The organism is Aeromonas sp. DNP9, assembly GCF_001728955.1.
GTDB lineage: Bacteria > Pseudomonadota > Gammaproteobacteria > Enterobacterales > Aeromonadaceae > Aeromonas > Aeromonas veronii.
Window position 1 is genome coordinate 1 of record NZ_LYSQ01000015.1, and the last position, 109,688, is coordinate 109,688.

At 57.6% G+C, this 109,688-nt stretch carries 123 protein-coding genes, 1 tRNA gene, 1 other RNA gene, 1 pseudogene and 1 riboswitch (1 of these 127 running past the window's edge); of the genes and pseudogenes, 46 read left to right on the forward strand and 80 right to left on the reverse strand.

Annotated elements, in window-relative coordinates; all coding sequences use genetic code 11:
- Window positions 1-563 precede the first annotated feature (563 nt).
- Window positions 564-1,193 carry a hypothetical protein gene (locus A9G06_RS22420; protein WP_253182328.1) on the forward strand — a complete coding sequence of 210 codons (630 nt, stop codon included), beginning with the start codon at window positions 564-566 and terminating at the stop codon, window positions 1,191-1,193.
- Window positions 1,194-1,312: 119 nt separating this feature from the next.
- Complete coding sequence (locus A9G06_RS22425) at window positions 1,313-1,699, forward strand: hypothetical protein (protein ID WP_253182329.1); 387 nt, start codon at window positions 1,313-1,315, stop codon at window positions 1,697-1,699.
- A gap of 818 nt (window positions 1,700-2,517) precedes the next feature.
- On the opposite strand, the gene A9G06_RS11480 is transcribed toward A9G06_RS22425, so the two are convergent.
- On the reverse strand, window positions 2,518-2,868 hold the full coding sequence (locus tag A9G06_RS11480) for a helix-turn-helix transcriptional regulator (protein ID WP_069555317.1): 351 nt from the start codon (window positions 2,866-2,868) through the stop codon (window positions 2,518-2,520).
- A gap of 204 nt (window positions 2,869-3,072) precedes the next feature.
- Between A9G06_RS11480 and A9G06_RS21945 the strand changes: the two genes are divergently transcribed.
- The 13 genes and pseudogenes from A9G06_RS21945 to A9G06_RS11540 all read left to right on the forward strand — a co-directional run bounded on the left by A9G06_RS21945 (window position 3,073) and on the right by A9G06_RS11540 (window position 8,678).
- Window positions 3,073-3,873: a hypothetical protein gene (locus tag A9G06_RS21945; RefSeq protein WP_069555318.1), complete on the forward strand. Its 801-nt coding sequence runs from the start codon at window positions 3,073-3,075 to the stop codon at window positions 3,871-3,873.
- Window positions 3,874-3,941: 68 nt separating this feature from the next.
- Entirely contained in the window at window positions 3,942-4,289 is a 348-nt protein-coding gene (locus tag A9G06_RS11490; RefSeq protein ID WP_069555319.1) for a YkvA family protein, read from the forward strand.
- Between the two features lie 19 nt (window positions 4,290-4,308).
- Window positions 4,309-4,733, forward strand: a pseudogene (locus A9G06_RS11495) (DUF2787 family protein).
- Window positions 4,734-4,743: 10 nt separating this feature from the next.
- A complete protein-coding gene (locus tag A9G06_RS21495) occupies window positions 4,744-5,172 on the forward strand; it encodes a hypothetical protein (RefSeq protein ID WP_083243777.1) in 429 nt (142 codons plus the stop codon).
- The gene (locus tag A9G06_RS11500; RefSeq protein WP_069555320.1) at window positions 5,147-5,449 is read left to right on the forward strand and encodes a hypothetical protein; all 303 of its coding nucleotides are present in this window, start codon (window positions 5,147-5,149) and stop codon (window positions 5,447-5,449) included. Before A9G06_RS21495 ends, A9G06_RS11500 begins: the two co-directional genes overlap by 26 nt.
- Before the next feature lie 89 nt (window positions 5,450-5,538).
- Window positions 5,539-6,036, forward strand: a complete 498-nt coding sequence (gene radC, locus A9G06_RS11505) for a DNA repair protein RadC (RefSeq protein WP_069555321.1) — start codon at window positions 5,539-5,541, stop codon at window positions 6,034-6,036.
- Complete coding sequence (locus A9G06_RS11510; RefSeq protein ID WP_069555322.1) at window positions 6,033-6,224, forward strand: hypothetical protein; 192 nt, start codon at window positions 6,033-6,035, stop codon at window positions 6,222-6,224. Before radC ends, A9G06_RS11510 begins: the two co-directional genes overlap by 4 nt.
- 24 nt (window positions 6,225-6,248) lie before the next feature.
- Entirely contained in the window at window positions 6,249-6,587 is a 339-nt protein-coding gene (locus tag A9G06_RS11515) for a hypothetical protein (protein WP_171903394.1), read from the forward strand.
- Window positions 6,588-6,703: 116 nt separating this feature from the next.
- A complete protein-coding gene (locus A9G06_RS11520) occupies window positions 6,704-7,210 on the forward strand; it encodes a hypothetical protein (protein WP_069555323.1) in 507 nt (168 codons plus the stop codon).
- Window positions 7,210-7,425, forward strand: a complete 216-nt coding sequence (locus A9G06_RS11525) for a hypothetical protein (RefSeq protein ID WP_069555324.1) — start codon at window positions 7,210-7,212, stop codon at window positions 7,423-7,425. Before A9G06_RS11520 ends, A9G06_RS11525 begins: the two co-directional genes overlap by 1 nt.
- Window positions 7,422-7,784 carry a hypothetical protein gene (locus tag A9G06_RS11530; RefSeq protein WP_069555325.1) on the forward strand — a complete coding sequence of 121 codons (363 nt, stop codon included), beginning with the start codon at window positions 7,422-7,424 and terminating at the stop codon, window positions 7,782-7,784. Before A9G06_RS11525 ends, A9G06_RS11530 begins: the two co-directional genes overlap by 4 nt.
- Complete coding sequence (locus A9G06_RS11535; RefSeq protein ID WP_069555326.1) at window positions 7,781-8,107, forward strand: type IV toxin-antitoxin system YeeU family antitoxin; 327 nt, start codon at window positions 7,781-7,783, stop codon at window positions 8,105-8,107. The genes A9G06_RS11530 and A9G06_RS11535 overlap by 4 nt, the downstream gene beginning before the upstream one ends.
- A 28-nt stretch (window positions 8,108-8,135) precedes the next feature.
- The gene (locus A9G06_RS11540; protein ID WP_069555327.1) at window positions 8,136-8,678 is read left to right on the forward strand and encodes a hypothetical protein; all 543 of its coding nucleotides are present in this window, start codon (window positions 8,136-8,138) and stop codon (window positions 8,676-8,678) included.
- 494 nt (window positions 8,679-9,172) lie between these two features.
- Here the strand turns inward: A9G06_RS11540 and A9G06_RS11545 are convergent.
- A tRNA-Ser gene (locus A9G06_RS11545) sits at window positions 9,173-9,262 on the reverse strand.
- Window positions 9,263-9,671: 409 nt separating this feature from the next.
- Here A9G06_RS11545 and A9G06_RS11550 point away from each other — a divergent pair.
- Together A9G06_RS11550 and A9G06_RS11555 are read left to right on the forward strand one after the other, a co-directional pair.
- On the forward strand, window positions 9,672-10,610 hold the full coding sequence (locus tag A9G06_RS11550; RefSeq protein ID WP_139126230.1) for a L,D-transpeptidase family protein: 939 nt from the start codon (window positions 9,672-9,674) through the stop codon (window positions 10,608-10,610).
- Between the two features lie 39 nt (window positions 10,611-10,649).
- Window positions 10,650-11,636, forward strand: coding sequence for a DUF481 domain-containing protein (locus A9G06_RS11555; RefSeq protein WP_069555329.1), 987 nt, complete (start codon window positions 10,650-10,652; stop codon window positions 11,634-11,636).
- Window positions 11,637-11,752: 116 nt separating this feature from the next.
- On the opposite strand, the gene A9G06_RS11560 is transcribed toward A9G06_RS11555, so the two are convergent.
- The 4 genes from A9G06_RS11560 to A9G06_RS11575 all read right to left on the reverse strand — a co-directional run bounded on the left by A9G06_RS11560 (window position 11,753) and on the right by A9G06_RS11575 (window position 15,993).
- Complete coding sequence (locus A9G06_RS11560; protein WP_005334328.1) at window positions 11,753-13,168, reverse strand: DASS family sodium-coupled anion symporter; 1,416 nt, start codon at window positions 13,166-13,168, stop codon at window positions 11,753-11,755.
- Between the two features lie 245 nt (window positions 13,169-13,413).
- The gene (locus tag A9G06_RS11565; protein ID WP_019445964.1) at window positions 13,414-14,139 is read right to left on the reverse strand and encodes a MaoC family dehydratase; all 726 of its coding nucleotides are present in this window, start codon (window positions 14,137-14,139) and stop codon (window positions 13,414-13,416) included.
- 245 nt (window positions 14,140-14,384) lie between these two features.
- Window positions 14,385-15,356, reverse strand: a complete 972-nt coding sequence (gene rlmF, locus A9G06_RS11570; protein ID WP_069555330.1) for a 23S rRNA (adenine(1618)-N(6))-methyltransferase RlmF — start codon at window positions 15,354-15,356, stop codon at window positions 14,385-14,387.
- A gap of 148 nt (window positions 15,357-15,504) precedes the next feature.
- On the reverse strand, window positions 15,505-15,993 hold the full coding sequence (locus tag A9G06_RS11575) for an NlpC/P60 family protein (RefSeq protein ID WP_005334331.1): 489 nt from the start codon (window positions 15,991-15,993) through the stop codon (window positions 15,505-15,507).
- 275 nt (window positions 15,994-16,268) lie between these two features.
- On the opposite strand from A9G06_RS11575, the gene A9G06_RS11580 reads away from it, so the two are divergent.
- Both A9G06_RS11580 and A9G06_RS11585 read left to right on the forward strand, forming a co-directional pair.
- Window positions 16,269-16,991, forward strand: a complete 723-nt coding sequence (locus tag A9G06_RS11580) for a 4'-phosphopantetheinyl transferase superfamily protein (protein WP_069555331.1) — start codon at window positions 16,269-16,271, stop codon at window positions 16,989-16,991.
- A complete protein-coding gene (locus tag A9G06_RS11585) occupies window positions 16,988-17,836 on the forward strand; it encodes a tetratricopeptide repeat protein (RefSeq protein ID WP_069555332.1) in 849 nt (282 codons plus the stop codon). Before A9G06_RS11580 ends, A9G06_RS11585 begins: the two co-directional genes overlap by 4 nt.
- A gap of 156 nt (window positions 17,837-17,992) precedes the next feature.
- On the opposite strand, the gene A9G06_RS11590 is transcribed toward A9G06_RS11585, so the two are convergent.
- Both A9G06_RS11590 and ribB read right to left on the reverse strand, forming a co-directional pair.
- Complete coding sequence (locus A9G06_RS11590) at window positions 17,993-18,235, reverse strand: Lpp/OprI family alanine-zipper lipoprotein (RefSeq protein ID WP_005334342.1); 243 nt, start codon at window positions 18,233-18,235, stop codon at window positions 17,993-17,995.
- A 225-nt stretch (window positions 18,236-18,460) separates the two neighbouring features.
- Window positions 18,461-19,114: a 3,4-dihydroxy-2-butanone-4-phosphate synthase gene (ribB, locus tag A9G06_RS11595; RefSeq protein ID WP_069555333.1), complete on the reverse strand. Its 654-nt coding sequence runs from the start codon at window positions 19,112-19,114 to the stop codon at window positions 18,461-18,463.
- Between the two features lie 104 nt (window positions 19,115-19,218).
- Window positions 19,219-19,375: riboswitch (FMN riboswitch) on the reverse strand.
- Between the two features lie 260 nt (window positions 19,376-19,635).
- Here ribB and purU point away from each other — a divergent pair.
- On the forward strand, window positions 19,636-20,472 hold the full coding sequence (gene purU, locus A9G06_RS11600; protein WP_069555334.1) for a formyltetrahydrofolate deformylase: 837 nt from the start codon (window positions 19,636-19,638) through the stop codon (window positions 20,470-20,472).
- 79 nt (window positions 20,473-20,551) lie between these two features.
- On the opposite strand, the gene A9G06_RS11605 is transcribed toward purU, so the two are convergent.
- The gene (locus tag A9G06_RS11605; RefSeq protein ID WP_069555335.1) at window positions 20,552-21,814 is read right to left on the reverse strand and encodes a DUF945 family protein; all 1,263 of its coding nucleotides are present in this window, start codon (window positions 21,812-21,814) and stop codon (window positions 20,552-20,554) included.
- A 107-nt stretch (window positions 21,815-21,921) separates the two neighbouring features.
- Entirely contained in the window at window positions 21,922-23,403 is a 1,482-nt protein-coding gene (gene cls / locus A9G06_RS11610; RefSeq protein WP_005361740.1) for a cardiolipin synthase, read from the reverse strand.
- Window positions 23,404-23,500: 97 nt separating this feature from the next.
- Between cls and A9G06_RS11615 the strand changes: the two genes are divergently transcribed.
- Window positions 23,501-24,043 (forward strand): DUF1439 domain-containing protein, encoded by a 543-nt coding sequence (locus tag A9G06_RS11615; protein ID WP_069555336.1) that lies wholly within the window; start codon window positions 23,501-23,503, stop codon window positions 24,041-24,043.
- Between the two features lie 5 nt (window positions 24,044-24,048).
- Here the strand turns inward: A9G06_RS11615 and A9G06_RS11620 are convergent, their stop codons facing one another.
- Window positions 24,049-24,489: a GNAT family N-acetyltransferase gene (locus tag A9G06_RS11620; RefSeq protein ID WP_041980377.1), complete on the reverse strand. Its 441-nt coding sequence runs from the start codon at window positions 24,487-24,489 to the stop codon at window positions 24,049-24,051.
- Between the two features lie 340 nt (window positions 24,490-24,829).
- Here A9G06_RS11620 and A9G06_RS11625 point away from each other — a divergent pair, with 340 nt between their 5' ends.
- Window positions 24,830-25,567 carry a lytic transglycosylase domain-containing protein gene (locus A9G06_RS11625; protein WP_069555337.1) on the forward strand — a complete coding sequence of 246 codons (738 nt, stop codon included), beginning with the start codon at window positions 24,830-24,832 and terminating at the stop codon, window positions 25,565-25,567.
- Window positions 25,568-25,659: 92 nt separating this feature from the next.
- On the opposite strand, the gene aqpZ is transcribed toward A9G06_RS11625, so the two are convergent.
- Together aqpZ and A9G06_RS11635 are read right to left on the reverse strand one after the other, a co-directional pair.
- A complete protein-coding gene (aqpZ, locus tag A9G06_RS11630) occupies window positions 25,660-26,349 on the reverse strand; it encodes an aquaporin Z (RefSeq protein ID WP_069555338.1) in 690 nt (229 codons plus the stop codon).
- 270 nt (window positions 26,350-26,619) lie between these two features.
- Window positions 26,620-26,832: a DUF1653 domain-containing protein gene (locus A9G06_RS11635; protein ID WP_005334366.1), complete on the reverse strand. Its 213-nt coding sequence runs from the start codon at window positions 26,830-26,832 to the stop codon at window positions 26,620-26,622.
- A 380-nt stretch (window positions 26,833-27,212) separates the two neighbouring features.
- On the opposite strand from A9G06_RS11635, the gene A9G06_RS11640 reads away from it, so the two are divergent.
- Entirely contained in the window at window positions 27,213-28,427 is a 1,215-nt protein-coding gene (locus tag A9G06_RS11640) for a pyridoxal phosphate-dependent aminotransferase (RefSeq protein WP_069555339.1), read from the forward strand.
- A 65-nt stretch (window positions 28,428-28,492) separates the two neighbouring features.
- Here the strand turns inward: A9G06_RS11640 and A9G06_RS11645 are convergent, their stop codons facing one another.
- The 10 genes from A9G06_RS11645 to A9G06_RS11690 form a co-directional block, all read right to left on the reverse strand.
- Window positions 28,493-29,968 carry a YfcC family protein gene (locus tag A9G06_RS11645; protein WP_058052104.1) on the reverse strand — a complete coding sequence of 492 codons (1,476 nt, stop codon included), beginning with the start codon at window positions 29,966-29,968 and terminating at the stop codon, window positions 28,493-28,495.
- A gap of 162 nt (window positions 29,969-30,130) precedes the next feature.
- Window positions 30,131-31,324, reverse strand: a complete 1,194-nt coding sequence (gene fabV / locus A9G06_RS11650; protein ID WP_005353312.1) for an enoyl-ACP reductase FabV — start codon at window positions 31,322-31,324, stop codon at window positions 30,131-30,133.
- A gap of 229 nt (window positions 31,325-31,553) precedes the next feature.
- A complete protein-coding gene (locus A9G06_RS11655; RefSeq protein ID WP_069555340.1) occupies window positions 31,554-31,778 on the reverse strand; it encodes a hypothetical protein in 225 nt (74 codons plus the stop codon).
- On the reverse strand, window positions 31,775-33,724 hold the full coding sequence (locus tag A9G06_RS11660) for a hypothetical protein (RefSeq protein ID WP_069555341.1): 1,950 nt from the start codon (window positions 33,722-33,724) through the stop codon (window positions 31,775-31,777). Before A9G06_RS11660 ends, A9G06_RS11655 begins: the two co-directional genes overlap by 4 nt.
- A gap of 12 nt (window positions 33,725-33,736) precedes the next feature.
- Complete coding sequence (locus tag A9G06_RS11665; RefSeq protein ID WP_005345842.1) at window positions 33,737-34,141, reverse strand: hypothetical protein; 405 nt, start codon at window positions 34,139-34,141, stop codon at window positions 33,737-33,739.
- A 2-nt stretch (window positions 34,142-34,143) separates the two neighbouring features.
- Window positions 34,144-35,724 carry a hypothetical protein gene (locus A9G06_RS11670; protein ID WP_069555342.1) on the reverse strand — a complete coding sequence of 527 codons (1,581 nt, stop codon included), beginning with the start codon at window positions 35,722-35,724 and terminating at the stop codon, window positions 34,144-34,146.
- 3 nt (window positions 35,725-35,727) lie between these two features.
- Window positions 35,728-36,927 (reverse strand): hypothetical protein, encoded by a 1,200-nt coding sequence (locus A9G06_RS11675; protein WP_069555343.1) that lies wholly within the window; start codon window positions 36,925-36,927, stop codon window positions 35,728-35,730.
- Window positions 36,928-36,966: 39 nt separating this feature from the next.
- Entirely contained in the window at window positions 36,967-40,560 is a 3,594-nt protein-coding gene (locus tag A9G06_RS11680) for a curculin (mannose-binding) lectin protein (RefSeq protein ID WP_069555344.1), read from the reverse strand.
- A complete protein-coding gene (locus tag A9G06_RS11685) occupies window positions 40,557-40,925 on the reverse strand; it encodes a hypothetical protein (RefSeq protein ID WP_069555345.1) in 369 nt (122 codons plus the stop codon). Before A9G06_RS11685 ends, A9G06_RS11680 begins: the two co-directional genes overlap by 4 nt.
- A complete protein-coding gene (locus tag A9G06_RS11690; RefSeq protein ID WP_069555346.1) occupies window positions 40,922-43,765 on the reverse strand; it encodes a tape measure protein in 2,844 nt (947 codons plus the stop codon). Before A9G06_RS11690 ends, A9G06_RS11685 begins: the two co-directional genes overlap by 4 nt.
- Before the next feature lie 88 nt (window positions 43,766-43,853).
- Here A9G06_RS11690 and A9G06_RS11695 point away from each other — a divergent pair, with 88 nt between their 5' ends.
- The 3 genes from A9G06_RS11695 (at window position 43,854) to A9G06_RS11705 (ending at window position 46,318) form a co-directional block, all read left to right on the forward strand.
- Window positions 43,854-44,615 (forward strand): hypothetical protein, encoded by a 762-nt coding sequence (locus A9G06_RS11695; RefSeq protein ID WP_139126227.1) that lies wholly within the window; start codon window positions 43,854-43,856, stop codon window positions 44,613-44,615.
- A 215-nt stretch (window positions 44,616-44,830) separates the two neighbouring features.
- Complete coding sequence (locus A9G06_RS11700) at window positions 44,831-45,115, forward strand: hypothetical protein (RefSeq protein WP_069555348.1); 285 nt, start codon at window positions 44,831-44,833, stop codon at window positions 45,113-45,115.
- A 219-nt stretch (window positions 45,116-45,334) separates the two neighbouring features.
- Window positions 45,335-46,318 carry a putative phage abortive infection protein gene (locus A9G06_RS11705; protein WP_069555349.1) on the forward strand — a complete coding sequence of 328 codons (984 nt, stop codon included), beginning with the start codon at window positions 45,335-45,337 and terminating at the stop codon, window positions 46,316-46,318.
- A 53-nt stretch (window positions 46,319-46,371) separates the two neighbouring features.
- On the opposite strand, the gene A9G06_RS11710 is transcribed toward A9G06_RS11705, so the two are convergent.
- From A9G06_RS11710 to A9G06_RS21510, 9 genes are all read right to left on the reverse strand, one after another.
- Complete coding sequence (locus tag A9G06_RS11710; RefSeq protein WP_069555350.1) at window positions 46,372-47,121, reverse strand: hypothetical protein; 750 nt, start codon at window positions 47,119-47,121, stop codon at window positions 46,372-46,374.
- The gene (locus tag A9G06_RS11715) at window positions 47,121-47,567 is read right to left on the reverse strand and encodes a hypothetical protein (RefSeq protein ID WP_069555351.1); all 447 of its coding nucleotides are present in this window, start codon (window positions 47,565-47,567) and stop codon (window positions 47,121-47,123) included. Before A9G06_RS11715 ends, A9G06_RS11710 begins: the two co-directional genes overlap by 1 nt.
- Entirely contained in the window at window positions 47,564-47,989 is a 426-nt protein-coding gene (locus A9G06_RS11720; RefSeq protein WP_005345877.1) for a phage protein Gp36 family protein, read from the reverse strand. Before A9G06_RS11720 ends, A9G06_RS11715 begins: the two co-directional genes overlap by 4 nt.
- Window position 47,990: 1 nt before the next feature.
- Window positions 47,991-48,368, reverse strand: a complete 378-nt coding sequence (locus tag A9G06_RS11725; RefSeq protein WP_253182330.1) for a Rho termination factor N-terminal domain-containing protein — start codon at window positions 48,366-48,368, stop codon at window positions 47,991-47,993.
- Between the two features lie 172 nt (window positions 48,369-48,540).
- A complete protein-coding gene (locus A9G06_RS11730; RefSeq protein ID WP_069555353.1) occupies window positions 48,541-49,449 on the reverse strand; it encodes a Mu-like prophage major head subunit gpT family protein in 909 nt (302 codons plus the stop codon).
- 80 nt (window positions 49,450-49,529) lie between these two features.
- Window positions 49,530-50,750 (reverse strand): phage protease, encoded by a 1,221-nt coding sequence (locus tag A9G06_RS11735; protein ID WP_069555354.1) that lies wholly within the window; start codon window positions 50,748-50,750, stop codon window positions 49,530-49,532.
- 32 nt (window positions 50,751-50,782) lie between these two features.
- Window positions 50,783-51,844 (reverse strand): LPO_1073/Vpar_1526 family protein, encoded by a 1,062-nt coding sequence (locus tag A9G06_RS11740; RefSeq protein WP_069555355.1) that lies wholly within the window; start codon window positions 51,842-51,844, stop codon window positions 50,783-50,785.
- Window positions 51,834-52,025 (reverse strand): hypothetical protein, encoded by a 192-nt coding sequence (locus tag A9G06_RS21505; RefSeq protein WP_083243778.1) that lies wholly within the window; start codon window positions 52,023-52,025, stop codon window positions 51,834-51,836. The genes A9G06_RS11740 and A9G06_RS21505 overlap by 11 nt, the downstream gene beginning before the upstream one ends.
- Window positions 52,026-52,226 (reverse strand): hypothetical protein, encoded by a 201-nt coding sequence (locus A9G06_RS21510; RefSeq protein ID WP_083243779.1) that lies wholly within the window; start codon window positions 52,224-52,226, stop codon window positions 52,026-52,028.
- A gap of 268 nt (window positions 52,227-52,494) precedes the next feature.
- On the opposite strand from A9G06_RS21510, the gene A9G06_RS11745 reads away from it, so the two are divergent.
- Complete coding sequence (locus A9G06_RS11745; protein WP_069555356.1) at window positions 52,495-52,863, forward strand: HNH endonuclease; 369 nt, start codon at window positions 52,495-52,497, stop codon at window positions 52,861-52,863.
- A gap of 182 nt (window positions 52,864-53,045) precedes the next feature.
- On the opposite strand, the gene A9G06_RS11750 is transcribed toward A9G06_RS11745, so the two are convergent.
- The 11 genes from A9G06_RS11750 to A9G06_RS11800 form a co-directional block, all read right to left on the reverse strand.
- Window positions 53,046-53,609: a hypothetical protein gene (locus A9G06_RS11750; protein WP_069555357.1), complete on the reverse strand. Its 564-nt coding sequence runs from the start codon at window positions 53,607-53,609 to the stop codon at window positions 53,046-53,048.
- A gap of 146 nt (window positions 53,610-53,755) precedes the next feature.
- Window positions 53,756-54,079 (reverse strand): phage virion morphogenesis protein, encoded by a 324-nt coding sequence (locus A9G06_RS11755; RefSeq protein ID WP_069555358.1) that lies wholly within the window; start codon window positions 54,077-54,079, stop codon window positions 53,756-53,758.
- 142 nt (window positions 54,080-54,221) lie between these two features.
- The gene (locus A9G06_RS11760; protein WP_069555359.1) at window positions 54,222-55,520 is read right to left on the reverse strand and encodes a DUF935 domain-containing protein; all 1,299 of its coding nucleotides are present in this window, start codon (window positions 55,518-55,520) and stop codon (window positions 54,222-54,224) included.
- On the reverse strand, window positions 55,520-57,073 hold the full coding sequence (locus A9G06_RS11765) for a terminase family protein (protein ID WP_069555360.1): 1,554 nt from the start codon (window positions 57,071-57,073) through the stop codon (window positions 55,520-55,522). Before A9G06_RS11765 ends, A9G06_RS11760 begins: the two co-directional genes overlap by 1 nt.
- Window positions 57,073-57,648: a DUF3486 family protein gene (locus A9G06_RS11770; RefSeq protein ID WP_069555361.1), complete on the reverse strand. Its 576-nt coding sequence runs from the start codon at window positions 57,646-57,648 to the stop codon at window positions 57,073-57,075. Before A9G06_RS11770 ends, A9G06_RS11765 begins: the two co-directional genes overlap by 1 nt.
- Before the next feature lie 2 nt (window positions 57,649-57,650).
- Entirely contained in the window at window positions 57,651-57,947 is a 297-nt protein-coding gene (locus A9G06_RS11775) for a hypothetical protein (protein ID WP_005345917.1), read from the reverse strand.
- On the reverse strand, window positions 57,944-58,258 hold the full coding sequence (locus tag A9G06_RS11780; protein ID WP_016350122.1) for a DUF2730 family protein: 315 nt from the start codon (window positions 58,256-58,258) through the stop codon (window positions 57,944-57,946). The genes A9G06_RS11775 and A9G06_RS11780 overlap by 4 nt, the downstream gene beginning before the upstream one ends.
- Entirely contained in the window at window positions 58,239-58,466 is a 228-nt protein-coding gene (locus A9G06_RS11785) for a TraR/DksA C4-type zinc finger protein (protein ID WP_069555362.1), read from the reverse strand. Before A9G06_RS11785 ends, A9G06_RS11780 begins: the two co-directional genes overlap by 20 nt.
- A 167-nt stretch (window positions 58,467-58,633) precedes the next feature.
- Entirely contained in the window at window positions 58,634-58,855 is a 222-nt protein-coding gene (locus tag A9G06_RS11790) for a hypothetical protein (RefSeq protein WP_005353373.1), read from the reverse strand.
- Complete coding sequence (locus A9G06_RS11795) at window positions 58,848-59,165, reverse strand: hypothetical protein (protein WP_069555363.1); 318 nt, start codon at window positions 59,163-59,165, stop codon at window positions 58,848-58,850. Before A9G06_RS11795 ends, A9G06_RS11790 begins: the two co-directional genes overlap by 8 nt.
- Entirely contained in the window at window positions 59,162-59,737 is a 576-nt protein-coding gene (locus tag A9G06_RS11800) for a glycosyl hydrolase 108 family protein (protein ID WP_069555364.1), read from the reverse strand. The genes A9G06_RS11795 and A9G06_RS11800 overlap by 4 nt, the downstream gene beginning before the upstream one ends.
- A gap of 197 nt (window positions 59,738-59,934) precedes the next feature.
- On the opposite strand from A9G06_RS11800, the gene A9G06_RS21950 reads away from it, so the two are divergent.
- On the forward strand, window positions 59,935-60,834 hold the full coding sequence (locus tag A9G06_RS21950; RefSeq protein WP_139126228.1) for a hypothetical protein: 900 nt from the start codon (window positions 59,935-59,937) through the stop codon (window positions 60,832-60,834).
- Window positions 60,835-60,892: 58 nt separating this feature from the next.
- Here the strand turns inward: A9G06_RS21950 and A9G06_RS11810 are convergent, their stop codons facing one another.
- Complete coding sequence (locus tag A9G06_RS11810; RefSeq protein ID WP_069555366.1) at window positions 60,893-61,321, reverse strand: Mor transcription activator family protein; 429 nt, start codon at window positions 61,319-61,321, stop codon at window positions 60,893-60,895.
- 113 nt (window positions 61,322-61,434) lie between these two features.
- Between A9G06_RS11810 and A9G06_RS11815 the strand changes: the two genes are divergently transcribed.
- The 4 genes from A9G06_RS11815 (at window position 61,435) to A9G06_RS11830 (ending at window position 63,732) form a co-directional block, all read left to right on the forward strand.
- Window positions 61,435-61,740, forward strand: coding sequence for a hypothetical protein (locus A9G06_RS11815; protein ID WP_040069953.1), 306 nt, complete (start codon window positions 61,435-61,437; stop codon window positions 61,738-61,740).
- Between the two features lie 27 nt (window positions 61,741-61,767).
- Window positions 61,768-62,145, forward strand: a complete 378-nt coding sequence (locus tag A9G06_RS11820; RefSeq protein ID WP_069555367.1) for a hypothetical protein — start codon at window positions 61,768-61,770, stop codon at window positions 62,143-62,145.
- A 581-nt stretch (window positions 62,146-62,726) separates the two neighbouring features.
- Window positions 62,727-63,254, forward strand: a complete 528-nt coding sequence (locus A9G06_RS11825) for a type II toxin-antitoxin system MqsA family antitoxin (RefSeq protein ID WP_040069956.1) — start codon at window positions 62,727-62,729, stop codon at window positions 63,252-63,254.
- On the forward strand, window positions 63,247-63,732 hold the full coding sequence (locus A9G06_RS11830) for a preprotein translocase subunit SecB (protein WP_069555368.1): 486 nt from the start codon (window positions 63,247-63,249) through the stop codon (window positions 63,730-63,732). Before A9G06_RS11825 ends, A9G06_RS11830 begins: the two co-directional genes overlap by 8 nt.
- 12 nt (window positions 63,733-63,744) lie before the next feature.
- On the opposite strand, the gene A9G06_RS11835 is transcribed toward A9G06_RS11830, so the two are convergent.
- From A9G06_RS11835 to A9G06_RS11885, 11 genes are all read right to left on the reverse strand, one after another.
- Window positions 63,745-64,194 (reverse strand): gp16 family protein, encoded by a 450-nt coding sequence (locus tag A9G06_RS11835; protein WP_069555369.1) that lies wholly within the window; start codon window positions 64,192-64,194, stop codon window positions 63,745-63,747.
- 252 nt (window positions 64,195-64,446) lie between these two features.
- On the reverse strand, window positions 64,447-64,704 hold the full coding sequence (locus tag A9G06_RS11840; protein ID WP_069528798.1) for a hypothetical protein: 258 nt from the start codon (window positions 64,702-64,704) through the stop codon (window positions 64,447-64,449).
- A gap of 45 nt (window positions 64,705-64,749) precedes the next feature.
- Window positions 64,750-64,819: hammerhead ribozyme type II (locus A9G06_RS11845), an RNA gene on the reverse strand.
- 7 nt (window positions 64,820-64,826) lie between these two features.
- Entirely contained in the window at window positions 64,827-65,021 is a 195-nt protein-coding gene (locus tag A9G06_RS11850; RefSeq protein ID WP_068982151.1) for a hypothetical protein, read from the reverse strand.
- Window positions 65,022-65,033: 12 nt separating this feature from the next.
- The gene (locus A9G06_RS11855) at window positions 65,034-65,654 is read right to left on the reverse strand and encodes a DUF3164 family protein (protein WP_068982150.1); all 621 of its coding nucleotides are present in this window, start codon (window positions 65,652-65,654) and stop codon (window positions 65,034-65,036) included.
- A gap of 10 nt (window positions 65,655-65,664) precedes the next feature.
- Window positions 65,665-65,844 (reverse strand): hypothetical protein, encoded by a 180-nt coding sequence (locus A9G06_RS11860; RefSeq protein WP_069555370.1) that lies wholly within the window; start codon window positions 65,842-65,844, stop codon window positions 65,665-65,667.
- Between the two features lie 19 nt (window positions 65,845-65,863).
- A complete protein-coding gene (locus A9G06_RS11865) occupies window positions 65,864-66,112 on the reverse strand; it encodes a hypothetical protein (RefSeq protein WP_069555371.1) in 249 nt (82 codons plus the stop codon).
- A gap of 56 nt (window positions 66,113-66,168) precedes the next feature.
- Complete coding sequence (locus A9G06_RS11870; RefSeq protein ID WP_041217404.1) at window positions 66,169-66,720, reverse strand: transcriptional regulator; 552 nt, start codon at window positions 66,718-66,720, stop codon at window positions 66,169-66,171.
- Window positions 66,704-67,306 carry a hypothetical protein gene (locus A9G06_RS11875; RefSeq protein ID WP_139126229.1) on the reverse strand — a complete coding sequence of 201 codons (603 nt, stop codon included), beginning with the start codon at window positions 67,304-67,306 and terminating at the stop codon, window positions 66,704-66,706. Before A9G06_RS11875 ends, A9G06_RS11870 begins: the two co-directional genes overlap by 17 nt.
- 45 nt (window positions 67,307-67,351) lie before the next feature.
- The gene (locus A9G06_RS11880) at window positions 67,352-68,074 is read right to left on the reverse strand and encodes an AAA family ATPase (RefSeq protein WP_029300291.1); all 723 of its coding nucleotides are present in this window, start codon (window positions 68,072-68,074) and stop codon (window positions 67,352-67,354) included.
- Between the two features lie 42 nt (window positions 68,075-68,116).
- Window positions 68,117-70,330, reverse strand: a complete 2,214-nt coding sequence (locus A9G06_RS11885) for a DNA-binding protein (RefSeq protein WP_069555373.1) — start codon at window positions 70,328-70,330, stop codon at window positions 68,117-68,119.
- Window positions 70,331-70,745: 415 nt separating this feature from the next.
- Here A9G06_RS11885 and A9G06_RS11895 point away from each other — a divergent pair, with 415 nt between their 5' ends.
- Window positions 70,746-71,492 carry a helix-turn-helix transcriptional regulator gene (locus A9G06_RS11895; RefSeq protein ID WP_081318870.1) on the forward strand — a complete coding sequence of 249 codons (747 nt, stop codon included), beginning with the start codon at window positions 70,746-70,748 and terminating at the stop codon, window positions 71,490-71,492.
- Window positions 71,493-71,813: 321 nt separating this feature from the next.
- Here A9G06_RS11895 and A9G06_RS11900 read toward each other — a convergent pair whose 3' ends face one another.
- From A9G06_RS11900 to A9G06_RS11915, 4 genes are all read right to left on the reverse strand, one after another.
- Window positions 71,814-72,401, reverse strand: coding sequence for a histidine phosphatase family protein (locus A9G06_RS11900; protein ID WP_069555375.1), 588 nt, complete (start codon window positions 72,399-72,401; stop codon window positions 71,814-71,816).
- 154 nt (window positions 72,402-72,555) lie between these two features.
- On the reverse strand, window positions 72,556-73,209 hold the full coding sequence (locus tag A9G06_RS11905; RefSeq protein ID WP_005334376.1) for a PAS domain-containing protein: 654 nt from the start codon (window positions 73,207-73,209) through the stop codon (window positions 72,556-72,558).
- A gap of 64 nt (window positions 73,210-73,273) precedes the next feature.
- Window positions 73,274-74,563: a serine dehydratase subunit alpha family protein gene (locus A9G06_RS11910; RefSeq protein WP_069555376.1), complete on the reverse strand. Its 1,290-nt coding sequence runs from the start codon at window positions 74,561-74,563 to the stop codon at window positions 73,274-73,276.
- Between the two features lie 22 nt (window positions 74,564-74,585).
- Window positions 74,586-74,969, reverse strand: a complete 384-nt coding sequence (locus A9G06_RS11915; RefSeq protein WP_005344164.1) for a Rid family detoxifying hydrolase — start codon at window positions 74,967-74,969, stop codon at window positions 74,586-74,588.
- A gap of 251 nt (window positions 74,970-75,220) precedes the next feature.
- On the opposite strand from A9G06_RS11915, the gene A9G06_RS11920 reads away from it, so the two are divergent.
- The 3 genes from A9G06_RS11920 to A9G06_RS11930 all read left to right on the forward strand — a co-directional run bounded on the left by A9G06_RS11920 (window position 75,221) and on the right by A9G06_RS11930 (window position 79,270).
- Window positions 75,221-76,516: an amino acid permease gene (locus A9G06_RS11920; RefSeq protein WP_083243782.1), complete on the forward strand. Its 1,296-nt coding sequence runs from the start codon at window positions 75,221-75,223 to the stop codon at window positions 76,514-76,516.
- A 190-nt stretch (window positions 76,517-76,706) separates the two neighbouring features.
- Complete coding sequence (locus A9G06_RS11925) at window positions 76,707-78,713, forward strand: methyl-accepting chemotaxis protein (protein WP_069555377.1); 2,007 nt, start codon at window positions 76,707-76,709, stop codon at window positions 78,711-78,713.
- Window positions 78,714-78,982: 269 nt separating this feature from the next.
- Window positions 78,983-79,270 carry a hypothetical protein gene (locus tag A9G06_RS11930; RefSeq protein ID WP_069555378.1) on the forward strand — a complete coding sequence of 96 codons (288 nt, stop codon included), beginning with the start codon at window positions 78,983-78,985 and terminating at the stop codon, window positions 79,268-79,270.
- 80 nt (window positions 79,271-79,350) lie between these two features.
- On the opposite strand, the gene A9G06_RS11935 is transcribed toward A9G06_RS11930, so the two are convergent.
- Complete coding sequence (locus A9G06_RS11935) at window positions 79,351-79,539, reverse strand: hypothetical protein (protein ID WP_005334402.1); 189 nt, start codon at window positions 79,537-79,539, stop codon at window positions 79,351-79,353.
- A 259-nt stretch (window positions 79,540-79,798) separates the two neighbouring features.
- Here A9G06_RS11935 and A9G06_RS11940 point away from each other — a divergent pair, with 259 nt between their 5' ends.
- The 4 genes from A9G06_RS11940 (at window position 79,799) to A9G06_RS11955 (ending at window position 84,348) form a co-directional block, all read left to right on the forward strand.
- Window positions 79,799-80,737: a LysR substrate-binding domain-containing protein gene (locus A9G06_RS11940; protein ID WP_069555379.1), complete on the forward strand. Its 939-nt coding sequence runs from the start codon at window positions 79,799-79,801 to the stop codon at window positions 80,735-80,737.
- A gap of 241 nt (window positions 80,738-80,978) precedes the next feature.
- Window positions 80,979-81,740, forward strand: coding sequence for a hypothetical protein (locus tag A9G06_RS11945; RefSeq protein ID WP_216093219.1), 762 nt, complete (start codon window positions 80,979-80,981; stop codon window positions 81,738-81,740).
- A gap of 104 nt (window positions 81,741-81,844) precedes the next feature.
- The gene (locus tag A9G06_RS11950; RefSeq protein WP_069555380.1) at window positions 81,845-83,827 is read left to right on the forward strand and encodes an alkyl sulfatase dimerization domain-containing protein; all 1,983 of its coding nucleotides are present in this window, start codon (window positions 81,845-81,847) and stop codon (window positions 83,825-83,827) included.
- Window positions 83,824-84,348, forward strand: a complete 525-nt coding sequence (locus tag A9G06_RS11955; protein ID WP_069555381.1) for a hypothetical protein — start codon at window positions 83,824-83,826, stop codon at window positions 84,346-84,348. Before A9G06_RS11950 ends, A9G06_RS11955 begins: the two co-directional genes overlap by 4 nt.
- An 84-nt stretch (window positions 84,349-84,432) precedes the next feature.
- On the opposite strand, the gene speA is transcribed toward A9G06_RS11955, so the two are convergent.
- Window positions 84,433-86,334, reverse strand: a complete 1,902-nt coding sequence (gene speA, locus A9G06_RS11960; protein WP_069555382.1) for a biosynthetic arginine decarboxylase — start codon at window positions 86,332-86,334, stop codon at window positions 84,433-84,435.
- Window positions 86,335-87,341: 1,007 nt separating this feature from the next.
- Here speA and pepT point away from each other — a divergent pair.
- Entirely contained in the window at window positions 87,342-88,565 is a 1,224-nt protein-coding gene (gene pepT / locus A9G06_RS11965; RefSeq protein WP_069555383.1) for a peptidase T, read from the forward strand.
- Window positions 88,566-88,767: 202 nt separating this feature from the next.
- Entirely contained in the window at window positions 88,768-90,477 is a 1,710-nt protein-coding gene (locus tag A9G06_RS11970; RefSeq protein ID WP_069555384.1) for a GNAT family N-acyltransferase, read from the forward strand.
- A gap of 114 nt (window positions 90,478-90,591) precedes the next feature.
- Here A9G06_RS11970 and A9G06_RS11975 read toward each other — a convergent pair whose 3' ends face one another.
- The 4 genes from A9G06_RS11975 to A9G06_RS11990 all read right to left on the reverse strand — a co-directional run bounded on the left by A9G06_RS11975 (window position 90,592) and on the right by A9G06_RS11990 (window position 93,581).
- The gene (locus A9G06_RS11975; protein WP_069555385.1) at window positions 90,592-90,900 is read right to left on the reverse strand and encodes a SelT/SelW/SelH family protein; all 309 of its coding nucleotides are present in this window, start codon (window positions 90,898-90,900) and stop codon (window positions 90,592-90,594) included.
- A 76-nt stretch (window positions 90,901-90,976) separates the two neighbouring features.
- Entirely contained in the window at window positions 90,977-92,101 is a 1,125-nt protein-coding gene (locus tag A9G06_RS11980; protein WP_069555386.1) for an adenosylhomocysteinase, read from the reverse strand.
- Window positions 92,102-92,283: 182 nt separating this feature from the next.
- Window positions 92,284-93,021: a hypothetical protein gene (locus A9G06_RS11985; protein WP_069555387.1), complete on the reverse strand. Its 738-nt coding sequence runs from the start codon at window positions 93,019-93,021 to the stop codon at window positions 92,284-92,286.
- Window positions 93,021-93,581 carry a YceI family protein gene (locus A9G06_RS11990; protein WP_040065174.1) on the reverse strand — a complete coding sequence of 187 codons (561 nt, stop codon included), beginning with the start codon at window positions 93,579-93,581 and terminating at the stop codon, window positions 93,021-93,023. The genes A9G06_RS11985 and A9G06_RS11990 overlap by 1 nt, the downstream gene beginning before the upstream one ends.
- 109 nt (window positions 93,582-93,690) lie before the next feature.
- Here A9G06_RS11990 and A9G06_RS11995 point away from each other — a divergent pair, with 109 nt between their 5' ends.
- Complete coding sequence (locus A9G06_RS11995; RefSeq protein ID WP_069555388.1) at window positions 93,691-94,593, forward strand: LysR family transcriptional regulator; 903 nt, start codon at window positions 93,691-93,693, stop codon at window positions 94,591-94,593.
- Between the two features lie 55 nt (window positions 94,594-94,648).
- On the opposite strand, the gene A9G06_RS12000 is transcribed toward A9G06_RS11995, so the two are convergent.
- Window positions 94,649-95,077: a hypothetical protein gene (locus A9G06_RS12000; RefSeq protein WP_069555389.1), complete on the reverse strand. Its 429-nt coding sequence runs from the start codon at window positions 95,075-95,077 to the stop codon at window positions 94,649-94,651.
- Between the two features lie 67 nt (window positions 95,078-95,144).
- Here A9G06_RS12000 and A9G06_RS12005 point away from each other — a divergent pair, with 67 nt between their 5' ends.
- Window positions 95,145-96,875 carry a formate--tetrahydrofolate ligase gene (locus A9G06_RS12005; RefSeq protein ID WP_069555390.1) on the forward strand — a complete coding sequence of 577 codons (1,731 nt, stop codon included), beginning with the start codon at window positions 95,145-95,147 and terminating at the stop codon, window positions 96,873-96,875.
- Between the two features lie 71 nt (window positions 96,876-96,946).
- Here A9G06_RS12005 and A9G06_RS12010 read toward each other — a convergent pair whose 3' ends face one another.
- Window positions 96,947-98,602, reverse strand: a complete 1,656-nt coding sequence (locus tag A9G06_RS12010) for a methyl-accepting chemotaxis protein (protein ID WP_069555391.1) — start codon at window positions 98,600-98,602, stop codon at window positions 96,947-96,949.
- 411 nt (window positions 98,603-99,013) lie between these two features.
- A complete protein-coding gene (gene folE / locus A9G06_RS12015; protein ID WP_005334419.1) occupies window positions 99,014-99,670 on the reverse strand; it encodes a GTP cyclohydrolase I FolE in 657 nt (218 codons plus the stop codon).
- Between the two features lie 309 nt (window positions 99,671-99,979).
- On the opposite strand from folE, the gene moeA reads away from it, so the two are divergent.
- Together moeA and moeB are read left to right on the forward strand one after the other, a co-directional pair.
- Window positions 99,980-101,206: a molybdopterin molybdotransferase MoeA gene (moeA, locus tag A9G06_RS12020; RefSeq protein ID WP_069555392.1), complete on the forward strand. Its 1,227-nt coding sequence runs from the start codon at window positions 99,980-99,982 to the stop codon at window positions 101,204-101,206.
- Window positions 101,203-101,958: a molybdopterin-synthase adenylyltransferase MoeB gene (gene moeB, locus A9G06_RS12025; RefSeq protein WP_069555393.1), complete on the forward strand. Its 756-nt coding sequence runs from the start codon at window positions 101,203-101,205 to the stop codon at window positions 101,956-101,958. Before moeA ends, moeB begins: the two co-directional genes overlap by 4 nt.
- Window positions 101,959-102,020: 62 nt before the next feature.
- Here the strand turns inward: moeB and A9G06_RS12030 are convergent, their stop codons facing one another.
- The 12 genes from A9G06_RS12030 to napG form a co-directional block, all read right to left on the reverse strand.
- Window positions 102,021-102,797 (reverse strand): alpha/beta fold hydrolase, encoded by a 777-nt coding sequence (locus A9G06_RS12030; protein ID WP_069555394.1) that lies wholly within the window; start codon window positions 102,795-102,797, stop codon window positions 102,021-102,023.
- A 91-nt stretch (window positions 102,798-102,888) separates the two neighbouring features.
- Window positions 102,889-103,989, reverse strand: a complete 1,101-nt coding sequence (gene modC / locus A9G06_RS12035; protein WP_069555395.1) for a molybdenum ABC transporter ATP-binding protein — start codon at window positions 103,987-103,989, stop codon at window positions 102,889-102,891.
- Window positions 103,986-104,666, reverse strand: coding sequence for a molybdate ABC transporter permease subunit (gene modB, locus A9G06_RS12040; protein WP_005353447.1), 681 nt, complete (start codon window positions 104,664-104,666; stop codon window positions 103,986-103,988). Before modB ends, modC begins: the two co-directional genes overlap by 4 nt.
- Before the next feature lie 111 nt (window positions 104,667-104,777).
- Entirely contained in the window at window positions 104,778-105,506 is a 729-nt protein-coding gene (modA, locus tag A9G06_RS12045; protein ID WP_069555396.1) for a molybdate ABC transporter substrate-binding protein, read from the reverse strand.
- Window positions 105,507-105,593: 87 nt separating this feature from the next.
- Window positions 105,594-106,067 (reverse strand): molybdopterin synthase catalytic subunit MoaE, encoded by a 474-nt coding sequence (gene moaE, locus A9G06_RS12050; protein ID WP_043821146.1) that lies wholly within the window; start codon window positions 106,065-106,067, stop codon window positions 105,594-105,596.
- Window positions 106,068-106,069: 2 nt separating this feature from the next.
- On the reverse strand, window positions 106,070-106,315 hold the full coding sequence (gene moaD / locus A9G06_RS12055; protein ID WP_069555397.1) for a molybdopterin synthase sulfur carrier subunit: 246 nt from the start codon (window positions 106,313-106,315) through the stop codon (window positions 106,070-106,072).
- Window positions 106,312-106,836 carry a cyclic pyranopterin monophosphate synthase MoaC gene (gene moaC, locus A9G06_RS12060; protein WP_069555398.1) on the reverse strand — a complete coding sequence of 175 codons (525 nt, stop codon included), beginning with the start codon at window positions 106,834-106,836 and terminating at the stop codon, window positions 106,312-106,314. Before moaC ends, moaD begins: the two co-directional genes overlap by 4 nt.
- 9 nt (window positions 106,837-106,845) lie before the next feature.
- Entirely contained in the window at window positions 106,846-107,352 is a 507-nt protein-coding gene (moaB, locus tag A9G06_RS12065) for a molybdenum cofactor biosynthesis protein B (RefSeq protein ID WP_005344126.1), read from the reverse strand.
- 242 nt (window positions 107,353-107,594) lie between these two features.
- Window positions 107,595-108,188: a cytochrome c3 family protein gene (locus A9G06_RS12070; protein WP_069555399.1), complete on the reverse strand. Its 594-nt coding sequence runs from the start codon at window positions 108,186-108,188 to the stop codon at window positions 107,595-107,597.
- An 11-nt stretch (window positions 108,189-108,199) separates the two neighbouring features.
- Window positions 108,200-108,655, reverse strand: coding sequence for a nitrate reductase cytochrome c-type subunit (locus A9G06_RS12075; RefSeq protein ID WP_005334452.1), 456 nt, complete (start codon window positions 108,653-108,655; stop codon window positions 108,200-108,202).
- Window positions 108,655-109,530, reverse strand: coding sequence for a quinol dehydrogenase ferredoxin subunit NapH (napH, locus tag A9G06_RS12080; protein WP_069555400.1), 876 nt, complete (start codon window positions 109,528-109,530; stop codon window positions 108,655-108,657). The genes A9G06_RS12075 and napH overlap by 1 nt, the downstream gene beginning before the upstream one ends.
- Window positions 109,527-109,688, reverse strand: partial view of a ferredoxin-type protein NapG gene (gene napG, locus A9G06_RS12085; RefSeq protein ID WP_069555401.1) — the end only. 576 nt of this gene lie beyond the right edge of the window; the window shows 162 of its 738 coding nt (coding positions 577-738); the start codon falls outside the window, past its right edge; the stop codon is at window positions 109,527-109,529. The genes napH and napG overlap by 4 nt, the downstream gene beginning before the upstream one ends.

Consider the following 109,688-nt stretch of genomic DNA (forward strand, 5'->3'; position numbering starts at 1 on the left):
AACTGGCGGCGTCCACATCACCACAATGACGGGATACCGCCAGCAAAAGCCGAGATTCGGCCTAACCAAGTGTCCGGATTTAGTTGACCACTACAAACATCTTCTTGAGCACTCCTATCAAGCTATCTTGGTTGAAGATGTCAGGATAATTTTTTGATATCCCTATGAACACGAGGAACTGGTGGGGTAGCAGTTCCGCCTAACCGTTCGCTGGGGCTGGATTGACTGGTGAGAATTCGTGTGCGAGGAAACAAATCCCCCCCCAATGAATGCTTTGTCGAGATGCATTTACACCTCAAAATTCCCGATTTCTCAGCTAGGAACTATCAGAGTCTTTCATTGTTGAGCTTTTCTCGGTGAACGGTTACCTTCAAGTCAGCAGTAGCTAAGAGCTGTGTCTGTACCCCGAACCTATGCTCCAACAAGTGACTTATGCTCTCTATGATTATTTTTTAACGCGCTTGTAGCGGCCTACCTTTTGTTAGAACCTTGGCATGTCTGTAAAACCGCACGTCATTGACATGCAATCCTAATGAGCACCATTTTTAGCTAAAGGAACCATAATGGAAGTAGCAAAACCGATTAATTCCTCTCAGTATCATCACATATTAACCAATGTATTGGATAGGTTGATGGATTTTTATATCCTCTTGTATTCATCTATGAAGATCAATAGTGACACATTGAAACAACTAATTGATTTTAGAGACAACACTGAAAGCTATTTAATAAGTCTTGGCATTCACAAAAAGCACCTAGTGGATTTAAATGCTGTAAATGAATGCATGGACATCCTTCAAGTAAATTACTCTTATTGTAGAAAAATCTCTCAAAAATCTATATTGGCAAATCCAGACAGTTATGCTGCTTATCAAGAATTATCCAAGGTTATTTACGAAATCAGTTCAGGAAACCATGTGGAGATAACTAATAGTGGCCCAATCATTCATAGCGGAAAGCCTGAAGAGCAAACCGTTGTGCGAAACTACATGAACACACTAAAAAACAAGTGCCCTTGCCTACATCTACTTAGAATTGCCGATATCGTTAACGCCCCCAAACTGGGCGATATCATCCCTGTAATTGAATGCGCCATCCAGTCATATCGTAAGCTCAACAGTGTAGTCAATGACATTTTGAATGATGAAGAAAAAATGATTGTAGATACTGCAGTCAATCATTTGAAAAATTAACTGCTTTCTATCCAGAGCGTCTCTGCCCAGGGTTTCGCTATGTTTTCCCCCAGTATGATGGACCACGTGACTATAATAATCTTGCACTTTCCTTTAGCCGAGAAATATCAAGAATAGATATGCAGGGTGCATTGAGCGACATAGCCTTTCAATTCGAGAAATTCAAGGCCTATTATCATCACCACGACTCTGACATTACCGATGAATTTAACCTTGACAGATTTACCCCCTTAGTTGCAAAACCTATCAGAGACAATGAGTATATAAAACAATTTAATAGCATAGAGGGTACATTTCATGCTCTGTTTGCATGGAAAGAAAGCTATCTCGGTCCTTTATCTCAAAAGGATGCAATTCATAAGGCACATTTGTTATTTAACGAACCAAGAGAACTCCCTATTCCAGCCAAAGATTACAAGAGGAAAGTAAGAGCACGATTAAAAGATATTAACGACTACATAAATAAAAAGATAGAGCATATGCAGTCCATATCCCAAAGAGGGTGAGTGAGACTCAATAATAAATTTACTGAATAGGAGTTTTCGCATGGTAATGATGTCCAAAAAGGTCATCTCACTTTAATATCCTAATTCTTTTCGTACACGTGCATAGCTATTCCGCTACTAATAGCAATAGTAGCGGAAAATAATGTACTCCTAAGGCATTGACATTTCGATAGCGTCGTAGCGGTCCACTTCACGGCATTTGGAATTCATTCCCAATTATTTTTACACCTACATTACCTTGCTGAATACGGTCTCACCTCCGGATAGAAGTATGGCACATACCCATCAATATACAGGCATATTTCGGCAAGGCATTACCATCGCAGTAACTACCGAATTAATTATAAAAATGAATTGGCTCGAAATTCCTTAATTAAGTAAGAATGGGCGATGCCTGATATTCTCTGGCATAGTAACATCTCATTATTCAGCGCCTATTATCTCAGCCAGTATGCCTCAGGGTTTTCGAGTGACCATAAACATCATAAACAATCATTAATCTTGAACATTCAACCTTAGTTAAGATCAGGAAGCTGGGATTGTTAGAATGTGAGGGCAGCAAGCCGTGGTAAAGTATTTTTCACGCCCTCTCGTTAAATACGCTGCAACAACATCCACCATTATATTTAAAATTCAGTTACACAGCTAATTCATGACTGTGGGTCCTACTCATCAGCTCATTACGCCTGATAATTACCAGTCAGGTTAAGTGCTCAACAACATTATTATTGTTATGCAAGTTAATTATCTAATTGTTAATTGGATCTTGATGAGATTGCAACTGAATTGCGCTAACTAATTATCGAGAACTACCGTGCTCATTTCTTTTGAGTAAATCGTGTCACTAGACGGGTAATTGTATCAACTAACAACGTCCGATCTGCGTCATCTAATTGGGCCAGTTGCTGGCTCAGCACAATACCTTGTTCAGTAGGGCGATTACTGGTTTCACGCAACAAATCTGTCAACTCACAGCCAAACAACTCGGCAAGCTCCGCCAGTCGAACAATGGTCGGCACGACGAGCCCCCGCTCCATGCGTGAGATAGCTGCCATTCCAATCTCTAGATGTTCAGCAACCTGTTCTTGGGTCAGCCCGGCAAGCTGACGCTGACGAGCAATCGCCTTGCCTACACGCTTGGCTAGCTGCTCAAAGTTGATATCGGTCATAAGTCCTCCACTGGACTTATATGGTCCACCCTAGACCCGTTGACATGAAGAACCTACAAAGGCGAACATAAACCCAAAGAGTCCACACCAAACCAACTAGGGTGAGTTGAACACAATCAAATTTAGTCAAGCCCTACTCATTACCCACTTTTGCTCGCACCAAACTGGCGCATGCAAGGGACTCTTTTATCCCAAGGAGAAATTATGAAACGTTATTTACTTATCTCATTGTTGCTAGCAAATGGCTGCGCCATGGCATTTGGGGAGCAGGGCCGCTGGAGCCAAGGCTGGGGACAGGGCCAAACCGAGTATACCGCTGTGGTTGATGAGCAAAACTCGCTCTACATCAGTTGTAGCGAAGACACGAAGGTCTTCATGATGGCGACTGTCGATGGCGTGGAGTACGGGGAGTCAGCAGGAGCTAAAGATGGATTTACGCTTATCGTCAGTGGCGATTATTTCAACACGCCTTACGAAATAGACTCCGCAGATAAGGCCAGTGATTTTTACTTCATGTGGAATAGATTGCGGGATGCGAGCACAATTATTGTCAAAACGCCAGATGACAAACGGCTGATATTGCCCACCCAGGATGCCGACAAGGTACTTCCTAAAGCCGACTCACCCGAATTCACTTGCCTGAAGAAAGTGGAACGTGACCTGCAAGTCGCAGCGCAGGCCAAGAAACCCAAAGCGCCTCCTGCGCCAGAGCTGGTAACCACGCCGCTTTCCTCCTCTACGTTTGACGTGAGCTGGAACTGGGAGGAATTCATGCCTAATGTGCCAATGAAAGTCCTACAGGTTATATCACGCAGTGACAACATCGCTATCCACAAGGCGGTGGTCAACCGAGGTCAGTGTACCAGCACCCCGCATGGTCGCTTACCGCTCGCCCTGAAATTTGGTGGCGCGGCCAAATTTATCATTCCCGCAAACTGCAACATTCTGGAATTGAACCTGTTCACGGACCAAGGGCTGGCCACCTATCAGTTCAACCCCCATTAATCGGACATGCTTCCCCCCGTCAGCCGGAGCTCCATGCTCCGGCTTTTTTATTCCCATGGAGATTACTTATGCTACCTACTGCATCCCCCAAGAGGGAACCGTTCGACCATCCCAGCTTTTGGCGCAAGCTCTGGATGTTTGCCAAGCGAACAGGACGTCCCTTTATCGAAGTCTGCCTGCTGCTTTACTACACCAGTCAGAAAGAGGATTTGCCGCTTTGGGCCAAGCTGCTTATCTATGGCGCCTTGGCGTACTTCGTCTCGCCAATCGATGCCATCCCAGATGTGTTACCGATGGGGCTCGCTGATGACATTGCGGTGCTGAGTGCAGCACTCGCCAGCATTACTGCCTTTATTGATGACCAAATCCGTGCCCACGTTGCCAGAAAAATACGCGAGCTGTTCGGCGACGCTTAACCCGTTCAAGGAGAACACCATGACTATTCCCTTTTTCCGGGACGGCTTTGCCCTGCCCGTTACCCAAGCGCTGCTCACGTTACTCAGTCAGGAGGTCGCCCATATCGGCCTTAACCTCGAGCGCCTGACCCAACTCACCTTCAACTTTCGCAGTCCCACCTACAGCCCCGAGCAAGGAGGGGCTCACCCGGTCGAGATACGCCTGATACGTGGTCTTGATGGCTGGCTGTTCGATTACGTCACCGACTTCTGCTATCAGGGACTGGGCCAGGATGCCGAGCTTTGCAAGGAGCTCGATTTCAACTTCCTGGATGACGAGCACTACTTGCAAGGATGGGGCCAATCCAACGTTCAGAGGCCCATGAGTTATTCACCCTGTGGCAGACCAACTTTGTTGCCTACTGCCGGATGGCGTACTTCACCGTTGAGGTCAGTAGGGAGTAGGAGGTGTGTGATGACTAACGAACTGCCGCTCTCCCACACCTTGCGCCAGTGGCTGGGACTGGTCGCCGCCAAGGCCAAGATACAACCGCGCCACCGTGGCCAGTGCTGGTTACTACACCTCACTCCTGATAGCCCACACGCCCGCACCGTCACGCTACACCTGCGTTGGTCCGGCGTGCAGTGGCAACTACTCTCCCTCACCAATGCCGAGGACTGGCACACTATGAGCCAGCCCGTGGATGAAATCTGCGTGGACCCTACGCGTCGTTGTTTTTGGCGCTGCCAGGCTGGACCGGTGCCACTCTCTGAGCAGCCCCGTGTACTGGGGAGCTTTCTGAGTGACCTGCAGCGAACCTGTACTCATCACGGTTATCGTGTGGAGAGTGACCCCTTACCCCAAGAGGAGGCGCGCGATGCCCAAACATCCGATAGCCGTTGAACTTGAAGCCATCAATCGAGAGGGGGAAACGCAGGTGGTGCGTGACAGTAGCCTGACGGTTCAGGGCTACAGCGTCTACCTGCGAGCAATGGAGGCCAGCGGACTGGCACTGGCCACCTGGGTTGCTGACTACGACACCATAGGTCCAGCTTACGTACTGGCCGAACGCTTGAGCCTGGCGCTGGCCATCCCGCTCACCGTGCTGGTCCCCGGACCACTAATGCCGATTAAGCAGGAACCCACCACCAGGGAAGGCGTCACCACTACGGCCCACTGAACTACTTTCAAAGTGAACCAACAACCTATCTACCTTTAGCCCCGATATGCCTCGCGCTGCCGGGGTCTTTCTTTATTCAGGATACCACCATGCGTTACCACAAACTCAAAGCCGGTGAATGCCCCGGCACGTATGTCGTCACCGAACCCGTGACCGAACAAGACCTGCTGCGTATCGCCAACCAGATTGCCCGCAAGCGTTTGGCCAAAGGTACCACCATCACCAGTACCACAGAGGCCGCAGAGCGACTGCAAACCCTGTTGCAGGAACGGGAGCATGAAGTGTTTGGTGCACTGTTCCTCGACTCCCAGCATCGGGTTCTGGCGTTTGAGGAGCTGTTTCGTGGCACCCTCGATAGCGCCAGCATCTACCCACGGGAAGTGGTCAAGCGCGCCCTGATACTCAACAGTGGGGCCATCATCGCGGTGCATAATCACCCAAGCGGTGACCCGGAACCCAGTCACTCTGACCGGGTCTTTATCCAAGCCCTCAAAGAGGCCTTGGCACTGGTCGATATCCGGTTGCTCGACCATCTGGTGGTCGGCGCTGAGGGCGTTGTCTCGCTGGCCGAGCGAGGTCAGCTATGAACCAGCCCCCAGGGAAAACACACCTCACCACCATCGACATCCTCATCGAATTGCGCGGTTGGCTCGAAGACAACATCCAAATGCAGGCAGCGCCCGCTATCGTGGCTCACCTGCCTAACGGCTATCAACTCACCCAGGCCGACTGCATCGAGGCCATTGACACACTGCTCCACCAGCTACGCCATTAGTCGCGCCAAAAAGGAACAAACGCCATGCGATTACCCAATCCCTATTCCCTTGAGGAAACGCTAGAGAAGCTACGCCATGGCCTGACAGCCGTCAGCAAGGAAGATGTGCTGGCATTACTGGAAAAAGCCGTCACCAAGGCGCGTGACGACGAGGGTTATGCCAAGCAGTTTGAAGAGGCCTTGCTAGGTAGCTCCACCATCGAGATCCGGGAATGCCTCTGCTGCTTTGGCGACTACTTCGAGCGTTCCAGAGACGCACCGCCCTATTACCCGCATCACGATGCCGTCAACGGCATTGATTGTGCGCTCTACACCATCTTGTTCGATGCAGCTCACCCAGACGCAGAGCAGGCGCACGAATAACGCCTGCATCCCCAAACCCGGATCATTACTGCCAACACCATGATCCGAATATTCCTACCCCCCCAGCAAGGCCACCTCACTACAGGTGGCCTTTTGCATTTCAAGGAGCTATTCCCATGTCTGCCTTCATGATCGATCGCAAGGACTACCTTGCCTTTGCCGTACAGTTGTACCGTTTTTGCAATGCCCCCATGCCACCCCACTACACCCTTGAGTTGCTGCTCTCCCTCTGGTGGAACCCTCCAGCAGACACCACCAGTACCTGGACGTGGCGGGTAGACCGGCTGGTGCGGCTGATGATGCTCGCCAACCGGCGGGCGGTCTGGCATCGCTATCAGTTAGGACGTCAGCAGGACCAGAAGGAACCACGCCAGCACAGCTCTACCAAGCGGAGTCCGCTTAAACCTGCCCACCGTTACCACCAGGCACCACTCACCGATAGCGAGCTGGTGGCGCTGTACAAATTCACCTGCTGCGCCCTGTACCAATCGAGCGAATGGAGTGGGAGTCCTGAGCAGGCTCCCCGGCTGGTGAAGGTATTACAGCAGTTGCAACAGGCTCTCGCGCAAGACGTGCTGACCCGGTTGTCACTGTGGGAACAAGCCCCTTGGGGAGAGATGTGATGAGCCTTTCCATCATCCTGACGGTGACAAGCTCACCACCGAGCTCAACCGCCCAGATAGCCCAGCGTATCGCCGATGACATGGCACACCTGCATCAGCGTTTGGGGGATGGGGTCAGCGATGAACTGGGCATCAGCATCAGTTACCTGGTCGAACAATTTGCACTGTTGGCAGCGGCTTACCGTGCACCTGCAGAAAGGGAGAAACACCCATGATCGAATTCAACGATAGCTTCACTCAGGTCGCAGTCGCTCAGGCAATGAGCGCACATGGCGATTTGCATAGGTTCATTACCTATCAGCTCACCTTCCCGAAGTGGGCACATGACTATGACGAGACCGGCAAGCGCACTGGCCCCGACAAGATCAAGCCCGTACCAACGATGCACAAGACCACGCTGTTCGTGAGTCCACTGGACATGGTGGACAACCTGCCCCGCGAGATTAACTTTGCGTGGTGGGAGCGTGAGTGCAACGACCTCGGCTATCCCGTTGGGGAGTGGCGACGCACCATTGTGGGGGCCTACTTCAACCACGGCACCAACGACAACCCAAACTGGAGCAGCCACACATGAGCATCTTCGAGCACATGACATGGGGACTGGGCACCCCGAACCTGCCCAAGCTGGGAGCTCGGGCCATTCTGCAACGTGGTTATGTTGATTTCCTGGGTGACCGTGCCGGTATGTACGGCGAGCCAGACGAGGCGTGGCGGGCCGAGTGCGACACGGTGCTGCCGCACTTCCTGCGTGAGTTAACCAAGATGGCCAAGGCATACCAGATATGCACCGACATGGACGAGGTGTTTCGCCTTGAACACAAGGGCTGGGTATGTGAAGCCAGTCCGAGGCGCAGCTACGGCTACCTCTACATTGACATCTACCACCCCGCTAACTAGCGGGGTGTTTGTTTCAAGGATAAATATCATGAACAAGTTCTATCACGTGGGCACACTGGCCCGCCGTGAAGTCACCGCCCTGCTGCACACGCTGACGCACAATACAGCCGCCAATGCCGAGGGGATCCTCAACTATATGGGCAGCAAGCTGAACCCCTACGACCCGCGCAAAGAGAAGGCCAAGGCACGGCACACATTGCGCCGGGTCAAGAAGGCTCTGAAGGTAGGGCGTATCCCGCTTGAGCTCACCGTGACGGGTTGCCGCATCGACCGGGGGAGTCATCAGGCTGACCGTTACTACTACGACCGGACGCTGCTGGCTCAAGGTTGGCAACAATACGATACCGAGGAAGACGCCTGGTACTTTGGCATCTGGATTCACACAGAGAAGCTGGAGACCTTTACCTACGCCGAAGGAGATACCAGCCATGTGATTGCACCGAACGTCGAGGCGTTTCGCGCTGAGTTGGCGCGGCTCTACCAATACCACCCGCAAACCCTGGCGTTTATCAGCATCGATCCGGAAGCTGGCGTTGTGACCCACCACTTTGAAGCCAAACCGGAGGTATGAAATGGCCAAACACATCACCATCAAGGTGCCCGGCAAACATCCTCAAACTGGCGAGCTCCCCCCTTTGAGCAAAAGGGCCAACGCATCGATATCGACATCGGCGGGCAGACCGTGCCCTTCCTCATTCACGGGAGGGGTATCGGCACCTCGCTCACCCACATCCCGAGCGGCTACCGCATTGCACTACTCGGCGGCTGGCTCACCGCGCGTTACACAGTCCCTGAGAATAAGCCCAGCAGAACGGCCTGCGCCCAGATGGCCATAGACCGGTTGGTAGCCTAATACGGCTCGCAGCACCCACCAAACAGACTCAATTGCAAATCCGCTATCAATGGGGTCACCATAGGTGAAAACCTATGAATCATCGACTTGATTGTCCAACAGGGTACAAGATAATTCCGTACCAGCCTACATCAGATGGCATAATGAATGGCATATCAAAAATCTCATAAAAAAGAAAAACCCAAACAAATCAATTGATTGGATTTATCATTTGGCGGAGAGACAGGGATTCGAACCCTGGGTGGCATTGCTGCCACAATTGATTTCGAGTCAATCCCGTTCGGCCACTCCGGCATCTCTCCGTGGGGAGAGAGTTTTACCCAAGCTGGGCCGAGGATGCAATAAAAATTTCTTAGATATCAAATGGCTGAATCAGATATCTGGGAGCAGGCTCACAATGCGGCGCGTATTGTTCGCGTAGCGAGGCCACTCTTGTATAACCCTGTATCCACCCTCTCACACACCCGGCCATTATCCATATCGTGATATTCACCCATTGCCATGAGGCGTCTCTTTTTCCTGCTTGGCGCTCAAATTTATGGGTAATGCCGATTTTGGCCGGTTTCCTATGTATCCCCACATCATTGCGAGTGCGCGGCAAGCTGGTAATCATGGGCTGATTGAGGAACAATCGCGCCATCCTGGCGGCTGTATTGATGATGTTCCGCCCCGATTGAACTGATGGATCTTCTTATGCGATTGCCAAAACTCATGCCCCTCTCCATAACGCCCGCCCTTTCCCTGCTGCTGGCAGCGGTCCTGCTCTGCGCGGCGCCGGCAGAGGCCAAACGCTACCCGCTGCCATCTGCCGGGAGTCGCCTCATCGGTGAGCTGGGGGATTACATCATCCAGCAGAATGAACATCTGGAGCTGGTTGGCAAAAATACGCAAATTGGATTTTTGGCGCTGCTTGAGGCTAATCCGGGTGTAGACCCCTATTTACCCAAGCCTGGCACCCGCTTGACGCTGCCCACCCAGATGCTGCTGCCCGATGTGCCTCGCGAGGGGATCGTCATCAATCTGCCCGAACTTCGTCTCTACTACTTCCCCAAGGGGAAGAGCGAGGTCATCGTGCTGCCCATCGGGATTGGCGATATCGGCCGTGAGACACCCGAGATGACCACCACCGTCATCGAGAAGAATCCCAACCCGACCTGGGTACCCGGCCCCATGGTGCGCAAATCCTGGCTGGATCAAAAAGGGATCACCCTGCCCGCCGTGGTGCCGCCCGGCCCGGAGAATCCCCTCGGCAAGTTCGCCATGCGCCTTGGTTACGGCAAGCGTGACTACCTGATCCACGGCACCAACAAGGATTTTGGCGTTGGCCTGCGGGTAAGTGCAGGCTGCATCCGGCTGCGACCTGACGATATCGAGGCCCTGTTCAAGATTGTGCCGATCGGCACGCCGGTACGGGTCATCAATCAACCGGTCAAGGTGGCCATCGAACCGGATGGTCGCCGCTGGCTGGAGGTACACTCCCCGCTCTCCCGCACCGAAGAGGAGCTTGAAAATGGCGCCCCGCTGATGCTATCACCGGCCATAGAGAGCTTTATCAGCGCACCTGATGTGATGCAGGATGAGGTGACGGCGGCGCTGGAGAGCAAAAATGGCCTGCCCCGCCCCATCAGCAGCCAGCTTGTCAGTGGCTAAGTCACCAGCGCCCGAGTCGCACCGGAGTCACCTTACCTCATGAAATTCCTGCCCCTCCTACTCCTGTTGGCCTGTCACTCCTTGTGGGCCAAGGACATTCTCTGGATGAACAATGGCGATCGTCTGACCGGCACCATCGAAGAGATTGGCGATGAGTCGGTACGCATCTCTTTGCCCTATACCGGTGCCGTTACCGTCAAGCGGGATGCCATCAAGCGCTGGCGGCTGGAGCACCAGGATAAACCCAAGGCGACCGCCAAAGGTGGATTCACCCTGTTCAAGGATCAGCAGGATGAACGCAAGGCCTGGCTCTGGACCGGTAGTGGCGATCTCAACATCAAGCTCAAACACAAGGACAAGCACACCAACAACGTCAACTTCAAGGGCAAGACCGAGTTGGCCAATCTGGACTGGCGCTACAGCTTCTCCGGAGAGTACTCCTACGAAACGTCTGACAGCGTCACCGATAACCACGACTACAAGCTAAACCCGACCATTGACTACTTTTTCGATCAACAGTGGTTTGTGCGCAGCTCGCTCAATGCCGAATATGACATGCTGGAGAGCAACTACCTCAGCCTCGACTATGGTACTGGGCCGGGTTACCGCTTCTGGAATGAGAAGCGCCGTCGGCTGGAGTTTGTGGCGCAAGGGGGTCTGCGCAAGGCCTACTTCAGAGAAGAGAGCGGGATTGGGTTGCTCTTCAAAGGCAACCGGATCATCGACTACCCCTTTGCCAGCATGAACTGGGATTATCGCCAACCCATCCCGATATGGCGTGAAAAACTGGAGCTGTTCAGTCAGGGGCGCTATCTGCTCTATCTGGAGCAACCCTCACCCTATATCACTCTGAATCGAGATGTGACCGGCAGCGTGGGCTTGCGCTACTACTTCAACGACCACCTACGCCTCTCCTGGTTGAGCGAGATGGAGTGGGAAGATGGCGAAGTGCATTTCGTCGGTCTCGAGCAAAAGTACAAAGAGACCGAATTCAGGCACCTGCTCAATTTGGGCGCCAGTTTCTGAGTCAACTGCAAACAGAAAGAGGAGCCAAATTGGCTCCTCTTTCTGTTTTGGTCATCACCTGCCATGGCCCTTCTCCGATGATAGAGCAGGCAACAGATGAGAAACCGGCCGTACGCTCAGATCAGTCCCCAAGCGGCAATCTGGTAGATCCATACCATCGCCAACAGGGTACCGACCAACCCCATGATGACGCCGATGCGCACCATCTGGTGACTCTCCACCAGACCGGTTGCGTGGGCCAGCGCATTGGGCGGGGTACTGATGGGCAGCGACATCCCGAGCGAAACCGAAATGGTGACCGCCAGGATCAGGGTGTGACTGCCGCCCCACTCGGCCAGCTCCGGCATGCTGACTGCCAGCGCAGCTACCAGTGGCAGCAACAGATTGGCGGTCGCGGTGTTGGACATAAAGTTGGCCATCACAACTGCCAGCAGACAGGCGCCGATCAGCACCGCCAGCGTGGAATATTCGTGGAACGGAATATGGGTGATGAGCCGCTCGGCCAACCCGGAGTCCTCCAGCGCCAGCCCCAGCGCGATACCGCCCGAGACCAGCCAGAGCACATCGAGGGAGATCTTGTGCAAATCGTCCTTGGTGATGATGCCGGTGGTCAGGAACACCGCCACCGGGATCATGGCGACCACGTAGGAGCTCATGCCATGCAGATCCCCGAGTAGCCAGAGCACTATGGTGGTGATAAAGGTGAGGTAGACCACCCAGGCGCGAGGGGTCTGCATAAAGCGCCCCTCAATCTTGAGATCCATCCGCTTGAGGGTGCTCGGGAAGAAGCGCCCCAGCAGGAACCAGCCAAGCAGCAACAGCAACACCACAAAGGGCACCGCAAATCCCATCCACTGACCGAACGAGATGGCATGCTCGCCGGTCAGGTATTTGAGAGCCACAGCGTTGGGCGGGGTGCCGATGGGAGTGCCGATCCCGCCGAGGTTGGCCGCCAGCGGAATAGCCAGCACAAAACCTATTTTGGCCGGGTCCTTGTCGGGAAACGCCGCCAGCACCGGAGTAAGGATGGCCAGCATCATGGCGGTGGTGGCGGTATTGCTCATAAACATCGAGAAGGTGGCGGTGATCAGCATCAGCCCCAGCATGACGATCCGGGGATCCTGACCGAACGGGCGCAGCAGCACCCGCGCCAGATTGACGTCCAGATGGTACTTGGTCGCCGCAATGGCGAGGAAAAAACCGCCGAGAAACAGCATGATAACCGGCGAGGCAAAGGTCGCCATCACCTCGGTGGACTTGAGCAGCTCACCAAAGCCCGGCTCTGCCTTGTCGGCAGTCATGAACCAGAGCCCCTTGTCGGAGAGCAGCAGCAGCTCCAGCACGATGATCAGCACCGAGGTAGCAAAGATAGGGATGGGCTCCAGGATCCAGCAGAGGGCGGCCAGCACGAAAATGGCCACGACCCGCTGCTCGATCACGGTGATCCCCTCCAGCGGGATCCAGTGGGTCGGGATCAGCAGGATGGTGAGGCTCAGCAGCAGTGGCAGAATAATCTTGTTATTGATGGGCACTATTGTCTCCAGGATCGGGAGTAAGAAGCCAATAGTGGCATAACATGCTATCGCCTCACGCGGCCAACTCGCCAAAATGAGAGCTGGCTAACTGCAGGGCGCACCGTTTTGTGAGTCATATCAAGCTGGGGTCGGCGCGCAATGGCTGACGCCTCAACCCTTGCAACAAACAGGCAAAAAAACGGGCCCGCTGTTCGTTGCACACGACAGCGGGCCCGTTTCACCATTCATGCCGATGAGGGGGCTCAGAAGTAGATGCGGGTCACCGACTCGATGACGCAACCCGGGCGGCGGATCCCTTCGATCTCCACCTTGATCTCTTTGAGCAGCTCCAGCCCACCCTTGATGGGGGTGACCCGGGCCAGCTTGGTGCGGGCGCGGATGTTGCTGTCCACCTTGATGGGATATGGGAAGCGCACCTGATCCAGCCCGAAGTTCACCACCATGCGGGCGGTCGGGAACTCGGGGGTGGCCTCATCGACCGAGCCAGTCAACTGTGGCAGCAGCGCCAGGGTCAGGAAGCCGTGGGCGATGGTTGTCTTGAAAGGCGACTCGGCGGCCGCACGCTCCGGATCGGTGTGGATCCACTGGTGATCCCCGGTCACTGCAGCAAACTGATCGATCATCTGCTGGCTGACGTGCAGCCACTCGCCGACATGAGTCTCTTCACCAATGCGAGCCTGCAGGGCGGCATAGAGCTCGGCCGCCTCGGCCCCCAGCTCAACAGCGGGTTCCTGAGCCACGGCAGGCTGACCGTTGGCTACTTGTGCCACGGTTGCTGCATCCTGTTGCTGCTCGCTCTGGGACTCGGCTTGCAAGTCCAGCACACGCCCCAGCAAAGGGTGAAGATGTGCCTTTTGCTGAAACTCACGCCAGTAGTCGCGGATCGCCGGAGAGAGCCAATCCTTGAGCTCAAAGGGGTGCTGCGCCAGAATTTCGCGCTTGCGCTTCAGAAAATCGACAACTTTCATCTACCGATCCCTATTTGATTCAATGCCTGTAAAGAGGTCTAACCAGTCCTATTTTATTAAAGTTTCAGCTGTAAGTGCAAAAAAATCTCGGCGTACACCTGTACCAAGGCGGAAGTAACTACTTAGACCATGTAAACCAGCATGTTCTGCCAATGAGGAAATCGATTGCCAAAGATGCCGCCAGCAGGGGAAATTTATCGGGGTCGTTATGAAAAAAGGCCCTCGTCGGGCCTTGTGGTGGGGAGTCAGCGCGCGCTCGACCAGCCGCGACGCAATCCCTCTTCATCCAGGAAGGACCAGGCGAGGATCCGGCTCACCTTGTTGCCCTGTGCCATGTCGATCACCCGTACCTGACGCGCCCCCACCCGGCTCAACGCCTTTTTCGCCCCCGGCAGGTTCTCTTTTTTCGACACCAGCGAGCTGAACCAGAGGCACTGAGTGGCAAACTCCTTGCTCTGGGCAACCATGTTGGCCAGAAACGCCGCCTCGCCCCCTTCGCACCAGAGCTCTGCCTTCTGGCCGCCAAAATTAAGCACAGGAGCGCCTGTCACCTCCTTGCCCAGATTGCGCAGCTTGCGCTCCGTACCCTTGCTCGCCTCCTCCAGCGACGCATGGAACGGCGGATTGCACAACGTCAGGGCGAAGCGATCCTTCGGCCCTATGATGCCGCGAAACACATGGTTGGGGTTACCCTGCAGGCGGCACTCAATCTGGTTGCCGAGCCCGTTGCTCTTGGCCAGCAGGGTGGCCGCCTTGACCGAGACCGGATCGATATCCGATCCCACAAAACGCCAGCCATATTCGCGGCAGCCGAGCAGCGGATAGATGCAGTTTGCCCCCACCCCGATATCCAGCACTCTCACCCCCTTGCCGGTAGGGAGCTGGCCTGCGCTCTCGGCCAGCAGGTCGGCCGCCCAGTGCAGGTAGTCCACCCGTCCCGGGATGGGTGGGCAGAGGTAACCGGCAGGCAAGTCCCAGTGGGCAATCCCGTAGTGATGGGCCAGCAAGGCGCGATTGAGGGTCTTCACTGCATCGGGATTGGCAAAATCGATGGTGCGGGTGCCGTAGTCATTGATAAAGACGTGGGCAACCAACTCGGGAGTTCGCAGGCAGAGCGCCTCAAAGTCGTAACCCGCCTGATGGCGATTACGGGAGTGAAGTCCGGATTTACGGTCGCCCGACTTGGGGCCACCGGCTGATGGGATGCGGGGTTTCATGCTGAGCCTGCCGAAGAAAACGGGCCCACACTATAGTGATTTGACTCGGGAAAGTCTAAACGAGGGCAATAAAAAACCGGGCTATCGAGCCCGGTTCAAGTGAGGTTGGAAAAACAGTCCGTACTGCGAGCCGTTTGTCCAGCCTGACTCAGATATCGATCCGGCGAGCTTGCCAGAACTTGTTGCGCCAATATTGGCTATCCAGCTTGGAGCGCGTCACACCGGCTCGGGTCGAGGCGTGGATGAATTCGCCATTGCCGACATAGATACCAACGTGGTTGAGACGACGATTGATTTTGAAGAAGACCAGATCACCCTCGACCAGATCCTGCTTGGAAACGCGCGTCCCTTCGTGGACTTGGGAGCGGGTATCGCGGGGTAATTCGATACCGACGGCATTGCGGAACACTTCACGGGCAAAGGCGGAACAGTCGATACCGCGCTGGCTACTGCCACCCATCCGGTACGGAACGCCACGCCACTCTTTATATACAGTCAGGATTTCATTCACATCGGGTGTCTGGGAAGCTTCCGGTTCGATGACAGGTTCAACCATGGAAACTTCGATCTTGCTCGCGACCTCGGGTTGGGGTGCCGAGGCACAACCCACCATTCCGAGCGCGACCAGCAGTAGCATCAGGTGGCGCAATCCTTTATCCCCGCTAAATAGTAAATCTTGTTAAAATACGGCCCCAAAGGGCAATTTATAAGGCAACAGCACCCGACTATATCCAAGAATTCTATCGAGGCAAGTGAAAATCCCTATCAAGCTCACATTTTTGCAAGGAAATGCACGATTTTTCATAATTAATGTGATCATGCCCAAACAATATACAATCGCAAAAAGAGCCTTGGGCCTCCTAGATAACTGGCTTTTATCCCTGCTTCAGCATCTTTTTAAAGTGAAAAATCATGATCGAAACCGATCTTTTTTTGTTAAAATCGGCCAGGGTATGCCAGGAACTGCTTGCTCAATTGCCTGAATGGCTGTCAACCGATGAGCAGCATATCTGGCAAGCCATGACCCATCCTGAACGACGTCAGGAATATCTGGTGAGCCGCGCCCTGCTGCGCCAGCTATTGGCCGAGCGGCTGCAACAACCTGCCGCCAGTCTGCAATTTTGCAACGGCCCCCACGGCAAGCCCCGACTGCACAATGACGGCTGGCAGTTCAATCTGAGCCACAGTGGCAGCTGGCTGGTGTTGGCGCTCTGCCCGCAGGGGCCGCTTGGAGTGGATATCGAACTGGGCAAACGGCGGCATCATCCCCTCCCCCTGGCCCGCCGGTTTTATGCACAGAGTGAATATGAGTGGCTCTGCGCACAGCCTGCTCAAGAGCAGGAGAGCGCCTTCTACCGGCTCTGGTCACGCAAGGAAGCGGTACTGAAAGCTCATGGTGGCGGTATAGCTGCGGGACTGGAGAAGGTGCGGTTTCTCCCGGAGGAAGGATGGCGACTCGACAACCTGCTCGATGACACCCCTTATCAGGTACAAGATTGGCCCTTTGCTAGCGGCTGGCTCAGTCTCGCGGCGACGGCAGCCCCTGTGACCTTTTACCGGCTGGATGAGCGCTTGAATTGCCACTCGCTTAACCCCATGTTACTTAACACCCTTTCTGAAGAGTCCAACTCATGATCGTCGACATTACTCCCCAGAATTTTCACGCTGAACTTATCGATGCGTCCATGAAGAAGCCGGTCGTCATCTATTTCCATGCTCCGCAGATGCCGGAGTGTCAGGGGATGACACCGCTGATCGAATCACTGGTTGGGCCCACCAATGAGCAGGTCACCCTGGCCAAGGTGGATATGAACGATCCCCAACTGCAGCCGCTGGCCAGTCAGCTCGGCCTGCGCGCCCTACCGGCGCTGGTGCTGTTCCATCAGGGTCGCCCTGACGAACAGGGGATCATCGAAGGGCCGCAGGATGAAGCCACCCTGCGCCAGTATTTCGCCGCCTTCGCCCCCAAAGAAGAGGAAGAGTTGCTGGCCAAGGGGCAACAGGCACTGGCTGACGAGCAGCCCAGCATCGCCTATGCCCATCTGACCAAGGCACACCAGCTGGCTCCTGAACGTCACGACATCAGCCTGTGGCTCATTCAAGCTGCGCTCGACCTCAATCTGCTGGAGGAAGCGCAGGAGCGCCTCGGCACCATCCCGATGGCGGCGCAGGATGGCCACTTCCATACCCTGAGCTCACGGCTGGCGCTGGCCCTGCAAGCGGCAGACAGCCCGGAGCTGCGCGCGCTGGAAGCCCGCCATGCAGAACAGCCTGATGATTTTGCCCTGACTCAGGAGCTGGCGGTGCAATACAACCAGGCTGGTCGTCAGGAAGAGGCGTTAGGACTGCTGCTGGAGATCCTCAAGCGGGATTTGGCATTCGGCGATGCCAGAAAAACCTATCTCGATATTCTGGCGACCATGGGCAGCACACCGGCGGCACAGAGCTACCGTCGTAAACTCTATAGTCTGCTCTACTGATCGGAATCGAACTGGCTGCTAATGATGGGGGAGTGCCGGGAGACCGGCATGACCTCATGGGTCAAGTACGAAGATGGTGCTGTGGGAATAGTGGAGATACGGTGAATTTCAGGCAAAAAAAAATGGCGCAAAACTGCGCCATTTTTTTCGCATGGATTACTTCTTGTAGGAAGTAGCCATGTTGTCGATGCGCTGGTTAGCACGCATAGCTTCTTGCTTGGCTTCGGCAACATCAGCAGCGATTTTGGACTGATCAGCACGAACTGCGCTAACATCTTGAGCCAGTTGGTCAACTTTGTTAGACAGATTCTGAACGGAAGTTTCCAGTTCGCTGGTGTTTGCACAACCGCCCAGCAGAGCGGACAGACCAACAACACCTACCAACAACAATTTTTTCATTTTTAAAGCTCCCTTGAACTCGCCAGACGTTTAGCAAGCGGCGTGATTATGGCACAAAAAAATCCTACTTTGCATAGTCCCCACCACAGATAAATGCATTAAAACCCTCATTTTTTTTTGAGTGAACAGTTTTTGTCCAGATTCGTCTAAAAAATGAGTGCCGTGTGGTGGGGGCACGGACAAAGGTTAACCAAATTTTTGCCTTATTACAATTTCGTATGAGGCTCAGGCTGTACGTTCTGACAACAATTGACGATATTGCACCAGATCCTCGATGGTCAGCACCGGCATCTGGTGCTTGCGACCGAACGCAACCAGGTCTGGCAGACGCGCCATCGAGCCATCTTCCTTAGTCAATTCACACAACACACCAAACGGTTTGAGGCCAGCCAGCTGCATCAGATCGACCGTCGCTTCGGTATGACCACGGCGGGTAAGCACGCCACCGGTTCGCGCCCGCAGCGGGAAAACATGACCCGGGCGATGCAGATCACCCGGTTTGGCGCCGTCTGCGATGGCTGCGCGGATGGTGGTGATGCGATCAGCCGCCGAGACACCGGTCGTGACCCCCTGCGCCGCTTCGATGGTCACGGTAAAGGCGGTCTGGTAGTGGCTGGAGTTGGCCTCCACCATCATCGGCAGTTCGAGCTGGCGAACCCGCTCGTCGGGCAGGCAGAGGCAGACGATACCGGAGCACTCGCGGATCATCAGCGCCATCTGTTCATTGGTCATGGATTCGGCGGCGAAAATGAGGTCGCCCTCGTTCTCCCGATCTTCATCGTCGGCCACCAGCACGCCGCCTCCGGCACGCAAGGCAGACAGAGCCGCTTCGACACGGGCAACGGGATCACCGAATTCACAGAGTAGAGACTGATTCATGGTAAAACTCCTAAACAAGACAAGGACCAGAATCAGGGCATGGAAAGGCAGACAGAGACGGGCATGCAGCGGCCAGCCTACAAGGGCCAACACGGCAAGGTCTGTCTTATCCTCTTTCATCCGGACTATGACCGTCGGCTCCGGCATCTCACCGGATCTGCTGACCCCGACCTGGCAATCAGCCGGGTCGGGCGCTCGCGGGCTCCCCGAGTCAATCGGGATACCGCCGGTGGGGAATTGCACCCCGCCCTGAGAATAAGCGCAGACAGCCTAAAGAAAAACGGTTGCAGATACCAGTCAAAATCCCCCGCAGGCTGAAAAGCGTTTCAACATTGCGCCCGGGATCCCGCTCTGCGGCCCGCTCGCCAGCACGAGAGGCCATGATTGGCGAATTTCTTTATGGCGCGGATCGGTTTATGGCATAGTTCCCGAAACCAAAAAAACAGGGCCCGAAAAGAGAGCCTGAACAACGCTGCCGGCGCAGACAGCAGCGCCAACACCACAAACGGAAAATGACAGAGATGGAAAAGAAAATACTGCTCACGGATTGCCCGGATGCCAAAGGGCTCATCGCCAAGATCACCAACATCTGCTACAAGCACCAGCTCAACATCATCAAGAACGATGAGTTTGTGGATCACGAGAATGGCCGCTTCTTTATGCGTACCGAGCTGGAGGGGCGCTTCAACGACGAGACCCTGCTGGCCGACCTCGATGATGCCCTGCCCACCGGTGCCCAGCGCCGTCTGGTCAAGGCGGGCAAGAAGCGTATCGTCATCCTGGTTACCAAGGAGACCCACTGCCTCGGCGATATTCTGATGAAGAACTACGCGGGCGCGCTGGATATGGATATCGTCGCGGTGATCGGCAACTACGACACCCTGGCCGAGCTCACCGGCAAGTTCGATATCCCGTTCCACACCGTCAGTCACGAGGATCTGAGCCGGACAGAGCATGAGGAGCAGGTGCGCGCCATTATCGACAGCTATGAGCCTGACTATGTGATCCTGGCCAAGTACATGCGGGTGCTGACCCCGAGCTTCGTCGAGGCCTACCCGCGCAAGATCCTCAACATCCACCACTCCTTCCTGCCCGCCTTCATCGGTGCCCGCCCCTACCGGCAGGCGTTTGATCGCGGCGTCAAGCTGATCGGCGCCACCGCCCACTTCGTGACCGACGATCTGGATGAAGGCCCCATCGTCGAACAGGACGTGATCCACGTCGGTCACGCCTTCAGTGCGGAGGACATGGCCAAGGCGGGTCGGGATGTGGAGAAATCGGTGCTGAGCCGCGCGCTGGAGCTGGTACTGAACGAGCGGGTGTTCGTCTACGGCAACAAGACGGTAGTCTTCAAGTAATTCGCCCACACGGCACGTATGCAAACGCCAGAAACAACAACGGCTCCCGCGGGAGCCGTTGTTGTTTCTACATCATGTGTCAGAGCGGCAGATCGTTTACCGTCACCGCGCCCTTTTCCAGCTTCAACTCGGAGGTCAGCGCTTGCTTGTCGGCCTTCAGATAACCCATCAGGGTCAGCTGATCGAGCATGGGGGCCAGTTGCGGCACCGCCTTGCCCAACTTGTCGCTGAGGCTGGCATGCAGCACGCCGGAGAGGGCCTGCATCCCCGCGTCGCTGTTGAACAGCAGCTCCAGCGAGGTAGAGGCCAGCTTCACGTCCCCTTTCATGGTCACCGCCTCACCGTTGAGCTTGGCGCTGAGATCGGCCAGTTCAAGGGTCGCGCCACGTTTGAGCATTTTGTCCAGCGCCTGCTGGATAGCGGCATCTTCAACTCCCTTGCCACCGGCGGCCTGCAGCCCCTGATACCCTTCCAGATCCAGACCGTTGAGGTTGAGCGCCAACTTGCTGTCGGTCACCGCCAGGGTGTCGGTCTCGTTCTCCAGATCCAGCTTGGCAATTTTCATCTGATAGCTGCTGGAGAGGGTCTGGGCATCATCACCAGTAAGCTGAGTCTCGGTAGTCATCCCCTGCAGGGCAACCTTGACGCTGTCAGGCAGTTGCACCGTGAGGGCCGAAAGGGTCATCTCGCTCTGGGGCGAGAGGATGACACCACTAATCTCGGCAATGTCGGCACTCCCTTTCAGATCGGCCAGCACCAAGTCCATCTTGCTCTGCTCTTCGTGAACCGTCATCCCCTGCCAGGTCATGGTGAGGTGGCCATTCCCCTCCAGATTGCCGTGGAACTCGCCGCTCAGGGGCAGGAAGCTGAACTCGTCCAGCCCCTGTTTGATCTTGAATTCATTGGCCCAGAAACGGCTGCTGTTACCCTGGGTCCAGAGACTGGTGACCGACTCCAGACCGAGTTCCCACTGCTCCATACCCAGTGCGGTAAAGACCGGCGCTAGCGTGCCATTATGGGTATCGAGCAGGAAGTGGCTCTTGATGTAGAGCGGCAGGATCTGGCTCTTGACCACCAGTTGCAGCTCGATGGGCTGACTGCCCTCCAGCTCGCTGTCGATGGCAGCCAGCTCCTCCGGCGTCACCACGACCTTCAGGATCCCGTCACGGGTGAAGAGGTTGCTGCTGCCCGGCTGCCACTGCATGTCGATGCCAGTCTCTTGCTCTACCTTGGCGATCTGCTCCGCCATGATGTTGTCGAAGCTGTTGCCCGTGTACCAGCACGCAGCCAGACCACCACCTACCAGTGCCGCACCCACGGCGAGGGCCACTATCTTTTTCATATATCCATGTGTCTCCAGGGAGTTGTCACTGCACTCTACGGGGCGGACTCGGGGCTAGGCAAGTCCAATCAGATGGCGAGTCCACTTTCTTGCGGCTCGCCACAACATCACAGCAAGGGGCTGAAGAGATAGAAGATGTTCTCCATCGCCTTCTTGTACCAGGGGCGGGCCTGCCATTGGGCCAGGGTCATCGGGGTGGCTTCCGCCATATAGCCCTGTACCAGCCGGGTCATCTGGGCCACGAACGAGGGGTTATCCACCAGCAGGGTCACCTCGAAATTGAGCCAGAGGCTGCGCCGATCCAGATTGACCGTCCCCACCAGCGCGAAGTCATCATCCACCAGCACGCTCTTGGTATGGAGCAGACCGGCATCGTAGCGGTAGATCTCCACCCCGGCCGCCAGCAGCTCCTCCATAAAGGCGTTGCAGGCGTAATTGGCCATGATGGAGTCATTGCGTGCCGGCAACACCAGCTGCACCTGCACCCCGCGCGCCGCTGCCGAGCTGAGTGCAGCCGCCAACGGATCGTCGGGTACAAAGTAAGGGGTCGTCAGCACCAGATGGCTGCGCGCCTGATAGATGGCCAGCAGCAGGCTCTGCTGGATGCAGTCGCCGCCGACGAAGGGGCCGGACGGGATCAGCTGGGCACGGTAGTTGGTCTGGGGCCAGGCCTCCGGCTCATGCTGCAGACTGTCGAGCAGCCGCTCGCCGGTCTCCATCTCCCAATCCCAGACGAAGATCGACCACATCAGCGGCACCATGGGGCCCTGCACCCGGATCATGATGTCGACCCACTGGCCGACCCCGGCATCCTGCTTGAAGAAGCGGGGATCCACCATGTTCATGGAGCCGGTGTAACCCACCCTGTCATCGATCACCACCAGCTTGCGGTGCATCCGCAGATCCTGACGCTGGAACAGAATGCGCCAAGCGCCGACCGGCAGCACCTCCACCAGCTTGACCCCCGCCTTGCGCAGCTTTTTGGGCCAGTGGGAGCGGAAGAACTGTTTGCTGCCCACCGAATCGAGCAGCAAGCGACAATCCACGCCGCGTTGCGCCACTTCAATCAGCGCCTCGCACACCTCGTCGGCATCGCCGCCCGGATGCCAGATATAGAACTCCAGATAGCAGGAGAGCGTCGAGCGACGGATATCCTGGGCAATCTCGCGCAAGATCCAGTCCGGCTTGTTGAGCAAGGTCATGCGGTTGCCGGAGAGCATCGGCATGGCGAGCCGTCCCTGGATCAGATCGTGCAGCGGCTGTGCCTTGGCGCCCACTTCGCAGCAGTGCTGCGGGAACAGACGGGCCAGTTGACGGATCCAGATGGCATAAGGGCGATACATGGCCTGGGCGCGCTCGGCACGGCGGCGCCCCAGCTTTATTTCACCAAACAGCACATAGAAGCCCACCCCGGCAAACGGAATGGCATAGATCAGCGCCAGCCAGGCCAGCGACACCCCGATGGGACGGCGTTTCATCACCACCCGAAACGACACACCGGTGACAATCACGGTATGAAAAAGCAGTAGCAGCCAACCCAGAAAACGGGAAAACAGCAGTTGAAGATCGTGTTCCAGACCGTTAAACAACGGGGACTCCTTCTAATCGACAAACAGCGCGGTGGGCAGACCCCAACCGGCCGGGATGGTATGCTGTAAGGCAAATCCATTCTATCAGGTCGCACGCATGATCCTGCAATCTATGCTGCTCAGCCTGGCCATGCTAGGCCAAGGCTCATATGACATCAATGAGCAACAGATAAACCAGTACCTGCAATCTCAGGTGCAAGTCGACAAACAGCTGGAGCTGCCGGGCATCATCAAGGCCCATGTGACGCTTGAGCAGAGCGACGTCCAAATCGGTCGCCAACGCCCCGATACCGCCCGGGTCTATGGCAAGGGCAAGCTCAACATCGCCCTGCCAGACAATACCGAATATGACGCCCGCCTGCAGATGACCTATGAGGCGAGACCCCGCTATGACAAGAGCCAGAGCGCCTTGTTTCTCGATAACATGAAGTTGGTGGAGTACAAGCTGGAGCCGGAGGCGGCCGAGAGAAAGTTCGGGCTGATGCTCAACATGTTGCTGCAGAGCATGGAGAAGCGGCTCGAGACCAAGCCGGTCTACAAACTCAATGACAAGGATCCGGATCAAGCATGGCTGAAGGAGAATCTGCTGGGGCTGGAGCTGTCACCGGGCAAGATCCACCTGCTGACCAAACCCCGCTAAACCGCTCAATTCAGGAGGGGCTGGGTGGTATCCCGTACCAGCAGCTCCACCTGATAACCCTGCTGCTGCTGCCGCTCGTAGAGGGAGAAAAGCGACCCGCTCAATTGATTGAGGGGCATATCGGCAAACCCGGCCTTGAGATAGAAAGGCTTCTCGAAGGGCAGCGCCTGACAGACCACAGGTTTGTCCAACAGACCGTGACAGGCGTGCTGCAACAGCCGAGATCCCAATCCCAGCGACTGGTAGTGGGGCAACAGGCGAAAGCCGCACAGATGGTAAAACTCCTCCTCGTCCCGCAGCCGTACCGCCCCCACCAGCCAGTGAGCATCACGTACGACAAAGATCCGCTCGGCCAGATCCGGCACATAGTGGGAAAACGTCGTCTCGTAATAGTCCCTGATAAGGGAGAGGTCGGCGTCGCAGTACTCTTCGAAAGTGAGTTCCATCGCCAGCTTGCTTGTCACAGACAAATCCTTTGATAATCAGTTATTAGTGCCAGATACGGTGCGCTAATCCGACCACATGACGCCAGCACGATAGCATGCCTTTCGTCAACAAAAAAGCGGACGTCATGGGCAGCTTGCTTACCCGGTGGAAGAGGCCATGACCCACCGCCTGACGGCCAAAACCGTGCTTTATGATGACAATCCTTTATTGCGGCGGATACTTTGATCCCGGTCACCGAATCGGATCATTTGCCCCCTGTTGGCCGCTTGTTCTGCCCTCGTCATGATGCTTTACTCAACATGGTCATCACAAGAAGGAGTATCAGGGTTGAAAGCATGGATGCTGGCAGGCCATATGTTGTTGATCCCCCTGAGCGGATGGAGCCAGACTCCCCCTCCCGCGGAGGTGATCTTCCTGACCGCCGCTCCCTTCCCCTTGCGTCCGGTCAAAGATGCCACTCCCGCCTCACAACCCGACACCGCTCAAACAGCGGCAGTCGCCACCAACGGCAAGAAGCAGATCCAGGTCTATAAATCGGTGCAACAGAACGGGGTGGTTCGCTACTCCGATATGGCACCCGAACAGGGCCATTACGAGCTACTGCTGTTCAATGACTGCTTCGCCTGCGATCCCAAATCCAGCGTCAACTGGCAGACCACAGGGCTGTTTCTCTATGACTATGCCAGCACCATCAAGGCGGCCGCCAAAACCTATCAGGTTGAGCCGGCGCTGATCCGGGCGCTGATCCATGCGGAATCCGCTTTCAATCCGCTGGCGGTCTCCCGCAAGGGGGCGATGGGGCTGACCCAGCTGATGCCCGCCACGGCGCGGGAGTTGGGGGTCGGCAATGCCTTGCTGGCGGAGCAGAATATCTTCGGCGGGGTGAAATACCTGGCGGGACTGCTCAAGCAGTATGACGGCAACGTGGCGCTGGCGACCGCGGCCTACAACGCCGGCGCGGGCGCCGTACAAAAACATGGCGGTATCCCGCCCTATGCGGAAACCCGTGCCTATGTGGAGCGCGTCCAGCTCCTCCACCTGCGCTACAAAGAGATGCTGCAGGCCAAAGGGCTCTGAGGTTAGCCTCGGTTAATGCTCTTTTCTCGCCCCTCCAGAAACAAAAAACACGCCCGCAGGCGTGTCGATACCACACTTTGTTTCGCAAATGATTACTTCTGCTCAGTCGCCACCAGGCGATAAGCCAGCGCACCCAGAATGGCACCGACAATCGGGGCAACCCAGAACAGCCACAGCTGGCTGATAGCCCAGTCACCGACAAACAGCGCAACACCGGTACTGCGGGCCGGGTTGACAGAGGTATTGGTCACCGGAATGCTGACGAGGTGGATCAGGGTTAGGCACAGACCGATGGCGATCGGCGCGAAACCGGCAGGCGCACGGCTATCGGTGGCCCCCATGATGACGAACAGGAAGAAACCGGTCATCACCACTTCACACACCAGTGCGGCAGTAAGGCTATAACCACCCGGAGAGTGCTCACCGTAGCCGTTGGAAGCAAAACCGGCAGAGAGATCAAACCCGGCCTGACCGCTGGCAATCACGTAAAGCACGGCAGCGGCGGCAATGCCACCCAGCACTTGCGCCACCATATAAGGCAGTACACCGGAGGCCGGAAAACGACCACCCGCCCACAGACCGACGGTCACGGCCGGATTGAGGTGGCAACCGGAGATATGGCCGATGGCAAACGCCATGGTCAGCACGGTCAGACCGAAAGCCAGCGAGACCCCCAGCAGACCAATCCCGACGTGAGGGAAGGCTGCAGCCAGCACGGCACTGCCGCAACCGCCCAATACCAGCCAGAAAGTGCCCATAAACTCAGCAGCAACAGGTTTCACATTATTTCTCCCATTTGAGATAACACCGAACAAGACCCGAGAAGGGCCCATGCTTGAACAAGCGCAGCATTATGGGAGTGTGAATCCAGATTGCGAACCCGGCAGGCAGAGCTCACTGAATGTGATGTTTGTCACAATTAGTTGATTAGATAAGGGATTTATCATTAAGACGACTGGCTGCACATCTCATACCCAAGGGCGTCATGCGACAACTTGTGACACCATTTAGCTCGACTGCTCATCCCTTGAACGATAAAAACGGAGGCGTGGTCAGTCTCCTGCCGGGGCAAAACGGCTGACAACCTGCCCCTGATGCTCAATCCACTCCATAAACATAGCGACGGGACGGGCATAGACCTGACCATCCTGCTCGGATTGATAAATGACCAGCTGCTCCTGGGTTTCGGTATGCAAAGCCAGGGCAAGCACTTGATAGTAACCCCCCTTGAAGTGACGATAGCGGCCTGGAACGGGTGCTTGCATGGGAAAACCTCGTAGAAGTGAACGCCGATGAGCGAACCACATAAAGATGACACCATGGGTGCCATTCAACTCATCGAAAGGGGGGCGAAGACGATTTTTTACACAAGCCAATCGTGCCACAGGATCCGGATATTGCAACACAGTCAGGCAGCTTTGTTAATTCGTTCCCCATGTTTCACTAGTTAACCTCGGTTAGCACCAAAGATCGTGCTGAATTTAACGTTCTGGCAACCCTGTTTTAGGGCTAAAAATCAGGGAATTCTTCTAAAAAGAGGATTGTTCTAGCATTCAATTCTGTGAAGAATAGGGGAAAAGAAATTTGATACTAAAAATCGCCTTTTTCGCCAACGCGTCCCTGTGGGGAAGGAATCACTGTCACCATGTTCACAATCGACAAGTCGCACAAGCTCGACGATGTCTGCTATGACATCCGCGGCCCGGTGCATAAAGAGGCTCGCCGTCTCGAAGACGAAGGCCACCGCATTCTCAAGCTCAACATCGGCAACCCGGCCCCGTTCGGCTTTGATGCGCCGGAAGAGATCATCAAGGATGTGATCCTCAACATGCCACTGAGCCAGGGCTACTGCGACTCCAAGGGGCTGTTCTCTGCTCGCAAAGCGGTGATGCAGTACTACCAGCAAAAAGGGATGCGCAAGGTCGATATCGACGACATCTACATCGGCAACGGTGCCAGCGAGCTGATCGTGATGGCAATGCAGGCGCTGCTCAACAATGGCGACGAGATGCTGGTCCCCTCCCCCGACTACCCGCTCTGGACTGCCGCCGTCACCCTCTCCGGTGGCCATGCGGTGCACTACCGCTGCGACGAAGGGGCTGACTGGTATCCGGATCTCGATGACATCCGTGCCCGCATCACCCCGCGCACTCGCGGCCTGGTGCTGATCAACCCCAACAACCCGACCGGCGCCGTCTACGGCAGCGAGTTCCTGCTGGAGGTGATCGAGATCGCCCGCCAGCACAACCTCATCATTTTCGCCGACGAGATCTACGACAAGATCCTCTACGACGACATCTCCCACACCAGCGTCTGCACCTTGTGTGACGATGTGATGGTGGTGACCTTCAATGGCCTCTCCAAGGCCTACCGCGCCTGCGGCTTCCGTCAGGGCTGGATGGTCATCACCGGTCCAAAAGGCCGTGCCCGCGGTTACATTGAAGGGCTGGAGATGCTGGCCTCCATGCGGCTGTGCGCCAACGTACCTATGCAGCACGCCATCCAGACTGCGCTCGGTGGCTACCAGAGCATCAACGAGCTGATCCTGCCGGGCGGCCGCCTGCGCAAGCAGCGGGACAAGGCGTGGGAGCTCTTGAACGAGATCCCCGGGGTCTCCTGCGTCAAACCCAAGGGGGCGCTCTACATGTTCCCGCGCCTCGACCCCAAGGTGTATGACATCCGCGACGACCAGAAGATGGTGTTCGACCTGCTGCAGCAGGAGAAGTTGCTGCTGGTACAGGGCACAGGCTTTAACTGGCCGGCACCGGATCACTTCCGACTGGTGTTCCTGCCTCGCGAAGAGGAGCTGGAGGATGCCATCGGCCGCCTCGCCCGCTTCCTCAAGAGCTACAAGCAGTAAACAAAGCCAATGAAAAAGGCTCCTTACGGAGCCTTTTTGTTATCTGTCGTTTTTCGTCCGTACCATCAGCCATGCAGCAGGGCACCGGCCACCAGCACCGCCATGGTGATGAGGGCTACACCGATGATAAAGGGCAGCACCCAGCGCACGAAGCGATCGTAGGGGATCTTGGCGAGCGCCAGACCGGCCACCAGATGAGCGGCGGTAGGGGCGAACAGGTTGATCCAGCCGGAAGCGGACTGATAGGCAGTGATCACCAGATCCCGTGAGATGCCGGAGAAGTCCGCCAGCGGCCCCATCAGTGGCATGGATACGGTCGCCAGCCCCGAGGTGGAGGGAATAAAGAAGCTCAGAATGATGTGCACCAGATAGGCCATCAGGATGAATACCGACGAGGAGAGTCCGGTCACCAGCCCCTCAGCCCAGTGCAAAATGGTATCGATGATGACGCCCTGCTCCATCACCACATAGATGCCGCGCGCCACCGCCACCACCAGCGCCACCCCGATCAGATCCCGCGCGCCATTGAGGAAGGTCGCCACATAGTTGGATTCCGGCATCCGGTTGATCAGCGCAATCAGGATGGAGGCACTAAAGAACAGGGTAGAGAGCTCGTCAAACCACCAGCCAAAGGTGGGCAGCACATCGATCCCCAAATCCGACCAGGGCACCACCGCATAGATCATCAGCAGGAAGGTGCCGAAGAAGACCAACATGGTGAGCTTCTGCTTGCCGGTGAAGGCGAGATTGCCGCTCTTCATCTGGGAGAACTCGTCGTCATAAGTGATGTCGGCCAGCACGGAACGGGACTTATCCTGCTGCACCTGCTTGGCGTAACGCATCACGAACCAGGAGGCGAAGATCACCAGCAGCAGCCACTGGATGACCCGCAGGCCAATCCCCTCACCGATGGGAATGCCGGCAAAACCGGAGGCAATGCCGGTGGCAAACGGGTTGACGGTGGAGGCGAGAACCCCGACCCCGGAACCAAGCAGGATGATCCCCGCGGCCACCATGCGATCGAAGCCCGCCGCCATCATGACCGGCACGATGAGTGCCCAGAAGGCCACCGTCTCCTCTGCCATGCCGAAGGTGGAGCCACCGAGGGCAAAGAGCGCGATCAGCACCGGGATCAGCAGCCGCTCACGGCCAGCGAAGGCACGCACTATGGCCCCCACCCCGGCATCGAGCGCACCGCTTTGCATGGTCACCGCCAGAAAGCCGCCGATGATGAGCACGAACAGTGCCACGTCGGCCGCCTTGTGAAAGCCCTGGATCGGCGCCTTGAGCACCTCGAACACCCCTTGCGGGTGGGCGGGTAGCTCGGTGTAACTGCCGGGCACTGGCAACAGCCGCTCGTCGCCGCTGTAATCAGCCACGGCCGCTGCCGCCACCGGCTGCTGGGTCTTGGCGGTGACATAGTCATATTTGCCCGCTGGCAGCACCCAGGTGAGGGCGGCCATCAGGGCGATGATGATAAAAAGCAGGGTATAGACAGTGGGGAGTTGGCGCTTCTTGGGCGCCTCGTTTGGAGTGGTCATAGCTTCCATTCCTCGGCAATGCCGTCTGTGATCCGATCAGCGCAAGACTAGCGGGTTTGATATGGGAAAAAGGTGATCGCTGATAATAAAATTCCGCAAGTTAGCGGAATTTTTGCCAAAAAAACAGGGCCCCGCAGGGCCCTGTTTTCACTTGAGTCAGACTCAGAGCTCGACCACGTCGAATTTCACGTCCGGATTCACATCCGCATCGTAATCGACCTCGTCCAGACCGAAACCGAACAGGCGCAGGAACTCCTGCTTATAGCCGGTGTAATCAGTCAGCTCGGAGAGGTTCTCGCTGGTGATGGACGGCCACAGGTCGCGGCAGGTCTGCTGCACGTCTTCGCGCAGTTCCCAGTCATCCATGCGGATGCGCGCCTGCTCGTCCAGCGCCATGTCGGACGCGTAGAGACGGGTACGCATCATGCGATCCACCTGCTCCATGCAACCCTCGTGAATCCCCTTCTCCTTCATGATCTTGAAGGCCATGGAGATATAGAGCGGCATCACCGGAATGGCGGAGGAGGCCTGGGTCACCACGGATTTCAGCACAGCCACGTGAGCGGTGCCGCCCTTGGCAGCCAGATCGCCACGGATGGCGGCAGCGGCGCGATCCAGATCTTCCTTGGCGCGGCCCAGAGTGCCATGCCAGTAGATTGGCCAGGTCAGATCGGTACCGATGTAGGAGTAGGCCACGGACTTGGCGCCGTCAGCCAGCACGCCGGCATCACGCAGGGCAGCCATCCACAGCTCCCAATCCTGACCGCCCATCACTGTGATGGTGTTCTGGATCTCTTCCTCGTTAGCCGGCTCGACGGTGGCGGTGATGATCTGGTCCTTGTTGGTATCGATGGCGGTGGTGGTGTAGACCTCACCGATCGGTTTGAGGGCAGAGCGCACCACTTCGCCGGTTTCCGGCATCTTGCGCACCGGAGAGGCCAGGGAGTAGACCACCAGATCAATCTGACCCAAATCCTGCTTGATGAGCTCGATCACCTTGGCGCGGCACTCGTTGGAGAAGGCATCGCCGTTGACGCTCTTGGCGTAGAGGCCCGCCTCTTTGGCTGCCTTGTCGAAGGCGGCAGAGTTGTACCAGCCGGCGGTACCGGTCTTGGACTCGGTGCCCGCTTTTTCAAAGAAGACGCCGAGGGTGGCGGCGCCGCTACCGAAGGCAGCCGCAATCCGGGAGGCCAGGCCATAACCGGTGGAAGCGCCGATCACCAGCACCTTCTTGGGGCCATTCTCGATGGTGCCCTTGGCCTTGGTATAAGCGATCTGGCGACGAACATTGGCTTCACAACCGACCGGATGAGTGGTGGTGCAGATAAAGCCGCGAACCTTGGGTTTGATGATCATATGGGGTCTCGGATCCGTTTAATGGATGAAATCGGGGCATAAGATACCTCATCTTGCCGCGATAAGGTGCTCTGATGTGTTGAACTGCGGCAAAAATGGGCATCCGAAGTGTAGCCCGCCGCCGAAAATGAAAAAGAGTTACGGGGAAAATGAAAAGCTACCAGCCCAGTAGTTTATCAAACTTGGTGGCACCGGAATCACTGAGTTTGATAACCCCGTTAAACCGGCATTAAACCTCTATCTCATAGGTCGGTAAATCCTGCGCCTCTCCTGCCAGTTCCCCTCCCCTGTAAAATGCCTTCTTGCCGATGGCTACCCCGGTGCCCCGTACTGTGACCGTTCCACCCGCCAACGCGCTGAGAGTCGTGGTCGTGGTACCTACTGCGGTCACGGTACCAACCAGCAAGGGATCAGCGCCGGGCACCAGCTCCAGGAATCGCTTAAACAGGTTCATACAAATCGCTCCACAGTGAGCTGCTGGCGTACCGTCATGGCCCTGTTCTGCAGCGCAGCAGAGACTCTGACGCCCCGGTTGTAACCCTTCCAACCATCCACGGCGAGCAATGCGCCCGGCAGGATCAGCCCGGTATCAGCAGACAACGGCAGTTCAATGGTCTGGGTACGCTTGGGCATGGTCTTGGCCAGCCCCACCACACCCTGGGCACGGGCGGCCGTCACATCACATACCAGCGGGTGGGTGATGGTCGGCGCTTTCTGTTCGCCAGCCGTTCCCTGGCGCACCACCCGCACACTGATGCCCTGGTGGCCTCCAGTCACCCAGATCCCGTTGGCCGCATGACCCGGCTGGAAGTCACTGCCCAGGGTAGTAATGATGGCTCGGGGGATCGCCACATCGGCCTCTGCACTGTCGAGCTGCCACGGCACAGTGGGATAACGTGGTTTGATAACCAGATGACGGTTGCGCTGGTGTGGCAGCACAAAACCACCGGCCGCCTCGGCCAGGTACCTGACCACCTCGATCGGGGTTTGGTTATCCAGGCTAAAGAACCCGGCAGGCACCAACCAGTCAGCCGCTTGCCAATCCAGCGTCCACCCCACCGGCAATACGGCGGCCGCCAGCTGGGCCATGGTCGCGGCAGCATGCTCACTCACCGCCTGCGCCAATACATGGGTCGGTGACAGATATGCGGTACGCGAGCGGCCGGTCAGCGTTGCCGACTCGCGACCAAAGCTCTGACTTGATTGCCAGCCATCGCACACGCAGTCCCATTGCTGACTATTGATATGGATGCTGACCTCTTCCTCATCGGTCAGCGCAGCCGCCGCAATACGGGGAATTTGAGCGCTGAACTGCCACGCCCAGGAGTCAGTATCGAGCTCGATACTCACCGCAGTGGCCGGGATATCGAGCCCATCGCGTACCCGCACGATCTTTGCTGTATTGCTCACCAGATAAACCCTCCGGGTTGGAATGACGATTGCCGCATCACTGCCCTGCCAGACGAACTCCAGCTCTGCCGTGTCGCGCTTGCGCCCGAACGCCAACCGCAGCACCCGCTTATCGGGGCGGATGGGTGGCTTGGGTGGTTCTGGTGGCGGCGTCTTGCCCCAGGTGGGCAACATGGCCTCATCCCAACCATCACGCCAGCCCTCTATCAGCGGCTTGCCGTGGTGCCAGGCTTGAGCGGCCACCCCTTTACCGATGGGGATGCCCTCTTGCCACAGGTCAGCCTGCCAAGCCTGGTCAAAGCGCGGCGGGTTGGTGAACCCGACCAGGCGCCAGCTACTGACCGGCGCCGCCTCGACCCACAGGGTGTGATTCGCCACATGGCCAGCGGCCAGGCTGTCATAGCCCTGGCAGCTCTGCTGGCTGACCGGCAGCCCCTCGGCAAAGCGCTGTTGATTGGCCATAAACGTCTGCGGCATCTGCTCGCCCAGCTCAGCCACCTGCTGCTGATGCGCGGCGGCCTGTTGCCACAGGGAGCGGCTGGTTGCCCGCTCGGTGCCTGCCTTCTGCCATTCGCTACTGAGGGCCTGGGAATGGCGATCAGCCCGATCCCAAACATCCCCCATTGCACTAGCAGGGCCCCGGAATACGTTCTGGTCATACTCCCCGGCGATCACCGGCAGCGGGGCGCGGGATATGATGGCCATAGTGCATTCAATGACGAACGCGCCGACCAGCTCCCCATGGCTATGGGTGTGGCTGGCAAGCACCGCATCAAGTACCACAGAGCCGTCCAGCATCGCGCTGGAGCGATGCGAGGTGCCATCCAATACCGATGCCAGCACCAGCCCCGGTGACGCACTCAGGCGTGGCGGCAAGTTGGTACTATTCAGGATGCCTACCAGCCGCACCACCTCAGACTGATTCAGCTCCAGCTGGCCATTGATGCTGCGAGCCTTACGCAGCGCTAAGCTGCCATCCTTTCTGGCCATATGGCCCCCCGGTTACGGTTCAGTGATGGTGGCGGTATTGATGCGGATCAGCGCACCGGCAAAAAACTCCGCTGCGGGCAGCTCCAGATCGGCGCCGCTGCCCGGCACCCCGACATCAAGATCCGCCACAAAGGCCCCATCCCGGTCAACAATGCGCCCCCAGGTGGGTGCGCCGCTGGCGGTGGCCATCTGCTCGGCCAGGGGTTTCAGGGTCAGCACCCCGCCGCTGATCGTCTTGGCGCAAGGGTGGCTGAACGTCAGCGCCACCAGAGCAAGCTGGTCAGTCGTGGCCGCCCCCGGTGCCGGTTTGGTGCCGGTGTAGATGGTCAGCTTGGCACTGGCCCCGCTGCCCGTATCAATGGCCGTGGCCAATAGCTGGGCGCGACTGGTGCGCAGCCCTTCGGCATAGGAGATCATGGTTATTTCCTCTTGAGCGGGGCAATCATGGGGAACGGCTCGGGCGCCACACCACCACCAGGCGGATAGGGTTTTGGCGCCTGATAGTCGGCGGCCACCGCGTTGTAATCGGCAGGGCCATATGCTGGGTCATCCTGGGCAACCACCATATAACGGCGATTCAGCCACAGCAGATCGAACCGATAGACCCCATCCGATGCACGGCTGTAGGTCTCGCCAACCAGCTCGCCATCCTGGGTAAAGCAAAGTACCCGGCGCCGTACTCCCATCCCGCTGATGGTCACCGTACTTTCAATAAACCCCTGCTCCACGTTGCGCATCCCATCGCGGATCCAGAAGTAATCCCGCCCCTTGCAGATCACTCGTTGGCTCATCTGCTGGATACTCAACGGGCCAGGATAAAACGGCGGTTTCCCTTGCCACGCCACATCTTGCGGCAGGAACTGGGCGCGGGTCTCTTGGTTGGCCACGGTAACGGTCATCGGGGTGGTGAACAGCACATAGGTAAACTCGACCTGGAGCGGGACAAATTCAGTCCCAATCCTGGCCAGGCGGTCTCCCGGTTGCAGCTCTATCCATATCTTGTATTGCGTTGAGGCAATGAATTGCGTTGATCGGGCAAACACCTTGGTCTGGTAGTAGCCAAACACTTGCCCATTGATAGCGGCCAAACCGAGATAGGGTGCATCCGCTGGCCCTTGAGTGGTCACCCCGCTGACCGTCAGCACCGCCATACCATTGAGGTAGGCAAGTTTGGCAACCACAGCGCCAGCCGCATCGAACAGCACCCCAGTCTGACCAGGCAAAATCCCCCTGGCCAAGACGTAGGATGGTGCAGTGCCAGAAGCAACCAACCCAACCCCGGATTGATGTTCGATAGCAGCACCGACTGGCAATACCAAATCCGGCTGCAATGCGGTGTACTGCTCTGTCGTCAGCGCCGCAAAGTCCCCATCAAACCCGGCTGGCCCGCCTGCAATGCGCAAATAGGTTTCAGCACGGCAACCGTTGCCACCTGTATAGGTCTCGTAGGAGCGCATATTGCTAAAACGCAGGGTCGTTACCACCGCCATATTGCAGGTCAGGGTAAATGACTGGTTGCGATGCTGACCGCCATCATCGGTATAAATCAGGCTGGTTGGGGTAAAGGTCAGCTCACCATAGGTGCGCGGGTATGCATCTCGCTGGGTGGCTTTAGTCAGGCTGGCAAGGCTTGGGCCGTACCATAGCCCGCTGCGATAGGTGCCATCTGTGCGGGTGCGAAGGGCGGCGACCACATTGCCCGCCGCATCCAGAAACTCCAGATCCATATCGCACAGGTCGTTAGTCCAGCAGGCGTTGGCTGCCCCAATCTTCAACCGATATCCAATGGGCTTGAACGGGATAGACCCACCCCATACGCCGGTATCAGCGGCACCGCTCTTGTTATAGGCATAACGAAACAACCCGATATCGGCGGTATCGCCAAACCAGTCTGCCCATTCCGCCCAACCGGTCGCGGTTACATCAAGCGCGGCATCGTAGGTAATGGTCTGGGCAGCCGATAACATCAGCCACCCTTTTGACGGCAGGAAAGTCGCCATGATTTACCTCCATGGGCCGGTCAGGTCAAAGCCCATCAGGCAGGTCTGCCCAGCGGTATAGTTATTTTCCTCATACCCAACCCTGACAAACCGCAACAACTTGCCAGGCATGGCAGGCAGGTCTTTGAAGTTCTTCCTGTCCCATGCCCCTATGGTGGCGAACGGGCACACCAAACCGGGCAAATAGCCACGCAGATGGTTGCCACTCTCGATCACCATGGTGGGATCCTGGGTCACATAAAAGCCGTTGTCTGGGCCATTGGGAATGTTCAAACCGCTACCGAATCGACCGAATATCCCCTTGATAAACCAGTTGGTGGCACCAAATAGCTGGTGATAAGGCCGGGCAATTACCCTGTGGTTGGCGTTATCAAAATAGGGGTAAAAGTTACCCCAAGCTGCATAGCTAGATGAACCCTGTTGCCAGTTACGCCCCTGCTCATTGGCATTGGTGGTCGGATAGTGGTTAATCACGGCATGATAGCGGTCGCCAGGCCGAACCGAGCGGATATAGCCAAAGCTATACATAAACTGGTAGTTACCTGCCGCATAAGCAGGCATGAAGTAAAACAGCTGGCTATCGCCCATCAGATCCCAACGCCGGTTGGAAAAGCGCCCGGTACAAGGCCAGCGCCACTCCCCAATAGTGGTGTAACTGTTGATATCCACCACATCCTCAACCATCGCCACCTTGGCCAGATAGTTGAAATAGTTTGCCCCCATCCACCCCGAAAACGCCGAATTGTCGATGCGCAGGCTGACATTGCCCGACTCACTGACATTGGTGGGGCGCACGATAAAGATCTTCCCGTCACCGCTCTCATGGGTGATCGTCCAGCCCAGCGGCGCCACCTTCATGGTCATGGCCGCGCCGGAACCGGCAGCACCGGGGTTGCCGCCGTCAATCTCAAACCAGACCTGAGTGGCGGTGACCTGCATCACCCGATGCTCGCCGTTGTAGGCAGCAGGCGATACCCCCTCGACCTGGACAACTGAGTCTTGCAGATAGGCATGCCCACCGGTAAAGGTCGCCACTGCCCACCCCTTGGCGACATCGAAAGCCAGCACGTTGATGGTCAGGGTGCCAAAGCCGGTGACCAGCACCGCCTTGAGCAGCGCCGCCAGGGCGCCCTCTGCGGTATCGCCCAGACTCGGTGCGCCCTGCATCTCGCTTGCAAACCATTTGACCTTGTATTCAGCCATCACTTTTCTCTCCACGGGCAAGGCGCAACGCCTCACCGGTTAACGGTTGACGTTGCCCCTGAGCTGGGCCTCGAAACGGTCGGTATCTACCGCTGCCACCGACTGCAAGATGGTGCGGATAAACCAGATCGGGTAATTGGCGGCGTAGGTGTTGAAGCGCAGCACGTTACCCGCAGCCCACCCGGCCCCCCAGCCACGCCGGTCAAGCCTGAAATAGGGCTGGCCGTTGTTGGGGTTGATGGGGGCAAAGTCGGTATTCACATCCCCCACCGCAATTTGGCCCACATGCTCGCCGACCAAAATAAACGTGGTGGTGGTCTGGAAGATGATGGCCCAGCGCTCTTGCAGGGTGGCCCGGTTGGTCACCACGATCGGAAAATCCGTATCGTTGTATTCCGCCGTGCAGGGGTCGCCAATCAGAAAATCAGACCAGTTGTTTGTCCAGGTGCGCTGGTCGAACAGCGCCCCATAGCGGGCCCACAGGTCACCAATAATGAGGGCGCTGGAGACCAGGGTATCCGCCGCCTCATAGTTGTGACTGAGTGGCCTGGCCAGAGTGATGCGGCCAGAAATCTCCACATCGGTGGCCAGGCTCATATCCTCAATCCGATGAACCACGGTCAGCGGCTCCACATAGCCGGTCAGGTTCAGCGGGCTGGCCAAGGTCACCATCCCGCTGTTCATGTTGACGCTGTAGAGCTGCGGTGAAAGCTCCTTGCCGTTCTTATCCTCCACCCGGCAATAGGCCAACCGTTCGCGCCCGGTGTTGAGCTGCTGCCCTGCCTGTACTCCCATGGGGAAGGCGCTGCGCTTGGTGGAATGCACCACCACGATGTAACCCTTGCGAATGAAGGGCACCCGGCCATCGGATGGCAGGCGCACCGGATCCAGCTTGATCAGATCCGCATCGAGCGGCAGATAGCTATAGACCACCGCATTAAACCGGATGGTGTCAGCCACCACCGACAAGGGGCGCCAGATCTTGCCATCGACCACCATATCGGGGTCAAACCAGGGTTTACCCTCGTTGCCCGCCGCCGTCACCAGTCGGCCAAAGCGTACCGATACCACCCCAGTCTGATAGTCCACCTTGCCGGTTACATCCTGGCTGGTGATGGTGCCATCGCCATTGGCGGTCACCTCAAACCGGCGCCCGTCTGCGGTGTTGCCGCTCAGGTAAAGGCTGGATGGCGCAATGGGGGCTCCCGGCGTCCTGAATGTCACCTCGTCCACCGTCTGAGCCACCAGGCTGGTGACCAGTGAACTCAGGGCAGGCACTGGCACTGCGCCGGGGTTCCAGACCGTGACGGTCGCCTTACCGGTGGCGTAATCCAGTGTCCCGGCCTGCTCACCGGCTCCGGTGGCGGGGTCGATGTTGCGATAAAGGATCCCTTGCCTGTCCACATAGACTGACCCGCCCAGGGCAAAACGCACTGAGTTGGCCAGGATCGCCTCGCCGTTGCGCGGGGTGATATCCAGCACCAGCGGGGTGGCCTTAACAGTGTCCTGGCCTGCTTGGCTTGCATTGTTGCTGCGGTACTCCACCTCGACCCAACCACTGTCGTCCACCGGGAACAGGTAGGCGGCCTGCACATAGTAGATTTCAACCAACGTCCAGCGCTGGCGGGCAATGGTGTTGCCCTGGCCATCGCCATAGGTGCCGATGGTGCGCCACTCATAGCGGGTTTTCGGAATGCCGCCCTGGCCATCCGGCTTGATGGTGATCTGGCCGGTGGTGTAGTTGACGCTGCCCCGCTCTACCCCTGCCGCATCCAGCAGCTTGCCCGCGCCGTTGTCGCGCACACTGATGATCGGGTCACGGGTAGCGATCACCAGTTCGGTGTCGTCCTTCACCTCCTCATAAAGGGCATTCCAGCGTACTGATACCATCCTGGGTGTCAGGTTCTGCTTGGTCAGCTGCAGGGTGATCGTCCCGTCCGGGTTGCGGGCCGGGTAGTCAAATCGTTGGGTGTCCGGGGCGCCGTACTGGTAAACAACCTGGTACTCCTGACCGCCATCGGGCAGGGTTGCCACCCGCAGGGCCAGATCGCCGGTCACATAATTGATGGTGCCGGTGGCATCGCCGGTCAGCTGACCCGCCCCGTTATCGATGGCGGTTTTGGTCGCGCCACCGGCTTGCCAGGTCAGGGTCAGGCTGTTGGGGGTGATCCCCTCATGGGCCAGCTTATGGGTCAGTTGCACCGGATCCAGCACCATGCTGGCGCGGTTGAGGTAAGAGACCTTGGTACCCCAGCTGAACATGATCGCGCTGTTCACATCCGGCAGGGCCCCCAGGGTCAGCACCACAGAGCCGGTGGTGAAGTTGAGCAGGCCAGAGCCATAGGATTTGTCCTGGCCAAACAGCTCCCCGCGCCCGTTGTCTTTCAAGTCGTACCATTTGCCCTGGGCCAGATAGCTGACGGTCAACGAACCGGGGCAAGGGGTGGGCAGCAGGGTCGCGGTGTAGGCATAGCCCCGGTTGTTGGCGGCGATCTGGATCTGGGCCGTGTCAGCGATGCGCGATGGCATCACTGCCGGGCGAAAGCTCACGGTTTTGCTGGTTGCGCCGTAGTTCGGGCACTGGCTGTTAAAGGTCAGCAGGCCGCGCCCGTAGTCGATAGCCCCCACCACGGTACCGACCAAGAACAGCTCGCCGCCCTTGTCGGTGATCACTGCCGCGCCGATGGTGACCGATACACTGCCAGGCATGGCACCAATCCCCAGGAACAGCCCCTGACTGGGGCTGACCGGTGAGGTGGTGGTGAAGGTGTGGGGGCTGCCCACCCCGGACTCCAGCAGAGCGCCCAGCTCACCGGCAGCGGTCAGATCCACCACCGGGGTTTCACTGCGGGCACTGGGTACCAGCTGGGTGAAGATGGTCTTGGCCTGCACCCGCATTGCCCCCAGCGCCGCATCCGCGACCAGCTTGGTGGTCGAAAAGTAGTTGGCGGCATCGGCCACCACGGTTTCCCGCAGGGTGGTCTTGGTGGTTGCCTGGTCATAGGGGCTGGGCTGCTCCCCTTCAAAGGTGTGGCGCAACGGGTCAGTGATCACGCAAGTGACCACGTTGCGGGTGAACTCGCCCTGGTAGCCAGCCACCCCAAACTTTCGCAGCTCGGCGGTTACCCGGTCAACCCGTACATACTGCTCAACCTCGTTCCCCTTCCCTTCGTTGTCGACCAGCACCAGCACCTCCCCGACCTCCGGCAACCGCACCTCAATGCGTTGCAGGATGCGGATCGCCCGCTGCCCTTCCAGCTGGGTATCGTAGAGCACCCCCTGCCACTTCGGGCCTCGGGCCTGATAGCGTTCCAGGGTGTTGCGGGCATTGCCTCTGGTGTCGTTGTGGTCTTTGGTGGTCATCAGCGTCAGGTTGACGCTGGTATCACTGGGCGGCAGCAGCACCATGGCATTGGCGCCATAGTAGGTGTCGGTGTCGTCCGTCTGCACCGCCAGAAACGCTTTGCGCATATTAACTGTGCCATAGGCCCGATCCATGTCGCTGATATCGGGAAACAGGCTGTTATGGTTACCGCTGATGATCTCGCGGCCAGTGATGCGACCACCGCCGTCATCGGTATCAACCAGGCGCTGGCTGGCCAACAGCACGATATCGCCAGAGAGAATGGTCATGGGGTTACCTCAGTCAGATTCAGGGTCAAGGCATAGGGGTCGCCCCCTTCCGGGTCGGCCATCTCGATCAGTGGCATGGCCACCACGCCAGGGCGGCGCCACACCACGGTGCGGGCCACGCCATCGAGCAGGGTCAGCGTCATCAGCCGGGCCACCTGCGCCTCCAGCACCTTGATCTCCTGCACCTTGGCGCGGGCGCAATGCCCGCTCAGGGTCAGCGGCCGCCCCTCGGGTTTGGCGGTCTCCTCCACCAACAGGGCGCCACTCAAGGTCGGGGTCACCACCTGCTCGACCGGCGCCCACTCGAACTCGTCGCGCCAGACCAGATCATCTGGCAGCAGCACGCTATTTAAGGTCACGTTCATTGGCGAAGTCCTTGCTGTTTAAGAAGGGAAATCAGGGCATTCGCATTGGCCTCATCGGCCTGCAGTTCGGCCGCCCCCCCTGCTCCTTTGAGCTCGATGGTGATCCGCTCGGACAAGGGCCTGCGCGTCCCTGGGGTGTTGGTGCTGGGGGTAGATGGCTCTGCTGTTGGGACTGGTGGCTGGGTGGCGGCCTGGTTGGTTTTGGCACTCTCTTTGGCAAGAGCCTTGTCGAGCTCCTCCTTGAGTCGAGCACGCATGGCCTCCATCTCCTTTTGGAACTTCTCGCCGTAATACTTGCTCCACTCGCTATAGGCCGGAATGTCTTTGACCTTCTGGCTGTAGCGGGCAAGCTCATCCTCAACACCAGCCAAGGTATTGGCCAGCCCCTCAGCATTGCCGCGCAGGCTATTGAGATCCACGCTCTTGTAGTAGAAAGAACCGGCATTCACGGTGCGGGTGATATCGCCTCGACCACCGCCCCCGCCGCTACTGGCAAGGCTGGCATTGGTCTGCTTGGCTTCATCCTGAACCCCTTTAAGCCCCGCCCGCATCGCATCGGTGGCCCCCTTGGCCCGTGCGGCGGCCTCGTCAAAACCATCACCAATAGCCGCGACTGCCAGCTTGGCATCGCCACTCCCCCCTTTCACCTTGGCCATGGCATCGGCGGCTATGGCCATGGAGCGGGCCAGCGCATCCCCGGTGATCTTGCCCTGGGCGGCCAGTTGCTTTTGCCGCGCGATCACCGCATCGATCTCGGCGGTGGTCTTGGCGCTGTTGTAGGCGGCGGCCAGCGCCTCCTCGATGGCGGCACTACTGGCCCCCGTGTGCGCCACCAATACATCCAGGGCGCCGATGGTCTTCTGAAAACCCTCACCGATACGGCCATTGGCCTGCTCAAAATCGAGGCCGAGCACCTTAAACGCCTCAGCCAGTTTGGCCGGGCCATCGGCGGCGGTTTGCTTGGCCACCGCATTGATCTCGGCCAGATAGTCACGGGTGCTCTTGGCCTCCGCCCCCAGCGCTTTAACGGCTGCGGCGCCTTGTCGCCAGCTTCCAGTGGCCTCGTCGTAATGCACCTTGCCCTCGGCGACCAGGCGATCAAGATCCGCCATGCTGGTGATGGCGAAACCAAGCTCGGCTGACAGGGCGGCAAACTGGCCATTGAGGCGGGCCTGAGTCTCTGAACGCAGCCCTTGCGCCTCCCGGAGTGCCAGCTCAGCCTGCACCAGCTGACGCAGGGCAGAGGCAAACTGGGTGATCTGGATGATGGACTCGACCGCCACGGCGGCCAGCAGACCCTTGACGGCAGCGCCCAGCACCCTGACCCCTATCGCCGCACCGGCTGCAGCCGTGCCCGCAGTGGTCATGCCGCCTGTTGCTGTCGCGCTCGCCACAGGCATGGCAATAAACTGGGCGTAGAGGCTGCGCAGATCACCAATCCAGCCCGCGATTTTCAGGCCGCCCCATGCCTGGGCCAGCACGGTCAGCGCGGTGCGCCACTCATAGAGGATCTGGATCAGCGACTTGAGGGTTTCCCCCATGGTGATAAAGCCATCGGAGAGGCGCTTGGCCCATGCCTGCAGGCGGCCATCCCTGGCCATCCTGTCGAATTCAGCGTTAAGGTTGGCCAGCTGGTTTTTGAGCCAGGCCAGCGCCCCGTTCTCGGCCACCATCCGGTAAAACTTGCCGAGGTTGTCCTGAGCATTGGAGATAAGCCCGGAGAGCAGACTCATGTTGTCGGCAGCCGCACCGCGCGATTGGGTGGCAATCTCATTCATCAGGGCAGAGATGGTCTCGCGGCCCAGCTTGCCTGCCTCGGAGAGTTTCTGCAGCTCGGCGGTATTCTTGCCAGTCACCTGCTCCAGCATCTGCCAGACCGGCACGCCCCGCTCAATCAACTGCAGGATCTCCTCACCCTGTAGCTTCTGCTTGGCCCAGGCTTGGCCAAGGGCCAGGGAGATGCCCTGCACCTCTTCAAAACCGCCGCCCAATTTGAATGCCTGATCGACAATGCCCTGCATGGCCCCCGCCATGGGGTCGATGCCGAACGCCTTGAGGCGCACGAATACCTGGGTGACTTCACTGAGCTGCAGGGGGGTCTTCTTGGCAAAGTCCTGGATCCAGGCTGACGCCTCTTTGCCACCGGCAATCGATCCCATCACCGCCTTGAGCTGCACATCGAGGCGCTCGGCCTGATCGCCAGTCTGGAACATGGCCATCAGTTGGCTGGTAAGGGTCTGGATACCGAACCAGGTTCCGGCCATGGCCACCAGGCGCCCGGTCAGGCTGCAGATTGCCCCCTGCAAGCCACCGGCCTGTTGACTGCCCAGGCTAAGTTCGCGCCCCAGCCGTTCGGTATGGGCGACACTTTTGGTCAGCTCACGCTGCAGGCGCTGCTGTTCCTGGGCAAGATTCTTGGTGTCGAGCCCGGACTGCTTGAGCCCGGCATGCAGGCGGGTATGACTGGCGGACTGAGCGACCAGCTGGCGCTCCAGCTGCTTGACTTCGGAGGCCAGCAACCGCTCTTGTTCGGCCAGCGCCTTGGCATCGCCACTGCCAGCTTGTTGCTCACGGCGCAACTGCTCCAGCTTGTCACGGCTGAGCACGGTCGCCAGTTCGAGCTGGGTCAGGGCGGCTTTGGAGTCACTGAACTGCTGGATCAGCGCCTGCTGGCGGCTTAACGATTCGAGGCTCTCGGCCAACTGCGCTGTTTCGGCTGCCGTCTCGTCCGAGATTGGGCCCAGCTCCTGCACCTCACCCGCCAAGGCGGCCAGGTCTTCCCGACCGGTGACCTTGGCCGCCAGCTCCAGGGCAAGTTTGAGGGTGGTTGAGGTAGACATGGGGCATTCCGGTCAGATTCAGATATGCCCCATGGTAAAGTACTGGCAAAATAACTAGGTTTCTTACAGCTTACTGCAGAGGACAATAATGAGATTAAACAAAATAAATAACTTTAATGATTTGGTAAAGCAACACCCAATTTTCATATTAATTATGTTATTCACTCTTGCAACATCCCCTTTAATAATTTTCACTCTAATTTTCTGGCAATCCAACATTGATGTTTCTAGAAGTATGAGCGACTGGGCAGACTTTGGCTCTTTCGTTAGCGGAACGATTGGTACGATACTATCATTTTTAGCTTTTTCTGGATTGATATATTCAATCCACTCACAAAGAAAGCAACATATGTTAGATTCAATACTAAATTACATTTCGACATTAAGCATGGATATCGACACAAAAATAAACACACCACTTGAATATGTTTCAGTTATAAATGGCGTCGAGAAAGACATTAAATTGACTGTTGACACAGCCTTATCGTTAAAAGCTGCCGCAGTTGAGTTAAGAGGTAAAGAGCCTGAACTATATGACAGCGAAGATATCGCGACGCTACATGCTGTAAACTCGATTCCGTTAGACATAACTATTAAGATAATGGATATTGGTGTCAACCTTAATTTATTGGCAAAGTCATGGGAGTATTACATAGATAATGGAGGCCATGAAACAGTAATCAATCTAAATAAGATGAAATACTATGACATAGTAATGAACATGCATCTATCTGAGATTAGGTTCGATACCTTGCAGAAAAACTTTAATTTTGATGGAATAAAGAAGTTATATGAAAGTGGAGCCACGTTTGAAAAAACATGGGAATTTGTTTGTAATCCACAAGATTAGACTCATACACATTATCAAAATAAAATACGCCATTGGCAGCTGACTCACATGGAAGAACCCGTGCTGACCATCTGGACAAACTGCTCGCTCTCAATGGGGAAATCCATCGCCTCCTTGGACATTAAGTTAATGAAGCCCTACCTGTCACTTCTGACAGTGGCGAGTGGGCCCAAGCGATCGATACTCAGATTCACTAGAGCAAAGGTACAACATGAATGCATCAATTTGGCGTCTGGCATGAGGGGGGGCAGCACACCATACAAGGGCTGCCGATCCTGAAACATCTACTGCGTACACTTCATGGCGATGTGATGGTGCGTTATGTCTGCCGTGCCGATACGCCTTGCACCTTGTTTCTGACCATCAAGGATGGCGTACCGTATCAGAAGTTCAAAGAGGGTACTCCGCCGCTGGACTGGCAGTGGCTAGAGAACTCCATCCTGCCCCTTTCAGCCTCATCCCAACCACTGGTCATGATTAAGCGGCTGGCATTACGCTAACAACCAAGCTCCGCCCCACCTGATAGCACAAGCTACTTTTCCCAGCCAAAGATACTTTTGTCGCAATGTCCAAGACAATCTTAAAACTTTTTCATTTGAGCATGGGGCATACTGCTCAGATTCAGATATGCCCCATTGTGGATATATGGCAAAATCGGTTTTCTATACCAACCCTCAACAAATGATCCAATTAGATATCCGCCAAAGAAAGGACAGATAATGAATGAGCCTATTATAAACAATAAAAGTCAATGTTTTTTTAATAAACTTAGAGATAAAACTTTCTACAATGTGTTTAAAAAAGCATTGGTCGACAACCAAGACCCTTCCCAGTCTGACGAGTCTCTACTCAGATCTTTGCATCTAATGCTAGTGGTAGGAATTTTTCTATTGCTAATAGCGATAGTAGTTGACCTTGTATTCAATATATTTAGCATAAGCGGAAAATTAGGTGTATTTGGAGATTTCCTTGGAGGGACACTAAATCCGATATTTACACTAATGACATTTTTTGGTGTAATCGTAACCATTGCTCTTCAAAAGCTTGAACTAAGAGCTGCAAGGGAAGAATATAAAAAATCAGCTAATGCACTAGATACGCAAGCTATAGAAAACACTTTTTTCAATATGCTTAACTTACACTATAAAATTACGGAAAATTTAAAGTTCGATGCAGAAGTTTTCATGGAAGCAAACGATCTAACTTTACCGCATTCAAAAAACAATTCACGTAATGGAACAGCCGCATTTTCATTATTTTTTGATATTGCAAAATCGAATTGGCCATATGATATGAAAAGGACCATTGGCATATATAAAGAGCTGCAAAACAATTACAACTATATATTTGGACACTATTTTAGAAATCTATACCAAATAATTAATTTCGTAGCTAAAAATGACAATATAAACCCCACGCAAAAAAAGAAATATTTGAATATGCTTCGAGCTCATCTCTCAAGCGATGAACTTTTCACTCTTTTTATAAACTGCACTGGGAATATGGTGGACAATGGTGAATTCAGAGAACTACTTGTTGAATATAGCTTTCTTGAGCATATGGTTCTGGAATATAATAGCAAAAATGAATCTTATTATTCGCAAGGTGTGCGAATAGCGAATTTGGAGTCGATAACAGAGTTCAAATCAAAAGACCCCACCAAATTAAGCGCCTTTGGAAATAAAATTATTTATTTGCCATAAAAGCGAAAACGGCGGGCCTCCCCGCCGTTTTTCATTCCCCGCCCCTCCTATCATCACACCGTCACCGGCCGATCCACATAGAAGGGGGCGGTTTCACCATCCACGGCCAGTAGCTCCCCCTCCAGCTCGATCTCGATGGGCTTCTCGCTCATAAAGTCCACCGCCTTCTTGGGGGACAAGCTGGCGCGGGGCACCGTCAATTTGATGGCCTCGCCACTGACGATACTGCGACCATCGAGCAGCAGCCGAGCCTTGATCTCCGGCTGGATGTTGCCCGCGATCCGGGTACCGGTCACCGCGTTATAGGTACCGCTGACCGTCAGACTGCCGCCATCGGCTACCGAGCTACCTTTCACCGCTCGCACCAGCCCAAGCGCATAGTTGACCTCGATATCGGTACCAACCACCAGCGCAGTGGCCCCTTCCTTGATAGCCAAGCCAGTAGAGGCAATATTGCTCTTGCCGAGCTGTGCCCACTTCGGCCAGGCGGGCAGAACAACCTGCAGATCTGTCAGCGCCCCGGCCCCCTGATTGATGGGGCTCTCCAGACCCATAAATGCGGCGGCCAGCAGCACGGGTGGGATCTCGGTGGTCTTGATGGTGACCATGGCAGGCTTGGGAATGTGGTAGTTCTCCCGCGCCTGGCCGTATTGCCCCTTGCGCTTGCTTGGAATGGAAATCTTCTGGCTGTCGGGTTTCACTTCCAGGCTATCCACATCGATGGGGCCAATCACCCCGGCCGAGACCCCGTTGGTAAAGGTCTCGATAAAGAGATCCCCTTCCAGGTGCAGTGTTTCGCTCATTATCGCTCTCCTTTGAATTTCACTCGGGTAGTAAAGGCAAGCGGCAAGTAAGCCGCGCCGCCGCTGTAACTGGGTTTAACCGGTGGGGTGACCCGGCGAAAGGTACTGTCACCGCATGCTCGCCCACTGACGGCCTGCAGGATGCGGGCAAGCCACACTCCGGCACTGACCTCCCTTGGGCTGGCGCGATGCACCAGCACCAGCAACCAGAGCTGATCAAAGCTGCTGGCCCTGCCTGACTGGGTACCTTCGCTCTCACGTTCGCCCTGATAGACCACATGCACCGCCGGACTGTGCTGGCCCAGATTGGCGATGGCCGCCACATCGGTGGCCACAAACACTTCCTTGAGCCCCGCAGGTTTGAGGGGGGCGAGCAGCTCACGCAGCCGCTCGCCCGCCTGCAGGTAGTCGAGTTCGGTACCAGACTGGTTGGCGGGTTGGCTCATAGAAAGCCCCCCTTGTCGCGCCCCTGACTCCGGCCAAAGACGCGCCCATCCGACTGCAGTTGAGCCAAGTTCTGGCTCTCCAGGGTGGCCCCATCGGATGCCAACCCCAGCGCCAGCTCCCCCTTGCCAACCGATTTCAGAAAGGCCAGGGCCGCCTCGTTGCGCTTGGCTATCTGCTCCGGGGCCTGTTCACCATAGAGACGGTGACGGGCGATATCGGCGCAGATAGGTACCAGGGCACTCGGGATATGGGCCAGCGGCAAGGGATAGCGACCCGCCAGATAGCCATCGATCAAGGCGCCTGCATCCTGCAGGGCGAGGCGCAAGGCCACCTCGTCCAGTTCACCGGTCGGCGTCATGGCCAGGCGCAGCAACTCGGCTTCACCAAAGCGGATCACCATGTCATTGACGCTGGCATACATATCACTGCTCTCCGTTCTGGCCAGATGACTGCTCATCCTTGACCGGGTATTGCACTTCGGTCGCGGCGATCGCTGTCACCAGTTCGGCCTTCTTGAGCTTGGCCGCCTCCGGGATACCCATCTGCAGCGCCAGCTCGCGCAGCTCATCGACCTTCATCTCGGCCAGCGGCGTGACCTTGCCAGCCTGGGTGGCGTCACTATTCTGGGTGGCAACACCGGCCAGATAGCCCGAACCGGTCAGGACGCCCAGTGTTGCGTCCAGATCCCCAGCCGACGATGGTGCATCACCTGCCTGAAGGCTGGCGTCTTCAGCCAACCGGACGACCACCAGACGCGGGTCGCTCTCCAGGGTCGCGCACTGCTCAGGCGACACAACCATCTCAGACTTGCTCGGTACAATCGGCAGGCCCGCGCGAAAATAGACCTGACGAACTGTTGACGTAATCCCCACTCGAATAGCCAGTTCCATCTCTTGTTCCATCTCATGTTTTCCTCGTCGAATCTGATAGAGAGGCTGTTTAAACCGAGGGTTAAACAGCCACAACACAGGGTTAGAGGTAGTCAGCCACCACCAGCTCCAGCTTGCCTTTCAGCTCGTTGCTGCTGCTGTTTGCCAGCTCTCGCTCCAGCATCTGGGTCGCCAGCTTCTCAAGGGAGGGCGGTACCACCAGCAGAGTGGCCTTCACGCCGAGCTTGCGGCCGCCATCGGCTTGAAACTCCCGCATTTTGGAGAAGGAATCCCACAGGTTGTCGGGGGTCAGCGCCCGCTTGTTGGCAAAGGCCAGCTGCCAGAAACCAAAGCCTGCGGCATCACGGCAATCGACCCCGTAACGGAACTCTTTGCGGGTGAATACCGCCTCGTCATCGACCTTGGTCATGGCAATCAGCTGCGGCGACTTGCGATCCTGGAAGATGACCGGCTTGAGGGCGCGGCTGGTATCGAGCAGGAACCAGGGCTCCCCCTGATAACCGGCATCCACCACCACGTTGGCAGTCAAGACAGGGGTACCTGTGCCATCGGCCTTGGGATAGACCGGGTGATCGGTGTCGAAGAAATACTGCCCGTCATAGCAAGGCGTGGTGAAGCCAGCGCCCAGCAGACCAAAGCAGAGCTCGTCGGGGTGGATCCCCGCCGCCAGACCCATCTCTTGAAACAGGGGGGCATAGATACCCAGCTCGTCATCCTCGATATCGTTGCGATCGACCGCCACGGTGGCCTCGAAGTCTTCGTTGACGATCTGGTAACCGTGCGCCTTCATCGACTCGATCACCCGATCACCGACCCACTTGCGCAGACTGGGGAACTTGCCCAACCAGCCATAGGTGTTGGACTTGGTGGTCGATTTGATCACGGTGGCGATCTTGGTGTACTGGGCAGGTGCTTCACCCTTGGCGTCTTCAAAGTTCTTCTTGAAGCCGGTGAAGAGGGCCTGCAACAGCGCGGGAGTAACAATGGCCATACGGGTGTTCCTTCTCTGGTTAAACAGGTTGGTCTGGCGGTCACGTTCGTCCGATTACGCCGCTGCGCGGCTAAGCGAACCTACCGGCCTTTTGCCTTGGCAAACTCTTCGTAACTGATACCGAGTTGATCGGCGGCATACTTGTCATCTGCCGAGAGCACCGCATTCTCCGCTCGATCGGGCAGGGTCACTTGGGTGGTCTGGCTGGCGGCCAGGGCGGCAATCGCCGGACGGGGCTCCAGCAACGCCTTGAGGGCAGCTACCCCTTTCTGGGCGGCATAGGCGGTCAAATACTCCTCTTCGGCGGCCACCACCTTGCCCTGGGTACGGGCTTCCTTGAGCAAGGTCGCTGCATCTGTGGTCTCGACCTTGGCGCTCAAGGTGGCCACTTCCGTCACCAGGGCGTTATAGGTCTCCACCGGAACATACTTGGCCAGGTCAATCTGGCCACCCTGCCCTGTGGCGACGGTCGCCTTGAGCGCGGCCAGAGAGGTGCGCTCAGCAGTGAGAGCTGCCTCCAACTCCGGCGCGCTCGCAGCGCTAGCCTGCAGGGTATCCAGAGCTGCCAGAGCGGCAGTCCCCTGCTCGGCAGTAAACTGGCCATCGGCACCCGGCTGGATGCCGAGTTTGCCGAGCAGCGCGATCAGGTGTTCGTTCATGGATTTCTCCTGTTGTGCAACATGGGATGAGGTGGCCAGCTGGCCGGGTTGGGTAGACATAAGGCTTGATGCTGGTAACGCACTCAAAGCGGCAAGCGCCTGCATGCCCACCACACCGGGATCATTGGTAATGGCGGTCATCCGCAGTTCCAGCGGGCGGCCCTGGGCGTCATAGGGAAAGACGGCAGAAAGGAATCGGTACTCTTTGGCAGCCACCAGGGCGGCAGCCCGCTCCGTCCAGCGCGGCTTGATAAAGAGGCCCTGCCCTTCGCGCCACTCAATTTCGTCGGCGTTGTACCAACCGGCCGCAGGGGCTGGCTGGCCGTTCTGGTCAGTCTTGAGAGTCTGGTGGTCGTAATCGATCAGGATGTCTTGCCCAAGCGCTTTGGCTCGGGCAATCAGGGCTGCAGCGATCTGCCCGTCCAGTTGCCAGTGACCACTCGCCACATCGAACGGGCGACCATCACGGGCCTTGAACGGGCCGACCGGCAGCAGCTGGTACCAGCCATCGCCTTGAGGAGTGAGTTGCGCATCGAGCACCGCCAGCCGCTCCCCGCTGACGGGGCTGGCTTGGAGGATGGCCACGAAGGGCGCTGAGTATGGGGTCTTGGATATGTTCATGCCGCCATAGTGCGGCGGCATAAAGGGGGATGGGGTTTATGGTGGGTTAATACTTAGTTTTTTAACCACCGTTCTAATGAAAGATTCTTCCCTGTTTTTCGTAATAAATTAGCCTGTGCGATAGCAATGCCGACCGGAGTGATATTGATATGAGAAATCAGAGAATTGTCCCATTTTGAAAAAAGACCTGCTATCAATGGTCTATGTTTAATAAGAAATGCCTTAGCCTCTTCACCATTCATTGTATTGCTGAATAACAACGCACTTAATTTGTCTATGATGAGAGCTGGCAATTCATCATGTTCACATCTACTTATCAAAGCCTGTTTATTTAATGCTGCCAACTGTAAACACATTGGGAACTCATGATGCTCTATGAAGTAATCGTCTGAAATGCCGGTTTCATTTTTAAAGCAGCTAACTTCTTCATGTGACAATCCTTTAGAGAAAACGGCCGCATATCGCTCTCTGTATGAGTTATATAACTGTGGCGCCCTTCCTGTAAACTCTATTGTTGCCACACCTAAATATGCAAGGTGTTCATACATAGAGTTTGTACACTCTAATGCATCGACAAATGACAGCACATGTAGATCAAGATGATTTAAAAATGAATAAAAGTCATTTATTTCGTTATCCATGAGCCTACAAATAACAAAATTAAGCGTCAGTACGTCCATCTGCTCAGATGTTAACTTTGATATTATATTAATTGCTTCATCTAGGACGATTTGATGAATTCCTCGCTCTTCGCTTCCACACCTTTGTACGATCAAATCCAGCAAAATTTTTTTTTGTTTCTCATCACCTGTAATGGCATATTGCTTTTGTGCTGAGTAGATAGAACTTTGAATTGCTGGCTCATTCATCCTTCTCAACAATGAAACATCCATGGATTGTAATTTTTCCAAAAATTCATCGATAAATGCTTCAACTCTGTCTAACGCAATTTTTGCTGCCTGTTCTGACAACTGAATGAAATTTTGCCTGTAAATATCTAAAGCAATATCCTTGGCATCCCGATAAGTTATACCTTGATTTATATTGATATTTTCCGCTTGATAATTGGTACTGTTATTACCCGCCTCCTGCCGTTGAATGCGATCATTTATCATTGGCTTTATGCTCCACGGTAATCGAAGTGCCAGCCTGATAGCTTGTACTGTTATTACCAGACTTTTGTGACTGCTTGAGTTGATTACCAGAGCGAATGAAAAGCCCAACAACGATGGTTAAAATAACCCCACCAACACCACTAAAAAACCACTCTTTATTGGCAATAATCCACTCAACCATTTAAGCCCCCTGACCGACTCTCTTAGCTTCATATGCGTAACTTCTCAGATGAACTTTTGCAGCACTCGTAGGAGACAACCCCCTTAACTCCGTTTTACGCTGTGAACCATCAGGTAGGGTGACCACAAGGGTATCGCCAAAAACCTCATAGCTGGCGCTATATTCAACCCCTTCAACAACAACCGACACTGTATCTTCCATAACCTCTCCAGAGTGGACCTGTTTGCAGCTAGGGTATCATGTTTAGTTTTTTGCGTTAATGACTTTACAGTCATTATAAAACCCGCTATCAATTGACTGCCGCTGTATCGTAAGGTGAGCGGTGTAAGGCTGATCCGGTTGTGCCGGTCAGTACCCGCTCTGAGCCTATACAGGCCGACGGGACTTCAACTTGAACCGAAGTCCGTCCGGCCACCATCCAATCCATACCGTCACGGACTTCAATATCAAACTGATTGAGGTCACGACCATGCGTAACATCGCCAAACAACGCCACCAAGCTGCCGTTCGTCAATCCTTTCACTGCTTCTATTGCGGACTGCCAATGTGGGAAGCCTCCCCTGCCGCACTGATGCAGCAATATCGCCTCACCCCTGCCGAAGCCCGGCTGTTGCAGTGCACGGGGGAACATCTGCAACCACGCAGCAATGGCGGTTCGAACCAGTCCGCCAATATCGTGGCCGCCTGTCGTCACTGCAACGGCACCCGCCACAAAACGCCCAAGGTGCTATCCCCTGAGCAGTATCAGAAAAAGGTGCGGTCACGGGTGGGTAAAGGGAGCTGGTTTCCTAAAGGGATCACCAGCAAGGTCAAGGGGAACAAAACCAATGCTGTTTAAGGCTGTTTAACCGCGCCAATGGCCAACACCTTGCTATCAGGCTGACCATCCACCCTGGCGGGTGATACCAACGCAGTATGGCGCATCACAAGCGCGCAGTCCGAACAGGGCTCCCATGGGGAACCCATTTAATGTGCGATGCCTACCACATCGCACACATTATGCTTGCTTTGCCCAAGAGATTAAGACTCTGACAACCTGTAAGACATTGAGTTACTACCAACTTCAAGAATCTCAATGGTTACACCATCCATCTTTAACTTTTTATCTGCAGGATTAAATTTAAACTCTGCAGTATTAGGTGGTAGTGCATATACTTGCGCCTCTGGTTTTTGATATTGCGTTACAACTGTATTGCTATTTGTTGTACCAACGGCACTGTAATTATTTACATTGAGCGTTGAAAATGAATTAGTGTTTGCCACAACACTATTCCTACCATATCTGGTAAATACACTCTCATTGGATTGAATTTTTACATCTGTAAATCTCAAGACTGCCATACCGTCAGTGTCAAATCCCATAAAACGCAACTCTGACATGCCCTCTTGGACTTTACCTCCATAGATGTCAGCTTTGCCAAATACATTTGGCAAATCGCGAGTCTTGTTTACTGCATAGATTTCACCACCGACATACACAGTCTGAGGTTGATGAAATGCTTTTGAGTAATCCTTATAGTGCTGAATTTGAGCACACCCCGCCAAACTCAACATACTGACAAACAAGAATAATATTTTTTGCATTACAGCTTCGCCTTTATCAATCGTAAATTAATAATGCAATAGCAAGGCAGGAATTAAAATCAAAAGTACGGACTCACACAAGCACCGTACAGGTGGCATTCAGCTTTGTTAGCCCAACAACATTAATGATAATTATGTGTATCAAATTAACGATGCTGGCTCGATGCATCCAAATAAAGACTCAACATTTCCAACACGCTCTGTTTATCCCCTTTTGACAGCCCCAGAGCACGGCGCTCTGGCAAGTGGGTCTCCTCACGCCCGAACTGGTGGGCGGCGCCGTATACCATGGGCGTACCGAAGTAGAGGGTCTGGGGATCGGGCTGGGCAGCCAGCAATTCTGGCAAAGCGCTGACCGCAGCCACACCGTTCCCCTGCTCCAGTGCCGCGAGCCGTGCCAGCAAGCTGGCCAGATAGTCGCTCGCCTCCACCAACCCCACCATATTGAGCACACTCTCGTTATTTGCCATCTGATCCGCCCCCTGACTCTTGTTATGCCAACGACAAACTGATGTTACCTCCCCCTCACCCCAACCCTCTCCCGCAAGGGGAGAGGGGGCTAAAGAAGAGCGGGGGCTAAAGAAGATCGGTCGCTAAAAACAGCAACCGCCATCACCCCTCCCCTTTATCAGCTGGCGGCTTGCTGGCAGACGTAGCGGCGACCAGTTGCGGCTCATCGGGTTCGGCCTGCGGGATCTGCATCTTCTTGTGAGCCCAGTCGAGCGGGATGCGCATGCCACAGGCGGCCAGCTTGGGCAGGCTGTCGGCATAACGGCAGATATCCTCCGGCTCGGTCACATCAAACTCCAGCCGGGGACTACGGCGCGGCCCCTGATAACTCTTGCCGTTCAGGGCATAGAGGGGATAGACCAGATCGCGGGTCAGGGTGGCGGCCAGCTGGCGGAGATCTGCATCCCGTACCTCCTGGCGCACCTCGTTATGGACATTACCCAGAGCATTGGTCGAGCTCTTGCCGTCGGCCTGCGAGGTCAAGGTGCCCCCCAGGATGGCCTTGCTCATGGAGCGCTCGCACCACTCCATCATCACCATAAAGGGATCGGCCTGACCGCTGGCGGCGTTCTGGAACTCAATCTCCATCCCGCGCGGGATAATGCCCCCGGCGTTATGGCCGATGGAGAGCACCGCTTGCAGCAGGGTGGCCTTCTCTTTCTCGGTCGCCCCTTCCGGGTATTTGCCCAGCCGCACCGGCAAGCCGTAGATTTCCAGAAACTCGGCAAGATCCCGCACACTGTAGTTCTTGAACAGGAACGGCCAGACCAGGGTGCGGATAAGGCCGGTGCGGGCCAGATATCCCGATTTGGACTTGGCCTTGTGCAGCAGCCAACCAAACGGGTTGAGGGCAACCCCTGCCTGGCTGCCGTCTCGCAAGCGCAGCTGATTGCGATCGTCGGGGTGGGTCTGGAACCAGGCTGGGTCGCGCCAGACGATGCCCTTGGGGATCTGCAACCCCTCGACCATCTCCCAGCCGCTGAACTCCTGGGCACTGAACCCCTTGAGGATCCCGTCGGTGGCGTCAAAGATGGCATCATCCAACCAGGTGAAGTCCTCCAGCAGCTCCCGGATAAGCTCGGCATCGCGCTTCTCGGCCGGGGTCGCGTTGCGGGGTGGCTCGATTATCCAGCTCACCCCAAGCAGGGCACGGCGGCGTTTGCCGAGCTCGCTCTGCAGGTGGGCATCCTTCTCCTCCATGTCTTCGGCCAGCTCGCACTGGGCGATCAGGCCCCCTTCCTCGGCCTCTTTCAGTGCAGCAGCCGCTTTGCCTGGGGTCAGCCCGATGGTCGGATGATCGCTGTAGTGACGGCGCAGCTGGGCCAACTTGGCATCGTTCTCTGTCTGCGGCTCTTTTTCCAGGCTCATGGCTTTGCCATGGATATCAATGATCCTGCCCATTACCAGGCTCCTCGCTCATATCGGTGATAGTCATCGTTGTTGTCGCTGCCATGGTCATCACGTTTACCTGGTAGTGGGGTGAACTCGATGGCGCCCCCCTCCATCCAGCTGGCCCGCACCGCCATGGCCAAGGCCACCGCAAAGTCACCGTGGCGTTGTTGGCCCCCTTGGCCGGTGTTCTTGCCCTTGTCGATCTTGGGGATGCCGTTGATGACCTGGATTTTCCCCAAGTCATCCTGCACGTCTGCATGGCGCGGGATTGTCAGGTTGCCATCCTCAAACTCCGCCTTGAGCTTGGGCATCCACTCCCGATACCAGGGGTCATTGAGCATCACGCACTCGATCATGCTGGCGCCCCAGCGCAGTCTGGCAGCCTCTGCCAGATAGCCGCCGTTACCGGTGGCATCGAAGGCCGCCGCCGTGAAACGGTGCAACCCCTGCAGCAGGTAGAACAGGATCTGGCGCTGGCTCTCATAGGGGGCATTGACCAGCTCCACCACAAAGGGCACCTGTTTGCGCAAGTTGGTGGCGATGGAGAGCGGCACGAACACCGACAAGTCCCCCTTGCGGGCGAAGTCCTCTCCAAACGCATGGCGGCAACTGCGGTCGAGTGCTTCCAGACAGGGCTTGAGGTTCTCCTCGCACCAGATATCCACCACTGCCTTGCGACTCTCCTCGCTCGAGAGCTCGAAGTCTTTTGGGGCGGTAAAGCGCAGGATGGGGATCTCCGGTTGCATCGCCCGCTCGATCAGGGTGCGCTTGATATAGACGCCGCTGCTCTGCTTGGGTACGCAGAAATACTCCTCAAGGGCATCCTCTTCTGTGGCGGTGGCCTTAAGCAGCCCCGCCTTCCAGGCATCCTCTGCTTCCTGTGTCCAAAGGCCGCCCTTGACCTGGCAGATCCGGCGATAGAGCCCCTGGCGGCAAGCATCGTCCAGGCTGATGGTATGGATGGAATACTCTTTACGGCCCGCTCGGCTGTCGTTGATGAGCTGGTTAAACAGGTTATCGACGCCGTTATGGGTACTGATCAACCGTACCTTGGCGCCCCACATGGTCAGCGCCATGGCGGCCTTCAACACCTCGGCCAGTCGGTCGTGGAAAGCGGCCTCGTCGATGGTCACATTGCCCTGCATCCCCCGCAGGTTGGAGGGGTTGCTGGAGAGCGCCTGCACCTTGAAGCCAGAGGCGAAATAGACCACGAAGGTGAGGATCGCCTTGTCCTCGTCGTCGGTGAATACCTCCTCCTGGATCTCACCGGCCGCCTTGTTGTACGCCTTGGCCCACATGGCCACCGCATCGATAAACTCGCGGGCCATCTCCTTGTTGCTGCCCACATAGAAGTGGTGGCAACCGCCAGCCGTCTTGGTCTTGGATGCCGTCAGAGCCGCGTCAGCCGCCTCCGCCCAGGTGATACCGGTACGGCGGCTCTTCTCGGCAATCTTGAGCGGGCTCTCGTCGGCAATCCAGATGCGCTGGTACGGCAGCAACACCTCGTCGGGGTTGTATTCGGTACCCAGGGTCTGGGCCAACTGCTGGGCGATCGTGCTCATCAGGCAATCCCCAATATTTCACGGCGAATGGCGGCGGCGGCCTCACCACTCAAGCCCGCCTGAGTCACGATGGCTTCGGTCTTGGCGGCGATCTCTTCGGCAAATGCCTGGCGGATCTCTTTCTCCCGCTTATGGCTCTGCATGGCGGTCGATTCGAGCCGCTGAGCCGCCAGCATGGCATTTTTCAGCATGTCGATATCCACCGCCTCCTCCGGGTTCTGCACCTGAGCCAGCATCGCCTTGAACAGCTGGGAGCGGCCCAGCTCCAGAATGAGCTTGGTGGTCTCCCCCATCGGCTTGTCGCCAAGCTGGGAGGTCAAGGCGGCCGTGGTTTCGCGCAAATCCCGCAGGTGCTGGCCGACCTGTTCAACCTGGCTGGCATGACGGCTTAACCCGGAGCGGGAGAGCTTGAGATCATCGGGCAGCCCCGCCTCCTCGATCAGGCCGTTGATCTCATCCAGGATGGCGGCCTGACTGTTGCCCTTATCCCGCAGCATCTCGTTGAGCGCGTTGCGGATGGACTCAGGCAGCAGCCACACCTTGCTGGCGCGGCCTCGGGTCGGTTTCTCGGCCATGCTTAATCCTCCGCTCGGGGCTTCTTGACGCCGGGCACAGTTGCCCGGCCCTCTGCCGCGTCCTGGCCCCGACCGGTCAAGTGAGCCACCTGCACCGTGGCCAGTCGCTCGATGCGCACCAGCCCCTGCTCTTCCAGCCAGGCCAGCAGGGTCTTCACCCGATCCCGCGTCACCCGGCCGGTTCCCAGCTGGTCGAGGCAGTCATTGAGGATTGACTCGTTGGCGGCACCACCGATATCCAGCAGGGAGCGCAGGATCACCAGTCGCTGCTGGGCGTCCAATATTTGTTGAATGCTCATGGCTTCTCCTTCTGTACGGCGGCGAGCTCATTTTCCAATAGCAGATCGGCAAGGCGACGGGCTTGGCGCAGCTCCGGCTTCACCTCCCGCAACTCCCCCCGCAATTCGCTTATCTCCAACTGCAACTTGTGCAGCTCACGCTCGCTCGGCAGATCAGCCAGTACCTGCTCCACCCGCTGGACTCTCTGCACCAGGGCCGTGAGGTCTTCGCGCTTGGCGTAAGTCTTGGAGAGCAAGATGATGACCACCAGACCCACCAGGCTGGCCAACGCATAGAGCGGCCCCCAGTTCTTAACGATGAATTCCCACACGGGTCGCCTCCTTGCGCTCATACAGGGTCTGGCACTCGATACAGCGCTCGGCACCAGGCTCGGCGGCAAGGCGGGAGGGCGGGATGGCTTCGTCACAATCGCAGCAGATACCATCGCCGTGTGGCCTTGCCCTGTTCTGGTGGGCTTCGATAATGCGCCCAGTCCGATCGGCATCGGCCAGCTGGGCGCGGTCTATATGGTCTGTCACATGACCTCTCCCGGAGCCCATCCCATTAGGCTATTTCACTTGCCATTTTGGCCCTGGGCAGTGCTCGAAAGCCTCACGTACTGCGTGTACGCTGCGGTTTCTGCGCGCTGTCCGAGACCAAACTGGCTGCGCCAATAACGCCCACTGGAACAGGCTCAAACAGTGTTTTAACGGACGGTATGGGTCGCCTTGATCCGGCCCCAGATGGCGAGCAGGCCACCCACCGCACTGGCCAGATCCACCAAGGTGGATGCCAAGCTGGCTTGGGTACCCGCATCGACCGGCACACCGAACAGGCCCGCAATACCGGCCCCCACGGCAATCACACCACCGATCACGGTGCGACTTTTGAAGGCAGACTTCGCTTGAGGTAACAGGGAATCAGGCATGATGGGCTTCCTTCTTTTTGGGTTGAAACAACGGAGGTTGGGAATGACGGGCACGGGCCCGCAGGCGATCCAGTTCGGTCACCGAACGCCACCCTTTCTCGAACAGGGATTGACGGGTCTTGTGGTGGCTATAGAGCGGGATCGCCTTCGGGTCAGCGATCTGATTGGCCAGAGCGGCCTTGAGATGGGCTTTGCGCCCATCCTTGAAGCAAGCGAGATAACGGGGGTTCTTGAGCTCAGGAATGCCAAAGCAGCCCGCAGCCTGGATCGCGGCCGCCGCCTGCTGTTGCTTGATGGTCAGCACGCTCATGCCACCACCTCGCCAACCACGTCGGAAAGGAGGTAGCTCTGCAGACGCAGCAGCCGGTTGATCCAGCCATCGGCATTGGCCCATTGGCTCGGGTCTTTGCGCACAATCCCGTGCATAAAGCTGGCCCGTTGCATCATCAGCGCCAGCAGGAATGAGATCTCCCCCTTGGCGCCCAGTTGCTGCTTGAGCCTGCCAATCGACAGCGGGCCAAGGCGGCCATCTGCCATCACCCCCAAGACCTGCTGCAGCTGTTTGATGGCGCGTTTCGGCCCGTGATGCACCGCTGCATCAAACACGGCGATAGAGAGGGCCGGGCTTAAGCTGGCGATCAGGTCACAGCAGGCGGGCGCCCAGTAGTTCTGGCGGTAAAATGGCTCGGTATGGGCCGGAGTCAGATCACCGATAGCAATATCGGGTACCCCATCCCGATCGAGGTCGGCCATGCCGTCCTTCTTGCCATCGGTGGCATCGGCGATGCCGTACTTGGTATGGCCACCACGGTCAGCGTGAGCGTTGACTTCGCCCCCTTCCACATCGGGACGAAGCAGCCATTTAAGTGCGAGTGATAACATAAAGGCCCCTCGGTGAACTGCGTTATCAGCAGCGTACCGAGGGGCCTCTATGGCATGGGTTTATGGTGGGTTAGTGGGAATTTTGTATATATCCGGTCGCATCTGTTGTTTTATCGAAGGGGGCAAGTGTGATAGCGTCTTTCATATGTCAATATGACTGGGCAAAGTAAAAATACAGTCTTTATCGGAGAACTCTCGTGGATTGGAACGTGTTCTTTAGCACTATCAGCCAGACTTCTGGTGCAATTGTCGGTATATTCGCAGCATTCCTCATCACCAAAATCATCTCTAACCAATCTGATTTTTCAAAGTTAAAGAATGAAGCTACACATCATCTTATTGACTCAGAAACTGCCGAGAGTGAAGCAAAAACTCGCTATTTTGATTGGTATAACAAGGCAAAAAGAAATGAGGCAATAGCAAAAATAGAGTATGAAGCATTAAGTAAGCGTCAAATACCACTGCTAAATGAATGCATATTAAAATTTAAATTCTCCCCTTTTGATGATCTTGAACAGGTAAAAGTTATTATTGAAGATAAATTATCCGAGTTATCAGATAAGTTAGAGGCTGAACGAAAAAGAAATGAAGCAATGAGATCAAGACTTGGTAGCACATTCAGCCTACCATTAACACTGCCTACACCCCCACTTGTTAATTTAAATAACAATTTAGGTGAGGAAAGAGAAATGATTGATCAACTAATCATAAAGATTGAGCGCCAAGCGAAAAAGAACGAAGCGTTATGTGCGGAATTAAAAAGTGGCGTAGATTCAGTGAATCTAGTAACTAGCTCCATAGTAGCTGTATTGATTCTTTTTTTTGTGGGTGTCATCTACCCATTAAGTTTTCTTCCTTGGCAACAAGGAAAGGATATAACTCTTTCATTGTCAGCTTTTTGGGACATACTTTTTTCCCTGCAAGGCTTCATGCTACTTTTGATATCTTTAATATTTTCCGCCCTGATGATGGTTTTTTTATTTATCAACATGAAGCTAAAGCATAGTGTTGACGTAATTGACAAGATTACACACTATAGTGACATATCAAATTACTCACCACACTTGGCTAACTATAAGAAAAACAAGGTTGGCTAAATTAACTAACATATAAACCCCGCCACAACGGGGTTTATCTTGGATATTAGTCGTCTCCTTATTCATGACCAAACAGGTCAGACTGATGCCGCAGCCGTGTCAGTTGCCGCTGTTCGGCCACTACTGCATAGGTCTGCGGCACCGACAGCCCGTGCTTGCGGGCAAGTTGATCGATATTGCGCCCATTGAACTCATCCCAGATGGCCCGATCACGCAGCGCAGCCTTGAGATGCTCCCCGGTGGGGATGTAGTAGGCACGTCCCCCCATATAATGGGCCTGTACCAGTGCTAACTTGCGGGCCTGAGCCTTGGCCTGTTCTTGTGCCATCCCCCCTCTGATCAACTCGCAGGCCAACACATCGACCAGCTCACTCAGGGCTTTGGGCCATTTAGCCGTCAATTCAGAGGCCGGGATCTGATCGAGGCGATCGACCAGCTGCCCCAGCGAAGCGTGATCATCGGCAAAGAGATCCTGATGCTGTTCCATGACTCCCCCGGCAAAACAGAAAAAGCGGTGCGCCGATTAGAACACAGGCCATTTTATGCGCACATTTTTTAGCGCATACTGAGTCCCTCGTTATCAAAGGGAGATTGAGACGAATGAAATGGAATGAACGCTTTAAAGAGTGGCTGCTCGATATGATGGTCATGCTGGATATGGCGCCAGCAGCTTTCTTCCCTGCCTATGCCTGCACTGTGATTGGCTTGCTGCTGATGATCATCCCCGGCTTTTTCCAACCAGACCCGATGCAATTTGCGGAGGGAACGTTGCACCTTCACATAGCACCCGCAGCAGTTTTTCGTGTGATCTGGGCTGCGCTGGCATTTATCGGCCTGATGATTATGGTCAGTGGCATCTATCTCACCCACACTCGCCTGAAAGCTCTCAGAAATCGCTTCTATTGACCTGCTGACTTACACCAAGGATGGGAAATGGCACGACGTTACTATCGACGGAGAAACCAGTCGCTTATTACCGGCACCGCCAGCACTATACTGATGAGTTCCTGGTGGTGTTCTCTAATGCTGGGCATGATCGGATATGGGCTTTTCTACTGGCTACTACCCGCATGGATCATCAGCAAGATTCAAGAAATCCCTCAGCTCACAACCGGTTTGGATCTCCGAACCATGGCCTTCCAAGCTGTTGCGCGCAGACTACATTGGTCTGAGTGCGTTGGAATGGCATTCCTATGGTTAGGTCTCTTGATTGCAGGTATCAAGCTGTTGGCAACGGAACTGGAACCGAGCCAACACCATTCAGGGCTGCTCGGTTTTCTGGCTCGCTTGTTGGCGCGGTGGAGTGACTAGACAAGATGCTGGCGAATGTAGTTCAAACATCCGGGGTAGAACCCACTGCCCCCCCAGCCATTATGATAGTATTGTCATCTAGCCTCGCACGGGTATGTTTTGTGAGCTGCACACCCTTTCATCAAAGAATAAGTGGAAAAAAGTTACCATAATGGTAAATAATGTCAGTGCCTACACAGGGCAACCACCCGCAGAGGGCGCATCTGATGCCGAGCGTCGTCTAGCAGGTCCCCTTTATAACCCAGCCGATGTGCTGGCAGTGTTGTCAAGCGGGAGCACTATCCCATGGACAAGAGATTGCAAGAGTGACTTGCAAGGATTGGCGTTTGACGAGGCTGATATTCAACAGTTGCTGCGTGACACACTGCAGCATGGGCGGTACCTCAATTCTCAATGGTGTGTACAACGCCCAACTGGCCCTTGGGCTGCTTGTGACGCATACCAATTAGGCCGAGATGAGTGGAATGAGTACGCGCACAGGGATTTGCGCGTGGAGTACTACATCAAGTTCGCGATAGGTAAAACGGGCAAGATACTACTGTTGGTATCGGCCCACGTACCTACACGCTAGGAGGTTCAAGATGGCTGCAACCGTATGCCCGATTTGCGAATCGGGCCATCTGCATCATCAGATTGAAGATATCGAAGTCGAATACATGGGTCACACTGCCATGCGCCCAAGCCACTACTCTGTGTGTGACGCTTGCGGTAGTGAGCAGGCAACTGCTGCCGACTTACGGCACAACAAACGGGACACACTGGCGTTTAGAAAAATGGTGATGGGTCTCCTCACTGGAGCCCAAGTACGGGCCTTGCGGCAAAGCTGGGGAATGACCCAAGAAACCGCTGCTCGTGTATTTGGTGGCGGTCCTGTCGCATTTTCCAAGTATGAAGCGGATGATGTCATCCAGTCTGAAGCAATGGACAAGTTATTGAGACTTGCTGATGAGATGCCCTTGGTTCTACAACGACTGAGACGAGATGCAGGGGTCGTGTATCAAGCGCAAGATCCATGGCAGATAGTTGCTATCGATATGGCAAACGCCGGACGTCAGCAAGCGGTCATCAAGACCAAACGTAGCTTCCAGCATGAGGTTAGTTATGGCTAAGGCCAACAAGGTACTGCAAGAGGCCATTGATGCTCTTGTTATCAACGACGTCTACTTGCATTCCTCACATGCAGCTTGCCTTGATGATTTTGATCCAAAGTACTTCGGCGATATGGATTTATTGCAGGTGCAGCAAATGCATATTGTTGAACAAAGCCAGTTATTGACGCTGGATGGAGGGCAAGACCTGCTGCGAGTCTTTATCCGTATGGGCACTCGCTGGATTCAACCTGTTGCAGAGGGTGAACATGACGAAGAAAGTGAGCCTCAAATCAAGGCCATCATCGAAGCTGACTTTGTTGCCGAATATCAAGTCAAGACTGCACTATCGCAAGACTGCATAGATGCGTTTTCTTTGCAAAACGCTAGCTATCATGTCTGGCCTTACTGGAGAGAATATCTCTGTTCCCAATGTGAACGGATGAGATTACCCAGAGTTGTTTTACCCACTTTGCAAGTTCCCAGATCAAATAAGTAACCACTCGCACAGTTAACGCTGTGACCACTTTTTCAGCGCCTCCAGCACTTTGACTGCCAGAGGCGCATCCAGCCAGCCCACCTCGGCCACCCCTACCCCGCCGTTTAAACGGGCCGTCATCCGTTGAACCCAGTGGTTTAATGCGGTTTCCGAACCATCCCTGACGATGCCAAGGCGGGCCATCTCACACCAGATGGCCCTGATCTTGGCAATTTCATTGACCCTGATGTGGCTACCGGCCGCAGGGCTCAGCCGTCTGTTGGCTGCATGGCGAGCAGGCTTGGGAATAAAGCCTGCCGCCTTGAAGGCAGCCAGCACCTGTTCCAGCTCCTGTTCGCTTAACAGGGCGGCGCTGCGCTTGCCGGTATGGCTGGCCAGCAAGTCGCGGTAACACTCGTCATCGAGCGCCAACGCTCGGCGCCCCACCTGTACCAACCGGATCAGTCTGCTGCGCTTGTCCATCAGCTACCCCCTCCCCGTTCCGCCTTGCTGTTATGGTGCTGCCCGGCCCCTCTCAGCTGTTGGTAGTGTTCATTGAGGCACCCTCTGCACCAACTTGAGAGCCCGGAGGCATCACTCGCCAAACCGAAAAATTCGGTATCCCATGGCCAGAACTCGCCACAACGGGGGCAGCGCTGCTCCAGCCCCAGTTCGGTGATGCAGGCCCGACCGCTTTGCAGGCGGCGAGCCAAAATATGGGGGGCCAAAAGGGGGCTATAGATGGCCATGGCGATCCCCGGTTTCGTGTACCCCGCCACAATCTCTGGCCGATTTGGCCTGCTGCAGTTCGGCCACCAGTTGCCAGCGCATCTGGCAGGCTTCTCCGGCCAGTGCGTGAAAACCACGGGCGCGCGCCTCTTTATCAAACTGTTTGAGCTGTTTGCACACAGCCCGTTTGTCAGCCGCTACCAGTGCAATGGCTGCGCTGCTGAATATCTTGGTAAGCCGAATATCCATCTCTGTTTTGGTCATCGCCGTGCTCCTTGTATCAAGACGGTGAAGACCTGGGCCCAGATCGTTTGGTTGCTCATCAGTACCCGGCCACCACACCGGATAGACAGGGCGGCAATGCCGCCCCGTTTCGCATCAGGCCATTAATCGAACTGCAGTGGCGTCACCCCTTGATACTCCTCGGCATTGAGGGGGGCAGGCCCCAGCCCCAGCGCCCAGAGCAAGGCGGCCTTGATGCCATCCTCATAGGTGTCGTCGGGGTAGCAGGTGCCCTCGGTTTCGGTGATCTGCTCACAGAGCAGCAGTTGCTCTTCGGCTTTTTCCACGTTGATTTCCATCACGCCTCCTCCCTATACCTTGGCCAGATCCAGGCTCATCTGGATGTAACGCCCGTGAGCGTCACGCTCGTAGAGCCGCAGATATTGGCTGGTGCCGGTCACCTGGATAGCATCGACAGCGGCTTGCATGGCCAGCAGCCAATCCGGGTCATCGATATTGAGCTGGCGCAGGGAGAGCACCTGATTCACGTCGATATGACCGCTCTTGGATACCCGAAAGGCATGGTCTACCAGAGCGCGGATCTCGCTGCTGGCGCCATCGCTCCAGCGCGCGATGCACTGGTCAATCAGCGCTTTGGCGGCCTGGATCCGTTCATCAAATTTGCGGTGCTCCCCCACAGCCCGAATGAGCTTGTAACGACCATCAAAACTGAGCAGGGTCACGTTGCCCTTGGTACCGCCCCACGCCACCCCGTACTGCTCTGCGGAGAGATCCACAAAGTCGGCAATCTGTTGCATGGCGCCAATCTTGAAGGCGGCCAGCTGTGCGCGTTGCTCGCGAGCTGCCGCGATAATGGCCAGCACCACTTCGTCGCGCAGCTTGTCTGCCGGGGCGATCAGGTTTTCCGGTACCCAGTGTCCCTGGGCGTTCTGGCGCATCGGGGTGGTACTGCTGGTTTGTGCTTCTTGCATGGACTTCTCCTTAATGGATCTTGTTGCTGCCGGGCACCGGAGGGCACATTACGGCGCTGTGTTGCTTTGCTGTCGCGCTCGCCAGCTCCTCCTGATGGGTCGCGCTGCAGAATTCGAGAAACTTGGGTAACTGGCGCAGCACCACCCGCGCCAGCGCCTCGTCTTCTATCTCAAGCTGGATCTTGCTCATCTCATCCCCCTTGCCGGTTTCAGAATTCTTGGCGCCAGTGGAGCAGGCAGCCGCCAAAGCGCACCAGGGCGACTTCACGCACCACGCCCGCCAGACATTCACGGCTTAACACGGCGCGCGCCTGCATCTCTTTGGGCAGTGGCCCGGTGACCGCCAGCAGCGGGGTATGGCAAACCCGACTGGTGCGAACGTCATATCCCTTGGCCGTCAACCAGTGGCTGAGCTGCTCGGCGGTCTTTTGCAAATTGCTGTGCAGATGCTTTTTCATCCCGTTCTCCTTGTGATCTCGTCACCGGGCCCACCGCGAAAGAGCCCCACCACCCCTTATTTGCCTTCTTGCTTGTCGAGCAGCCGGTTGTATTTGATGGCCATGATTTTCAGCTCTTCGGCCAGCAATTCACTTAGAATGCGCAGGCTGCTGCTGGCATTGTCGCCATCGCTTTTGGCCTGTCGGCGCAATCTCGAGAGGGTGGCCTCGGCGTCATAACGAGCCGTTTTCTGCGACCCTTTGCCCTGCTCTACTGATAACCGCATCGGGCGGCGAAGTTGCTGCGCCTCGGTCAGCTGGCTATGGGGGCAACCGCTGCGGCATGCCTTCCAGAGCTTGATATCCATCGGACTGCTGCCCACTTCGCTGGGGCCTCGGCGTTGGTGAGCGAGACACTGATGCGCCGGGATATCCCCCAGGATGGGGCACCTCACTTTGTTGCCCATCAGGGCCCCTTCCACCAGGGTCTGTACCCTTGCCATATCGCCGGGATACTTTTCGTTGCAGACCTGGCTGATGGTGGTGCGAGAGAGCCCGAGCTTCTCGGCCACCTGGGCCAGCGAGCTGGCCGCCACTTCGGCCTGCAACACCTCAAGCCACGTTTCCATGTGTCTCCTCCTCCCGCTGGTACGGGTATAACTGCTGCTGGTTTTGATCCCAGCAACCATGGTCACGACACAGCGGGGCATAACGGCCTGTATCCCTGACCAGCTGATAGCGTCCTGTCAGGCCGTGTCTGGCGGGTACAGGCAGCAAACTGTCAACTTTGAACAGCACTTTGACGTAACCGGCTTTCACCAACCTATCGGTGTAAAACCAGGCTTGTTTCTGACCCGTCTCTGCCGTCAACATCAGGTCTGTCAGGGTGAAGAAGCGGCTGATCTTCATGGTGTTCCACATTTTCTGTTGATTGGTTTTGCGCTTGTTCCGGCATTTTGGCCGCTTCTGGCCACTGCTTTTGCCAATCGGTGGCACGTATTGGGCGCTAACCACTTTGAAATAGGCCGGGCGGGATACCACGCCGTCCGGGTGTTTAATGAGGTGGCCAGCGGCCAACCAGTCACGCACGACCTTGTAGATATGTGCCTCCGACATTCCCGTCACGGCGATCACGTCCTTGATCAGAAAAGTCTCTTGCTGGCACATCCATTCCCAGGCTTGCAACGTCATTAGCGTTGCTTTTGTATCAACCACTGGAATCCCTCCCGTGCTTTGTTTTTATTGGCTGTAGCCTGACGGCTAGCGGCTGCGACGCACGTCATGGAGCAACTCGCTGGCGTCAACGTCCTCCAGCCGGATAATCCGGGCATCAGAGGCCATCGCCATTTTTTCAATCTTGTCGAGGGCCGAGACGATAGTGCGCACCACGCCGTTGGAACGCTTGCGGATCAGATCCAGCAGTGCATCGTCGATCTCCACGTCCACCTCCAGCATTTCGCTGGCAATCAGGGACACGTCATCTAGATCGGCCGGTTTGAATTCGATCCACTGGGAGATGCGGTTAAACAGTTGCTTGCGCTGGCTGATGCGGCGGGCGATCTCTTCCATACCGACCAGGATCAGGGGTTGTTCGGTGGCATCGTAGATATCGCGCAGGGTCTCCATGATGCGGGCATTGCCGACCACGTAATCGGCCTCATCCACGAAGATGGCCAGCTCTTCGGCACGGACGGATTCGATGATGCTATCGACCTGAGCACGCAGGTTATGGCGCTGGGGAATGCCGATCTCTTTGGCAATCTGCTCCAGCAGGCTGGTCACCGTGTCGGCCTTGTAGCAGCGGACATAGATGCCGTTCACTTCGTCCTGGTTGAACAGCCATTCCACGGCGGTGGTCTTGCCAAAGCCGGAGGGGCCGTGGATCAGGCCAATGCCCGGCACGATGCTGGAGCGGTTGAGCAAGTTGTCGAGCAGCTGCTCGGTCTTGATCATGTTTTTGACTTCAACGATCTTGTGTTTCATAGTGGGTTTGTCCTTTGTTTTTGGGCCTTTTCGGGCTACTCGCTAACCTTTTGCCTGGGTGCGGCGGGTAGCCCGAACTTCATCCAGATGGCGGTTAATGCGTTTTGCCATCAGTTTGTGGCTGTAGAGGTATCGGGTCAGCCACTCCTTCTCCCGCTCTGTCAGCGGGGTATCCAGCTCCCGCTCTGCCAGATAGATGGCTTGCTCATACTCGGTCTTGAGTGCTCTCGATTCCTGCCCTGCGGTGGCTTGCGCCCGCTGTGCTTTCGCTTCTCGTCTGGCTTCTATGGCGGCCAGTTCTGCCGCATTGAAACGGGCGGGTTCAGCGGGCGTTGAGACCCCGGTGAGCGCGGCCAATGCCTGGTTATCGAGGGTGAGATCGCGCCGACTGAACGCTTCAATACCCTTGGCCTGATCGACGAAGTGGCGCACCACATCCTGATGGAGCTGGTCGATGCCTAAGGTCTTGGCAAGGTTGCGCATCTCGCGGCGAAAGCTGGCCAACGCCTTGGCATCGGCTTTTTTGGCCGCCCGGAAGGCATCGGGGCTGATGCCATTGCCCAGCAGGTCGATGTTGATGGCCTCGATCCGCTCGTTCCAATCGCCGGTGCGGTACAAGATGGCGCGGCCCACATCGCACGGATCGAGAAAGACGCTGACCCGCTGACTCTTCCAGTTGTGCTCCAACAGTTCGGGGGCGCTGTATTTGAGGCCACCGGCCTTGATAAAACCTTTGGAGACGGTTGCCTCGCCGATATGGTTGAGCAGCAGATCCAGCGCAGCTTCATCGGGAATGGCGCGGCGCTGATAACGGGCCAGCTGATACTTTTCATTGGGGCTGACCCCGAGGGCACTGTGCTTGCGGTTGTGGTAACGGGCATCGAGCCAGTTATCGAGCAGGGTTTGCAGCTCTGCGGCCGTCATGGCCAGCTCGTAGATCTCTTTTTGCGCATCCGGTTTGCGCTTCTCCTCCAGCCGCTGGGCAAAGCTCTTGCGCGCCTCGATCACCTGACGGTCTGCCACGCAGTGGCCGATATAGGAGGGCAACAGCTCGATCAGGCCATGGCTCAAGGTGCGGAAAAAGCGCTCGATATGGGGTTTTTCCCAGCCTGAGTAGGCGTTGGAGCGGCTGACGTTCATACCAAGCAGAGTGCAGATGGACATGACCCGCTGGCTCACGTAATCAGAGCCGTTATCAGTGCGCATCACGCCGTTATCGTTGAGGGTGCCCCAAGCCAGCAGGGTCTTGCGCAGCAACAGGCAGATCCCTTCACTCGATGAGCTCTTGGCCACCAGCAGACGAACGCGACGGGTATACACGTCGATCACCGCGATGATGCTGTGGCGACCATCCACCAACATGGCATCGACCGGGGTGCTATCGAACTCCCACACGTCGTTGGGCAGGGCCATCCAGGGGTACATCTCCTCGATCGCGCTGCGGTATTTGTTGTTGTAGGCATCCGGGTTGGTTGTATAGGTAAACGCCACCTTGTTCTCTGCCAACCATTTCACCATCCAGCGACGCAAGGAGGATTGGCTGGGGATCTGCCATCCCAGCTGATTCATGTCGCTGTATTGGCTGGCCAGTTCGTGCAGCGCCCCCCACTTATTGGCCAGATGGGGCTTGGTGGTGACCAGTGCGGTGAGAAACTGGGCCAGATCCGGGCTCTGCTCGACGGTTGATGGCCGCTCCCGCTGATAGTTGCCAGCCAGGGCTGCGGGGCCTTCATCCGCCAGCACACTTTGCCAGCGGCGCAGGGTGATCAGACTGAATGGCTTTTGCCTTTCATAAACGCTGACAGGCAGGGCGAGAGTGCGGGCACGGTATGCCTCGATAAAGGCGCGGCGACCTACCTCCCCTTGCTGGCAGGCGTGATAGGGGGCCAGGAAGATATCGGCGGCCTGCAGGATCAGCAGTCTGGCATCGACCTTCTGGCGAGGCCCCTCCCCCAAAGTCAGCAATTTGCGGCCAGCCTCCGGTTTGACCGGCACCTCGCGCGCCAGCAACTTGGCCATGGCCTTGCCACCCGCCGCATGGTCGGTCACCGCATGACCTTGTGCGGCCACCGCTTGTTCTGCCAGGTAACGGCGGGTTTCAATCGGCAGTGAGCCAATGTGGTATTCGGCCCCTTTGCCTTTCTCGCGCTTGCGGCTTTGCCACTCTTCACGCTCGGCCTTTTTGCGCACACCATCGGGGTAAGCGGGCATGCCGACCAATCCGGCCAGCGCCTGGGCGGTGTACCAGGTGCTCATTGGTCACCTCCCAGCAGATCGATCCCCAGCGATTCGGACAGCAGGGCCATGATGGCGCGGCTTTCCCGACGCTTGGGGCTAATCCCTCTGGCCGGTGCATAGTGTTTGATGCAACGCTGTACGGCTCGGGGGTGCAACCCTTTAGCGCGGGCCCAAGCTGCTTGGGAATATCCGCATTTTATGAGCTCAGCCCTGATCCACTCTGGTGTTTTCCCTGACATACTCACCCCGTTTCGGTATCATCAAGTGTCGCAGTGCGTATCTTTATCATTCATAAAAGAATGATTTTATGTCTCAATGCGTCACATATGAATGATTGATCACCCCAAAAAGATTGACTAGTCTTTTTGTGCGGAATTTTTTGTCTATCGACTCACCAGCATTAGCCACTAGCCACTAGCCGAGAATTCCTTGTATGTCAGAGCGTTATGAAGAAAAACCACAAGCAGCACAAAAAGACGGTGAGGTATCTTTTCTGACGGCGGGAATGGATACTTTGAGTGACCGTCTGGATGAGCTGCGGGGGAGCCTGAGCTACAAGGCATTTGCCGAACTGGTGGGGATGAGTGAGTCGGGGATGCGCAAATACTTCCCTCCGTTTAATTCACTGCCTACCATCGACAAGGCGCTGCGCATCGCGCGGACGTTCAATGTGAATCTGGAGTGGTTGGCCACCGGTCAGGGCCCGAAACACCCCGATGGAGCGGCCGAGCAGATGGTGCAACGTGAGGAGTTTGATGAGGAGTACGCGCTGATCGATGGCTACCATGTCACCGTCAGTACCGGCCATGGTGCGTTTAACGATGATCATGAGGTTAAACGCAAGCTGGCCTTTCGCCGCAAGTGGCTCACGTTTCGCAAGTTAAACCCGGATAACCTGGTGGTGGTCTTCGCCAAAGGCGACAGCATGGAGCCCACCATCCACTCTGGTGACTCTATCCTGGTCGATATCAGCAAGAATCAGATCGAAGATGGATCCATCTTCGTGTTGCGCTTGGGGGAAGAGCTCTACGCCAAGCGCCTGCAGAAAAACTTCGATGGCGGGATCACTATCATCAGCGACAACCGCGATGATTACCCCCTGCAGGTCGTTCCCGCCAATCAGCTGGAGAACTTGGCCGTGATCGGCAAGGTAGTCTGGGCCGGGCACGACTTCTTTTAACGAGACACGCTCACAAGTGAGGCTATCTCACTTGTGCAGCTCTTAAACCTGGATTTAAACCACTGACTGTCACACAAAAAGAAAAAACAGGCGGCCAGCCTGTTTTTCATTTTCAGCAGATCCCAATCGGCCGAGCGTACCAATTTTTCATTTTGCGCTTAAACGGCTTGGTTTAACCTCATCACGCCACAAGCCCCGCCATTCCTGAGTTTGTCCCGCCATCTCCCACTTGTTTTCACCAGCTCCCGGTTTTTCATTCTTGGTGGTGGGTTACACGAAGGTGGCAATCATGGTCCATGCCATGGTGCCACCTCACGGCAACTAGCAGGCAATGCGGGTGATGTGGCCATCCTGCAGCTTATAGAAGGCATCTTGCGGCAACTCCTGTGACCAGGTCGCCTCATAGTCGAGATCGGCATAGACGCCACGTAGCATGGCACCGAGCAGACCGTGGGAGATGACGATGGCCCGCTCGGCGATGGCAGGATCCTGCAACCACTGGTGTGCCCGGCGCTGAATGCTCTCGAAGCTCTCGGCACCCGGTGCCTGCAGATACCAGTCCCCCTTGCCGGTATCGAGTTCGGGGTGAGCAAGCCGCAGCGCAGGGATCTGGCAGCTCTCCCACTCCCCCATCCCCAGCTCCATTAACCGGTCGTCCCAGACGATGCGATCTGCCGTCAGCCCCAGCTGCTCACACACCAGCAGCACAGTCTGACGGGCACGGCCAAGCGGGCTGGCATAGACGGTCCAGCGGGCGGGATCCGCCAGTTCGGCGGCAAGGCGCCGCCCCATGGCGATGGCTTGCGCCTCGCCCTTGTCGGTCAGATCGGAGTTGCAACGCCCCTGCAGACGCTGCTCGGCATTGAAGCGGGTCTGGCCGTGGCGCAGCAGATAGATGAGTCGAGACATGATTTCTCCAGCACGTTCAGAGAGATAGAAAAACAAAGGGGGAAGATGATAACAGATGAGCCCGAGGGACGGCCCAAACAGAGAGGCTAAAACGGGCGTAAAAAACGGGTCAGGGCTGACCCGTTTGCTGCCAATTAGGCCAGATTAAACCGGCTCAACCCTTCTTGATCTCCCGCAGATAGCGGTAGATGGAGTGGACCGAGATCCCGAGCTGGCGCGCCGCAATCTGGGCACTGTCTTTTAACTCGAAGATCCCCATGTCGTGCAGCTGGTTGACGATGACCCGGGTCTTCTGGGACGGAGGCACCGCCTCGTTGCCGCGCACCTCGGCACTGACGGTATCTATGGTGCTGTTGAGCGCTTCGTCGATGTTGCGGGCGAACACCTCCGGGGTGGCATGGCTCTCGTGGGGATGCATGCACTCCGGCATCATGGTGCGCAGCACAGATTGCAACGGGGCATCCATGTCGCTGTTGATGCAGAGCAACCCGATGGCCCTGTGCTCCCCGTTGCGGATCACGGTCGTGATGGAGCGCAGGGTCTTGCCGGTGGCGCACTTGGTCATGTAGGGGCTGGAGATATCCTGCCCGCTCTTGAGCTTCATCATCGCCAGGTTGGTGATGGGGGCGCCGACACTGCGGCCGGTGATATGGCCGTTGGCAATCTTGACGATCGAGGGATTGCGCGCATCCAGACTGTGGAGCAGCACTTCAGTGTGCTGACCATACATGGCGGCGATGCCATCCACTATGTTCTCCATCGACTTGAGGATCTCAAAATCGCTCGGACTCAACTCTTGCAGCTTCACAATGGGACCTTCTTGCAAGGGTTGCTGCCGGGCAATGTGCGCCGGGCAGCAACCGACAGGGACATCAGGCGGACATGATATCAATAATGGTGCTGTCTGTGGCAGACATGCCCTCCTTCACCATCTGGCCAACGTTGCGGATGGTCTGATCCACGTCGCCGGCGACGATCCCCTGCCCCGACACCGAGTGACTGTTGAGGGCCATCAGGAAACCGCGCACCGCCGCGCCGGAGGAGGTGCTCACCTTCATGGCGCAGGAGGCTTTCGCCCCGTCACATACCATACCGGCACTGTCGCTCAGTACGTTCTGGATGGCGAAGCAGGATTGCTCGAAGCTGCCGCCCGCCAGATAAACCATGGCCATGGAGGCGGCCGCGCTGGTCACGGTATTGCCACAGAAGGCCGACAGCGGCGGATAGTGGGACTTGATATAGATGGCGCCCAGATGGCTCATGATGAGGGCGCGAGCCAGCTGCTCTTCGCTGGCCGCAAAGCGCTCGGCAATCACCATCACCGGAATGGTGGCGGCAATGCCCTGGTTGCCGCTGCCAAAGTTGCTCATGGCTGGCAGGGTCGCGCCCCCCATGCGGGCATCGGAGGCAGCCGCCGTCATCATCACGATGCGGTTCATCACATCCTCGCCGATAAGACCGGCATTGATGTTCTGCTGCATGGTGCGGCCAATCTCCAGGCCATAGGGGTTGTTCATCCCCTCGGCGGAGAGCTTGCCGTTGAGCTCGGAGGCTTTGAGGATGAACCTGATCTGCTCGAACTCCACCTGGGTGGCGAACTCGTAGATTGCGGCGATGCTGATATCGACGCCATCGCAGATGGAACCGGTGGCACCGCCCTGGCTCTGATCGGCGGTGAAGGTCACTTCACCATCGCGGCGCTGCTCGACGATGCGGGTATGACCGCCGCACAGGGTCACTTCGGCGCTGTGCTCTTCACCCTTGTCATCAGTGCCATAAACTGTCACGCGGCAGAAGATAAACTCGGGGGCGGCGGTGCGGCTCACTTGCACCTTGCCGGCATCGATCAGCTGCTGGGCACGATCCACCTGTGCTGGCTGGATCGCGGCCAGCACCTCCAGCCCGGCGTCGGCGTTACCGCCGATGGCACCGGCCGCGGCCGCAATGGCCAGACCGATCTTGCCGGTGCCCGGCACATAAACACCCATCGAGTTTTTATAGAGATTGTCCGACACCGCAACCTCGAGGCGACCGGGCTCACAGCCCAGTTGCCGGACGGCGACAGCCGCGGCATAGGCGGCGGCGATTGGCTCGGTACAACCCAGCGCTGGTTTGACAACCTGTTGAATAATCTGCAGATACTGCTGCCACGCTTGTTTCATCACTTGAACCTTTTTATCAGCATTAACGAGCGATATGGGCGATCGCTTCCACTTCAACCTTGACGCCCATCGGCAGATCCTTCACTGCGAAGCAGCTGCGCGCCGGACAATCTTTCTGGAAATAGGCTTTATAGACCTCGTTGAACGCGGCAAAATCGCTGATCTCGGCGAGGTAGCAGGTGGTTTTGAGCACGGTATCCAGCGAGCCGCCAGCGGCTTCCAGCACGGATTTCAGGTTTTCCAGTGACTGGCGGGTCTGGGCGGCAATGCCCCCTTCCACCACACCACCCTGCTGCTTGCAGACCGGCAACTGACCGGAGGTAAAGATAAGGTCGCCATAGGCAGTGCCGTGGCTGTAGGGACCGATAGCGTCAGGTGCCGCTGCTGCTGTGATGATGCGTTTCATATAGCCACTCCTGTTTGTGCAATTTTTTTTGCAATCATGAATCTCATTTCGTTCAACATTATTTGCTTTTTATTTTATCCATTCAACAAAAAGATACAAAAGTGGCGTTTAAAGGCACCTTTCGGCCTCAATATAAACCGTGATCACCATCTTGATTTGAACAAAAGTACTCTTATGGGCATTGTTTATGACAGTTTCATTCAACTATATTTGCGCCGCTTTCCCACATCCCTACAAAAAAGAAGGTTTTAATGGACGCGCATAGCACTACACTCGCCAGCCCCGTGATGGGCACGCTGGAATGGAGAGAAGCAGTTCGCTTCGACAGCACCGACTGGGGCTGGATCATCATGAGCATCGGCATGGCCATCGGCGCAGGGATCGTCTTCCTGCCGGTACAGGTGGGTCTGATGGGCTTGTGGGTCTTTCTGCTCTCGGCGGTGATCGGCTACCCCGCCATGTACATGTTCCAGCGCCTCTTTATCAACACCCTGGCCACCTCGCCCGAATGCAAGGATTACCCCAGCGTCATCACCGGCTACCTCGGCAAGAACTGGGGTGTGCTGCTCGGCGCCCTCTACTTCGTGATGCTGGTGATCTGGGTCTTCGTCTACTCCACCGCCATCACCAATGACAGCGCCTCCTTCCTGCAGAGCTTCGGCGTCACCGACGGCCTGCTCTCCGAAAACCAGCTCTACGGTCTGGTGCTGATCTGCGGTCTGGTGGCACTGGCCTCGCGCGGCGAAAACCTGCTGTTCAAGATCTCCACCTTTATGGTGCTGACCAAGATCAGCGTGGTGGCCGTGCTCGGCCTGATGATGGTGGACAAGTGGGATGCGGCCAACATCACCGCCATGCCCGCTGCCGGTGACTGGATGAAGGATGCCATCATCATGCTGCCCTTTACCCTCACCTCCATCCTCTTTATCCAGAGCCTGAGCCCCATGGTGATCTCCTACCGCTCGCGGGAGAAGTCGCTGGAAGTGGCCCGCTTCAAGGCGATGCGTGCCATGAATATCGCCTTCGGCATCCTGTTCGTGGTGGTGTTCTTCTACGCGGTCTCCTTCACCCTGGCCATGGGTCACGATCAGGCGGTCAAAGCCTCCGAGGAGAACATCTCTGCACTGGCCATGGTAGCCCAAGGAATGCCCGGCCAGACCCTCAAGCTCCTGAGCCTGACCCTCAACATCTTTGCGGTAATGACCGCCTACTTCGGCGTCTATCTGGGCTTCCGTGAAGCCTGTCAGGGGCTGGCGATGAACCTGCTGCGCCGGGTGCTGCCGGAAAACCGCATCAACAAGGAATTGGTGGGCAAAGGGATCATGGTGTTTACCGTCATGCTCTCCTGGGGGGCCATCGTGCTCAACGCCCCGGTGCTGAGCTTCACCTCCATCTGCAGCCCCATCTTCGGTATGGTGGGTTGCCTTATCCCGGCCTATCTGGTTTATCAGGTTCCGGCGCTCCACAAGTACAAGGGCACTTCCCTCTACATCATCATCGTCACCGGCCTGCTGCTCTGTGTCTCGCCCTTCCTGGCGTTCAACTGATTGGCCTGAAAACCAAATTGCCAACAGACGAGCCACCTTCGGGTGGCCCGTTTTCATTGCTATTGCGCTGGTAACAGAACAAAAAGCCAAGGGGATCACAACTTGCAACCGGCCATCACCCAAGGGTGGCCGCTCGGAGTACTATTCAGGCAACACGACTCACGCCCGCACTCAGGTATCGAGGCTTAACATGAAATGGATTTTCAACCCTGCCATCCGGCTGGGCAATCAGCTCTCCTTCAAATACAAATTCCTGCTCTGGTCCTGCCTGATGCTGCTGCCACTGGCCTACAGCATGGCCAATCTGCTGGGGCGGCTGCAGGATGACAACGTCCAGGCCAACCGCGAGCTGGCGGGAGTGGTCAATCTCGCCCCTATTCCCGCCATCGAACAGGCCCTGCTCACCCATCGCAATCTGATGACCCGCCACGCCTATGAGGTGGATCCGGTCGGTGACGATCAGCTCAAGGCGGCCGCACAAGCGGTGGAGCAGAGCCTGCAGGCCTTTGCCGACACCCGCCAGAACAACCCCTCCTTTGAGGTGATCCAGCAGGGTTGGGCCGCCCTGCAGAGTGAAGCGGGCAAGCTGGAGGTGGAGCAGAGCAACCTGCGCCACGACAAGCTGCTGACCGAGGTACGCCACCTCTACAAGCACATTACTGCCAGTAGCAGCCTGATCCAGGATCCGGCGCTCGGTACCTACTACATGGTGATCCTCGCCAGTGAGCGGTTGCCGCAGCTGCGCGACCTGCTGGCTCAGGTGCGGGATCGCGCCGCCACCATCGCCGATTTCGGCCTGTTTCAGGCCGAGGGCTACAGCGGCCTGCGTTTTCGTCTCGACCTGATCAGCGCCACTCTGCAAGAGCTGGAGGCCGATCTGACTCTGCTCTACCAGATCGAACCGGCCTACCGCGCCGAGCTGGGTCAGCAAACTGATGCCCTGATACAGCTGGTGCGTCAGGGGGTCGAGACCATGGAAGACAAGATGATGAAGGATCAGCTGGTGCAGCTCTCCACCAAGGAGGTGCAGGCACTGGGGGATAAGATGGACGAGGCTATCACCGCGCTGGCAGGCCAGGTACGCCAGCGGCTGGAGGCTGATCTGCGTCAGCGGCTGGCCGCCAACCAACGCCACTTCTGGTGGGTCACAGCGCCGCTGACCGCCAGCTTGCTGCTCTACCTCTACCTGATGATCGGCGCCTATCTCTCCCTGCGCGAAACCGTGGCGCGAGTGCGTGATATTGCCGCCCGGGTCAACGCCCAGGATCTCAGCCAGCATATCGAGATCGTCGGTCAGGACGAACTGGCCGCCATCAGCCGGGATTACAACGTGACCCTGGAGACCCTGCGCACCCTGATGCGGCGAGTGCGGGAAAATGGCGTCACCGTGGTGGAGAGCGCCACCGACATCGAAGCCCGCACCTGCCGCTCGCAGGAGGTGATTGCCGATCAGCAAGGGGAGACCCATCAGGTCGCTACCGCCATCAAGGAGCTGGCTGCGACTTCACAAGACATGGCGGGCAACGCCCTGCAAGCCGCCCGCATGACCCAGGAGGCGCAGAACGTGGTCGGTCAGGGCGAGGATGTGGTGGAGCGCACCATCAAGGCAATCGACCATATCAACCGCGAAGTGCTGCGCACCGCCGACACCATAGGCCAGCTGGAACAGCAGTGCAGCCAGATTGGCGGCGTCATCAGCGTGATCCGTGGCATCGCCGAACAGACCAACCTGCTGGCCCTCAACGCTGCCATCGAAGCGGCCCGGGCCGGTGAGCAGGGTCGCGGCTTTGCGGTGGTGGCCGACGAGGTGCGATCTCTTGCCAACCGCACCCAGGGGGCTACCGTCGAGATCCAGCAGATGATTGAACAGCTGCAATCCGGTGCCCGCGCCTCGGTCACCGCCATGTCGGCGGCCAGCCATGAAGCGCAGGAGGGGGTCGGGCTGGCACAGGAGGCAAAGCAGGCTTTTGGCGCCATCACCGAGAAGGTGGATCGAATGGTCGATACCAACGCCATCATCGCCAGCGCCATCGAGCAGCAGGGCGCCGTGGTCAACGAGATCGAACGCAACGTGGTGCGCATCTCCGATGGCAGTGACGAGGCGCTGCAAGTGGCCAACGCCGCCCGCGATGCCGCCCGCCAGATCCACCAGCTCACCGAACAGCTGCGCGCCATGGTACAGAGCTTCGTGTTGTAACAGAGCGCTGACAAGCCGGGCTCAACGTGAGCCCGGCATTATCCCGGTCTCGCCCCTGCCCACAACATCTCGGTTGCACGGATCATCCAGAAAATCTCTGCGGCCCACTTGCCGGGCAAACGCCAACAAAGTAGTCTCGAACGAAAACAAAAATGCGGCATTCCTGACACGCACTATCGATGATGTCGAGGGAAGCCAAGCCGCCTGCGAACCACAGATTAAAACCAGCGTCACGTCATCTATCACCCGCTTCAAGCGAGGATTTACCCATGGCCAGATACCAGTTTTTTACCATTCCGGCGTCCAATCGGCAGCAATACACCTTTATCGACATGGCATCTCCGACTTTTCTGAGTGAAAAGGCGGCACTGCTGACCCAAGGATTCGAGGTGGAGGAGGACTTTATTGACGCGACCACTCCACAGGAGGCCGTCGAGAAGTACCAATCCAATTTTCTCTATGTGGCGGATGAGATAGGCAAGTCCGATAGCAGCTACGCCGCGGCCGTCGCCATGCTGGAGATTGGCAAGGGGTTATTGGGCAATAAAAACCGCTGAGATAAGGTACAGCGGTGAAGAGTAGTGGCCATCGTGGCAACGCGCCCGATGGCCATATGGCAAGATATCAATTCGGTAAGTCAGAAGCGCCCCAGCTGCTGGAGCATCTCGATCAGCTCCTCTTCGCTGCTCGGCTCATAGGCCAGCTGAAGGCTCGGCGCGGCGCCTCCCATCAGCATATAGACGTTGGTGCTGCAGTGGTCGTAGTGATACCACTTACCGTCGATACAGACGTCGGTATAGCATCTCGGGTCCCTTTTCAGTTCCATATGCACATCCTTTTGTTACATCTCCACAACATCACTTCTGACCGTAAGACAACCGACGGCCGAGTATCTTGATACAAATCAAGATGTGTAACGACGTCTATCAAGAAACTGAAAGGATGCTCGCAACAGCTTGAATCATGATAAGTAATGACGCTGTTTTAGAGCTGTTAAGCTTCCCGTCAGTCATGACAGCAACAATGGAAGATATCGGCTGTTTTACCAACATACCGGGTAAACGGGATAAAAACAGGATGACTTGATGGCGAGTCCACACATAGACCTCAACCTTTTTCGGATCTTCGATCGCGTCATGACCGAAAAAGGGGTATCAACAGCAGCCAGCAGCCTGGATATGACCCCTGCAGCGATAAGCCAGGCCATTCGCCGCCTTAGCGACCAGATTGGCGAGCCACTATTTCTACGGGAAGGGCGCGGGATCACTCCAACCAGCCGGGCCCTCGCCCTGCACAGGGAGATCCGCACAGCCCTCAATACCATGGAGCGCTCCCTGCAACTCAATCAGGAGTTTGATCCCGGCACCAGTCAGCGCGTCTTTCGCATCGCCAGCCATCCGGATCTGGATCTGCTCCTGCTACCCAGACTCCTTGCCCATCTCGCCGCAACAGCACCTCACTGCCGCGTCGAATCAGTCCCCGGGCTCTATGAGGAGCACCTTCGCCAACAAGCCCTTCGCCAGCACAATATCGACCTGATACTGGCCAGCACAGCATTGGAAGAGAGCGGCTTTTTGAATCAGCCACTGCTGAATCTGGAGCTCAGAGTGGTGTGCCGTGCAGCCCATCCCCGCATTGAACATCAACTCGATTTCGAAACCTTCTTTGCTGAAGAACACGTGGTATGGGACGTAAGACGCAAAGATGACTGGGTGATCCGCAGCCTGACCAGCAAGAACTTGTCACCACGCAAAATCGCCTATGAAAGCAACGCGTTGCTGACAGCGCTCTCTCTGGTCAGTCAGACCGACTGGCTCTGTGTCACCAGCCAATGGCATCTGGCCATGATGCGCCAGCCACTTGCCCTCAAGGACTTTCCTCTCCCCTGGGACTCAGCCCCCTGCCCCGTCTACATCAACTGGCATCAGAGTGCAAAACGAGACCCCGCACTCAGCTGGCTTATTCAACAGTTACAACTTCTCACCACAGCTGAACCCAATCGCTATGGTTTAACGCCTGCTTAACGATTGATTATTGCGAACTGCAATGATCGGGGATGCCGAACACGTTACGCTAACTGCGTGTAAAAAGTGATGCATCCTCTCTTTCTTATATAAAGATGATTGTCAGATGCCACACTATTAATTGATGTCGTATCAACGTCATCGATTAATCACATTTCTGATGACACTCATTCACCAACCAAAATAAAAACACCACAACATGATGAAAAAAATACTCCTGCCCCTATGTATAGGGATAGCTATGCCTGCCATCGCCAAATCACCAGACAATTCGGCATCATTACAGGATATGTCTGACCCACTTGCGGTATATAGCCAATGGGGAAGCGGCATTAGCGACGATGGTCTCAATCTGAAATTCGGCAACCAATATGACAGCGGTAGCCAAAACAAACGGGCTATGAATATCATCGAGGCAAAAGGAGTCATGGGTGAAGGCCTGGGCTGGTCTGATCATCAAAATCGTGACAACTCCCTCGACAGCCTGCGGCTGCGCAATTTTACCATCAATACCGAGAGCGGCCTCGGCACCCAGCTGGATATCATCTACAACTTTGATGAAAGTTATCTGGCCGAACAGAACGCATCTGTCTCCTATAGCCTGATTAAAGCACTGCCGGCCTGGGGCCCGCTTCAGCTATATCCTCTGGCTGGAATTGGCGCCAATATATCAATGAATCAATATATTGATAGCAATCGTAAACAGATCGATGCCGGTTATACTATTCCTGGCACTTTTTATCTCGTCGGCATGTATAGCAAACTGACTCTTAATGAAAAGTGGTGGTTGAATTACAATCCTATGTTTGCCAGTACCCTTTCAGGCTCAGAATTTTATAAAGAGAATGCCTTCGGTGATGGCGAAAGTGCCGCACTGTATCACGAGGTCGCACTCTCCTATCAATATTCAGGGCGACTTAACTTCAGAACTTTCATCAACTGGAACAATATTGCCGGAATTGAGGAAGCCGCCTATCGACTGGAGTTCAATTACCAGTTCTGACATACCTTGCCAATTATGCCTGGCAATTTCAAATACGGCAGGCTGCAATCTCCTGACTACACTTAGCCCTGCCGCCCAACACCACTACCTCTGGAGTAACTCTGATGAAACCAAGGTTTTCAGCACCCACGGTCGTCACTTTATTGCTGTCCGGCACCCTGCTTCTGCAACCCGCCTGGGCAGTCATCAATCCCAAACCGGCTAGCGAATTTACCATCAAGGCAAACCAGCAGGTGCTCACCACCCTGCCCTTCAATGACAAGCAGGATTTCGAGGATGCCCAGCGTGGCTTTATCGCCAAACCGGAGACCCTGACCATCAAGGATGACAAGGGCAACGTGGTGTGGGATCTGGAGCAGTACAAGACCTACATCGGGCTCGACAAGACATCCCCTGACACCGTCAACCCGAGCCTGTGGCGCAACGCCCAGCTCAACATGCAGTACGGCTTGTTCAAGGTCACCGACAAGATTTACCAAATTCGCGGCTTTGATCTCTCCAACATCACCTTTATCGAGGGCAACAAGGGATGGGTGGTGTTCGATCCACTGATCTCCCCGCAAACCGCCAAGGCGGCGCTGGCCTTCATCAACAAGACCCAAGGGGAGCGCCCGGTCACCGCGGTGGTCTACAGCCACTCCCACGTGGATCACTACGGCGGTGCCGCCGGTCTGTTCAACTCGCTGGACGAGGTGAAAAAGAACGGCGTCGAGATCATCGCGCCGGAAGGATTTACCGAACACGCGGTGTCGGAGAACGTCATCGCCGGCAATGCCATGGCCCGCCGCGCCGTCTACATGTATGGCGCCCTGCTGCCGCGCAATGCCCAGGGCAGCGTGAACGGCGGTCTGGGGCAGACCGTCTCCGCCGGCGTGCCATCGCTGCTGCTGCCGACCCGCTTTATCACCAAAACCGGTGAGACGCTGACGGTCGATGGCGTCAAGATGGTCTTCCAGATGACCCCGGGCACCGAAGCACCGGCCGAGATGAACACCTGGTTCCCGGACAGCAAAGCATTGTGGATGGCCGAAAACACCACCAACACCATGCACAACATCCTCACCCTGCGCGGTGCCCAAGTGCGCGATGCACTGAAATGGTCGAGCTTTCTCAACGAGACCATCGAAACCTGGGGTGATCAGGCCGAGGTCAAGTTCCAGAGCCACCACTGGCCACGCTGGGGCAATGCCAACATCGTTGACTACTTCAAAAAGCAGCGTGACCTCTACAAATACATCCATGACCAGTCAGTGCGCCTGATGAACATGGGCTATACCGGCGAGGAGATCTCCGAGCAGATCACCCTTCCCCCCGAGCTCAACAACTTCTGGCCGAACCGCGGTTACTACGGTACCCTGCGCCATAACAGCCGTGCCGTCTATCAGCGCTATATGGGCTGGTACTCCGGCAACCCCTCCGATCTCGACAACCTGCCACCGGAAATGGTCGGTCCCAAATATATCGAGTTCATGGGGGGCGAGCAGGAGGTACTGAAAAAAGCCAAGGCCTCGTTCGACAAGGGTGAATATCGCTGGGTAGCAGAAGTGCTCAAGCATCTGGTGTTTGCCAACCCGAACAACACAGAGGGCAAGCTGCTGCTGGCAGATGCACTGGAGCAGCTGGGCTATCAGGCTGAATCCGGCCCGTGGCGCTCCGTCTATCTGCAAGGCGCCTATGAGCTGCGCAATGGCGTTCCTAACGTTGGTGGAACAGTCACCGCCTCGCCGGATACCATCCGGGCCATGAGTCCCAGCATGCTGTTTGACTATCTCTCGGTGCGCATTAATCCCGAGAAAGCGGCGGGCAAGAAGATGGTCATCAACATGGCGTTCACCGACATCGGGGAGAAACATACCCTGAGTCTGGAGAACGCGGTGCTGAACCACACCACCCGCTATGCAGCCAAGCCTGATGTGACCATTACTCTAAGCAAGAAGACGCTGGATGATATCCAGCTCGGTCAGGGCACCATGGAGCAGAAGATCGCCAGCGGCGAGATCAAGATCGAGGGTGATCAGCAGAAGTTCAGTGACTTCGTCACGCTGCTCGACAAGTTCAACTTCTGGTTCAACATAGTGACGCCATGATGCAACGCTCCTTGCGCGCATGCATGGTCCTGCTCTGCCTCATCCCCGGGATGGGGCAGAGCTGTGGTTATGATGCCCTTTATCCCAATCCGTTCGAACAGAGCTGGCCCGGCACGGTCAATATTGCCATGGCGACGGCGACTGCGGTGAGCCGTGAGCAGTTACCCCCCTTGGCAGCCCTGACAGGCGAAGCCGGCTTCTCCCGTAGCCAGGCATGGCTCCAAACTCTCAAAAGTCGACTCCAGCAGGCAGGGGTAGGCGGCGGTATCTCCATCCTGCTTATCGACTCAGGACTCTGGTCCAGAGTACGAGGCAAGGAGTCTCTGCTGCTCCAGCTGCACACCAGCGGCCCAAACCCAAAAGACCGGGTGATGCTGCTGAGTGAAGCCGCCATCAACGCCATGTTGAATGGGTCGCTTACCATCGAGCAGGGACTGCAATTGGGAATTGTGGAGCTGCAAAGAGACGACAATCAGCAGTTGCAGCGGGATCTGCACAAGGCGCTGAGCTCGCAAACCTGACCGCCACAGGAGGAACAGATAGAACAAAGGGAGGCAAATGCCTCCCTTTTTTATGCCTTCACGGCGAACATCAAGCGCGGGCGCTTATTCGTCTTCCAGATAGGCGTAGCCTTGCAGGCCAAGCTCCAGCTCGTCGAGCAGGGCTTTGCGAGTGGCATCGTCCAGCGCCGGATGAGCGGCGATCCGCTGGTAGTTTTCGCGAATGACGGACGGATCGATGTTGACGTAACGCAGCAGCTGGTCGACGGTGTCGCCACGCACCACGTTGCGAATGTCCATCTTGCCCTCTTCGTCCAGCCACACTTCCGCGCAGTGGGTGTCACCGAACAGGTTGTGCAGATCGCCGAGGATCTCCTGATAGGCACCGACCAGGAAGAAGCCGACATGGCACTCTTCGTTCTCGCCATAAACCGGCATCGGAAGGGTGCTCTCGACCCCCAGACCATCGACGTAGTGCTCGACCTGACCGTCGGAGTCGCAGGTAATATCCATCAGGATGCCGCGACGGGTGAGCGGACGCTCGAGGCCAGCCAGCGGCATCACCGGGAACACCTGACCGATACCCCAGGCATCCGGCAGGGACTGGAACAGAGAGAAGTTGGCAAAGCACTTGTCCGCCAGCTTTTCACTCAGTTCGTCAGCCAGCGCACGGTGGTTGCGGTTGACCGGGTTGAGCATCTCTTTGAGCGCCAGACAGGTGTTCTGGTGCAGCATCTCGGCCCAGGCACGCTGTTCAAGGTTCAAGAGGCCCATGGTGTACTGGGTATTCACGTCACCCAGATCTGCCACCGAGTCATGGAAGATCTCCAGCAGGGAGGGATCTTCGCTGCGCAGATCCAGCCAGCCTTTCCACATGTTCTGCAGAATGGTCGGCGCATCTTCGTCCGGCGCGCTGATGTCGTTCATCTCCACCCCTTCGGCACCAATGATATTGGTGACCAGCACGGCGTGGTGGGCAGTCAGGGCACGGCCGGACTCGCTGATGATGGTCGGGTGCGGCAGATCGAACTCGCGGCAGACATCGCCGATGCCCCATACCACGTTATTGGCGTACTCGGAGAGGCTGTAGTTGGCGGAGCAGTGGCTCTGGGAACGGGTTCCCTCGTAATCCACCCCCAAGCCGCCGCCGACGTCAACGACTTCGATGTTGGCACCGAGGCGACGCAGTTCAGCGTAGAAACGGCCGCACTCGCGGATGCCGCCCTGAATGTCGCGGATGTTGGCGATCTGGGAGCCCAGATGGAAGTGCAGCAGTTGCAGGCAATCCAGCTTGCCCAGCCCGCGCAAACGCTCGATCAGCGCCAGGATCTGGGAGGCGGAGAGACCGAATTTGGACATGGAGCCGCCACTCGATTCCCACATGCCGGAGCCGGTGGAAGCGAGCTTGGCACGCACCCCGATGTTGGGCTTGATGTTGAGACGAGCTGACTCGTCCAGCACCATTTCCAGCTCGGAGGGCTTCTCCACCACGATGTAGACCTTGTGGCCCATCAGGTTGCCCAAGAGGGCGTGGCGGATATATTCGCGGTCTTTGTAACCGTTGCAGACGATCACCGAGCCTTGCTCATGGTGATGGGACAGCACGGCCAGCAGTTCCGGTTTGGAACCAGCTTCCAGGCCAAGCCGGGGCTTGTCGCTGTAGGACTGGCTGATGGTCTCGATGACACGACGCTGCTGGTTTACCTTGATCGGGTAAACGCAGAGGTAGTCCCCTTCATAGCCTGACTTCTCGATGGCCTGACCAAAGGCGTTGAACAGCGCATCGACCCGACTCTTGAGAATGTCGGGGAAGCGCAGCAACACGGGGGTGGTCAGCCCGGACTGACGCAACTGTTCGATGGCGTCAGAGAGCACAATATGCGCGTCAGGGCGTGATTTGTCGGGGGCGACGGTCACATGACCGGCGTCATTGATATTGAAAAAACCCGCACCCCAGTAGGGAACGTTGTAGACCTTCAAGGAGTCCTTGCTGGACCAGTTAGTCATGGGCTATGCCTCGCAAATGAGCGACCCAAAGTCGCCTTCGTTACCCTCAATCACATCCAGACCATCTAGTGCAGAGTACGGCGAGCGCGGCCATCACGAGACGCAGCCACCCAAACCAACGCTTTGCACATCGCGGCAAGCCAGAGGCTGCCTGGTGGATCTTGGGGAAGTAACGAGTCTTGATGTGGGGCTGGTGGCTTTACATCAAGCTCAACGGTATGCGGTGCCACTATGCCGTAGCGCCGCGGTACTTTGATGACAGACGACATCAGCCACGCCGTCAGTTCATCATTCGGCAGCGATCCCGACAGAAGGAGAGGGTTCCAAGGAAGAGAAGCGAAGGCGCCAGCACGCATGCGTGTTGATAGACGACAACAACCACAGCCCACCTCACCGTCAGTGACCGCCCATGACAAGGGAAGATGATGAGCCGGTGGCCCACTCGGTCAAATGAAGGATGAGAGTCTGTTGTTCTCCCTGATACCGGAGCCTAACCGGTATTAAAGAAACCATTCCCCAGCAGTGTCTGTCGTTTCTGCGTGCCTCGCCCTATAGGCGTATGATCGGTCGGGTTTCTGGCGGCTCTGCCTGCTTCAGGGTTGCCCTTGGATCGGCGCGGAGTGTACACACTTACCGCGGGCAGTGACAATAAAAAATAGTGTTCAAAATCCCCTTTTAATAAGTCGATCAAATCTTGCTGGCGGGCAGGCGGGCTCTGGGATGGCGCAGGTTATGCGACAGCCCGGTTTCCCCTTGAAAAGTGCGTGAAAACGCCATGATTGGGCTGACGCCTTGCTGTGCGGTCGCAGAGGGGAATTTGGCCGCCACCGCCAGCGCCTAAATATCGCAATAAATGCCACATTTATGCGATCTCCCTCCCGGACGTTGCGCCGCACATTCGCCGCTCTTCCCTTGCGTCAAAAAATGGGAAAAACCTGCGCTGACGCAATGAGTGCCCCGCACGGATTGGCCACAATGACCGCTCACAATCGGTTAGAGGCTGACTAATGGATACCCTGCTTGAGCGTTTTCTGCGTTACGTAACTTTTCATACCCGCTCCGATGAGACCAATCCAGCCTGCCCCAGCAGCGAAGGCCAACTGATCTTTGCCCGTGCCCTGCAAGAAGAGATGAAGGCGCTGGGGCTGAGCCAGGTCACCCTGGATGAAAACGGCTACCTCACCGGCTGCCTGCCGGGCAACCAGCCGGACGCTCCCGCCATCGGCCTGATTGCCCACATGGATACCGCCGACTACGAGGCGGAACACGTAGTACCGCAAATCATCGAAAACTATCAGGGCGGCGACATCTGCCTTGGCAAGGGTGACGAGGTGCTCGCCATCCGTGACTACCGCTTCCTGAAAAACTACCTGGGGCAGGATCTCATCACCACCGATGGCACTACCCTGCTGGGCGCCGATGACAAGGCGGGTATCGCCGAGATCCTCACCGCCATCGACCACCTGCAGGCCCACCCCGAGATCCCGCGCGGCGATATCTGGGTCGGCTTTACCCCGGATGAAGAGATTGGCCGCGGCGCCAACCTGTTCCCGCTCGACCGATTCCCGGCCAAGTGGGCCTATACCGTGGATGGCGGCGAACTGGGCGAGCTGGAGTATGAAAACTTCAACGCCGCCAGCGCCACGGTGCGTTTTATCGGCAATAACGTCCACCCCGGCACCGCCAAGGGGAGCATGATCAACAGCCAGACCCTCGCCGCACGCTTCCACGCCGCCATGCCTGCCGAGCAGACCCCGGAATGCACCGACGGGTATCAGGGCTTTTTCCATCTGGCCCAGATGAGCGGTACCGTGGAGGAGAGCACCCTGCACTACATCATCCGTGACTTCGACGACGAGCACTTTGCCGCTCGCAAGGCCGAGATGCAGAGCCGGGTGGCCGCCCTGCAGGCCGAGTATCCGAAGGCCCGCATCGAGCTGACCCTGACCGACAGCTATCGCAACATGCGCAGCCAGATCGAGCCGCACATGCATATCGTCGAGCTGGCCAAGGCCGCCATGGAGGCCGCCGACGTGGTGCCGAAGATCAAGCCCATTCGCGGCGGTACCGATGGAGCCCGTCTCTCCTTTATGGGTCTGCCCTGCCCCAACCTCTTCACCGGTGGTCACAACTTCCACGGCAAGCACGAGTTCATCCCGCTGCAATCCATGGAGAAAGCGGTCGCCACCCTGGTGGAGCTGGTGCGCCTCACCGCAGCCTGGCGAGGTTAATCGATTACCATGACAACCAAGGGGGGAGCCGGTTAACCGGCTCCCCCCTTGCTATCTGGCCATCCCCCATCAGGAAAGGGAAACCGGGGAGAGTCGCTCAGGAGCAACTGGCTGCCACTGCCATCAAACTGTCATCCCGCTGACATGTCGCGGGAACAGTGTCACATCATGCTGGGAGCAACGGATCGCCGGAGCCCCCCAGATGTTCACTATCGATACCCTGCTGACCCAGCACTTCCCCCGCCTGCTTGGCTACCCCCTGCTCACCCCGCTGTTAAAGCGGCTGCTGGGCTGGCTGCTCAACGAGCAGGCCTTTGCCGACTTTGCCGCACGCTATCCGCACCTGCGCGGCCTCGACTTTGTCGAGCAGGCGCTGACCCAACTCGATTTCGACTATCGGGTCAGCGAGGCGCAACTGGAGCATATTCCCGCCAGCGGCCGGGTTATTCTTGTTGCCAACCACCCCATCGGCTCGCTGGACGGACTGGCGCTGCTGCAACTGCTCGGTCGCATCCGCCCCGATGTGAAGATCGTCGCCAACCAGCTGCTGGCCCAGCTCGCGCCGCTACGCCCTTTGCTATTGCCGGTGGACAATATGGAGGGCAAGACCGATCGACAGGCCATCCTCGCTATGAATGAACACCTCGCCCATGAAGGGGCGCTGGTGATCTTCCCCGCAGGTGAAGTCTCGCGGCTTGGCCTCAAGGGGGTGAAAGATGGCCCCTGGCAGGCAGGCTTTATCAAGCTGGCCCAGCGCACCCGCACCCCGCTGGTGCCCATCCATCTGGGAGGGCGCAACAGCCTCTGGTTCTATCTCGCCTCCTGGCTCAACAAGCCCGCCTCCGCCCTGCTGCTGGTGCGTCAGCTGTTTCGCCAGCAGGGGCAGACCCTGCCGGTGACCATAGGGGCGCGCATTCCGCTCGGCAGTTTTCAGGAGCTGCCAGCCAAGACGGCGGCGCGGCTGGTGCGCAACCACCTCTACCGGATTGGCCGTGGCAAGGCGGGACGGCTGCAGACCGAGGCCCCCATCGCCCTGCCGGAGGATCGCCGCCAGCTCAAACAGGCCATCGAAAGCTGCGAACAGCTCGGCACCACCCCGGATGGTCAGGGGATCTACCTCTACCGCCGCCATGAACTGAGTCACTCGGTGATCCTGCGCGAGCTGGGGCGACTGCGGGAGATCGCTTTTCGCGCGGTGGGGGAAGGATCCGGCAAGCGGCGGGATCTCGATGGTTTTGACAACGACTATCACCACCTGATCCTCTGGGATCCGGCCCGACTCGACATTATCGGTGCCTACCGGTTCGCCCCGGTGGCGGAGTTGCTGGCCAGCAAGGGGAAGGATGGCCTCTACAGCCACACCCTGTTCGGCTTCGAGGATAAGCTGCTGCCACGACTGGAGCAGGCCATCGAGCTTGGCCGCAGCTTTATCCAGCCCGCCTACTGGGGCAAGCGGGGGCTCGATTATCTCTGGTTCGGCATCGGTGCCTATCTGGCCCGCTATCCCCGCTACCGCTACCTGTTTGGTCCGGTGTCGCTCTCCGGCAGCCTGCCGCCGGCGGCCAAGGATCTGCTGGTGAGCTTCTACCGCCAGCACTTTGCCCCCGAGCTGGCGCTGGCCCCCTCCCGCCGTCCCTACCCCGAGACGCAACCTCTGTTCGAGGGGGTGGATTACGGCGCCGATCTCAAAGCACTCAAGGCCCGCCTCGACAATCTGGGCTGCGCCATCCCTACCCTCTACAAGCAGTATTCCGAGCTGTGCGAGCCGGGCGGCGTCCAGTTTATGGATTTTGGCATCGACCCCGACTTCAACCACTGCATCGACGGGCTGGTGTGGGTCGATGTGAGCCGCATCAAGTCCCACAAGCGTGCCCGCTATATCGGCAGCCATCTGGCCGAGCCGCGCTCATAGCCCTGCAGGCGCCAGGCAAACAGCCAAAGGCAAAAAAGGAGAGAGAGGCCATGGCCTCCCTCTCCTTTCGCTCTCATGCTCAGCACCTTTTCGAGCCGTTAGGCACATCTGGCGTTACTCGGCCGCCTTGCGATCCGACTGGCCGAGATCCCGCTCAGGGGCGATGACGTCACGCACCCGCTGCTTGATCTCCTTGGCCTCGGGGAAGCCGTCATCGACCACCCGATCCCACACCTGAACCCCGCTCACCAGAATGCGGAACTCCCCCTTGCTGGCCGGCACCAGCGCCACCTCCCCCAGATCGCTGTCGAAGGTGGAGAGCAGCTCCTGCGCCAGCCAGGCGGCGCGCAGCATCCAGCGACAGAGGGTGCAGTAGCGGATTTCGATGCGGGGTTTGCTGATCAGGGTTTCAGACTCGGTCATGAGTGACTCCATAAAAAAGCGACAATGGCGGGAAGTGGCGTACTGCCGCCCAATGGCCGATCCCGGTTTGGTCAAATCAGTGCTGATCAACCCCATGAAAATCGGCCAGCCAATGGCGGGCAATGGTACGCATCGCCGATTCTGGCAGCTCGAACAGGCCGGGTGCAAGAGGGCCTGCCGCCAGCATCCGGATCCCTTCCATGATCTCCGCCAGCACCAGATAGACATATTCACCAATCACGGCGCCATGGACGAAGTTGACCGCCTCACCCCGGTTGAGCAGGTAGATCTGGGTACCATCCGGCCGGTTGAGGGCCAGCACATGGGGGCACACCTCTTCGCTCGGCCACGGCAACTGGGCCAGCGAGAAGGCAAACTCGTCGTCGGCCGAGGTGACCGAGGCGACCATGGTGCCGGGGCGCAGCGCCTGCAGATCCGCCAAATCCAGCGAGCCGTTGCCGGTAGAGCAGATCACCAGCTCGGCGCGGCTCAACGCCTCGGCCTTGGTGATCAAGCGAAAACCGTGAGAGAGCGCTTCGACCTGTCGCAGCACATCGGTCTCCACCAGCCCGAGATGGAGGTTGCGACAGCGCAGGTCGCGGGCGATGCTGCGTCCCACCTTGCCATAGCCAAACAGCACGGCTTCGCAGACGTTGAAAGTACGGTTGAGGTTACGAGCCAGCGACTCCGCGGAGTAGACCACGCTCAAACCAATCTGGATATCCTCGGCCTGCTTGAGGGGGCTGCGCGCCACCGACACCACCGGAGTCGCCAGCACCTCCTGCTCATAGCGTTGATGGCCGTTCTCGGTCATCTCCACCACCCCGAGGAAACGGGGGCCGAAGTATTCACTCAAGATCACCTGGGTTTTGGCAAAGTAACCACCAATATCGAGGATCAGCAACCGCTCGTGGGGGGCCACCAGCGGCGCAATCTGCTGGATGATACTGTCGGGATCATTGGTCCAGCGCCGGTTGAGGGGCAGCACCGGATAGTGCTGGGATACCCACTCCAGGGTCGGGCCGTGTACCGATTTCGGTTTGGGTAAAATGGCACCAATCCGCCCAATCTGGGAAAGCGCTTCGATAAAATGGGGGCGATCGGGAAGCAGGTGAGTGACCAGCAAAATGCAGAGACCATCGATACGTCCCTGTCCGGTGAAATGGCGAAAAAACAGATGCTCAGATCCTTGACTGCGCAACTGTGGCCTCCTTATGTGCCGCAAAGCAGGCAAACAGAACCCGGCGCGGCCGGGTTCTGTGTGTGTCCAAATAAAATGAAAAACCTTTTTATCTGAAACACATAGGTGGCTCAATCATTATCTGCCAAGAGTATGAGCGGGTATGCAAAAATGACTGTAATTGCCTGTTTTTCATGCAAAAATCAGTACAAAGAAGCAGCAGGCCACACCCACCACAGGCTGAGCCCAGTTCCCGCGGCAGCAAGCAATATCAGCCCACCCCAACGCACTGGCCACGGTTTGTCACACAACGCCCACTCCAGCAGTGGCAGCAACCAGACCGGCAGCAACACCACCAGCGGCACCTCCACATATTGCCAGGCCAGCATCTGGACGAAGGCGAGGGCCAGCGCCAGACCGGCGGGTGCTACCTTAATGCCAACAAAGGTGGCGAGCAGGGCGCGAAAACCGGCGAAAGCGGCCAGAGCACCGGCCAACTGGGCAATCAGCAGGCTACCATCGATGCCGATCACCAGCGCCAGCCAGATAAAGCCGAGGGCAAACCCGAGCCCCTCGCGGCTATCACAGCGCAAGGTGCTCCAGCCAAACCAGCCGATGGCGGGCAGCAGCGCCAGCCAGATCCGGGATTCGCTCGCCAATACCGAAGCCAATCCCTGCCACCACACCAGCGCACTGAACACAGCAAAGAGCAGCAGCGAGCCGCGCAGATCGTTCACCTGAGCCGCGATGGCGGGCACCAGCAGGGTTAACGGCAGCCACTGCCACGCTTTGGCCGGGATGCCATAGAGGCCGCCGAGCCAGGATCCCACCAGCCAGAGCGCCAGCGCGCCCCACAGATACCCCAGTCGCGGCCAGCGCCACGATAGCAAAGCGGCTCCCAGAGGAGCCGCCAGGGTTTGCAGCAGAAGTTCCGCGCCCATTACTTGCGCACGCCTTCGACAAACAGGTTGATGTTCATCTCGTCCGGGATGCCGGGCAGCATGTAGCTCACGCCAAAGTCACTGCGCTTGATGGTGGTGGAGGCGTTGAAGCCGCTGCGGTAGCCGCCCCAGGGATCCTTGCCTTCGCCAATTTTGACCAGATCGAAGGCCACTTCCTTGGAGACGCCGTGCAGGGTCAGAGTCCCTTTCAGCACGCCTTTATCCTTGGTGCCCTCGTAAGAGGAGCTGACGAAGGTCATCTTGGGATACTGCTTCACGTCGAGGAAGTCAGGGCTGCGCAGGTGCTTGTCGCGGGCTTCGTGATTGGAGTCGACGCTGGCGGCATCCACTTCAAAGCTCGCCTTGGCGGCCGCCGGGTTGGCGTCATCCATGCTGAAGGTGCCGCTGAAGGTGTTGAAGCGACCCACCAGCTCGGAGAAGCCCAGGTGACCCACCTTGAACTGCACTGTGGTGTGCGCCGCATCCACATCGTAATCCGCCGCCATCAGAGGGGTAGCCATAAACAGGCAGGAGGCCAGCAGAGCCTTGGTCATTTTCATCCGTTCGTTCCTTCATCTTGGGGTTCACATCAGTGGTTAAAATGCTAACCTCGTTCTGAAGATGAATAATCAGTGATTTATTAAATTCATTATTTACTGAGGATGGAAAATGGACCAGATCGCCGCCATGCGTACCTTTATCAAGGTGGTGGAGTGCCAGAGCTTTACCAAGGCCGCCAACCAGCTCGGCATCTCGGTCGCCATGGCCTCCAAACTGATGCAGCAGTTGGAGGAGTCCCTCGCCACCAGGCTGCTGTCGCGCACCACCCGTCAGGTCAATCCCACCGAAGCGGGGCAGTTCTACTACCAGCGCTCCCTCGCCCTGCTGGCGGAGTTGGAAGAGACCCACAGCCAGCTGACCCACCACAACCAGCAGCCGAACGGCACCCTCAAGCTCTCGGTGCCGATGGATTTTGGCTATCTGCACCTCTCCCCGGCCCTGCCGCTGTTTCGCCAGCGCTTTCCCGATCTCAAGCTCGATATCGAGTACAGCGACCGGCGGGTAGCGCTGGTGGAAGAGGGGTTCGATCTGGCGCTGCGGATCGGCCACCTCAGCGACTCCTCGCTGGTGGCGCGCCAGCTTGCCACCATTCGGGTCGAGCTTTGCGCCAGCCCCGCCTATCTGGCACGCAAGGGCAGACCGGAAAAGCCCGAGGATCTCAAGCAGCACGACTGTCTGATCTACACCCTGACCCAGCCGGAGTGGCACTTCAAGCGGGGAAACGAGCAGCAGAGCATCCGGCCACAGGGGCCGCTGCGGGCCAACAACGGGGTGGCGCTGACCCGCGCCGCTTGTGATGATCAGGGCATCATATTGCAGCCCACCTTTATCGTGGGGGATGCCCTGCGGTCAGGGCAGCTGGTCAGCCTGCTGCCGGAGTGGGACAAGGGAGAGGTGGGACTTTATGCGGTCTATCCGCACCGCCGCTTCGTCTCGGCAAAGGTGCGCTGCTTTATCGAATTCGTGCAGGAGCGCTATCTCGCCCCGCAACAGTGGGATAAGCCGGCATGATTGCCAGAGCAGAGGATACGGCCTGACTGTCCGGCCTGCTGGTCCGGCTTGAAACCTAACGCTGGTCGGGTGCGGTGGTGGATGCGGCAACAGGGGTGAGCTTGGCTAGCAGACGCTCCTGCTCGGGGCGCAACTGCCAGCGTGGCAGTCGGGTGCGGACAACCGACAACTGCTGCTCACTCAGGGCATAGGGGAGCGCCACCTCAAGCTCGGGGCAGTCAAACATGGCGGCCAGCTGCAGGATCAGAATGAGGTTTGCCTCGTCGGTCTTGTGCTTGTTGACCCGTTTGCGGATCTCGTGGCGCAGCTGGGTTTCGGGGTCCTGGGTCATCGCCTGCCAGCCGAAACCGAACAGCGGCACCAGCGCGCTAACAATCCCCAGCGCCGTCATCGGCTGCTTGGGGGGATGATAGAGTTCGTTGAGATCCAGCAGAACAGGATTCTGACGAACCTCACCCTCACCAAATAAAATCGTTTTCGTCATTGGATTACCCGTTATATTCCACTAGACTGCGCCGCATATTTTACCCCGATATGCCAACGAGGTGCTGATGCTAAGCGATATCGAGATCTCCCGCCAGTCCCCCCGTCTCTCCATTCACGCGCTGGCCGAACGCCTCGCTATCCCCCAGCACCTGCTCAGCCCCCATGGCCACTACAAAGGCAAGCTCAGCCTCGACCTGCTCAAGTCTCAGCCTAAACAGAGCAGCAAGCTGGTACTGGTGAGCGCCATCACCCCCACCCCGCTCGGTGAAGGGAAGACGGTGACCACCCTTGGCCTTTCCATGGGGCTCAACCATATCGGTCAACCCAGCATCGCCACTATCCGCCAGCCGAGCCTCGGGCCGGTATTCGGGGTCAAGGGGGGCGCTGCCGGTGGCGGCCACGCCCAGGTGGTGCCGATGGAGGAGATGAACCTTCACCTTACCGGCGATTTTCACGCTCTGACGGCGGCTCACAATCTGGCGGCGGCAGCCCTCGATGCCCGCCTGTTCCACGAACAGAAACTGGGTGCCGAGTTCACCGTCAAAACCGGCCTGCCGCGGCTCGATATCGATGGCGATAACATCCTCTGGCCACGCACCCTCGACATGAATGACCGCGCACTGCGCCACCTCACGATTGGACAGGGGGGCGCTGCCGATGGTGTGGAGCGCAGCGATCGCTTCGTCATTACCGCCGCCTCCGAGCTGATGGCCATTTTGGCGCTGGCGAGCGATCTGAAAGACCTGCGCCAGCGCATCGGCCGCATCCAGCTGGCCCGCGATATTCACGGCAAGCCCATTACCGCCGAACAGTTGGAAGTAGCGGGCGCCATGACGGTGCTGCTCAAAGATGCGCTGCAACCGACCCTGATGCAGACCACCGAGCAGACGCCGGTGCTGGTGCACGCCGGCCCCTTTGCCAATATTGCCCACGGCAACTCCTCGGTGATCGCCGATCGCATCGCCCTTGGTCTGACCGACTATGTGGTGACCGAGGCGGGTTTTGGCTCCGACATGGGGCTGGAGAAGTTCTTCAACATCAAGAGCCGCCAATCCGGTATTACCCCCGCCTGCGTGGTGCTGGTGGCCACGGTGCGCGGCCTCAAGGCCAACAGCGGCCTGCTCGATATCCGCCCGGGCCAGCCGCTGCCAGCCAGCCTGCAAGGGGAAGATCTGCCGACCCTCAAGCAGGGCTGCGCCAACCTCGCCTGGCATATCCGGAACGCCCGTCGCTACGGGGTGCCGGTGGTGGTCGCCATCAACCGCTTCCCCACCGACAGCGAGGCCGAACTGGCGCTGCTGGCCCATGAAGCGCAGCAAGCCGGTGCCTGTGGTGCGGCCATCTCCAACGCCTTCACCCAGGGTGGTGCCGGTGCCAGCGAGCTGGCCCGCGCCGTGGTGGCCGCCTGCGAGCAGCCAAGCAAGGTCAAACTGCTCTACCCCGATGAGATGAGCCTCGACGCCAAGCTGGCGACACTGGTGGAGTGCGGCTACGGCGGCCGCGGAGTGCAGCTCTCCGACAGAGCGCGCCAGCAGCTGGCCCAGCTCTCCGCCGAAGGGTGGGATCACTTGCCCATCTGCGTGGCCAAGACGCCGCTCTCCATCAGCCACGACCCGGCCCTCAAAGGGGTGCCGACCGATTTCGAGGTGCCCATCGACGAGGTGAAGCTCTGCGCCGGTGCCGGGTTCGTCTATGCGCTGGCGGGCCCCATCATGACCATGCCGGGGCTGGGCAGTCTGCCTGCCTATCGCCATATCGATATCGATGAGAACGGCGAGATAGTCGGTCTGAGCTGAGCCCTTCCACAACGCCAGAAACAACAAGGCCCCGCCAATTGCGGGGCCTTCTGTTATCCATGCATCAACTCTTAGAGGGTGAAGCGCTGGGTCATATGGTGCAGGGTGTTGGCCAGCTTGCTCAGTTCGACGCAAGCCTGGGCGATCTGATGAGCGCCCTGGGCATTCTCGTCAGCGGCATTGTGAATGTTGACAATGCTGCGGTTGAGCTCTTCGGTCACCGCATTCTGCTCTTCGGTGGCGGTGGCGATCAAGGTGTTCATGTCGGTGATGCGCACCACGGCACCATTGATGGTCTCGATACTGGTACCGGCATCCCGTGCCAGACCGACACTCTCCTGCATCTGGTGACGACTCAGCTGCATGGCGTTGCCCGCCTCGGCGGCGCGGCTCTGCAAGAGCTCGATCATCTTGCTGATCTCGGCGGTGGAGTCCTGGGTACGCTGGGCCAGGGAGCGCACTTCATCCGCAACGACCGCAAAACCACGGCCCTGCTCACCGGCACGGGCCGCTTCGATGGCCGCGTTAAGGGCCAGCAGGTTGGTCTGACCGGCGATATCGCGGATCACATCCAGCACCACGCTGATATTGGCGCTATCGGCCTCCAGCTGCTGCACCACTGTGCCAGCCTGCTCAATCTTGACCGACACCTCTTCGATGCTGGCAATCGAGCTGCGAACCACTTCGCTGCCAGCAGCAGAGGTGCGGGAGGCATCCTTGGCGGCGCTCATGGCATCCGTGGTGTTGCGGGCCACTTCGTTGACGGTGGACTGCATCTCGTTCATGGCGGTCGCCACCTGGGAGACTTCGTTCTGTTGGATGGCCATGCCGCTGGCAGACTGGCTGGAGATGGCGCTCACCTCCTCCACCGCGCTGCTGAGCTGGCTCACGGAACCGGCGATCTCGCTCACCAGATCGGAGAGGGAGCCCTGCATCCGGTTGATGGCAGAACCCAGCTGGCCCAGTTCATCGCGGTTGAAGCGGCTGTCACGGATCCACTGCTGCAGTTCGCCCTGACCCAGATCGCCATTGGCAATACGCTGGGCCTGACGGGCCAGCATGATCAGCGGGTCGCGGATCTGGCGGGTCAGTACCACGGAGAGCACCACCACAAGGATCAGACCAATCACCAGCGCGATGGTGACACTCAGATTGGCGGATTGATAAGAGTCGACAATATCGCTGCGGGATTCAGACGCATAACCATGGTTAATCTGGATAAGGGAGGCCACTGACTTGCTCAGCGCGGTGTAAAGGGGTACCCCCTCTTCAAGGAAGATGCGTTGGGCTTCGGCAAGCTGATCGCTGTCTTGCAGCTGTTTGACTCGCTGGTGCAGGGCGACGTAACGATCCCAGTCAGATTTCACCGTATCGAAGGTACGGCGCTCCGCCACATCCTCAGGCCAGATCGTCTTGTCATGGGCAATCAGCTGCTGCGCGATCGCGTTAAGCTGCTGACTGGCAATATTCCGATATTCAGCCCTTTTCAGCGGCTCGGCAGCCACCACGAAATAACCCAGCTCATAACGACGCAACTCACCGAGAGAATCCCCGATCGCGCTGGTGCGATTGACCGCTGGCAAGATGCTGTCGGTAAACCGGATGGCAACATCATTCATGTTGCCAAACTGGACAAGGGCAAAACCGCCGATAAAGGCGACCATCAAACCGAGCACGGCAAAGCCGGCGGTGAGTTTTTTGCCTATGGTCATGGAACTGGTATTCATGGGATATCCTGGTGGTCGTTAAATTCGTAGCACTCGTCCGGTTCACGCCCTCCTGGCATGAACTATCTGGCCACCTGTTCAGTGGCGCACCATCCAACCTTGATGAATATCTCTGAATTCCATGAGCGGCAGCGAGAGCCGTGAGGGGGCGCTAGAGTAACCGGATTGTGACGGTTCGGAAAGAGTCTATCCGGTTACTTTTTGTAAGGTGAAAACGAGGGATTTATCGTGCTCGATTAAATATACCGCTCAGATGAATAAATCGGAAAAATACATAACGTTTGCATAAGGCAAGCCGCGCGGGTCAAGCCGTTGCAGGCCGCTACTCTCATCCAAGAACAATGAAAAACGCCAGCAATGGCTGCTGGCGTCTCGTTTATTCAGCGTAGCGGTTACAAAACAACCGCCATCTTATCCACGCAGGCCACCGAGAAATTCGGCCCGGGTATCGGGCTGGGTCTTGAACACACCGCCGAGGGAGGTGGTGGTGGTATAGGAAGTCGAATCCATCACCCCGCGCGCCTTGACGCAGTAGTGGGTCGCCTTGATGCTGATGGCCACGTCCTTGGTACCGAGCAGGGTCTGCAACGCCAGCAGGATCTGCTGGGTCAGCCGCTCCTGCACCTGGGGACGACGGGCGAAGAACTGCACGATGCGGTTGATCTTCGACAGACCAATCACCTTGCCACGAGGGATATAGGCCACATGGGCCATGCCGTCGATGGTGACGAAGTGGTGTTCGCAGGTGCTGGTGAGGCTGATGTCCCGCACCATGATCATCTCGTCCACCTGCATCTTGTTCTCGATCACCGTCACCTTGGGAAAGGTGGAATAGTCGAGGCCGGAGAAGATCTCGTTGACGTACATCTTGGCGATGCGGTGCGGCGTCTCGGCCAGACTGTCATCGGTCAGATCCAGCCCCAGTGTCTCCATGATGGAGCGCATATGGCCTTCGATCTTCTCCCGCTTCTGCTGGCTGTTAAGCTCGTTGGTGACCAGGGGGGTTTCCAGTCCCTGGGCTTCGAGGGCAGCCCTGACCAGCAAGGCTTCCGGACTTAAGGTTGTCATTATCTTCTCTCCCACGCTCAGGGACTGTGAGGGCCGCTCAAGGAGCAACCCCTTATGTTATGGCGGCATACAGGGCCGACGGTATCGCTGTAATGGTCGCCACACGAGATGTAACGGCCATCTGTTATGGCGGCATAGTAAACGGCCATTGCCGCCAAGATTCAAGTCAACTTGTGCGTCACCTCATACTTTATGGCCATCTACCCCCGTTTTTGCGCCGATTACCCCGAGATTCCCTTGAGATAACCTGCCCATACCCGGGGATTTTTGTGATAATCCCGCCTTCAATCATAGAAAGAGGTCATGACAATGGGATTTGATACCAGCGGACTACTCCCCTTAAGCGATGCCCTGCAAGGGATGCTGGAACAACTCGCCTGCTGCTGCGACAGCGAGCAGCAGCCCCTGCCAGAGGCCCTTGGCCGGGTTCTTGCCAGCGACATCGCCTCTCCCCTCGCCGTGCCCCCCTTCGACAACTCTGCTATGGACGGTTATGCCGTGCGCCTTGCGGATCTCGCCAGCGGTACCCCGCTCATCATGGCGGGCAAGGCGTTTGCCGGTCAGCCCTATCAGGGTGAATGGCCCGCCGGCCACTGCGTGCGGATCATGACCGGCGCCTCGGTTCCCGCAGGCACCGATGCGGTGGTGATGCAGGAAGAAACGCAGGCCGACGGCGATCGGATCACTTTTCTGGCACAACCCGAACCGGGCCAGAATATCCGCCGCGCCGGCAGCGATATCGGCAAGGGGGCCTGTGTGTTGCAAGCTGGCACCCGCCTTACCCCGCGCGAGATGCCGCTGCTGGCCTCCCTCGGCGTGGCAACCGTCGCGGTGCGCCGCCCGCTGAAAGTGGCCATCTTCAGCACTGGCGATGAGCTCAAGCCGGTCGGCACCCCGCTGGCCCACGGCGATATCTATGACTCCAACCGCTACGGCGTGCGGGCCATGCTGGCGCGCATGGGCTGCAACTGCCTCGACCTTGGCATCATCCCCGACGATCCGGCCCAGCTACGCGCCGCCTTTATCCGCGCCGACGAAGAGGCCGATGTACTCATCACCACCGGTGGCGTCTCGGTGGGGGAAGCGGACTTCACCAAACAACTGCTGGACGAGCTCGGCGAGATTGGCTTCTGGAAGCTGGCCATCAAGCCGGGCAAGCCGTTTGCTTTTGGCCGTCTGCCCCGCGCCTGGTTCTTCGGCCTGCCGGGCAACCCCGTCTCCGCCATGGTCACCTTCGATCAGCTGGTGCAACCGGCGCTGGCCAAGCTGGCGGGCCAGCACTTCGAGCGCCCGCTCCAGCTGCAAGCCATTGCGACCGAGCCACTCAAAAAGAGCCCGGGCCGACTCGACTTCCAGCGCGGCATTCTGAGTCAGGGAGCAAACGGCCTCGAGGTGCGCAGCACCGGCTCGCAGGACTCCGCCGTGTTCAGCTCACTGTCGCGAGCCAACTGCTACATCGTTCTTGAACGGGAACGGGGCCGCGTTGCCGCGGGCGAGACGGTGACCGTGGAGCCATTCGGGGGGTTGCTGCTGTGAGCGAGATCCTGAGCGACGCCGAACTGTTGCGTTACAACCGCCAGATCATCCTCAAATCCTTCGATTTCGAGGGGCAGGAGGCGCTCAAGCAGGCCAGGGTGCTGGTGATCGGCGCCGGTGGCCTTGGCTGCGCCGCCAGCCAGTATCTGGCGGTGGCCGGGGTTGGCCAGCTCACTCTGGTCGATTTCGACAAGGTGGAGCTCTCCAATCTGCAGCGTCAGGTGCTGCACAACGATGAGCGCATCGGTCACTACAAGGTAGACTCCGCAGCGCAGTCCCTGCGCGCCCTCAACCCCTGGCTTGAGGTAGAGACCCACACGGCCGTGGCCGATGAGGCGCTGCTCGATACCCTGCTGCCCCGACACCAGCTGGTCTTGGATTGCACTGACAACCTGACCATTCGCAACCTGCTCAACCAAAAGGCGCGCCAGCACAGGGTACCGTTGGTCAGCGGCGCCGCCATCCGGCTCGAAGGTCAGCTCTGCAGCTTCACCTGGCAAGAAGATGAGCCTTGCTACGCCTGCCTCAGCGCCCTGTTTGGCGAGCAGGCCCTCACCTGTGTCGAAGCCGGGGTACTCGCCCCCGTGGTGGGATTGGTGGGCAGCCTGCAAGCGCTCGAAGCCATCAAGATCCTGGCCAGCATGGGCAAGAACTACAGCGGCCGCCTGCTAATGATCGACGGCCTAAGCGGCACTTTCCGCGAGATGAAGCTGCCCAAGCGCCCCGACTGCCCCGTCTGCTCCCATCCTTGACGCAAACGGGATCAAAAAAGCCGAACCCTGTGGTTCGGCTTTTTTGTATCCCGGACCCACGTTCAGTGGGTGGAGAGGATCCGCTGCAGCAGGTGGTTGAACCCCGAGGGATCTTCCGCTGGCCAGGCGTGGTGGCCGTTGGGAGTGTGGATGGTGGCGTTGGGCAGGGCGGCAAACTGCTCCACCCGTTTGGCGAGCGGCAGGTAGTCATGGCTGGTGGAGATGATGGCCACCGGCTGCCAGATGCTGCCGAGTCGGGCGCGTACCGACCAACCAGGTAGCGCCTCCAGCAGTGCCTTGTAGGTTTTCTTTTTATTGCGCACGAAACGCAGCCGGAAGGTATGGCGCACCTGGGCGAGATCCGGGCCCGGGAAAAGCTCGCGTCCCAGCCACCAGGCGAGCGGGCGCATGCCAAACCAGCGCAGCCACTTGAGGCGCTGGGCGTAACGCTCCTGCTCTTTGGGGGTTTCCAGCAGAAACTCGCTAAAGCCGTTGACCAGCACCAGCCCCTGCACCTTGAGGGGCAGTTGCAGCGCCAGCTCCAGCGCCACCATGGCCCCCAGCGACAATCCCACCACCCATGCGGGTTCTGGCTGTGCATCGAGCCAGCTCACCACATCGGCTGCCAGGGTCGCAACATCGAACGGCCCCTCCTGCATGCTCTGCCCGTGGCCGCGCAAGTCCAGTGCCACCACCCGGTAGTGTTCGGAAAACAGTTCGATCTGCGCCTGCCAGTCGAGGCTGGAGGAGCCCAGCCCGTGCAGCAGCAATAGCAAGGGGCCCTCCCCCGCGCTGCGCAGGGCAAGACCGTTGAATTTCATCACCTGATTGCGGCGCATCAGTGTATTGCCTCCCGACTCATCACCTGAACCATCTCTTGTTGTTATGTTGCCCGTGGCCATCCTGCCACGTTATCAGCACGGCGCCCAATCAGCCTTCGCTGACCAGACTCACCGCCTTGATGTAAGCGTAGATCTGCTGCTCCGGCGCCAGCGCCAGCCGCCTGGCGGAGCGGCTGGTGATCCGGGCCAGCAGTATCTGCTGACCCAGCGCCAACTGCAACAGGGTCTGGCCGGGGCGCACCTCGCGCACCGCCAGCAGACGGGTGACGAGACAGTTGGAGAGACTGGAGTGCTCGATGGGGGCGGTGGCAATCACCACATCGCGCCCCGCCACCTTGATCTGCAAGGGGCCGCTCTCGTCCGGCACATGGGTCATGGTAACCCGCAGCTGCTGCTCGCCGAGTTGCAGGGTCGCCATCTGCTCGTCATCATCGTAGTGAGAGAGGGTCGCCGCTAGCATCACCCCGGCATCGTCACGGCTGGCGAGCGAGAGATCAGTGCGGGCGAAGATCTCGCTCGGCCTGCCTTGCGCCTCGACCCTGCCACCTTCCAGCAGCACCAGCTGATCGCAGAGCAGGCTCACCTCCTCCATGGCGTGGCTGACGAAGATCATCGGGATGCCGCTCTCCTGCTGCAACCCCTTGAGCACATGGGCCTGATGGATGCGGCTGCGCCGATCGAGCGCCGAGAAAGGCTCATCGAGCAGCAGCAGATCAGGCTCGGCCAGCAGCGCCCGCCCCAGCGCTACCCGCTGGCGTTGGCCGCCAGACAAGGCATGGGCAGGTTGCCACAGCAGATCGGCAAAACCGAGCCGCGCCGCCAGCGCTTCGGGCTGCCAGCGCCCTCGCCCCTTGCGGGCCGCCAGTTGCAGATTGCCGAGCACCGTCAGATGGGGGAAGAGGCGCGAGTCCTGAAACACCAGCCCGATCCGGCGCGCTTCGGGCAGCAGTTGAGCGCACTCCCGATCGCGCCACAGCAAGCGATCCCCGTGTTGGCGATCGAGCCCGGCGATAATGCGCAGCAGTGTACTCTTGCCGCAGCCGGAGGGGCCAAACAGGCCGAGGATCCCCCCCAGTTCGAGGGTCAGTGCGCAATCGAGGGTAAAAGGGCCAAACTCGCGCCGGGCATTTAGGTTCAGGGCATGGCGGTGCGGCTCGTTCACTGGCGGCATAGTGGCGGGCTGGTTCATCCGAACACTCTCCGCTGTCTGCGCTGCAACACGCCATAGACCAGCACCAGCATCACCAGCGAGAAGGCCATCAAACCGCCCGCCAGAATATGGGCGTTCTGATAATCCATCGCCTCCACATGATCAAACAGGGCGATGGAGAGCACCTGGGTTTCGCCGGGGATATTGCCGCCAATCATCAGCACCACGCCAAACTCACCCAATGTATGGGCAAAGCCGAGGGCCGCCGCCATCACGAAGCTGGGCAGGGTCATCGGCAAGATGATGTGGAAGAAGCGCTCCAGCGGGCCGAGTCCCAAAGTAGCGGCGGCCTCCAATTCCTTGTTGCCCATGTTGACGAAGGCGGAGGTGAGCGGCTGCACTACGAATGGCAGCGAATAGAGGATGGAGGCAAACAGCAGGCCGAGAAAGCTGAAGGCAAGAGGGGCACCAAAGGTGTCGCGCCACCAGGCGCCGAAGCCATATTCAGGGGAGAAGGCGAGCAGCAGATAAAAACCCAGTACCGTGGGGGGCAGCACCAGCGGCAGCGCCACCAGCGCTTCCACCAGCGGCCGCAGGCGGTTCTGACTGCGCGACAACCACCAGGCCAGCGGCGGAGCCAGCAACAGCAAAATCGCTGTGGTACTGGCTGCAAGCTTCAGGGTGAGCCAGACCGCCAGCAGATCCCCTTCACTCATTGCCGACCTCCCGGTTGATAAATGCCCCCAACGGCATGGTATCCATCCTTATTGCAAAGAGTGGCCGACCCGAAGGCCGACCACTCAGGGTATCGCATCAGGCCCATCCCCTTATTGGGGCAAGGCATAACCCGCTGCCTTGATCTGCGCCTGACCCGGCCCCTTGAGCCAGGCGACCAGCGCCTCGACCGCGGCGCCTTTCTTCAATACCAGCCCCTGCTGCTCGATGGGGGGATAGAAGCTCGCAGGCACTGCCCAGGCTTCACCAGTCTTGTCCGCTTCCACCAGATTGGCCCAGGCGACAAAGCCCAGCTCGGCATTGCCAGTGTCGACAAATTGCCAGGTCTGGCCGATATTGGCGCCGGTCAGCAACCGGTACTGCTTGGGATCGATCTTGAGATGGGTGAGGGTAGCCATGGCGGCTGCACCATAGGGAGCTGTGCGGGCATTGGCGATGGCGAGGTTGCCTTTCCAGCTACGCAGGGTCGCCTCGTCAGGGGCCGGCCCCCCCTTCTTCCACAGCCCCAGCTGGCCGATGGCGTAGGTGAAGCGATCGTTCCCCTTGCCCTCTTTTTCCAGCTTCTCGGGGGTCGCCGCATCGGCGGAGAGGAAGAGATCGAACGGCGCACCGTGGCTGATCTGGGTGTAGAGCACTCCGGTAGCGGCTGACGATATGGCCAGGGTGTGGCCGGTCTTGGCGGTGAACTCCTTGCCGATACGCTCGATAGTGCCCTTGAAGTTGGCCGCCACGGCCACTTTCACTTCATCGGCCTGCACGGCACCAGTATGCAAGGTGGCGGCGCAGACGCCGGCGATGACAACAGATAACAGCGGTTTCATTCCCTTTCTCCTGATGGGGCCCGCACATCCGCGCCCCTTGACGGGGCCGTGGTTCCCGTTGAACCTGCGCCCCTCGTAATGAACAGGTCAGGCTTGCCAGCGGGCAGCGGCGGCGTTGTCGCTCTCCTTGGCCTCGACCCAGCGTTGCACACCCTCGGCGGTCAGCTCTTTTTTCCAGAACGGCGCCCGGGTTTTCAAGAAATCCATAATGAAGTGACAGGCATCAAAAGCAGCGTCACGGTGGGCGCTGCTCACCGCCACCAGCACGATTTGATCGCCAAGCCACAACTCGCCGATACGATGAATGAGGGTACACTCCTGCAGCGGCCAGCGGCGACGGGCCTCCTGCACGATATCGGCCAGCGCCTTCTCGGTCATACCGGGGTAGTGCTCGAGGGCCAACCCCTTCACCTCTTCCCCCTGATTGAAGTCGCGCACCTTGCCAACGAAAGTGACGATGGCGCCACTATCGGGGCGGGTGGCGAGGCGGGCATATTCGTCCGCCAGCGAGAAATCGGCCCGCTGCACCAGAATGCGATCGGTCATGGTTGCCTCGCTCATCCTTAACCTCCAGTCACCGGCGGGAAAAAGGCCACTTCATCGCCATCGTTGATGGGAGTATCGAGGGGCACCAGGGTCTGGTTGACCGCCACCAGCAGCTTGCCAACTTCCAGCGCCAGCGCCCACTTGTCGCCGCGTTCACAGAGCGCCGAGCGCAGTTGTTCGGCAGTGGCGTAGTCGCACGGCAGGCTCAGCTCATCGCAGGCCACCAGCTCTCTTACTTGCGCAAAAAACAGTACCTTGATCATGCTTGTTCCCCGCTCGTTGACCCCAGCTGAAAATGGCCGGACTTGCCGCCCTTTTTCTCTACCAGCCGCACCTGTTCGATCACCATGTCCTTTTGCACCGCCTTGCACATGTCGTAGATGGTCAACGCCGCTACCGACGCGGCGGTCAGCGCCTCCATCTCCACCCCGGTCTTGCCGGAGAGCTTGCAGAGAGTGCGGATATGCACCTTGTGCTGCTCTGGCAGCGGCACTATCTCCACCTCAACTTTGGTCAAGGCCAGCGGATGGCAGAGGGGAATGAGATCGGCGGTCTTCTTGGCGGCCATGATGCCTGCGATGCGGGCGGTGGCGAACACGTCACCCTTGTGGTGCTGGCCGCTCAGGATCAGCGCCAAGGTCTCGGGGGCCATGGCAACAAACGCTTCGGCGCGGGCTTCGCGCTCGGTCACCTGCTTGTCGGTCACATCAACCATATGGGCTTCGCCGCTCTGGTTCAGATGCGTCAGGTTGGGCTGGGTCTGCTTGGGATCGGTCTGGTTCATCGTTTGCTCTCAGAGGTGGGAGACAAAGTTGCACGGCTTGGTGCGGGCATCGAGCTGATCGCGGATCAGTTGCTCCCAACCCAGCTGGCAGGCGCCGGTGGAGCCCGGCAGACAGCAGATCAGGGTGCGATTGGCGAGTCCCGCCAGCGCACGGCTCTGCATGGCGGAGCCTTTAATCTCGGCAAAAGAGAGTTGACGGAACATCTCGCCAAAACCCTGTACGGTGCGCTCGAACAGCACACCGACCGCTTCTGGTACCCGGTTCTGTTCATTGAAGCCGGTACCGCCGTTAATCAGTACCACCTGCACCCCCTCATCTGCGATCCACTCGCTCACCCGCGCCCGGATGCGAAACAGGTTGTCCGGGCAGAGCGCCCGATCGGCCAGCTGATGGCCCGCGTCGGTAAGGGCCGAGACCAGATAGTCGCCCGAGCTGTCATCGGCGGCAGTGCGGCTGTCGGAGACCGTCAGCACGGCGATCTTGAGAGGGATAAATGCGTTGTGTTTCTGTCCCATCGGGCAGCTCCTTGTGGCTATGGGCCGTCAACGAGGCAGGAAGAGAAGGGGTATGAGAGGCCAGCTGTCAGGGCGCAAAAACGGACGCAGACAGGGGTGACCAACTTGCTCAAGCGTGTGACGGCGGGCTGATTCTATCAAAGGTTTCACGAGATATGGGATTTAAAAGACACACAAATCTGATGCTTGTCCCATATATGAACAAAACGCAGGCCGGGCAAACCCGGCCTGTCGTCGCAGGATCAGAATCCTTTCACCCCGGTCATGTCGGGCAGCTGGTGAGCAATCCCCTTGTGACAGTCGATACAGGTGGCCTGCCCCTCCTTGCCGAGGTTGGCCGAGTGCATCTTGGCGGCACGCTGCCCCTGCAGGGAGAAGTCCATGTACTCGAAATTGTGGCAGTTGCGGCACTCACGCGAATCGGTCTCTTTCATCCGCTGCCACTCCCGCTCCGCCATCTCGCGCCGGTGCGACTCGAACTTCTCGCGGGTATCCACCTTGCCGGTGATCATGCCCCACAGCTCCTTGGAAGCCTGCACCTTGCGGATGATCTTGTAGGTCCACTCATGGGGCACGTGGCAATCCGGGCAGCTGGCCCGCACGCCGGAGCGGTTGGCGTAGTGAATGGTGTCGCGGTACTCCTCGTACACGTTGTCCTTCATCTCGTGACAGCTGGTGCAGAAGGCCTCGGTGTTGGACGCTTCCATGGCGGTGTTGAAGCCACCCCAGAAAATCACGCCACCAAAGAAGCCCATCAGCAGGATGACCCAAAGAGCCGCCTTCGACGGTGACTTGAAGGTGGTCCACAGACGCTGGATAAAGCCGGGTAATTTCATCTATGGATTCCTCAGTTCAGCGCTTCAACCGGTTTAAAGGTATTTTCCACCAGCGGCTTGGCATCCGCTTGCGGCACATGACACTGCAGGCAGAAGTAGCGGCGCGGCGACACTTCACCCAGGGTCAGGCCGTCGCGGGTCTCGAAGTGAGTCGGACTGATCTTGGGAGCCTTCATGGCACTGGCATTCTTGAAGCTGTGGCAAGCCAGGCATTTGTTGACCTTGGTATCCACCTCGTAGTTGCGAATGTCGTGAGGGATCAGCGGCGGCTGATGCATGTACTGGCGATCGTAGGGCGCGCCATCCTTGCGGAAGTTTTTCAGGGGCGCTGCGGTGGCATCGGTCACCAGATCGGTGGCGCCACGCTCGGACTTGAGGCCACCGGTACTGTTGGTGATCTCGGGGGCTGCAGCCATCAAGGATCCCGCCATCAGGCAGGCCAGCATTGCTCCAATCAGCTTTTTCATTATTTGTTCTCCGACGTTTTTTCTGCCTTGACGGCAAAACCTACAGTGATTTCAAAAACTTGTTCCGCGCAGACATCGATGCAGCGGCCACAGTTGGTACACTCCTGAGCCGCAATCAAGGGCCCGTGACCGCGCTTGGCACCGTGAACAGGCCCGCGCAGGATGGGACGCTCCGGGCAGACCGCATAACAATCCATGCAGTTGTTGCACCGCTCGCGCCCCTTGGCAGAAATCTTGATAAATCCGACCCGGTTGACCAGGGCATAGAAGGCCCCCACCGGACAGAGATGACCGCACCAGCCCCGCTCAACCACGAAGAGATCGAACAGGAACAGCGCCGCCAGCAGGGCCCAGCCCGCCCCCATGCCAAACAGCAGACCACGCATGGCGAGCGACACCGGATTGACCAACTCCCACGCCATCACCCCGACCACCGCAGGCACCACCAGCACCATGACCAGCAGCCAGTAGCGGGTCGCACGGCTGAACTGGCCATTGCCCTTGAGGCCAAGGCGCCCCCGGAGCCAGGCTGCGGCATCCGTGATGAGGTTGACCGGACAGACCCAGGAGCAGAACACCCGCCCCCCGACCAGCCAGTAACCGGCCAGCACAATGGCAGCACCGAGCCAGAGGGTGGTGATGGGCCAGTGGCTCGCCGCCAGCGACTGCAACAGCGTGAGGGGATCGGTCAGCGGCACTGTTTCCAGCAACAGCGAGCTGGAAAGGTTGCCCTTGAGGATCCAGATGCCCGCCAGCGGCCCCAGCAAAAACAGCGCGAGCACGCTCAACTGACTCAGCCGACGCAGCAACAGGAAGCGGTGGGAACGCCACCACCCCAGCTTGATGCGAGCCTCTTCCCCCGGATAACGACTCATAACCCCTCCGGTTTGCGGGTGGGCAGGGTGAGCCTGTCGCCGATGAGCGACTTGTTCCCCGCCTTGGCCTTCTCTTCCCAGCCAAGCCGGTAGTGATGACCCAGCTCACCTTTGGCGAGCTGGCGTGGCACCACCTTGATGGCCGCTTCCTCCAGCAC

What these genes read in the sequence shown, in the direction of transcription:
- A9G06_RS22420 (WP_253182328.1), top strand. Translation starts at nt 564, where the DNA reads ATGGAAGTAGCAAAACCGATTAATTCCTCTCAGTATCATCACATATTA.
- A9G06_RS22425 (WP_253182329.1), top strand. Translation starts at nt 1,313, where the DNA reads ATGCAGGGTGCATTGAGCGACATAGCCTTTCAATTCGAGAAATTCAAG.
- A9G06_RS11480 (WP_069555317.1), bottom strand. Translation starts at nt 2,868, where the DNA reads ATGACCGATATCAACTTTGAGCAGCTAGCCAAGCGTGTAGGCAAGGCG.
- A9G06_RS21945 (WP_069555318.1), top strand. Translation starts at nt 3,073, where the DNA reads ATGAAACGTTATTTACTTATCTCATTGTTGCTAGCAAATGGCTGCGCC.
- A9G06_RS11490 (WP_069555319.1), top strand. Translation starts at nt 3,942, where the DNA reads ATGCTACCTACTGCATCCCCCAAGAGGGAACCGTTCGACCATCCCAGC.
- A9G06_RS21495 (WP_083243777.1), top strand. Translation starts at nt 4,744, where the DNA reads ATGACTAACGAACTGCCGCTCTCCCACACCTTGCGCCAGTGGCTGGGA.
- A9G06_RS11500 (WP_069555320.1), top strand. Translation starts at nt 5,147, where the DNA reads ATGCCCAAACATCCGATAGCCGTTGAACTTGAAGCCATCAATCGAGAG.
- radC (WP_069555321.1), top strand. Translation starts at nt 5,539, where the DNA reads ATGCGTTACCACAAACTCAAAGCCGGTGAATGCCCCGGCACGTATGTC.
- A9G06_RS11510 (WP_069555322.1), top strand. Translation starts at nt 6,033, where the DNA reads ATGAACCAGCCCCCAGGGAAAACACACCTCACCACCATCGACATCCTC.
- A9G06_RS11515 (WP_171903394.1), top strand. Translation starts at nt 6,249, where the DNA reads ATGCGATTACCCAATCCCTATTCCCTTGAGGAAACGCTAGAGAAGCTA.
- A9G06_RS11520 (WP_069555323.1), top strand. Translation starts at nt 6,704, where the DNA reads ATGTCTGCCTTCATGATCGATCGCAAGGACTACCTTGCCTTTGCCGTA.
- A9G06_RS11525 (WP_069555324.1), top strand. Translation starts at nt 7,210, where the DNA reads ATGAGCCTTTCCATCATCCTGACGGTGACAAGCTCACCACCGAGCTCA.
- A9G06_RS11530 (WP_069555325.1), top strand. Translation starts at nt 7,422, where the DNA reads ATGATCGAATTCAACGATAGCTTCACTCAGGTCGCAGTCGCTCAGGCA.
- A9G06_RS11535 (WP_069555326.1), top strand. Translation starts at nt 7,781, where the DNA reads ATGAGCATCTTCGAGCACATGACATGGGGACTGGGCACCCCGAACCTG.
- A9G06_RS11540 (WP_069555327.1), top strand. Translation starts at nt 8,136, where the DNA reads ATGAACAAGTTCTATCACGTGGGCACACTGGCCCGCCGTGAAGTCACC.
- A9G06_RS11550 (WP_139126230.1), top strand. Translation starts at nt 9,672, where the DNA reads ATGCCCCTCTCCATAACGCCCGCCCTTTCCCTGCTGCTGGCAGCGGTC.
- A9G06_RS11555 (WP_069555329.1), top strand. Translation starts at nt 10,650, where the DNA reads ATGAAATTCCTGCCCCTCCTACTCCTGTTGGCCTGTCACTCCTTGTGG.
- A9G06_RS11565 (WP_019445964.1), bottom strand. Translation starts at nt 14,139, where the DNA reads ATGAAAGTTGTCGATTTTCTGAAGCGCAAGCGCGAAATTCTGGCGCAG.
- rlmF (WP_069555330.1), bottom strand. Translation starts at nt 15,356, where the DNA reads ATGAAACCCCGCATCCCATCAGCCGGTGGCCCCAAGTCGGGCGACCGT.
- A9G06_RS11575 (WP_005334331.1), bottom strand. Translation starts at nt 15,993, where the DNA reads ATGCTACTGCTGGTCGCGCTCGGAATGGTGGGTTGTGCCTCGGCACCC.
- A9G06_RS11580 (WP_069555331.1), top strand. Translation starts at nt 16,269, where the DNA reads ATGATCGAAACCGATCTTTTTTTGTTAAAATCGGCCAGGGTATGCCAG.
- A9G06_RS11585 (WP_069555332.1), top strand. Translation starts at nt 16,988, where the DNA reads ATGATCGTCGACATTACTCCCCAGAATTTTCACGCTGAACTTATCGAT.
- A9G06_RS11590 (WP_005334342.1), bottom strand. Translation starts at nt 18,235, where the DNA reads ATGAAAAAATTGTTGTTGGTAGGTGTTGTTGGTCTGTCCGCTCTGCTG.
- ribB (WP_069555333.1), bottom strand. Translation starts at nt 19,114, where the DNA reads ATGAATCAGTCTCTACTCTGTGAATTCGGTGATCCCGTTGCCCGTGTC.
- purU (WP_069555334.1), top strand. Translation starts at nt 19,636, where the DNA reads ATGGAAAAGAAAATACTGCTCACGGATTGCCCGGATGCCAAAGGGCTC.
- A9G06_RS11605 (WP_069555335.1), bottom strand. Translation starts at nt 21,814, where the DNA reads ATGAAAAAGATAGTGGCCCTCGCCGTGGGTGCGGCACTGGTAGGTGGT.
- A9G06_RS11615 (WP_069555336.1), top strand. Translation starts at nt 23,501, where the DNA reads ATGATCCTGCAATCTATGCTGCTCAGCCTGGCCATGCTAGGCCAAGGC.
- A9G06_RS11620 (WP_041980377.1), bottom strand. Translation starts at nt 24,489, where the DNA reads ATGGAACTCACTTTCGAAGAGTACTGCGACGCCGACCTCTCCCTTATC.
- A9G06_RS11625 (WP_069555337.1), top strand. Translation starts at nt 24,830, where the DNA reads ATGCTGGCAGGCCATATGTTGTTGATCCCCCTGAGCGGATGGAGCCAG.
- A9G06_RS11635 (WP_005334366.1), bottom strand. Translation starts at nt 26,832, where the DNA reads ATGCAAGCACCCGTTCCAGGCCGCTATCGTCACTTCAAGGGGGGTTAC.
- A9G06_RS11640 (WP_069555339.1), top strand. Translation starts at nt 27,213, where the DNA reads ATGTTCACAATCGACAAGTCGCACAAGCTCGACGATGTCTGCTATGAC.
- A9G06_RS11645 (WP_058052104.1), bottom strand. Translation starts at nt 29,968, where the DNA reads ATGACCACTCCAAACGAGGCGCCCAAGAAGCGCCAACTCCCCACTGTC.
- fabV (WP_005353312.1), bottom strand. Translation starts at nt 31,324, where the DNA reads ATGATCATCAAACCCAAGGTTCGCGGCTTTATCTGCACCACCACTCAT.
- A9G06_RS11655 (WP_069555340.1), bottom strand. Translation starts at nt 31,778, where the DNA reads ATGAACCTGTTTAAGCGATTCCTGGAGCTGGTGCCCGGCGCTGATCCC.
- A9G06_RS11660 (WP_069555341.1), bottom strand. Translation starts at nt 33,724, where the DNA reads ATGGCCAGAAAGGATGGCAGCTTAGCGCTGCGTAAGGCTCGCAGCATC.
- A9G06_RS11665 (WP_005345842.1), bottom strand. Translation starts at nt 34,141, where the DNA reads ATGATCTCCTATGCCGAAGGGCTGCGCACCAGTCGCGCCCAGCTATTG.
- A9G06_RS11670 (WP_069555342.1), bottom strand. Translation starts at nt 35,724, where the DNA reads ATGGCGACTTTCCTGCCGTCAAAAGGGTGGCTGATGTTATCGGCTGCC.
- A9G06_RS11675 (WP_069555343.1), bottom strand. Translation starts at nt 36,927, where the DNA reads ATGGCTGAATACAAGGTCAAATGGTTTGCAAGCGAGATGCAGGGCGCA.
- A9G06_RS11680 (WP_069555344.1), bottom strand. Translation starts at nt 40,560, where the DNA reads ATGACCATTCTCTCTGGCGATATCGTGCTGTTGGCCAGCCAGCGCCTG.
- A9G06_RS11685 (WP_069555345.1), bottom strand. Translation starts at nt 40,925, where the DNA reads ATGAACGTGACCTTAAATAGCGTGCTGCTGCCAGATGATCTGGTCTGG.
- A9G06_RS11690 (WP_069555346.1), bottom strand. Translation starts at nt 43,765, where the DNA reads ATGTCTACCTCAACCACCCTCAAACTTGCCCTGGAGCTGGCGGCCAAG.
- A9G06_RS11695 (WP_139126227.1), top strand. Translation starts at nt 43,854, where the DNA reads ATGAGATTAAACAAAATAAATAACTTTAATGATTTGGTAAAGCAACAC.
- A9G06_RS11700 (WP_069555348.1), top strand. Translation starts at nt 44,831, where the DNA reads ATGCATCAATTTGGCGTCTGGCATGAGGGGGGGCAGCACACCATACAA.
- A9G06_RS11705 (WP_069555349.1), top strand. Translation starts at nt 45,335, where the DNA reads ATGAATGAGCCTATTATAAACAATAAAAGTCAATGTTTTTTTAATAAA.
- A9G06_RS11710 (WP_069555350.1), bottom strand. Translation starts at nt 47,121, where the DNA reads ATGAGCGAAACACTGCACCTGGAAGGGGATCTCTTTATCGAGACCTTT.
- A9G06_RS11715 (WP_069555351.1), bottom strand. Translation starts at nt 47,567, where the DNA reads ATGAGCCAACCCGCCAACCAGTCTGGTACCGAACTCGACTACCTGCAG.
- A9G06_RS11720 (WP_005345877.1), bottom strand. Translation starts at nt 47,989, where the DNA reads ATGTATGCCAGCGTCAATGACATGGTGATCCGCTTTGGTGAAGCCGAG.
- A9G06_RS11725 (WP_253182330.1), bottom strand. Translation starts at nt 48,368, where the DNA reads ATGGTTGTGTCGCCTGAGCAGTGCGCGACCCTGGAGAGCGACCCGCGT.
- A9G06_RS11730 (WP_069555353.1), bottom strand. Translation starts at nt 49,449, where the DNA reads ATGGCCATTGTTACTCCCGCGCTGTTGCAGGCCCTCTTCACCGGCTTC.
- A9G06_RS11735 (WP_069555354.1), bottom strand. Translation starts at nt 50,750, where the DNA reads ATGCCGCCGCACTATGGCGGCATGAACATATCCAAGACCCCATACTCA.
- A9G06_RS11740 (WP_069555355.1), bottom strand. Translation starts at nt 51,844, where the DNA reads ATGATAAATGATCGCATTCAACGGCAGGAGGCGGGTAATAACAGTACC.
- A9G06_RS21505 (WP_083243778.1), bottom strand. Translation starts at nt 52,025, where the DNA reads ATGGTTGAGTGGATTATTGCCAATAAAGAGTGGTTTTTTAGTGGTGTT.
- A9G06_RS21510 (WP_083243779.1), bottom strand. Translation starts at nt 52,226, where the DNA reads ATGGAAGATACAGTGTCGGTTGTTGTTGAAGGGGTTGAATATAGCGCC.
- A9G06_RS11745 (WP_069555356.1), top strand. Translation starts at nt 52,495, where the DNA reads ATGCGTAACATCGCCAAACAACGCCACCAAGCTGCCGTTCGTCAATCC.
- A9G06_RS11750 (WP_069555357.1), bottom strand. Translation starts at nt 53,609, where the DNA reads ATGCAAAAAATATTATTCTTGTTTGTCAGTATGTTGAGTTTGGCGGGG.
- A9G06_RS11755 (WP_069555358.1), bottom strand. Translation starts at nt 54,079, where the DNA reads ATGGCAAATAACGAGAGTGTGCTCAATATGGTGGGGTTGGTGGAGGCG.
- A9G06_RS11760 (WP_069555359.1), bottom strand. Translation starts at nt 55,520, where the DNA reads ATGGGCAGGATCATTGATATCCATGGCAAAGCCATGAGCCTGGAAAAA.
- A9G06_RS11765 (WP_069555360.1), bottom strand. Translation starts at nt 57,073, where the DNA reads ATGAGCACGATCGCCCAGCAGTTGGCCCAGACCCTGGGTACCGAATAC.
- A9G06_RS11770 (WP_069555361.1), bottom strand. Translation starts at nt 57,648, where the DNA reads ATGGCCGAGAAACCGACCCGAGGCCGCGCCAGCAAGGTGTGGCTGCTG.
- A9G06_RS11775 (WP_005345917.1), bottom strand. Translation starts at nt 57,947, where the DNA reads ATGAGCATTCAACAAATATTGGACGCCCAGCAGCGACTGGTGATCCTG.
- A9G06_RS11790 (WP_005353373.1), bottom strand. Translation starts at nt 58,855, where the DNA reads ATGCCTGATTCCCTGTTACCTCAAGCGAAGTCTGCCTTCAAAAGTCGC.
- A9G06_RS11795 (WP_069555363.1), bottom strand. Translation starts at nt 59,165, where the DNA reads ATGAGCGTGCTGACCATCAAGCAACAGCAGGCGGCGGCCGCGATCCAG.
- A9G06_RS11800 (WP_069555364.1), bottom strand. Translation starts at nt 59,737, where the DNA reads ATGTTATCACTCGCACTTAAATGGCTGCTTCGTCCCGATGTGGAAGGG.
- A9G06_RS11810 (WP_069555366.1), bottom strand. Translation starts at nt 61,321, where the DNA reads ATGGAACAGCATCAGGATCTCTTTGCCGATGATCACGCTTCGCTGGGG.
- A9G06_RS11815 (WP_040069953.1), top strand. Translation starts at nt 61,435, where the DNA reads ATGAAATGGAATGAACGCTTTAAAGAGTGGCTGCTCGATATGATGGTC.
- A9G06_RS11820 (WP_069555367.1), top strand. Translation starts at nt 61,768, where the DNA reads ATGGCACGACGTTACTATCGACGGAGAAACCAGTCGCTTATTACCGGC.
- A9G06_RS11825 (WP_040069956.1), top strand. Translation starts at nt 62,727, where the DNA reads ATGGCTGCAACCGTATGCCCGATTTGCGAATCGGGCCATCTGCATCAT.
- A9G06_RS11830 (WP_069555368.1), top strand. Translation starts at nt 63,247, where the DNA reads ATGGCTAAGGCCAACAAGGTACTGCAAGAGGCCATTGATGCTCTTGTT.
- A9G06_RS11835 (WP_069555369.1), bottom strand. Translation starts at nt 64,194, where the DNA reads ATGGACAAGCGCAGCAGACTGATCCGGTTGGTACAGGTGGGGCGCCGA.
- A9G06_RS11840 (WP_069528798.1), bottom strand. Translation starts at nt 64,704, where the DNA reads ATGACCAAAACAGAGATGGATATTCGGCTTACCAAGATATTCAGCAGC.
- A9G06_RS11850 (WP_068982151.1), bottom strand. Translation starts at nt 65,021, where the DNA reads ATGGAAATCAACGTGGAAAAAGCCGAAGAGCAACTGCTGCTCTGTGAG.
- A9G06_RS11855 (WP_068982150.1), bottom strand. Translation starts at nt 65,654, where the DNA reads ATGCAAGAAGCACAAACCAGCAGTACCACCCCGATGCGCCAGAACGCC.
- A9G06_RS11860 (WP_069555370.1), bottom strand. Translation starts at nt 65,844, where the DNA reads ATGAGCAAGATCCAGCTTGAGATAGAAGACGAGGCGCTGGCGCGGGTG.
- A9G06_RS11865 (WP_069555371.1), bottom strand. Translation starts at nt 66,112, where the DNA reads ATGAAAAAGCATCTGCACAGCAATTTGCAAAAGACCGCCGAGCAGCTC.
- A9G06_RS11870 (WP_041217404.1), bottom strand. Translation starts at nt 66,720, where the DNA reads ATGGAAACGTGGCTTGAGGTGTTGCAGGCCGAAGTGGCGGCCAGCTCG.
- A9G06_RS11880 (WP_029300291.1), bottom strand. Translation starts at nt 68,074, where the DNA reads ATGAAACACAAGATCGTTGAAGTCAAAAACATGATCAAGACCGAGCAG.
- A9G06_RS11885 (WP_069555373.1), bottom strand. Translation starts at nt 70,330, where the DNA reads ATGAGCACCTGGTACACCGCCCAGGCGCTGGCCGGATTGGTCGGCATG.
- A9G06_RS11895 (WP_081318870.1), top strand. Translation starts at nt 70,746, where the DNA reads ATGTCAGAGCGTTATGAAGAAAAACCACAAGCAGCACAAAAAGACGGT.
- A9G06_RS11900 (WP_069555375.1), bottom strand. Translation starts at nt 72,401, where the DNA reads ATGTCTCGACTCATCTATCTGCTGCGCCACGGCCAGACCCGCTTCAAT.
- A9G06_RS11910 (WP_069555376.1), bottom strand. Translation starts at nt 74,563, where the DNA reads ATGAAACAAGCGTGGCAGCAGTATCTGCAGATTATTCAACAGGTTGTC.
- A9G06_RS11915 (WP_005344164.1), bottom strand. Translation starts at nt 74,969, where the DNA reads ATGAAACGCATCATCACAGCAGCAGCGGCACCTGACGCTATCGGTCCC.
- A9G06_RS11920 (WP_083243782.1), top strand. Translation starts at nt 75,221, where the DNA reads ATGGACGCGCATAGCACTACACTCGCCAGCCCCGTGATGGGCACGCTG.
- A9G06_RS11925 (WP_069555377.1), top strand. Translation starts at nt 76,707, where the DNA reads ATGAAATGGATTTTCAACCCTGCCATCCGGCTGGGCAATCAGCTCTCC.
- A9G06_RS11930 (WP_069555378.1), top strand. Translation starts at nt 78,983, where the DNA reads ATGGCCAGATACCAGTTTTTTACCATTCCGGCGTCCAATCGGCAGCAA.
- A9G06_RS11935 (WP_005334402.1), bottom strand. Translation starts at nt 79,539, where the DNA reads ATGGAACTGAAAAGGGACCCGAGATGCTATACCGACGTCTGTATCGAC.
- A9G06_RS11940 (WP_069555379.1), top strand. Translation starts at nt 79,799, where the DNA reads ATGGCGAGTCCACACATAGACCTCAACCTTTTTCGGATCTTCGATCGC.
- A9G06_RS11945 (WP_216093219.1), top strand. Translation starts at nt 80,979, where the DNA reads ATGCCTGCCATCGCCAAATCACCAGACAATTCGGCATCATTACAGGAT.
- A9G06_RS11950 (WP_069555380.1), top strand. Translation starts at nt 81,845, where the DNA reads ATGAAACCAAGGTTTTCAGCACCCACGGTCGTCACTTTATTGCTGTCC.
- A9G06_RS11955 (WP_069555381.1), top strand. Translation starts at nt 83,824, where the DNA reads ATGATGCAACGCTCCTTGCGCGCATGCATGGTCCTGCTCTGCCTCATC.
- speA (WP_069555382.1), bottom strand. Translation starts at nt 86,334, where the DNA reads ATGACTAACTGGTCCAGCAAGGACTCCTTGAAGGTCTACAACGTTCCC.
- pepT (WP_069555383.1), top strand. Translation starts at nt 87,342, where the DNA reads ATGGATACCCTGCTTGAGCGTTTTCTGCGTTACGTAACTTTTCATACC.
- A9G06_RS11970 (WP_069555384.1), top strand. Translation starts at nt 88,768, where the DNA reads ATGTTCACTATCGATACCCTGCTGACCCAGCACTTCCCCCGCCTGCTT.
- A9G06_RS11975 (WP_069555385.1), bottom strand. Translation starts at nt 90,900, where the DNA reads ATGACCGAGTCTGAAACCCTGATCAGCAAACCCCGCATCGAAATCCGC.
- A9G06_RS11985 (WP_069555387.1), bottom strand. Translation starts at nt 93,021, where the DNA reads ATGGGCGCGGAACTTCTGCTGCAAACCCTGGCGGCTCCTCTGGGAGCC.
- A9G06_RS11990 (WP_040065174.1), bottom strand. Translation starts at nt 93,581, where the DNA reads ATGAAAATGACCAAGGCTCTGCTGGCCTCCTGCCTGTTTATGGCTACC.
- A9G06_RS11995 (WP_069555388.1), top strand. Translation starts at nt 93,691, where the DNA reads ATGGACCAGATCGCCGCCATGCGTACCTTTATCAAGGTGGTGGAGTGC.
- A9G06_RS12000 (WP_069555389.1), bottom strand. Translation starts at nt 95,077, where the DNA reads ATGACGAAAACGATTTTATTTGGTGAGGGTGAGGTTCGTCAGAATCCT.
- A9G06_RS12005 (WP_069555390.1), top strand. Translation starts at nt 95,145, where the DNA reads ATGCTAAGCGATATCGAGATCTCCCGCCAGTCCCCCCGTCTCTCCATT.
- A9G06_RS12010 (WP_069555391.1), bottom strand. Translation starts at nt 98,602, where the DNA reads ATGAATACCAGTTCCATGACCATAGGCAAAAAACTCACCGCCGGCTTT.
- folE (WP_005334419.1), bottom strand. Translation starts at nt 99,670, where the DNA reads ATGACAACCTTAAGTCCGGAAGCCTTGCTGGTCAGGGCTGCCCTCGAA.
- moeA (WP_069555392.1), top strand. Translation starts at nt 99,980, where the DNA reads ATGGGATTTGATACCAGCGGACTACTCCCCTTAAGCGATGCCCTGCAA.
- A9G06_RS12030 (WP_069555394.1), bottom strand. Translation starts at nt 102,797, where the DNA reads ATGCGCCGCAATCAGGTGATGAAATTCAACGGTCTTGCCCTGCGCAGC.
- modC (WP_069555395.1), bottom strand. Translation starts at nt 103,989, where the DNA reads ATGAACCAGCCCGCCACTATGCCGCCAGTGAACGAGCCGCACCGCCAT.
- modB (WP_005353447.1), bottom strand. Translation starts at nt 104,666, where the DNA reads ATGAGTGAAGGGGATCTGCTGGCGGTCTGGCTCACCCTGAAGCTTGCA.
- modA (WP_069555396.1), bottom strand. Translation starts at nt 105,506, where the DNA reads ATGAAACCGCTGTTATCTGTTGTCATCGCCGGCGTCTGCGCCGCCACC.
- moaE (WP_043821146.1), bottom strand. Translation starts at nt 106,067, where the DNA reads ATGAGCGAGGCAACCATGACCGATCGCATTCTGGTGCAGCGGGCCGAT.
- moaD (WP_069555397.1), bottom strand. Translation starts at nt 106,315, where the DNA reads ATGATCAAGGTACTGTTTTTTGCGCAAGTAAGAGAGCTGGTGGCCTGC.
- moaC (WP_069555398.1), bottom strand. Translation starts at nt 106,836, where the DNA reads ATGAACCAGACCGATCCCAAGCAGACCCAGCCCAACCTGACGCATCTG.
- moaB (WP_005344126.1), bottom strand. Translation starts at nt 107,352, where the DNA reads ATGGGACAGAAACACAACGCATTTATCCCTCTCAAGATCGCCGTGCTG.
- A9G06_RS12070 (WP_069555399.1), bottom strand. Translation starts at nt 108,188, where the DNA reads ATGAAATTACCCGGCTTTATCCAGCGTCTGTGGACCACCTTCAAGTCA.
- A9G06_RS12075 (WP_005334452.1), bottom strand. Translation starts at nt 108,655, where the DNA reads ATGAAAAAGCTGATTGGAGCAATGCTGGCCTGCCTGATGGCGGGATCC.
- napH (WP_069555400.1), bottom strand. Translation starts at nt 109,530, where the DNA reads ATGAGTCGTTATCCGGGGGAAGAGGCTCGCATCAAGCTGGGGTGGTGG.